The sequence below is a fragment of the Bradyrhizobium centrolobii genome, assembly GCF_001641635.1.
GTDB lineage: Bacteria > Pseudomonadota > Alphaproteobacteria > Rhizobiales > Xanthobacteraceae > Bradyrhizobium > Bradyrhizobium centrolobii.
The window spans coordinates 1-105232 of the sequence record NZ_LUUB01000079.1 but is presented as its reverse complement, the minus strand read 5'-3'; the positions used below and the strand labels follow the sequence as shown (position 1 = coordinate 105232).

Below are 105232 nucleotides of genomic sequence, written 5' to 3'. Positions count from 1 at the left end.
CTCCCTCGCGTCCAATCCTTCGAGCTTTGGCAATGAGCCGTTCGGCGGGTTCTCCGCGCAGATGGAGGGATCCGACGAAATCGGTATCTTCCCGCAGCATGGTGTCGCGCTTGCTGCGGCGATCGAGACGGGTTCCGTGCTGGCGGTGAAGGCCGAGACGGTCGAGGACAATTACGAATTCTCGGTGCAGCCGGGCATCATCGGCTGGCTGCGCGCCTGCGCCCGCCGCAACGAGATGGCCATCGAGCCCGCCGGGCAGTGGGGTGTTCGCGCCAGCGTTAAGCACACCGCGACGGAACCACGGCTCCGGCAAATAATCGTCACAATCCTCGCCAGCATGCGGGCATCTTCGAACAGGAGAACCTTATGCGGATTGTTCAAGCCGTTCTTGCCGGCGCGTTCGCCGCCGCGGCGCTGACTGCGCCGGCGCTGGCGAGGAATTCCGAGACCCAGAAGGGCGAGGACAAAGCCACCTCGTCATCCTGTAGCGCCTATCAGCAGGCGCCGGATGGATCCTGGGAGCAGCTGCCTTGCAAGGAGTCGGGCCAGCGCGAACAGGCTCAAACGCAGCACCGTACTCCGGCGCAGGGGACCGATCACGAGGAACGCTGAGCGCGCGCCCTCGTCCCGCGCATCAACTCTGGTGCGGCCCGCGCATGATCTTCATGGCATCAACGATGTGGCGCCATTCCTTGGCTTCCTCGGCCTCGCCGCGGCCCTCGCAGGCCTGCGCCTGTTCCGCTGCCTTCGCGATCGCAGCGAAGCCGTGCTGTTCGAGCATCTGCCTCGCGACGGTATGAACCTGGACCTCGGACATCATGGGCGCTCTCCCGTTTGACGAAGCTGCGGCGCATCGCTCGATTGCCCCGCGGGTTCCTCACAACGATCAAGCCCCTCGTCTCGTTCCGCCCGCGGCCGATCGCATCGGCAGATCCATGAATCTGAGCGGCTCGCTTTGCGAAATGGCCAAATTCCTTCTCGACCAGCGAAACGAGTAACGTCTTTCGAAGACAATCCAGCGTCCGAAACGAAATCGGGCGAAAGCGTGATTTCTAGCGAGGATGCACGACAAGGCAGCCCACCGTTACCGGCAGGCTGCCTGTCTTCCACCCAAGTCAGACGACCCCGGCGGGATCCCCTACCCGACCGCCGCCCGTTTGCGTTCAATGTCGTTGGGCACCTCGATATCGACCTCGAGCGTCGACACCTCGTCGCCGCGCTCGAGCCGCACGATCACCTTGGTCGGATCGAGCGTGACGTGCTTTGACACGACCGCGAGAATTTCCTCGCGCAGCACACCGAGCAGATCGGGTTGGCCGCGCAGACCGCGCTCATGCGCAAGCAGGATCTGCAACCGTTCGCGCGCTACGGGAGCAGAGGCCTTGTTGCCGCGGAGAAGCCGAAGCAGACCCATGCTCATGCCGCCCTCCGTCGTAGCAGGCGGTCCATGAAGCCTCTGCGCTCGGCGGGAACGTGCATCGCAATGCTCTCGCCGCAGAGGCGCTTGGCTGCATCGATATAGGCCCGAGCCGGTGCGCCGTCGGTGTTCGCCAGCGTCACCGGCGTGCCGACGTTGGACGCCTTCAGAACGTCCTGGCTCTCCGGGATGATGCCGAGCAGCGGCGTCGCCAGGATCTCGAGGATGTCGTCGATGCTGAGCATCTCGCCGCGCGAGGCGCGCGAGGGATCGTAGCGCGTGATCAGGATGTGCTTCACGACGCGCTCGCCCTTCTCGGCCCGCACCGTCTTCGAATCGAGCATCCCGATGATCCGGTCGGAGTCGCGCACCGAGGAAACCTCGGGATTGGTGACGATCACCGCCTCGTCGGCAAAGCGCATCGCCATGGAGGCGCCGCGCTCGATGCCGGCGGGGCTGTCGCAGATCACCCAGTCGAAGCGGCTGCGCAGGTCGGCGATGACGTTGCGCACGCCCTCCTCGTTCAGCGCGTCCTTGTCGCGGGTTTGCGAGGCCGGCAGCAGCCAGAGATTCTCCAGCCGCTTGTCGCGGATCAGCGCCTGCGGCAGTTTGGCGACGCCCTGCACCACGTTGATGAGGTCGAACACGACGCGGCGTTCGGCGCCCATCACGAGATCGAGGTTGCGCAAGCCGACGTCAAAGTCGACGACAACGACCTTGTCGCCGCGTTGCGCCAATGCAGCGCCCAGCGCGGCGGTCGTCGTGGTCTTGCCGACCCCGCCCTTGCCTGATGTCACGACCAGTACCTTACTCATCTGAAATGTCTCCTTTGCTGGTCAGTTCAGTGCTGTAATTCGCATGGTATTCCCCTGCAGCCAGGCCTGTGCCGGCTTGCCGCGCAAGGCGGCGTCGATGTCGTCCGCAGTCTGGTAAAACCCATCAATTGCAAGCAGTTCAGCCTCGATCTTCTGACAATAGATACGCGCGCTCGTGTTCCCGTTGACACCGGCCATGGCGCGGCCGCGCAGCGCGCCATAGACGTGGATCGATCCACCTGCGACCACCTCCGCGCCGGAGCCGACCGAGCCCAGGATCGTGATGTCCCCGTCGGGGAAGATCACGGTCTGGCCCGACCGGACGGGGTTCTCGAGCAGGAGCGAGGTCGGCTGCTTGGTCGTCGCCGTCTTCTTCGGCGCGCTCGGCTCGACCATGCAATGGCGCCCGCCCGAGAGCAGCGGCGGCATGGCCGGCGTCAGCCGCGCCTCCTCCACGCCCTCGATGCCGAGCACGCGGATGCTGCGGTCCTGAAGGCTTGTAAGCAGATGGCTGATGCCGGACTGGCTGAGATCGACCGAGGACAGGTCGACCACCACGGGCCGGCCGACGAAGAAGCCCGGCGAGCGCGCGATCGTGGCATCGATCTCCTGGAGCCAGTCCTGGATAGGAACCGTCGGCACGAACACGAAGGCCACGTAGGACCGGCCGCGCAGGCGCACCATCTGGCGTTGAGGTCTTGCTGCTGCCACCATGGCTGCCGACTCGTCCTTGTTATTGAATGGTTAACGATGCGGCGGATTTGGTTAACGGGCGGTTAATTATGTCGGTAAGGTTACTGGGGTTGATGCCTGGCCGGGGGCGGACGCGCTCGCCCCAATAGCGCTGTCATGCCCCTGCTTGCCGCGTTCGCTGAAGCTTCGGCGGCCGAGCGCCCTTTTGGCCCGGCGTAGCCTTGCGGAGCCGGATTTCGCCCAAGTCATCCGCGATCACCTTACGCGAGTGAGCAAAGCAGATCGCCAAGATATGGTCGAGTTGGCTACTGCAGCAGCCCTCGAAGGGTATGACTGGATCGTCGCCCGCAATGCAAAGCGAGCGTGCGCTCGGCCGCTCAATTGAGACCATCCGACCTATAACCTTGCCCCTCGCTGCGCCTAGGTGGGGCGGCGTCCCGTAGAAAGACGACGCCACTGCAAAGCGAACGGAGCGCCGGTGATGCCGGGCAACACCTGCCATATCCGGGCAGGCCGTCTTTTCAATGGTGCGCGGTGATCTTGCCGTCGTCGCGCACAATGAAACGGACGCCGACATTGTTCGCCCCTACGACGAAGATATTGAGTGGCCGCAGCTTGCCGCCGCTGCCGACGTGGCGAACCAACAGCTCTGGCGGCGCGTCCCTATGGAATGCGTCAGGCGGGCGAGGCCTTAGAAAGGCCGTACAGCGCGCCGGGAGCGCGGGGCTACAGGATGGGACAGCGCGCTCACGGCCTGCTGCAGCGTCGCTGACCGGCTGCGAGGGGCCGAGCAGGCCATGCAAGGGTTCCTTCACCTTGATCCAGGGATACATCCGAATGGGCTATAGCCGGAGAGCGCTTCGCGCTGAAGAGTGAGACCGCCGCTGCTGGGGGCCAAACGGAGATGTCCGATGGGTGTGGCAGGCTGGCGCTTTGCAAATAAGAAGAGAACTCTCCGCGTCCGAGCGGTCTTTATCAGCGTGCTGGAAGAGTTGCCTTTTATCTGCCCGGTGGCAGTCGCAATCGGCTCGCTGATCATGATCGGCATCACGCTCTGCAAGGATTGGCCGCAGTGAGCGGGAATAGGACTGCGGTTCGCGAACGCGATTGACTTGGTATCAACGCTGCGTTTCATGCGTTATCGCAACCTCGATGCGAACAGTGTCAGCATCGAATGCCTAACGGGAATTCCTCGTCATTTTTTTGAGGTCCCTATCTCCATTTGTAATCCACGTCACACCTGCAGCGAAGCTGCGGTCCGATATTGTCTCTTGAGACGTCTTGGCGTCATTCGAGGAATTTACAGATCGGGCGGCTCAGTTGTTCTTGCGTGGTTGGGCACCGAAACGGGAGGCCGGCATGCCAGCGTCATCTTCCCTTTTGCGATGGTCGACTGAGATGCTGCCGGAGCGCGCACGGCTCTCCACGTTCCGTGAGGAGTTTGCGCGGCTGAACCTCGCCTTGGACGTGATAGATCACAGCGGCGGACGCCCGCGTATCGACGTCACCTACTTGCCGCTCGGCGCGGTTGGCGTTTGTAGCATTGTCACCACGCCGGTGGAGTTTATCCGTCACAAACACCACCTCAAGGATAGCCGCGACCAATTCGGACTGAACATCATCGAGGCTCAGCCGGTCCAATTTGCAAATGCTGGCCAGGAACATGTCTATGATACCGGCTCCGCTTGTTTGGTTGACCGGGGAAGGCCGCTGCGAGTATTTGGGCCGCGCGGCGGCAGCGTCAAATTCGTGATCGTGCAGGCTGCCGCCCTTAAGTCTCTGGTTGCGCAGCCGGAAGATCTATCAGGTCGGCCGGTGCGTCCCGGACCGGCGCTTAGACTGCTCGACCGCTACCTCCGGTCGCTCGCATCCTTCAAAGAACCTCCGTCATCAAAACTGGCCTCCACCGTCGGCGTACATCTCCTCGATCTCGTGGCCGCGACGCTCGGGCCGACCGCCGAAGCTGCCAACATCGTTACGGAGCGTGGTGTGAAGGCAGCAAAGCTGCAGGCGATCCTCGCCGAGGTCGCGCGACGCTTCAGCGATCCCAATTTCGATCTGAACAATGTCGCTGGAGCGCTCGGTATGTCGCGGCGATACGTGCAAAAATTGCTCGAGGGGACCGGAAAGTCGTTCACCGAGCACCTTGCAGGGTGCCGGCTTGAGCGTGCCTTCGCGATGTTGACTGACCCGCACCATCTGCATTTGGCCATCATCGATATCGCATTTGCAGTCGGCTTTGGTGATGTTTCTCATTTCAATCGCTCGTTCCGCCGGCGCTTCGGCGAGACGCCATCAGGCGTGCGCGCCGCATCGATCCTGCGGCAGCAGAGCGTACAGGCGGCCACGCGGTGACGTTCGTCCCGCATGGGCAACGCCTGAGAAAGGGTGGAACCTGTTCCTCTTCCCATATTTTCCTATCGGCACCAAAGGAACAGTCGACACACGTGTTGTTTATCGCGGCAGGGCCTTCGGGCCTCGCGCGGTCCCGCGCTTTTCGCCCCATTGTCCACCAAGAGCGGAACCGCGCTCAGCTTGAGTGACGCAGGGGACTTGTGGCGCTGATGAACGATACCCATCAGTTGGTACTTGCGATGCTTGCTCTGGTCTGGGCTGGCATGATGCTGGTCACTGGTCAGCTTTACTGGAGTATCGTGAGGCACGAGCGCCCACAGTGACGATCTCTGGTACCGATCGGAGCGCATCAGTTTCTTCGACCGGAAGACCGGATTTCGTTAAGGCTGGCCGCGTGGGCCAGATTAGGAGAACTAAATGAAAGCAGCGCGCGTTGCCCCCGCATGCTTTGTCGAGAAGAACTTCGACCGCTGGTTATAGTGATGGCAGCCATCGTGCTTGGTGTGGTTGTGAAGGAGATAAAGCTCAGTCAACACGCCACCGTTCAGGCACCGGCAGGCATCGACTACACGGCAACGGAATAGAGGACGCCTCGCGCGCGCACGTCATGATGTCCATCGTCCGCGCACCGGGGCGACGTCGCAAGGCGTCAGGGGCGAGGCCCCGCGCGAGGGCGCGACGGGTAATGCGGTAGTGGACGGGAAAAGGCCGTCCTACTTCTTGACCTTGCTCGCGTCCATCTTGATGGCGGGGTCGAGCATCTTGGTCGTGAAGGCCGTGGTGACGTCGAACGGCTTCTCCATGCCGAGATAGGCCTGCACCAGCTCGTAGTCCTTCTTCATGCGCTCGCCGTCGATCCAGCCGAGCGACTTCGTGGTCGTAAACTCGTCCGTCATCAGATATTTGATGCGCTCCCACTGGCGCTCCTGGTTCTCCTTGTCGAGGCCGGAGACCTGGTCGAGCAATGCCTTCAGGCACGGCGTGACGTCGGCGACACAGGCTGCAAAAGCCTTCTGCGAGATGCGCACGAACTCTTCGACGAGTTTCGGATTCTTCTGGAGATAGGCGCCGTTCACGATAAGCGAATTGCCATAAGGGTTGAGCCCGATGTCCTTCCAGTTGACGTAGCCGAGGTCGCCGCCGAACTCGATCACCTTGAGATCGTGCTCGTTGTAGAAGTCGCTGATGATGTCCACGGTGTGGCTCTTCAACGCTGCGATCTTCGCGGTCGGGCCGATATTGACGAAGCTGACGGAGTCCGGCGCGATGCCTGCGGCCTTGGCGAAGGCGGGCCACATCACGCGCGAGGCATCCCCAGGCGGATTGCCGATCTTGTGGCTCGGGAAATCTTTCACGCCGTTCACGCCGTAGCTCTTCAGCCAGTAGAAGGTCTGGCCGGTGTTGGCGTAGATGCTCATCACCGCGACGTCGTCGGCACCCTTGCCCTTTGCCACCAGCATGGTGGCAAGATCGGCGATACCGAAGGGCGAGCCGCCGGAGCCGACCTTGGCGGCGGAGACGCCGGAGCCCTTGCCGGTCTCGATCGTCAAATCGATCCCGGCCTTCTCGTACCAGCCTTGCGCCTTGGCGTAATAGAACGGCGAGTGGTCGGCGGTCGGCGTCCAGTTCAGGATCAGGTTGACCGCCTCTCCCGCGCTTGCCGGCAGCGCCGGCAAGCCGAGCATCAGGGCCAAGACTAGAGCCGAGCCCGCCGCCTGCAAACGCTTCATCGCATCTCTCCTCATTTCCCGCGACCCGGCTTGTCGCTCTCCCCCCGTGAGGCTACCAATGCAACAGGCCCCTCCTCGAATTGTCAACTGTCTGGTTGGAAATGCCCTCTAAACGATCTGGCGACCCTGTGCCGCAGCGGCGCGACCCCGCCGCCACCCGCAAAAAGCTGCTCACCGCGGCGCGCCTGGAGTTCGCCCGGCACGGCTTCGCGGGCGCCCGCGTCGACGAGATCGCGGAGCGCGCCGGCGTCAACAAGCAGCTCGTCTACCACCATTTCGGCGACAAGGACGCGCTCTACCTGGCCGTGCTCGAATGGGTCTATGAGGACATCCGCGAGCAGGAACGCAGGCTCAAGCTCGAAGGCCTGCCGCCGGAAGATGCGATCCGGAAGCTGATCGAGGCTTCATTCGACCATCTGGCCGCAAACCCGGATTTCATCGTGCTCCTGAACGACGAGAACCGCGGCGGCGCGCGCCATGTCCGTGGCTCGTCTCGCCTGGAGGCGATGCATTCGCCGCTGGTCAAGAGCGTCTCCCACATCCTGAACGAAGGCGTGCGCGCGGGAACTTTCCGCAAGGGGATCGATCCGGTCCAGCTCTATATTTCGATTGCAGGCTTAAGCTATTTCTTCTTTTCCAACACTCCGACGCTGTCGGCGATCTTCGGCAAGGACTTGTCCAGCCGAGCCCAGCGGCGTGCCCGGCGCAGGCATGTCGTCGACCTCGTGCTGCAGTCGCTCCGGCCCTAATCAACCAACTGGTTGAAACTTCCGTCGGAGGGGACTAGGCTTGCCGTCGCGGCCGGGTGGCCGCACCAACGAGGAGCAGACCGTGGCAGGTGACGGCGGAGGCACCGCACGCAGCTTTGCGATCATCCTGATCGTGCATCTGGCCGTGCTCGCGCTCTGGCAGGTGCTGGTGGACGCCTTCCATGTACCGAAATTCATCCTGCCCTCCCCGCTCGCGACGGTGCAGACGCTGGGAACCGCAAGCTACGCATGGAGCGCCAACACGCTGGTGACAGCCGTCGAAATCCTCGGCGGCTTCGCGCTCGGCGCCGTCGTCGGCGTGGCGTTGGCGGTGATCTTCAGCTGGGCACCGCTGCTCAGCCTGCTCCTGCTGCCATTGTTCGTGACGCTGAATATGATCCCGAAGGTCGCGCTCGGCCCGCTCTTCATCGTCTGGTTTTCCTACGGCATCGTGCCGAACATCCTGATCGCGTTCAGCATCTGCTTCTTTCCGATCCTGCTCACCACGGCGCGGGGCCTCCGCGAGGTCGAGCCCGACCTGCTCGATCTCGTCAAATCCCTGCGCGGCTCGCGCTGGACGCTGTTCCGCAAGATCCAGCTGCCGGGATCGCTGCCTTACGTATTCTCCGGCATGAAGGTCGGCGCCATCCTGGCGGTGGCGGGCGCCATCGTCGGCGAGTTTATCGCCTCCGAGCGCGGGCTCGGCTATCTCATGATCCAGGTGCAGTCGGCGCTCGACACGCCCGCGATGGTGATGGCCGTCGTGCTGCTGACGCTGCTCGGGGTCGCCCTCTACGGCCTCGTGCTCTGCCTCGAACGCATGTTCGTGGTCGGCGGCGCGAGGCTGTGACTTAACGACAAGGAACCACCCATGCTCCTCACCCGCCAGGCGCTGCCGAAGACCATTCCAGACGTCGCCGCGCTCGACGACCTCCTGTGCCGGCCGAGCCAGGCGCTGATCGACGATCTCAAGTCCGTCGACGGCGACATCATGATCCTCGGCGTCGCCGGCAAGATGGGGCCGACGCTGGCCGGCCTCGCCAAGGCTGCCGCGCCCGATCGCCGTGTCGTCGGCGTCGCCCGGTTCAGCGACCCGAGCGTCAAGGACTGGCTGCACGCGCGCGGCGTCGAGACGATCAATTGCGACCTGATGGACGAGAACGCGATCAACGCGCTGCCGAAGGCGCCCAACATTGTCTTCATGGCCGGCCGCAAGTTCGGCGCCGAGGGCGACCTGTCCCTGACCTGGGCCATGAATGCGCATGTGCCGGCCCTGGTCGCGCAGGCCTTCCCCTCATCGCGGATCGTGGCGTTCTCGACTGGCTGCATCTACCCCTTCGTTCCGGTCGATGGCAAAGGCTCGAGCGAAGACATGGCGCCGAACCCGCCCGGCGAATACGCCCAGTCCTGCGTCGGCCGCGAGCGCATGTTCGAGTATTTTTCGCGCAAATTCGGGACTTCTGGCCGGCTGTTCCGGCTCAATTACGCGATCGACATGCGCTATGGCGTGCTGCACGACATCGCGAGCAAGGTGCTCACGGGCACGCCGATCGACGTCAGCCTCGGCCACGTCAATTTCATCTGGCAGGGCGATGCATCATCGCAGGCGCTGCGCTGCCTCGCGCACTGCACGACGCCGACGTCGCCGATCAACGTCAGCGGTCATGAAATCCTCGCGGTCCGCGATCTCGCCGCGAAGTTCGGCGCCCGCTTTGGCCGCGCGCCGGTGCTGGTCGGCAAGGAGGAGCCAACGGCATGGCTGACCGACACGTCGAAGGCAGTCGGGTTGTTCGGCCTGCCGGTCGTCGATACCGAGCAGCTGATCGCCTGGACGGCGGACTGGGTTGCGCGCGCCATGCCGAGCCTCGGCAAGCCTACCAAATACGAGGTGCGCGATGGCCGCTACTGACGGCACGTCCGTCATCCAGCTCGGGGTCGAGGACGCGGCTGCGGGCTTTCTGCTGTCGACGGAAGCGCACTGGAACCAGAACGAAGCGGACTGGCGCTTCTTCCTGCGCGAAGGTGTCGTGTTTGGCATCCGCGACCGCGGGCAACTGGTCGCAACAGCAGCGCTGCTGCCCTACTCCGGCAACAACGCCTGGATCAGCATGGTTCTGGTGACGGCAGGCCACCGCCGGCGCGGCCTTGCAACGCGTCTCGTCGATGCCTGCCTGGAAACGGCAAGGAAGCGCAGCCTGACGAGCTGGCTCGACGCAACGCCCGACGGAGCCGCCGTCTACGGGCCGCTGGGATTCACGCCGACCCTGCAATTGCGCCGGCTGAAGCTGGAAATAGCCGCGCAAGTCGCGGCGCCGCCGCCCGCATCTGCGACATTAGATGCGCTCTGCGCGCGCGACCGGCGGGCCGCAGGCTTCGATCGAACCGCCCTCCTCACCGAATTCGCGCAGCGCGCCGGCTCACGCATCGCCGCAGGCGACGGAACCATCGCGCTGATCCGGGACGGGAGAACCGCACACCATATCGGCCCGTTGTTTGCTGACAACGCGGCACCCGCCCTCGCCCTGGTCGATGCGGTCGCGCGCTCGGAAACCGGACCGCTGCTGATCGACGCCGTCGCGTCACAGAAGGAGTTTCTCGAGGGGTTGACCACCGCCGGCTGGACCATCGAGCGGCCGTTCCAGCGCATGCGGTTCGGCCCCGCCACGCGCGCAGGCGAGGAAACGCCGTTCGCCGTCGCCGGCCCCGAATTCGGATAGGACACCATGCATCACAGCCAGATCAACAGCGACGTCCGCAAGCTGATCACCGACGGCACCGTGCTGCCGGCGCATCCCCTCGCGCTCACTGCGGAGCGCCAGCTCGACAAGACGCATCAGCGCGCGCTGACGCGCTATTACATCGACGCCGGCGCCGGCGGCCTTGCCGTCGGCGTGCACACGACCCAGTTCGCGATCCGCGACGTCGGCCTCTACAGGCCGGTGCTGGAGCTCGCCGCCGAGACCGCGGCGAACTGGACCAAGCGTCCGCTGGCAATGGTCGCGGGGCTCGCCGGACCGACCCGGCAAGCGACTGCTGAGGCGCGCGCCGCGCGCGACATCGGCTATCATGCGGGTCTGCTCAGCCTTGCCGCGATGAAGAACGGGTCCGAAGACGAGATCATCGCGCATTGCACCGCGGTCGCCGCGGAAATTCCGCTGGTCGGATTCTATCTCCAGCCAGCGGTGGGCGGCGTCATCCTGTCGAGCCGGTTCTGGCAGCGCTTTGCGTCGATCGACAATGTCATCGCGATCAAGATCGCGCCGTTCAACCGCTACCGGACGCTCGACGTGCTGCGGGGCGTGGCGGCGGCGGGCGCGCTCGACCGCGTCGCGCTCTACACCGGCAATGACGATCACATCCTGCTCGACCTCACCCTGCCGTTCGACCTGCGCGAGAACGGCGTCACCACGCGAACCTATTTCAAGGGCGGGCTGCTTGGGCACTGGTCGGTCTGGACTGCAAGCGCCATCAAGCAGTTCGAGCGCTGCAAACAGGCCCGCCACAAGGACACCGTGCCGGCCGATCTGCTCGCGCTCGATGCCCGCGTCACCGACTGCAACAGCGCCTTCTTCGATGTCGCCAACAATTTCCACGGCTGCATCGCCGGCTGCCACGAGGTGCTGCGGCGTCAGGGCCTGATGCGGGGCTTGTGGTGCCTAGATCCGGACGAGGGCCTGAGCCCCGGGCAGAAGGAGGAGATCGATCGCGTCTGCCACGAGCATGCTGACCTCAGCGACGATGCGTTCGTGGCGGCCCATCTGGACAAATGGCTGGCATGACGGAAGAGCCCTTCATCAGCCTGCGCGGCGTCCGGAAAGTCTATCGCAGCGGCGGCGCCGAATTCCTGGCGGTCTCCGACGTCACGATGGACGTGCAGGAAGGTGAGCTCGTCTCGCTCGTCGGCCCGTCCGGATGCGGCAAGACCACGGTGATGAAGATCCTGGCCGGCCTGCACGGCGCGGACGGCGGCACGGTCAAGATCGGCAATGCCAAGAGCCCGTTCGATCCAACCCGTGACATCGGCATGGTGTTCCAGCAGGCGCTGCTGCTGAAATGGCGAACCATTCTGGACAACGTGCTCTTGCCGGCCGAGATCGTGGGCCTGCCGATGAAGGCTTCGCGCGAGCGGGCGCGCGATTTGCTCAACCTGGTCGGGCTTGCCGGCTACGAGGAGAAATATCCGCAGCAGCTCTCCGGCGGCATGCAGCAGCGCACCGCGATCGCGCGGGCGTTCGTCCACGATCCCAAGCTGATCCTGATGGACGAGCCGTTCGGCGCGCTGGATGCGCTGACGCGCGAGCAGATGAACCTCGAGATGCTGCGGATCTGGCGCGAGAGCGGCAAGACCATCATCTTCGTCACACATTCAATCCAGGAAGCCGTCTTCCTGTCCTCGCACTGTGCCGTGCTGACGGCGGGACCGGCGAAGATGGCCGACTATTTCGCGATCGACCTGCCCTTCCCGCGCGCGCTACCGCTCAAGACGACGGACGCCTTCGGTGCCTATGCGCGGCGCATCTATGCGAAGCTGGGCCTGGGCGCGGCCTAAAGCGCGATGAATCCTCATCGCGCTTTGGGTTGTTGTTGTCAGAGCGTGATCTTTTCCGAAGACCGCCGCACACTTTGCACCAACGCAGCCCTTCGGGTCAGGATACGCTCCAGAGACCGCGCCGCCCGTAGCCGCTAGCCGCCCTTGCGCATTTTGCTGAGCAGATAGTTGTCGTAGTAGTTCTCCGCGATCTGCGTGTAGAAGAGCAGCTCCTTCATATACGCGTCGTGGCTCTCTCTGGTCTTCTTGAACAGCTCGCTTTTCTCGGAGAGCTCGTTGAGATGATCCTGCGTGGCCTTGTAGCAGGCCTCCATCACAGGCTGCGGGAACGCCTTCAGCTCCGCGCCGTTGGCGACCAGCCGCTTCAGCGCCGCCGGATTCACGCTGTCGTATTTTTCGAGCATCCAGGCGCCCGCCGCCGAGCCGGCCTGATTGAGAATTGCCTGGTACTGCTTGGGCAACCCGTTCCACTTCTCGTCGTTGACGATCATGTGCAGCATGGCTCCGCCTTCCCACCAGCCGGGGAAGTAGTAGTATTTGGCGACCTTGTAGAAGCCGAGCTTCTCGTCGTCATAGGGACCGACGAATTCGGCGGCGTCGATCGAGCCCTTCTCGAGCGCGGCGTAGACGTCACCGCCGGCGAGCTGCTGCGGAACGATGCCGAGCCGCGCCAGCACGTGGCCGCCCATGCCGGCGATGCGGAATTTCAGGCCCTTGAGATCGTCGACGGTCTTGATCTCCTTGCGGAACCAGCCGCCCATCTGGGTGCCCGAGTTGCCGCAGAGGATCGCGTGCGTCTTGAACGGCTTCAGCGCTTCGTTGCAGAGCTCGGCGCCGCCGCCGAACGCCCACCAGGATTCCTGGTGCCGATGGTTCATGCCGAAGGGCACGCCGGTGGCATAGGCCAGCGCCGGCTCCTTGCCGATGTAGAAATAGAGCGGCGTCTGCGCCATCTCGACCGAGGCAACGCTGACGGCATCGAGCGCCTGCAGGCCGGGCACGAGCTCGCCGGCCGCAAACGTCTGGATCTGAAACTTGTTGTCGGTGGCTTCCGCGACGTATTTCGCAAAGGTCTGCGCCGTGCCGTAGATGGTGTCGAGCGACTTCGGAAAGCTCGACGTCAGGCGCCACTTGAGCTCAGGCATGCTCTGCGCGATCGCAGGTGCCGCAACCAGCGTCGTGGCGCCGGCTACCGCACCGCCCTTGAGGAAACAGCGTCTAGTGCTTGGATTCATTGGGCCTGCTCAGTCATGCGTTGATGATTTGGGCATCTAGGGAAATAATCGGAGGACTGTCAAATGCCTGCAATTGCGATGAAGAAAGAGGTCCAGATCGAGGCCAAGGTGCTCAAGGTGCACTGCAAGGTCAGCGATATGTTTACGGCCTCGCTGGTCGATCAGAACGGGGATGAGATCTTCGACCAGGAAGACGGCTACGTGCCCGGCTTCATGCCCGGCGACCACTATGGCGATTACGTCATCCTGGATATCGACTTGGACACCGGAAAGATCCTGAATTGGAAGCCGCCGACCGCCAAGGCGATCGAGGAATGGATCAACCGCGACTAGCCCGAATCACTAACCGGAGATGCGAGAAAATGATGAGCCCTTTGGGATTCGCCCTGGTCAACTTCATCCGGGCTGAAATCGATAGCCGAGACATGAAGACGTTAGAGGAGCGGGCCGCGCTGGTTGAGCAGGGGTTCCGCGACCTGATCAAGAAGGAACTGGTCATCCTCAATGTTGTCAAAGAGCGCAACGCGGTGGACTGACGCTGTTGGAATGTGAACGACAAAAGGGAATTGAAATGGACGCGCAGGAATATAAGCCGATGACGACCCACGAACTGATCCGCCACCTTCAGCGGTATCAGGGCGACAAGAGCCATTCGAGCAGTGTCGATGAGCGTTGGCTGGCAACGGCGATCCAATCGGCTCTCGATATGGCATGCGAGGTCTGCAACTCCAAACTCTGTCCTGAGAGCCGCAAGGCGGTGAACGAGTTCAGGGCCGCCGAGATCGAGAAGGAACTGGACCGCAAGCGGCGCGATATCGACGCCCTGGAACGTGACCTCAAGAAGGTCCGCGCGGCCTGACGAACATATAGGAGGATGAAATGGCTGGTAGCTTCAAACACTGCCTGACAGATGAAGGTAATTATCACGGCCTCGGCCTTCTGGAAAATATGAAGGACATGGCGGAAGCCGTCGAGCAGATGGCATTCATGCTACTTCAATTGAAACAGCGCTGGGGCGGCGAAATGATCGTTCAGGGCTTGGAGGATAACTATTACGAGTGCCTTCGTGGCGAGCGTCCATGGCCGGACTTTATGAAGCCCGGCATTGAAGACTAGCCACCCGCATCTTGGAAGGGAGCATGCGCCCATGGCCTGGAATGATGATAGCTGGCGAGATAGCTACGACGACTGGAAGCTGGCATCCCCGGATTACGAGGACGAAGAGCCTTGTGACCACGAAGACCATGAGACCGACATTCTCGACGGTCGCTGCCGGTGCTATCGCTGCGGGCACTCTTGGTACGCCACGGCCACCGATATTGACCGCGAGCTTCGCTTCCAATCCGAGTTTGCTGAGGCAATGGAGCGCGAGGAACGCCGGCAGTGGTGGAGCGACCTCTACTACAAGATGACGCCGTTCCTCCGGCCGTGGCGGCGCTGGCGAGCGCGCAACCAGTATGATGATGAAATACCGTTCTGACCCTCGCACCTGAAAGATGAGAGATCGCCCATGGACCTGAACTATGTTCTGCCCTGTGACGTCAAGCTGGAGCCGGCGACAACGATCAAGAAGGGCTGCACGCTAAGCACCCTTTTAGCGGCTCTCAAGGTCCGGGAGAGCCCCGACTGGGAGAGGTTCGCGGGCGATGAAGGGGAATGGGCCTATCGTTACCGGAAGGCTATCCACGACCTAAACAACATGACCGACAAGGGCGAGATCAGGCCCTCGGTCCCGAATGGGGAGCGAACCGATGTTTGAGCTCGAAACGATCATGAAGACCTATGCCGACGCGGATGGCGACTTCGAGATACCGTTCACCGCCGCCGAAGCGCGCGAGGTCATCAAGGAGTTCTCGAATCTGAAAACGGCGCTGCGCCGAATCAGATCACTGGACGATAAAAACCTAGCGAAGTACGCCAAGGAGATCGCATCGCAGGCTCTCCATATGCCACCGCCGCGATCATGAGCAGGAAGAGCACGCCCGATGACACTTGACGAAGCGAAGGCCGAAGGACAGCGCTGGCTGGACTATCTGGACCGACAGAAGGAAAAGTCTATCGCCATTCAACAACTGGCGGCTGATCGCCGTCAGGGCAAATGCGACGCCGACGAAGGCCGCAGGCGGCTCAGCGCGATCGACGACAGATGCAGCGTTACCGTCTATGATGGCGCTAGGCTGGCCGAAGCGGTCGCGCTACTCATTCGGTCATAATAGGACGTGTCATGCCGAAGGAGAAAGAGCCGAAGGTCGGCGAATTTTGGTGGGCCTATCCTCCAGACGGAGGCGATGCAGAGCCCGTCGAGATTATTCAGACGTACCCCACGGGCAACCACGCCATGCTGGTATTAGGCCGCTCTGAGCACGCCTATTCTCGGCAATGGTCGCTGGTCCGGCCGATCTCAGGTAGACCATCCTAAATAGGAATCGAAGATGAGCACAGCACTCTTTGCCGGATCTCCCCTTGGCTATCAGGATACGATCGCTCGGATTGCCGAGATTGACGATATGTTCGAGAATGCCAAGGCTTGGGGTTCTTGGATGGTCTCGGCTGCCAACGAGCGCGAAGCCCTAGTCAACTCTCTGAAATCCCGTTGGGGCGAAGAGATTCAGCACAAGTGGCTGGCCCGCACTGCGGGCGGCGGCCGGACAGACTGACGCAGCTAAGCCAGGAGACTCGATATGTCAGATCCGGAGGTTGATGGCCTTAGAGCAGAGATAGATCGCCTGCGCCAAGAAAATGACGCTCAACGGCGCAGGATACAAGAACTGGAAGACCTTCTTGCCGCGTTCGGTAGATGGATCGCCGAGCGACCAGACTTGGCCCCTCGTACTCCTGAGGGGTGCGCCCGCCTATCAGCCGAACTTGAGGAGGTCTTCGCGGGTCGGCTCTGGAATCGGCCCGCCGAGCTCGTGAGCAGCTTCTATCCAAGAGGCGATTGCATCCTGGGCGTTCGCCAGAGCTTCCTGAGGCGTCTCCCCATCAGACATGCATCCCGGAAGGTCCGGAACCAGGGCGACAAAACCGCCCCCATCGGCGGCCGAAAGCGGTCGGATCGTTACAGCGTAATCAGTCGAGATGCTCACTTGATCCTCCTGACCACTTCGAGAAACCTCACTAACCTGCGAATATATACAGGTTTTATGGGCCTTTTAAAGGGAATGGTTTGAATGTGATCAATGCGCGGGTGGAACACCTTGTAGTGGCTCCCGCCTCCTGTGGGCGGCTTGCAGGACACGCCATGCTGGGCGCAAACGGTTTCCACATCCTTAATGGTCCAGTCCCCCTGGGGGTTCCGTTTCATCTGTTCCAGGAGGTCGGCGGCAGCAGCAATTCAACGACCATTTGATTTCCCGAGGATGTGGTGAACCGCATCGGCCGCCAAACATTGGTCTGTATGGCCGCTATCGTGCTCTTCGCAGTTGTCTGGAGCTTCTTCCGCTAGTCGATCTCGAGCACGATCAGCTCTGACCGCCGCAGCTCCGCGACCTCCCTCGCCTTCTCGCGCTGGAGATCGCGCGCGGCAACGCGAAGCCTGCCAAGCTCTATGTCCCGCCGGAGATCGACGTCCGCGATATTCGCAAGAAGCTGAGCCTTTCGCAGGACGATTTTGCGGCCGAGTTCGGCTTCACCATCAACCAGATCAGGGATTGGGAGCAAGGACGCACGCGTCCCCTAGGAGGGCTTCGGGCCTACTTGATGCTCATCAAGACAGACCCGAAGACCGTGCTCGAGATCCTTCGGGCCAGCGCGAAGAAGCGCAAGGCCGCCTGATCTTCTCCTCACAATGGATCGCGTCACCTCTGGCGCGATCCCGTGAGCCCTAGGCATGGCAGAAGGCGATCCCGTACGCATCATCAAGCATGAAGCCGTCCCGGACTGCGGGAGCTTCGAGGTCAGGTTTGCGGACGGAAGAGAATCTCGGTTTTTCTATTGGGACGACATCGCCGGCCGCCGGCTCAGGCCCGAGCAGGGTGACCAGGAGACGGCCAAGGAGCAGGCGCAGGAGTTTGCGCGGTCAAAGCTTGATGATCTTCAGTCCTAGATACCGGGCGAGCAGATATTCTATGCGAGCGCCCCCACTGCGCCACCAGCCAGGCAACAAGGCTATGGCTTCGGCCTCTAGGCAGAGATACGGCAGCAGATAGGCCATGATCTTGTTGAGCGGCGCTCCTTCGAGGTTCGCGGCTGCGGGGTTGAAGACCTCGAAGCCTTGCTTACGGAGATCGTCAGCCGCAGCAGCGAAAACCTCGAAGTAGTTCGCTCTGCCCCTTATGCGGCCTGCCAGGTACACCTTCATTCAGGCCTCACCCTGGGCTTGCCACGTCTTATAGCGCGGAACTGAAGTTTTCCGTCTTCCACGCGATAATCAACGTCATGCTCTAAGCCGCATCCGCAGCACATTTCGCGCTGCTTCCTCCATGAGATCGTTACCCATTCCCCGTCGTCGACATGGACAACTTTGCGGGTCATTCAGTCACCACCAATGAGCCATTCGGGCAGTTCGTAATCAAAGACGCATTCGGCATCGTCTGCGAGGTGATAGTGCCGCGACTTTTTCAGTTTGCGCCTCTGTTTCATACCTTCATCCCCGTGAACCAAGACCCGCAGTCGCGGCACTGGAAGCGGTAATATTTATAGGCCTGCTTCACAGCGATTCCGCGACGCTGCGTGTTTGTGCTCTCGCAGGTTGGACAGCCAACCCGGTCCCGATATTCCTTGTAGAGGTTCAGGTTCGGATGGTTCGGAGCCCACGACTTGAGGCGATGATACACGCGCTCGAGCAAAGCCGTATCCTGCTTGCCGTAGCGGCGCATGGTTTCCCACGACTTCAGGTCTCCCTCAACGCAGCCACGCCAGAGATCCGCGCCGGTGTTGGGGATCTTGCGACCCTCAGAGAGATACCGCCCGATGTTGTCCAGCTTGGCGCTATCGAACTTGAATGCGCTTCGGGCAATCTTCAGGGTGTCGATCGTCTTGAACGGGCTTGGCTTACCGAACCCGTTGACGATGAGCCGGCTGTTGACCTTCTTAATGTCGAAGGCGTCGCCGTTGTGGGCGCAGATAATGTCCGCCTCATCCATGAGATGATGAAGCACACCGCACAAATCCTTATCGTCAAATTTGCTGCGCTTGTAACGAGGGAAGTCAGGAAGGCAGACCGTCCTGACTTGCTTCTCATGTGCCCATTTGTAGGAGAACATGAGAATGAATGTGTCTCGTTCGACCCACACCGCTGAGGCTTCTGGGCTCCTCATTGACCACGAGGTCATGAGAATTGGCGCTGTCTCGATGTCTAGGAATAGGAGTTTTACCCCCATTCAGATCATCGACCCCGGCAGGAAGCAGCGCACAGCGGGCTTGCCGTCCTGATACCAAGACCAGACGCGCGCCCCGCCTACTCGGTTTGGCCCTTCCACAACCGCATCATCCGGAACGTCGATCCATTGACCGTCAATGCGGACTCGGTATCGACCGCCCATCGTGTCCCACTCCGCCATGTCAGCGTCGTCGCCATTGCAGCACCAGGCGTCGCCCTTGCTGTGCAGAGACCGGAACCAATCGCTGAGTTCTGGATGGTTGTGGTCGTGGGCTACGGCTTCTCCCGCCGCCAGAGCCACCATTCCCAGGCCCAGGAGACAAGCGCGAGAACGGCGGCCACCACGAGAAAAGACGCCACCCAGTAGAGAAACCAGAGTGGCGGCATTCATACAGCCTTCCCCTTGATGCGGCTGTAGATCCACCAGAACATCTGGATCAGGAGCCAAAGAACGCCGAGGATGGGGAGTACGAGCGCCGCCCCATCTGAAACCTTGTGGAGCACCGGGAGCCACCACGGGCTAGAGATTGCGGCTACCGTGGCGGATTTGTTCACTGCGTCACCTGTGGTCATCGGAACAATTTCCGATGCATCTTGAACCTATCGAACCAGCGCTGCTTGAATGTCGCTGGTTTGCCGGGCTCAGGAGCTTTGTTGGTTACAGATGGGGGCTTGTCGAGCGAAGCCGGTCGAGCCTTCGGGCGCCTCCAATGGCACCCAGCAACGCCGGCTTCTGTCGTTTCATCTGCCCAGCGCTGATCGTAAGATGTCCTGCCCTTCACCTGATATTCAGGGCGCGGAAAGGCAGAGCATGCGCCGTTAGACAGCGTTGCGAATTGCCGGTCAGTCGCACAACCCGCTAGTGACGTCCCAGCTACGACCAGCAGCGTAGCACTCATCAACCATTTTCTTGGCATTGTTGACCTCATCAAGCGCGCTCTTGTCCTTCGCCGCTATTGCGGAAATAGCCTTGGCGTAGCCGACGTTTTCATAGTGAACCTTGAGATACAAAAAACCGCCCCCGAGGGCGGCTGCGACTGATCCATAGATGATGATCTGAAACAGATATGGCTTCGCTAGATCGAGAAGCCACCTCAGGATGATGTTCATGAAACCGCCTTCACCTGCTCATGCTTCCAGATTGTGTAAGCAGTGATACCGAGTCCGATGAGGGCCGCAGCAAACAGGACATATTTGATTGCGCTCAGCGTGTCGCTATAGGGCGCTAGCGTGTCTTGGATTTGTTGGACGATGCTGGCCAGGACCGTCGTGATAGTTGTGCCACCAGCCGCCGTTCCAGTTCCTACAGGCGCTCCTTTGATATCCTTTGGAGGGGCCTTTGCCCCGGTATCGGGTGGCCTGTCGTTCGGGTTTTCACTCATCGCTGTCGCGGCCTTCTCGACCTCATTAACGCGACGCATCCAGCCGCGACCGAACGTCTTGAAGGTGCGAAGCGACTGGAGGAATCGCCGACGCTGAGCGCAGATGTCCTTGATCAGGTTGTCAGGATCGACATGGGATGCGGCGAGAAGCGTCTGATCCCCGATATAACCGTCAACCGTCACGCCAAGGGCGCGCTGGAGCCACTTGGTGGACTGAGCCACTCCAGAATTGACTGAGCCGTCAAAGACGCAGTAATCGACGCCTGAGGGAAGTTCGTCACACCTGGAACCGATCCAGTATTTGCGATGATAGATCTCATCGCGTTCTGTGACCGTCATGCGGCGCACGTCCTGGGGTGGCTGCCCCTTCCGGCGACGATAGGCGTCATAGTCGATGTGGGTAATGCCCCACATCGTGGCGCCACCGGGGTCGTCGGCGTCGTTTGAGTACCCACCCTCGTGGATAAGCACCCTCCGGAGGCAATCTGAGAAGTTTTCAGCGGTCATTTCAGGGGGTCCGGGCCGTGATCGCTGCGGCAATGACGGCAGCACTGCCGCCAGCCACCTTGTGACTGGTTTTCATCTTTGGGTTGACACTTCTTGAGGTTGAGGGGATAGAATCCCGGCCTTGGAAGGCTCTGGAATGCGCACTGCCGTCGAATTCGATCAGTTCTATGCCAAGCCCGACCCGTGGAAACTCTCGCACGCGAGTTTCAGGGATCGAGTGTTTAGGCGCCTGCTACGCGAGACGGTTCGCGGGCGATACATTCTGGAACTAGGATGTGGCGAAGGCCATTTGACCGCCGCCGTCTTTGGCGACGCAAAGAGCGTTACCGCAGTCGATATCAGCAGCGTGGCCATTGACCGCGCCAAAGCACGCGGCCTGCCAAATGCAACGTTCAAGATCTCAGATTTCCTAGAGACCTCGTTCAAGGGCTTTGATGTGATCGCAGCCCTCGAATGCATCTACTACCTGTCGCCCGAAGAACAGGACGCATTCTTCGCGAAGATCGCACGCGAGCACGCTGGCAAAGTGTTCGTTATGTCCGCCCCGATCATTGGGGAAAACAAGTTCCGCAGGTACTTTACTCACAGCGAGCTGATGGCGGTGTTCTCGCGTCATGGCATGACCGTCGAACGCTTCCACAACCTCAACGTCAGTCGTACAGGATTTCCAACGACGGCAGCGACAGCGGCGGCAAGGATCGCGCCGATTGTCCTAGACTGGTTGCCTGAAGCGACCATCTATCAACGCCTGTACAAGGTTTTGACTAGATAATCCGGATCAGCTTCAGGGCGAGGATGGTGGGCTGCAGGATCGCATGAGCGCCGCCACCGCCCGCATTGGCGTTATTGATGGTGATGCCAGTCGTAGCAGAGTTTGTACTCGGCGTCGTGGAGGGCAAAAATTGGGCGGTCGCGCTCGATCCGGCCGAGCCGGCATAAGCGCTACCACCGCCTGGATATGGAATATTTTCAACGTGAGTGTGGCCCGGATCACTCAGGCTGTTCGCGTGACTATGCGCCGGCATTTCTGTGCCCGTAAGAACGTGGGTTGCAGACCCGCCGGCTGATCCGAGCGATGTTCCCACGATCGTGCCGCTGTCAGTTACAACAGTACCAATGCGCCCTGCTGCAACGCCTCCCATGTTATCCATGCCGGCAATTACTCGTCCGCGAATATCTGGAATATTGAAGGTCGTCGTACCATCTCCGGTGCCGTACGTCGTACCAACCAGCGAGAACAGGGTACTATAAGTGGTGCGCGAAATCGCTTGACCATAGGAAAGCACGAAAGAACTATTCGGAGCAGTCGTGCCCCAATAGTCAATGCTCGCGCCGATCATGATATTATAGGGATTTCCGTAAAAGCCCTGAAGATAGAATGCGCCATCTGTGTTATTATAGGTCGCAATATACGGGGTGCCCTGCACGATCACGCCCGCCGGGAGCTCGACGGTCGGAGCCGACCGAAGCGGCTTAGCTCCAAGACCGTCCACATTGAGCGTGACGGTTGCTCCGTTCGTCGTATGCGGCGTGAATGCGATGGCTTTCGCGTTCAGATGCGCCAGCGTATCAAACACCTGGTAGCTTGAGACGGTGTAGGCGGTCGAAGTCCCGGCCGTCACAATCGCGCCCGCAATGTCGTCTCGGAAAGCGGCGGTGGAACTCATCATAGCGCGGGCGGAATCATTGACGCTGGACGGTGATTGGCCCTCCGCCCAATTTACGTTGCTATCCGCCGTTGCATTGTCGCCAGCGTTACGCGACCAGTTATAGAATTGGAGAGACATTCAGATCAGCCTTTCGAGAAGAACGGTGTTCGCGCTTGCAAGGCATTTCGCAGCGCGGCAAGGTTGACGGGACGCCTTTGGGCGAAGTGGATCGGGGATGCCTGCATGGCGGTCTCGGGGGACTGGATGAGCGGCCCCATGTCGGCCGGGGCTGCCTGCTGGGGGGCCTGTGCCTGAGCCATCTGCGGGAAGATCGGCGCGGGAGCCGAGGGCAGCGTTAAAGGGGCGCCAGGCGCGCTTGCGGGACTCGCCTGTGCGGGTTGGGGTTGGGAGGGACTTTGGCCCATCTTCCGCGCTGCCCACGCCTGCAAGTCCCCTGCGGTCATCTTGGCCAGGAACGGATTGGCCTTGACTGCCGCATCCCCGAGGATCGAGCCAACTGGCGCGTTTGGATCGGCCTGGAGAACCTTGACTGCGCCTTGAGGGCCGGCAAAGTGGGCCAAATAGGTATTTCCTGACGTGACCGGCAGGCCGTTTTTCTGTAGGATGGCTTGGTTGTCAGCGGCGTAGGCGTCAACCATCTCTTTCGAGAGGTTCGGATCACCCCGCATCGCGAGGATTTCTTGATCGCTTTTCCCATCAGCCAAATCCGGCCGATGCTGCCGGATCATGGACAGCCAAGTCGAATTGATGAACTGGCCGGCGCCTGTCGCGGACGAATTCGGATTTGTGGCGTTGGCGTCGCCGCCGCTCTCAGCCCCAACGATCAGATCAGATAGCGCCATGGACGTTGATCTAGAGCCTCAGAATTGGAGTTCGGATCGAGAAAAGCCGAAAGAGCCAATCTTCGGCCCCGGTCTGCCCGGCGCCTTGGCTTGGCTCATCAGTTTTGCGATTACGGTTTCGATTACGTATTACTTCCGCCACTAACGGCGGNCGGCTGCCCGTCGCGGACGGAGCAACAGCAAGACCAGCGCTACCACCACGGCCGATCTGCTGCGCGACTTGGCGGATGGTATCAATACGCCGCGTGGCCTCATCAACCATCCGCTGAAGGGCCGCGGGACTCATGTTGGCACCACGCTGCAAGAGCACGTCGGCCACGGCCTGCCGAACCTGAGCCGTATTGCCGCTCAGGGCGTTCTGGCCGGCAGCCAAAGCGGAGCGGAGCGCGCCACCCCAGTTGCCCGTTAGCACTTGCCCGACCAATGTGGGATTGACGCCAAGAGCCTCGGAGTCAGCCAAATTATCTGCGGTCTTTGAACCGCCAAGAGCCGCATTCCGCGTCTCAAACATGGTCTGTTCGCGCGCAAGACGGCGGTTCATCGGGTCAAGCCTGCGGGGGAGATTTGGCCCTTGATGAAGGGACAATTCCTCAAGTTCTTGCTGGGCCTTATCGGAAGTCAGTGGACGCGCCTTGTTGACGCCCATCGCTCCCTTTTCGGCGCGGGCTGCCAGCGTGTCTGCATATCCGATGCGATATCCCTGCTTGGAGGGATCAGCGAGAGCTTGAAAGCGAGCTATATTGTCTGCTGCACGTCCTCGATTTGCAGCATCCGCGCCGGCTTGAACGGCATCACGAACTTGCGCGGGACCAGCAAACTCGCGGCGAGCGGCGCCGTAGGCCGGATTGACGGAATCGACCTCGCGCAGGAACGAGCGCCGGACATTATCAAGTGCACGTCCGTATTCGTCGAGGTTCAAGCGGCCCGTAGTGCCATCTCGATATCCCTCAAGGATGTTATCCCAACCCTTTTTCAGGAGGTTAATCGTCCGCATGTTCGGGACGCCAGACAAGATCGGGTCGCCAGCCTCGTTAAAGCCAGTGATGGCATAATCCAGCGGATCGAAGCGGCGCCCTTCCGCCAAGGCTTCGAGGCGCTGAACCGCCACGCCTTCACGCAACCCACGCTGTGCAACTGGATCATCAAAGAACTGCTGAAGTCGTTCATTCCAGACTGGGCGCTGACTAAGAGCCTCCTGATAAAGAGGAGCGCTATTTTGCCGAGCTTGTTGCGTCAACTCGTCAACGGTCTGTCGGGCCGTATTACCAGCCCCAAGGGCTTCGTCCACGATATCCGTAACGCGCTGTCCCTGCCCCGCCTGCCGGCCTTCCAGAGCATTGACAACTGCCGTTCTGCCTTCTCCGGGCGATCGGGCCACAGCCGAAAGCATCCGTTGCCCAGAGTTGCCGAGCGCGTCGGCTAAGGTATAGGGCTGTCCTGCCGCGTTTGCATCGATCACGTCTTGGGCGATCTCTGAGGCTGATTTTCCGCTCTCATTGACCGCTCGAGCAACCTGACTCTGCGAAAATCCTTCCGGATTGATGCGAGCGCGGATGTTGCTGATGATTGGCGAAGCAGCCTGTCCGACAAGGGAAACAAGGCCCGGTGCGACCGCTCCCACACCACCACCAACAACACCACCCAACAGAGCGTTATTGAAGCGCTCGCCGACTGAATTGCCCTCGCCGGCACCAGCCAGAGCGCCGAAAGCAGCGCTATCGCCAGCGGACGCCAGCGAACGCCGAACGAGCCCCGCGCCCTGCGGCAGAGCATTGGCGAACGACAAACCGGCCCGAGCCGCACCCAAGCCGGTTCCGACGCCGCCGGCAATCTCTGCGGCCGTGCCCAGCGCACCTGTGTTCTTGCGCGCATCGTCGAGGATCAGATCCTCGCGGGCTTTGGCGTAGTTGTAGGCTTCCTTGGGATTGAGAGTTCCGCGCTTGACCATCTCAAACGGGGTGGACAACCCGGCGAGAATTTCATCGGCAGTGTTGAATGTAAGGCCCTGCATGTAACGCCGAGCTACACCCGCGTTAGTGTCAACACCCTTCGCCTGTAGCGCGTCGCGCTCGTCAACTGCTGCCTGCTGATACTTGTCCAGCGTCGGAGCAGCCGGCTTCTTCAGATCATCAAGCGTCACGCCCTCGCTGCTGACATACGCATCAATGTCGCTCTCGGGAGCATTTTGAGCAATCATCTTGGCGATGTTGCCCTTGATCCGCGCGATATCTGCCATCAGTCGAGACCATACTTTTGCTTGAGGCTAGTTGAGGCGGATGCGGGAGGGGTGGCCTGCGCGCCGCCACCAGCCCTGGCCTTCAGCTTGGACACGCCAGCGTCGATCGCGTCGCGGAAGTCCTTAAGGGCCGTCCTGAAGTCGGCCTCGCTCTGCGCGCGGTCGAGGCGGGCCATAGCGTCCTCCGCCTTCTTGCCTTCAACCTCAGTGATCGCGCCGCCGCCACGAAGCAGCCCGTATGCCTGAAGGAAGGCCGAACCCTTGAGCTGATTGTAGCGGGCCAAGGCATCGCGGCCCTTCTCACCTAAAGTCCACGAGGGGCGGAATTGATCGAGAGGTCCGACGATGGAATCCAAACCTTCATTGTTAAGAAGCTGGTCGATCTTTGTTTTGGTCTGCTCTGCGTCGGCAACCGCACCTGGTAGCGCCACGGATGCCTCGCCTTGAGCCTTACCCTTGACCTCAGCCGCTTCTTTACCAGCGATGTCCTTCGGCTGCGTTCCGACCAGATTGCCGGTCCGCTTGTCGATAATGCCCCACTGCGTGCCGAGATCGACTTTATCGACGCCGCTCGAAACCTTGACGCCATCCGGAAGCTTAGTCTGGATCGCCTCGCCGCTCTTGCCCGTCTGCAACAGGACAGTGTTGCCCTGCGCGTCAGTGCCATAGACCGGGTTAAGCGAATACTCACCAGAGACCGCCTTCTTGCGGTTCATGAAGTCCCTAAATGAAAGGCTCGGCTCTTGGCGTTTGGCGTACTCGTATTCCTTGATGTCATCAGTTTGTCCGCTGATGCCCAGCATCTGGGGGAGAACGGCACGCAAAAGCGCGGGGTCTGAAACAACGCTCTGAGCCAGCGCGGGATCAAAGCCCTTGGTGACAAGGTATTTCGCCGTTTGGTTAGCGCGCTGCGTTGCAGGGTCTTGAAGCCCAGCCGCACTTCCAATGCCGCCGATTATCGCTCCCAACGGACCAGTATGGAGATTACCTAAGAATCCCCTTAAGCCAGCCCCGAAACCGCCAGCTGCCTGCTCCGGCTGCATCTGTGGCATCTGCCCTTGCGTTGGCTGAGCGTTCTGAGGAATTGCGGCTTCCTGGGGTTGATACAGATCAGCATTTCCCATTCGCGGCATTTGATAGCCGCCGATCTGAAGAGGCGATGCTTGCGCCGGTTGGTCTTGCTGTTGGAAGCCAGCAGATTGCGGAATGGCGCTCAGGCTCGGCGCCAACCGGCTCAGCAGGCCGCCGTTGCCGCCAGAAGGGTCGTAGAGATAGTCGAGAAGTCCGGCCATTTACGAACCGCCTCCAAACGAAATCGGCCCTTTGGGGATCAGCGATCCGATACCGCCCATGATCGTCGCGAACTGCTGCGCGCCCGACATCTGATTGGTCGTGTTGCTAGTCCCGCTCGATGTGCCACCAAGACCAGCGATCGGAATGCCGATATTGGCGAGAAGACCCAAGTTCTGAAGCGGGGTGCCGAGCCGCTGGGCTTCGGCTGCAAGCGTGTTGTTGGCACCAGAATTGAGCGCGTCCTGTCCCGCACTGATGGCGCCTACCCCCGCACCCTGGTTCGCAAGCTTCTGCTGTTGGAGCGCCGATAGAATGCCGCCCGTGGTGTTGCCGGCGCTGTAAAGATTGCCGGCCGCGCCCTGCTGGTTCTGGACGTTCTGATTGTACTGAGCCACGATCGTCGGAGCGAGCCCCTGAGTGAGGCCACGGCCAAGTGCCTGGCTGTTAGATCCGCTGAAATCACGTCCGGCCGCCGCGAACGAGCCGTTCACCTGATTGGTGATGTCGCTCGTCAGCGTATTGAGCGCATCCTTGAAGCCCGGCGTATCATACGGATTATAGTTCGTGTTCGATGCGAGCGGATTGGTCTGGCTGACATACTGCTGATAGGCGCTGTTGATGTTGCCGGCCTGATCGGTCGCACCGCCCCCGTTCAGAAGGTTGGTGGTGTATGCATTGACTGCGGGCGCGTACTGACCAACATTCGCGCCGTTCTGATCAATCGTGTTGATCGCGTTCGTCTGCGCACCATTGAGGCCCGTCTGCGGCAGATAGTTGTTGAGCTGCCCCAGGATGCCCGTAAGGGCGCCCTGCGCCGGCTGCCAAGGAGCAGTCGTGGACTGCTGCGTAGTCTCGCTCTTAGACGTTCCGCCCAATGGACTTCTCCAAGATGACGTACTCTCGGCGATAGCCTTCAAGTACCCGCTCCCAACCTGCGCGCCCTATGATGCGCGTAGAGGAGCAGCCTTCGTTGCTTGCGTACTTTTCAATTTGCTCGATCAGCGGTAGCCACCTGTCGCGATCTTCGCCACCACACGCCACGATCTCGCAAACCTTGCGCTTTCCATCGTCCGCCAGGCGCGTGGTCGCGGCGGCAAGGATTTTCCCACTCCAAGCAATCCAAAGGAGCTGATCGCCAGAGAGAACATCATACTCAGCGTCTTCAAACGCACTTAGGCCAGTTCGGTCTATCGCCGACCTGATGTACTGCTTTGCGTGCGGCCAAATCTCGTGGACGCGTTTCGGATCGACACAGATCAGTTCAGCCGAGGATGGCATAAAGAAACGTCCTGCCCGTCGTCGCGCTATTCGCGTGGGTGATCGTGAACGACTTGTTCGCGACCGCACTCAGGTACATCGTTCCGTTGCCAACCTCAGTTGCGGCATTCGCCGTTGTCGGCGTGAACAGCACCGTAGATCCAGCCGCGCAATTGTTGTCCGAAACCGTCGTGGTTGCCGCACTCACCGCCAGCGTAATCGTCCCAACCGCGTTCGAGCGTCCCGCTCCGAGTTGCTGAACCGCCAGAATGATCTTTTTCAGATCGGTCTCTGTAATGCCAGGAAGATAGACCGTCACTGCGAGCCCGCGCCCTTAACATCAGGCTCAACACCCACGCAGTAGCTCCAATTCGTCCCGGCGGGAATGCGTACCTTGAGCCGGGAATAGCGGGTCTCGCGGCGCATATCGCAGCGCCCCGTACGCAAGTTCATCAGCACCTCTGCACCGGCCGTCGCGGTCGCATTCGACGTGTCGCGATAGGAGGCTGACCCATACACTGTCGCCGCATCAGTCACGGGCCGGAAACCGTTGATATAGATCTTGTTGCCGTCCGTACCCTGCTCGCCGCTCTCCAGCGTCGCCTCAAGATTCGGGCCGCGATAAAACCCAAGCTTGTGCACGGAACTGAGCTGAGCGATTTCCGGCTGAACAGCTGTTGCATAGGCGTCGAGGCTCAGCGTCATCGCATCAAGTGATCCCCCGATGGTTCCACCTGACACATAGGCATTGGTAAAGGTCGAGCCCTGTAGATCGATATGCGTTGCATCAATGACGGTTATCTTCCAGTTCTCGCCATTGGCTTCCGTCGTACCAACAACCCCATTGATGGAGATAATCTGATTTGTCGTAAGCGTTGCAGTCGAAGCTACCGCGAGCCGGATCAAGCCAACCCCATTGTTTGCCGCTCCGGTGATGGCAATCGTGCCAGGCGCAATATTGTCGAGCGCCTCGAGCGTCAAACCGGTCTGCGAAATCCCTAGCAGGTACTCGCCATTGTCATTCACCTGGAACCACTGATCGAGAACATAGTCGTAGCCAATGATAGTGTCGTAGAGACCGACCTGACCACTAACCGATTTGTACGCCCAATAAACCCGTGACGTTCTCGGATCGGATGCTCCCAAGCAAAGCTGCAAGTTTCCCTTGTCGAGATTAGCGCCGAAAGTGCGGTCAACCTTTTCACGGCCGATCGGCTCCGGATATCCGCCTGGCGCGATCTTCGCAAAGCCCTGCGTGCCGTAGTAGAAGATCTGTTCGCCCGCCCGCACCAGCGAGTAAGGCGCATAGATACCTTTGTCCTGTGCGATGCGATCGATCTGGAAGATGATCGGCGAGCCCGGCACATACGACATGCGCCGGATGGCCTGATCTTGGAAGATGATGCCATACTCACCACCCGCCACGCCACGCACAATGCCGCCATCAGGGAAGTCCTGAAAGTCCGACGAGTTGACGCCACTGGTCCAAGTCGTCGTTGCGTTCAGGCCGGACCACTGAATGCGGTAGGGCTGCGACAGAAGGCCCGAAAGAACCAGAAACCGCCCGACAACCGAGATATAGGCAGCCTGCGGAGGCGTTCCGGCACAGTCTGCGAACGCAGAGGAGGACGAAAGGTCGTATACCTGCAAAGGCGCGTTCGCTTGTGTCGCAAACACGAGGTTTCCGAACTGAGCGAACTGCCATTGCGCAGTACCGGTTAGCGTCGAGTACGTTGCGCCTCCCTTGGAGACATCGACCCAGCTAAAGTCCGTATTGTTGAGCCGGTAGAGCTTTCCTGCCGTGGCGGCGAAGGTGATAACCGTGCCGTCCGACTTGAGCGCGTAGAACCCACCCCGGCAGGTTGCCGGAAGCGCCTGCGTGTACGCCGAAACGCTCGGGAACGGCCCATAGCCATCGGCGCGCGGCACCACGTTCAGGATCGTCTTCGGGGTCTGCGCCTCAAAATCTACGGTGTCAGGGGTCCAAGAACCCCATTTGAGAAGAGGCATCAGTGCGAGACCGGCTTACCTATGAATTGAGTTGGATCGTTGGTCCAAGTCGAGCTCGGACCAGTCTTCGGAGTCCAGCTCGAGGACGGCACGCTCGATGCAGCCCAACCAGGGTTCGGGGCTGCCTTGGGTATCCATGCTGAAGAAGGCGCGCCTTCTCCCATCCATGCCGTCGTCGTATTCCCGTGCTGCACCCAGTTGATGAAATCCCGCGTGAGCGTCGCAGCAAAGCCGGTGACGACATACGAGCCGGCAGCCGCGTTGAGAAACGTCGGGAACGAAGCCGGATTGCCCGTAATCGAATACGAGGTCACCGCAGCGCTAAAAACCAAACTGACCGTCGCCGGATTCACGCTGACCGCATACGAGGCCGTTACCGCCGGAAGACGCACAGCGAAGATAACGGGGTTTCCGGTCTCCGCGAACGTGCCGAGTGAACCGAGGAGATTGGTACTGAACAGAGCCGCGTTTCCCGTCACCGTATAGGTGGCGGCAGCGGTCGATTCTTTGACCAGAAAGAGAACCGCTTGCGCAGATACTACAAATGGCCCCGTGAGAGCGGGCAGCGTAATGTACTTGCTGGTAGGGATCTGACCGAGCGCCAGCCTGCCAACAGCGTCAAAGCCTAGCAGCGACACATCAACTCCCGGCCCATTTCGCTTCGAACCAGGTTCGGAACGGCGCGCTTCCGCCCAGTATCGTCAGCGTGCCCGTTCCCGTGAGCTGGGTGAAAATCTCCACGAAATCGGTCGATCCGTTGAGCGATACGAGCTTGGAGACGTTGGACGATCCAGCAGGACCGGTTACGAGAGTGATCGTGCGTGAATCCGCCACAGAGTTCTTGCGAATATCGAGATCGATTTCGCTCAAACTGGTTCCTGCGCTTCCTTGGACTGAGGCAGTAATGCGATACTTGCCGGCGACAGTCGGTTGGAAGCGGAAATTGGTCGTGTTGTCGTACCAGCTCGACGGGTCGGCAAGCTCGCTATCGAAATTGACCTTTGTAAAGCCGCTGGTGAACGATTGGTTCGCCGACAGGCTAGCCGAGAAGTACCAATTGGCAATGCCGACGTTGGCGAGAGCCTGTAACTTCTGCGCGTTTGTAAAGCTGTTGGCTTCCTCGATCGAAAGCATGTCCTCTTTGAGCGCAACAACTGCGACCTGAGGCGCTGCGGAGAAGCTGATCTTCGCCGTGGTGCCTAGCGAATTGAATAGAACCGTCGTCCGGGCAAGTACGCCGGTGCTGGTGTTATAAGCACCCTCACCAACCTCCCATTGGGTCAGATCGGAACTTTCAGCGCGATACTTGTACAGCCGCCCATTGACCACGCCGGCCACAGCGGGGCTCTGATAGCCCGTCACGGCACTCGAATAAGTCCAATCCGTCGTTCCGCCAGCGGTCGGAGTAAATCGGCAGACGTCGAGAAACGCTGCCATCAGGTGATCGTCAAGATCGGGCTGGGAAGCTGGACGGTGAACGTGTTGCCGTTGGTCAGCGTGAGAGCCGTGCCGTAGTCCCACCAGCCGATTTTTCGGGTCTGGGTCGAATTGTACAGGATCGCGTATTGAAACGGCCCAATAGAACCGCCCGAGGCCGTCCATGACGGATTCGTGCCGCCGGAAAATGAGAACGTACCGGATGTCTGTGAGCCGGTTATGGTGCCGATTGTCGTCCCGCCAGCCGTGTAGCCATTGGCTGTAGCGAGATCGCCGGTCGTGCTGTTCGTCGCATCTCCTGCGGTCGGCAGCGTGTTCGTAAGATAGACCTTGTAAACCTGCGCCGTGCCAGTTTGCATCTGATGCAGCGCGCTGGAAACATCCAGCACAAAGCCGTTGTATTTGTTGAAATTTGCCATTACGGCGTCACCCCGCTAACGCGCATGGTCGCCGGACCAGCGTTGAAGGTCGATGTCAGGCCAAGATTTGAAAGGCCGTCGAGCGCGGTCTTGAAGCCAAGCGCCCACGTCTGAATGCGGCCGTCCTCTTTCATATACGGAGCCGACTCGAGCAATGCGCCATATAGGTAGAGGTCTGGAGCCAGCGTCAGGAGCCAGTTTGTCGAATTCGTCGCGAGAGGCGGGATGTTGGTCCGATAGACCATCTCAACCGTGTAGGCAGCGTTCGGCGTCGGCGCCAACTCGATCTCGTTCGCGAAGATGGTGAAAAACAGAGGACGCCCCGGCGTATTCGCGTTGCCATACCGGAATTCGTCCATCTGCGTTCCGCTCATGAACTCAAGGCATGGCTTGCCCTGGACGCTAGAAAGCCTCATGCGTCGCATGGATTGGAAATCGCTTGGGAGCGCAATGAACTCCGGCTCAGAGGCGTTAGGATCTGTTAGGGCCGTCGCCCTTGCCTCCATCTGCCGAATATAGAGTTCACGGTTGAACTTCGCCTCGGCAAGCTGAATGAACGTAGGGATACGCGCGATCAGTGTCGTATCCTGATCGCGAGCAAGCCATTCAGTGACCGCCGTCTGGAGATCTGTATAATTGCTAATCGTAGCCATTAGCTACCGAACCCAAGCCAGCCAGCCACCATTGGGCTATCCACGCGCAGGAATTTCCAATCAGGATCTTGAATTTTGCGCTCAACAAGAGCGTCAAACTCGGGCGTGAACGGCCTAAGTTCGGTGTTCCCGGCATTCCATTCCTCACGAAGCCACTGCTCGTAGAAGATGTTCGGGATATGCGCGACATGGCGCCCCCAGTCGCTCTTTTGACGGAGCGTCTGGAGGTACTTGTTGAAATCAAGATGCGGCTCGACATCCTGCTCACGATAGATCGTGAACGTATTTTCGCTCTGATCGACGTGAAGCTCAGTTTTGAGAAAATCGCTTTCGTTGCCGACCAGAACCGACATCAGCTCATCTCAGTGACGCTAAGATTTCCGGTGCCGGCATCGTTTCCGATAACGGCGATCTTCTGGCCTGGCGTGACCGTGAAATACTCGCCTAGAGTCCCACTTGGAACGAACGTATCAGTTACCGTGGCGGTCGGGGTGCCATCTCCGATGCGGATACGCACGCCACCCGTCCCGGCAACGAAGCCTGTGCCAGATACTGAAACGCGGATCTGATAAGTTTGCGGGCCGAAAGCAGCCGAAGCGGCCGAGGCACCACCAGACGCGGCAAACGCCACATTCTGCGACGCACCTTGCCGCGAAGATGATGCTTTTGGAAAGAATGCCATCTGTAAACCTCAAGAAAAACGCGCACCTTTCGATGCGCGCTTGGGTTAGGTCATCGAGCGAATAACGAGTGCGAATGCGCCGGGGATGGACGCGCCAGTGCCGCCCGAAGCGGTAAAGGTGATGCAGTCACCCTCATTGACGAAGACACCGGAACTTGCGCCGACGCCGGCAAACTCAACTACAGAGCCAGCACGAGCGCCCGTACCGGCCGCGATCGTCAACGCACCGCCGGCAATGTCAGATCCGCCATTGATGGTCACGGTGACAGTGGTCGTGCCAGTGGTGGTGCCACCAGCGGCGGCCATAACACGCTGAGCCCAGCCGCTTTCGGTCGCGATTGCGGTTGCAGCCACCGGAGTGGTCGCAATCGACGTAGTATTGCTCGCAAATATCCCTTCATTGAGCGGGCGCGGTTTGATGAGTGGCATTTAAGCCTCCAAGAAAAAGGGCCGCCCAAAGGACGGCCCAAAGGTTGACGATGAAGGCTCGCTTAGGCCGAGGTGCAGTCGAACACGCCGCCGGAGGCCGCCTCGTTGCGAGCCTCCAGAGCGTACTCCGACACCATGAAGCCCTGATCGGTATCAGAGACCTTCGCAAGCGGTTCGGAGACCATCGCCGAACCAGGCAGATGACCGACCGCCCACTTGGCTGTTTCCAGCACCAGAACATCACGAGCACGGATGTTGCGCGACGGGACAACCTTCAGCTTACCGAAGTCGGAATCGTAGGCATCAACTGCAGCCACGATCCGACGCGAGGTCGCCTGCTCCATCGGAGTCGATCGGCCCGTGAAGGTCGAGAAGGCTTGCTTGTTGAAGCCACCAGCCATCACAAGGTTCGGTTTGCCGCCCGCCGTCCAGATCTTCTGGAGGACGTTCTTCAGACGAACTTCAGTGAAGGCGATCTGGGTACCGTCCGTGCGGGTACCGGTGCCATCAGCCGCCGCCGGATCAACGCCGGAAGCACCCTTGTCAGTGTTGGTCTTAATCCAGGAAAGGATCGAGGCCGTCTTGCGGGCGGTCGTGGTATTGCCGGCGTTGGTGGCCTGGTTGGTGCCGCTCAGAATCGAGTCGATATCGATCTTGAGCGCCTGACCCTTCAGCAACTTCTGGAAGTCGAACTCGTTACCACGGCCGGCGGGATTGACGGCCTGCTGAGTGCGCGACACACCATAGGCCTTGCGGCTGATCTGGTGGTTGTTGCCGAGACGGGTGGTCAGGGTCGCGTTGTCGAGCGCGACAGTATCGCCTTCGAGCTGTGCGTTACCGGTGTTGACCGCATCAAGGGCAACGGTCTGCCATTCATGCTTGACCGCTTTCGTGCCGATCTTCTCGACGGCCGAGAAAAACGGAGTTTCGGTCGGGGAGATCTTCCAGATTTCGTCCGAGAGGTCTTCCCGGTTGCCGATCGTCGGATAGGTGGTCTGTGCGCCAGTGGGGATAGTCATCGTTTAGTCCTTTAAGATGCGCTGCGGCGGCGTTTCGCCTGGTAGAGCGCGAATGCGTCCTCTACTGAGCCGGAGCCGTTGAGTTTGGTGCGAAGTGCTTGGACGGATTCGGCGGCTTGCGCTCCCTTCGGAGCCGAGACGCCGGGCTTTTGAACCGCTGGAACAGGTTTGGTGAGGGCTTTCGCGGGAGCTGCCTTCACTTCCTTTTGCTTCATGAATTCGTAGATCATCTTCTGAATGCCGGCGTTGGACAGGATCTCGTGTCCAATATCGTCCTGCAGCCATCGGGTGAGCTGATCCATGGATAGCTCGAGGTCGTTCGTCAGTGTGGCAACGGCCCTTTCGCGGATTTCGACGGACTTCTTGACATCCGCCATATCTGGTACGAGCTCGATCAGCCGCTTGTTCTGCTCGGTCTCGTAAACCGTTCGCTTTGATTGACGCTCCTGCAAAGTACGCTGCTCGTTTGCCCGCTCCTCGGCTTTCGCGTGACCAAGCTCCATCTGACGAAGCTGCCACTGCTGGAACCGGAAGGGGTCCTCAGCCTGCAACTTCCGCACATCGTTCATGGTCTGGATGTCTCCAAACTCATTCTGAAGTGCAGTCTCAAGGGCTTGGGTATAAGCAGACTGCTTTGAAACGTACTGCTCTCGCTCCTGTTTCCACTTCGCCTGGTCGGCCTCAGCGGCCTTCCGGGCGTCAGCGGCTTCGTTCTGAGCGCGTCGAAGATTCGAGTCTCGTTCCAGTTCGCGCGCAACGATCTTCTGTTGCAAGGCGCGTGGCGTGGCCTTCCACTCGGCATCTTCTGCCTCAGTCCAAGACTTTGGGCGCTCGATGGGCGGCTCTGCGGCCGGGTCGGCTCCTTCGTCTTCGCCGTGAACCTCTTCAGGAGGGGCGGCGTCTTCAGCTTTCGCTTCTGATTCCGTCTCGGCGGTCGCGGGTTCCGCGCTCTCTGCCGGTGCGTTCTTCTTCTTCTGAAAATCTGCTACAGCCTGTTCAACCGAATACTCGGTATCGAGGTCGAGGGTCGGGGCGCCAATGACCGGCGCAGGCTCAAGCTCGCCGCCAGCGGCAGCGTTTTCAGTGCTCATACAGTGTCCTTTAGATGATACCGAAGCGCTTCTTGCGCTCGGCTTCCTGGGCCAGCTTTGCCAAGTCGCTCTTGGCAACCGCCCCATTGTTCACGACCGTCACGAGATGATCCTGCACGACGTCCACGACCCGAGCCGCCATCCAGCATTTGTCACGGAAGGCGGTTTGCGTTACGTCCGTATTGAGCAGTTGGTCGAGATAGGTCTGCTTCAGCTTCGCAAAGCACTCCTTGAGCAATTTGCTTTCGAGGAGAGCCCTAGCCTCGTCGCCGGCTTTGATGTCCTGATGTAGCTTGAACTCAGGTTGCATCTACTTCCTCACGGAAATCGCCGCACCAGTCGTTTTCGTCAACGATAGGGAAGACCGCTCCCTTCCCGCTGTTGACCAGGACGGGCGCCCGGCGCCGGCAGTAGAACTGCGTGTCGTTAGACTCGTGCATCTCTCCGAACTCGCATGTCCCGCACGCGGCGCGGTCGCGGAGGGGAGCTAAACGAGGCTGTTTCATGCTTCAGCGCGCCCCATCTTTACGCGGATGCGGATGTTTTTCCGCCAGCCGTTGATTTCATCCCATTCCATGCCGTTGTCGAACCTTACAGAATGGATGAGCCACGCATACCAATTTCCGCCCTCTTTGTAGGTGAATTCAATTGGCTTCATGCATCCGCCTTCGGCTTATTCTTCGCCTGTTCGCGCATCACTTCCATTTTGGTATCATGCGCATGAGCAGTCGCGGCCATGTCCAACACCCGGCCGGCCATATCCATGTGATGCTCTTGCTGCTTGTGCGCGTGATCCTGTGCAGCCATCGTCATTTTCAGCCGCGCATCAAGCGCAGCCAGCATAGTATCAACCTGCGCCTTGAACCGCGCGACCTCGATATCAGCCTGAGCCTGGATCTGCTCGTGAACAGCATCGAGTTGAGCCTTTTGCTGGTCGAGCTGCGCTTTCTGCGCTGTCTCTGCCTGCTTGCCGGCCTGCTTCATCTGCTCGATCTGCACTTTGGGATCGGGCTGAGGTTGCGGCGCCGGATATTTCAGCGAGCCGTCCGGATTCTTGGTGCTCGGGTCATTGAAGAACTTGTCCGCGCTCTTATGGCCAGAAATGCGCGTCAGCTCGGCTGCGGTATTGTAGATCTTCTCATCGTCGACGATGTTGGTCTTGCCGCCGAGCAGCAATTCTTTCTGGAAGTTGGCGATGCCCATCGTCTGAGCGTACTGCTGAGCCTTACCGCCGTCACCCAGCCCCACCGAAACGGTCAGATCGTTGCGCGCCTTCCAATTCCTCGGATCGACTGAGACCCACTGATTGCGTAACCGGACAGTTTCAGCTTTCTGCCCATGCTGGCGAATGGTGCCATGCAAGAGCCAAAACAGATCGCGGATGCCGGTCTCGGCAAAGATCCGCGCGATCAGCTTCATCTTGGCCTGCGCCATCGTGAAGACCTGATTGACGGCCGTTGCGGACTGGTTCTGTAGCGCGTTCGCGTCTACTCCCTGGCCCGTCCGGGTCACACCAGAGCGCATTTCCCGGATCTGATCCATATAGGTCATGACCGGGAGCAATTCGCCGACGATAGACTGCGTTGCGAGCGGCGTCACAGTGCCGGATGTCTTGACGCGAACGATACCATTGCGGCGAACCGTCAGCAGGTCGTCCAGCGTGTTGACGTTAGCGCCCCCCTCAGCGACTTCATGGCGAGGATTTGCCACCAAATATGAGTTATCAAGGACACCACGCAACAGCGCCGTATTGATGCGCTGAATGTCCATTACCAAGTCGGCAACCGACCGGCCGCAGAGCCGGTGAGGCTGGAGGATCGGCGTCAAGACGGCGAAGGGGATAACGTCCACCTCCTCAACGTCCGACTTCCCGTCCTTCTTGAGAACCTGGTTCTTCTCGCCAGCCGTCGTGACCTTGTACAGACACGGTTTCCCGTTCTGCTCGTAGTCCATCCGAATGTAGTGTTCGGTGGTCTTGATCGGACGGGCAGAACGATTGGCCGTCTCAGTGGCGAAATTCTCTTCCCCAACCGTGTCCCGCGCCAACTCCTCCGAGTTGGAGGCAAAGTTGAAGGTCGGCAGTTCCTTTACCTGATCCTCGTCGTAACCTTGCGCGATAAGATCGGCCTCGGTCAGGTTCGGCGGCGAATGAAAGAAATAGTTGCAATCGCGCATCGTGCGCGTATTGCGCCCCCAGCCAACCTCCTCCGGAGCGCAAGCCAGAACTCGAGCCTGCGCAAAATTCGAGGTACGCAGGAGCTTGACGTTATGGACAGGCGCCGGCTGCCCGGTCATCGGGTCGGGCGGGCCCTGCTCGACATCATGCTCAATGATCTCAAGCGTGCCGTTTGATTGTAGTACATCGAACGCGACCTGAGCGAACTGGTCTTCGCTCAGCCCGAGATAGGTTTCCTTCTCTTCCTTCTCGTGTTCGTCCCACCAGACCTTGACCGCGCCAAGCTTCTGCAACAGAGCATCGAACACGAATTCGTACAGGACCACGAAGCCGGGGTTCTGGTTCATGAAGACGTGGTTGACGTAATCTGATTCCTGTAAGGCCCCCTGCTCGTCGTCAGGACCGGCGGGGTTGAACTTGACCACATCCTCAGATGAACAGAAAATGTCCATCATGAACGGCATCATGCCGAGCACGGTATCCGCAACGTCCGTAGAGACCGCCTTGGACTGCCCGTCGAGCGCCGGCATGTCCTTGGTCATGTCGCCAAGGTAATAGTCCATAGCGTCTTCGCGCTGCGACGAGATTTCCGACGCTTCCATGGTGGCAACGGCTTCTGCCCGCTCCATGGTAAGCATAGCCATCAGCGCATCGTCGGAAAGCTTAGGCAACGCCGGATTTCCCGTAGGACAGATTGCGCGTGAAACCCTCAACCACTTCGCCTGAAAGCTCCCGCCTGATCGATCGCGTCAGATTGCCGGCAATCGCCTTGGGATCGGCGCCATCGTGCAGGCGCACGCGATACAGCGGGTTTTCGAGATGTCGGCCATCCCGGAAGGTCATTTGCAAATAGCCGTCCTCAAGCTTGTAGAAGCCCTCTGTGACCTGTCCCGCATCGCCATCGCTGGGCGCTCTGAGTTGAATGGTGACGCTATGAACGGTCAACGCGCCAACTCCATCAGCAGATACGCCACGATCCCTATCGGGACGAGGGCCGCACTGTAAATGATCGCCAAGTCCTTAATCATGCGTAACCTTGGGTGGGGTAGACGAGCTGGCGATTGAAGTTCGCAGAACGTCCCGGCTCCTCGTAACAAACCGCCATCATGCCCAGCGAATCCGCAGCATGCGACGACCAATCATGATCAGGACCGAGACCAACATTCCGCGCTTCGTCTTTCTTCTCGTGATAGAAGCCCAGCGCATCGCGGCCAGCTTCCGTTGTATCCGCATTGAACCAAAGCTTGGGGCCAAGCCTGCGAAGAGACTCAATCCGCATCATTGCAGCGCCAGGACCTTGGTTCGGAACTGGCGGCTCGCACTTGAAGCCGGCCTCCTCCCAATGGTCTACGTAGCGCTTGCCTGTGAACACCTTGTCAGCATTCACGCCGTCATGCGGTAGGTAGTTGATGGCGCTTTCATAGCCATTCTCGCGCATCCAGTTCACATGGAAGGCGAGGACCTGGCCCACAGACTCGTAGTAGTTCAGTACCTTGATCTGATCGCCCACCCACTGGACAATCCAGATCGTGTATGCGTCGGCCTTGGCACCAGAGCCGCCAATGTCATGGAATGCCCGGATCGGCAGTAGCGGATCGGCCGAGACGTTGCCAATCCTGCCATCTGCCTTGGCCTTGGCGAGCAGCGACGCGAAGTACGCGCCCTCAAAAGCGGTCGCGTAGCCGCCCTCCCAGATGTGATCGTACCGCTCCGGGTAAAGCTCGAGATCAAGCTTGCGCTCGGCTTCGAGCTCGTCCGTCCAGAACGGATTGTCCCGCCAATTGGCCTGGACGACGATCGCATTCTCGGGCTTCTTCGAGCGCAAGAACTCGTCAACCGCGTCAACCTTGCGCCGTGGATTCCAGCGAAACCAGATCTGGCTTCCCGGCGCTCGGATCGTGGGGCGCAGCAGCGTCAGGCTTCGAGCGCTGAGCGTCTGCGCCTCTTCCACATCCGCAATGCGGAAGCCCTCGAGCGACTTGATGGACTCGGCAGTGTGATCCTGCATGCCCTGGAAGATGATAATTCCATCTCCCGGCGTCTCGATCTTGTCGTTAAAGACCTGAAACTCGCGCCCAACACCCATCGACTGGATCTTGCTTTCGATCAGTCGCTTGGACGATTGCGCCAAGGTCTTCTGCACCTCGCGGATACAGACCGCTAACGTGCCTTTCTCGGCTAAGCACTCCTCAACGAGCATTTCCGCGAAGAAATGCGACTTGCCGGAGCCTCGGCCGCCATATACGCCCTTGTAGCGGGACGGCTGGAGGAGCGGCTGATATACCCTAGGTGTTTTGATTTGAAGGGTCGACAATCACGCGCTCGATCTTGTGGATGAGCTTGATGGCGTCGCCGTCCTCATCACCAGAGATGGGCTGCGTCGGCTTACCCCACCCTCGATCAAGCAATGCTACCGACGCAGCGACGCGCGCAGATTCAGACGTCCCGTTCTGGGCGATGCCGGCGAGTGTAGATAGGGCCGTTTCGGTATGCGAACGCGCCAAAGATCGGATATCGCTAGGAGTTTTAGCCATTTAACGAATGGGGCTACTTGCCCTTCTTGCCGCCGTGATAGTTCGGGCCGCCCGGAGCCGCGCCCTTGCGACGGGCGATAGCCCCAATAACCGCTCCCGGCACGTGCTGCGCCTTGAGCTGTGCCGCGCGCCCACCATGGCCGAGCTTGTTGCTCTTGCCGTGGAATGAGCCGGTTTTCTTGGTGTTAGCCATCGTCGTTCTCCACGAGTTTCCATTTGTGAAGTGTGTTCGGCGCAAAGACATCGCGCTGAACATGGGCGTCAGCATCGAACCAAACGACAGCCACCAAACTATCGGCGCGCACGTCTTCAACGGTCATAAGAGGACCGCCAGCCTTGCGGCTGACGACATCGCCCTCGCGGAACGTCACGCCGGCCCTCCGTTCGAGTTGAGGCCAAGTGCCGCCTTCAGATCGGCAGTTTCGTCCTTGACCGCCTTCACCTGGTTCTTGGCCTCGACCACGGTGTCTTGAAGTTCAGTCATAGCAGCGGCCATATCAGTACCAGCTGTTGCTAACTCTGCCTTCGCCGCCGCTAACTGCGTGCGGATCTGCTCAGCAAGGAACTTAGCGCCCGTGACGCTCACCTTCGTGTTCTCCGTCCGGATGAATGGATTTTGCAGCGCGAGGCGGATTTCATCATTCGAGGCCATCGGCCCCACCTCTACGCTCTTGTCCCCGATTTGGATAATCTGGTTGCCGTTATCGGCATAGCTGACAATTAGATTTTCCGATCCAGGCAGATCCTTGAAGGCCTGGCGCAGTTCGCTAACCGACATTCCGCCAAGTCTCCGAGTATCCTCTACCGCGATCGAGAGCCGCGCTGCATACCAGCGCAGATCATGTTCGCTAAGACCACGCTCAGGAGCCATGCCACAACGCCGACATAGACCTTAACCGCGATATCAGCCCACTCGACTGCGACGGGGATGCCGACAAAGAGCGGGATCAAATGCGGCTCACTGGCACGATCTTGCCGCCGCGCTTCACGAGCTCGGCTTGGCCGTTGACGATCATCTTCGCGAGAAACTGAAGCTGTTCTTTGCTCATGTGCTTTTCCTGCTTTTCGAGATTCCTGCGGACCTTGGCGAAGAACGAGAGGGGGAGCATCTAACCTAGCGCCCGCTGGATGCTGACGACATAACCCTCGATCGCCGAGAGCTTCGCGTGAGCTTCATCGGCTGAATCATTGAGCCGGTGGATGGCGCCACCCGGCACTGCCTTCGCTTCGTTCGGATTGCCGCCGATTTGATTCAGCGCCGACATCGCGCCAATCTGCGAACAAATCATCGAAAGCGCATCAATGGACTTGGCAAGACGCTCATTTAGCGTTTCGATGCGCGAAGCCGCGCTGGCGAGCGTCCGGGGAGCTTCCACCTTATTTGCCTGGCCAATAGCGCCCAATACAGCACCCTGGTAGGCATTCGCAGCATTATTCATCGCCTGATATTCCATGCTCATGCTGGGTCCTGTTCTGGCGCTGTATATTCAGCTGGCGCCGTGTCTCGGTGGTAGTGGTTCACATCAACCGGGAAGGCCTCAACGAATACCGCATTCGCCAAAACAACCAGGTCGTCTAGTCCCCCGCCCTTCGTATAGTGGCGCGATTTGGTCTTGAAGTCGGCGTAGATCAATTCGCCCATGTTGCCACCCTTAGAATTTCTGCGGCTCGCGGGTCGTCATTGCACATCCTTGGGAGGCTGGGCCCCAACCGCACTACGTGGCGCCTACGCAGCTACACCGGGAGCGCAGCCCTCATGGCTGGTGGTGGAGAGGTGGCCATTGGCAATATTGCCCCCGGAGTTCTTGTCCATGCTGAGAAACACTTCACGCATCGTCGCGAGAGCCTTCCGCATCAGACGAGATGCTTGATGGTAGGAGACGCCCAGCTCGCGAGCGGCATCAGCCATGTTCTTGCGCGGATTGTCCAAATACACCCAACGAACTAGCTTTCGCTGTGCGCCGGTCAACGAGATGAACGCAGCAGAAAACCTATCCTGACGATACTGAATATCTTCGTACATGCAGGTCAGCTCTTCGGGCGACGCGTCCAGCTTTGACCACATTTCACAAATCGCTGCAGCGTTGCCGAACTCGCCCCAAGAATCCCAGTCAAACACGCGCTCGATGCTGTCGCTAACTCGCTGGGGCGAGATGCCCAAGCCTTCCTTCGGGAACCATTGGGACTGAGACCTAGTGGCCTCTACTGCATCCATGATCGCCGATCGAATCTTGGTCGTAGCCCATGTTGAGAACTTTGCCTTGTCGGCGTCGAAAGACCTCGCCGCCTTGATCAAGCCCACCCGGCCGACTGCCAGAAGATCCTCAAACTCTAACTCGCCACCACGAAACTCTGCCGCAATTGCGGGAACAAGATCATCCATGTGCTCAATGACGAGCTGGTTCTGTTCGGCTTCGGTCAAGGTCCACCCATTCTTTGCCTCTCCTACTAATTATCGGAACCAAAATGAAATTTAGCGCGAGGGTTTCGCCTCTCGCACTGAGCCGTCTGAGGGATCGCGGATCATTGCATCGTCCTCAATTTCGTCATGCTTGCTTGCTGGTCGACGGCGAGCGGGGTGTATCCGGGCGGCCATTGCGCCGTATGCTGCCATCCGCCCTTGCTATCTCGCGGGTATGGCTTCCCCTCGCGGGCCTTCCGATAGGAATCCCAAGCGTCCTGCTCTTCGCTACCAAACTTGGCGTAGAAACCGCCGGAAGACTGCGCAATTTCCGCTATTGGCCGCCCAGCAGGCTTGACCTTGCTGGATCTGATCCACTTGCGCCATGTTGCCGGCCAATCGAGCTTGACCCCACCGCTCCCAGGCTTCGCGATCCAGTAATCCCGGAAGTTCGCGGCCTCGGCGTCGATTTGAGTTTCCGACCAGCCAAGCTTGCGAGCGAAGTTACGTTCGACTTCGGCAGGCGTCCAGTCCGGTGGAAGCCGCTCCCCTCTCTTTCTATTAAGATTAGAAGAAGAGAGAGGCAAAATAGGACATTCCGCGGAGTCCGGTGGAATTCCACCGGAATTCCGGTGGACACGCTTCCTTTCTCGATCATAGGCGCGACGTTTTTCAGCCGTTTTGTCCACCGGAATGTCCACCGGAATTCCGCGGACAGTTGCCGCCTCAATGCCGGCCTGAAAGGCTCTCGCGACCATCTGAGCAGCCAGCGCGGGCGGCGTTCCTGCCGCTACTAGCGCTTCAACAATGTCACCGATATCGCTCAAGCAGCCTCCGTGCCGATCGGGGCCTCATAACCCCATGCGTCCCAACCTGGACGCGCAGCACGCGCATTCAACTCAATCTTGGGAAGGCTCGGAAAGTATCGCTCAATGAGCTGATAGAACTTCTCCGGCTTCTCGGAGTGGCGCCCAACGGGGGCATCCACTAAGCTCTCAACTTGGGTGCCCATTGCGGGCGCCGGCACGTTGCCTCTAGTACCAACAAGCAGGATCTCGTGCTGATTCCTGAACCAATAGCCCGTACCAATCCTGTCCTTAGCCCAGATGCAGTGCGATTTATACCGGAAGTCCCAAGCATCCATTACACGCAAAGCATCTGGCAGCATTGGCACGGTCGCCCAGAGAAAGAGCACACAATCATCGGCGGCGATGTCAGCGACGGGACGATTGCAAATGTCCTCCGTCGAGCTGGTCGGATAGTGATTGTCTGCCGCGCGATCCATGCCGGTGTCTCGGCTATAGACCTCGAAACGCCACTCAGGATCGGCATAGATCACGCCGTAGCGCTTATCCGGGAGTGCAGTCTGTCTGGCCGCGAGCTCGCGTTCGCGCTCTGCACGGCGCTCCTTTTTGTCCGTGGCAGCTATGTCAAGCGGAACGCGATCGCCTTTTGCTATCCGATCCCGGACACTCTCGACCATCGCCTCAAAGGCCTGTTCTCCGACGCCGCCAATGCGCTGCGCACGAGAGGACAGCTTCTTGTCGATGCCAACGTCGGCCAACGTCAAAACCGGTTCCTCAGAAGAACCGGTTTTCGAGGGTCTCCCGCCCCTATGCAATTCCTGCTGCGAAAGCATGATGCCTAGGCGCCGCTCAGCGCGAAGGCGCAATTCAGTAGCGTCGATTTCAAGCTGAGTATCCTTAGCCATGCGAGCATATGCGCGCATGGCTTCGGATTTGTCGCGGATGTCCTTCACCTCATCAACGCTGCGAGCCTCCGCAAGAGCGGCCCGCGCGGTTTCATATCGAACTAGTTGCGTCATCCCCCGTCCTTTGAGCTAGCTTCCCAGTTGTTGATTTCTTCTAGAGTCTGGTCGATCAGGTCGCGGAGTGCCGCGAGAGTTTCTTTTGCTCTGATCGCCGCACGACCGGAGACGAAGTAGGGCCCCGGAGGTGGCAGCTCAGATGAAGACGCCGCTGCGATGGTGGAGGCCCGGCGACCCAGCGCCGAATTTCCAGTATTGATCTCAGATACGCGGCCACCATTCGAACCGCCGAAATATGCGGCTATGTCCGACTGCCGATCACCACGAGCCAGCATGCCCTTAATGATCGCGATCTCTCCATCACTTAACGCCATGTCTCTCTCCTGCCATTCTGGATTTACGAAGTGCAAAATGCGCTCCGTCAGCCACGATATTAGCGAGGTGCGACTCGGACAGTTCGATCGTCATCGGACTTATCCACCCTTCTGGCTGGATATTGAGCATGTACACGTTTGGTTCTGGCGAGGTGAGCCAGGCGAGTTGCGCTTTCATGCAGCCCTCGTTTCGCGCTTGAGCTGCTTCAGCACGCATTCAGCCAATAAGCCCTCAAGTTCGTTACGGCGGCCGCTGCGGGGCTTCTCAGCAGCAGCCAGGGCTTTGAGGTGGGCAATCCGATGATGCAACGGAATGCGCTCGAGGCGCCGTGCAATGACATGGATCGGAGTCATCGGAATTGAGCCTCCAATTTCCGAACGGTCGCAGCAAATGACCGATCGGACTCAATCATGCGCGCGATCTTCTGCGCGGCATGCACCGCCGTCGAATGATCTCGGCCGCCAAATCGCTTTGCGATCTCGGGGAACGTCCGCGGAGTGAGCGTCCGGGCGAGGTACATCGCAACCTGCCTCGGCAACGCCAAGTTCATTGCGCGGCGCGGCGAATCCATATCGATCGGCGAAATCTTGAAGTGCCTGCAAACGCAGAGCTTGATTTCCTTGATCGTCGGCGCGCGCGGCCCATCGTCAATGGACATAATCCATTCGTCTTGAATAGGCGGCGGGGGTTCCGGCTCCGGGAGAGGAGCTTCGACAATGATGACCGGCTCCGATTTGAAATCGCCGCCGTGGTATTCAACCAAGCGAGACAAAAGCCCATTGCTCGCATTGATGTTGCGCACGCGTAGCTGCTCCTGATGGAGCGCGAACTGCCTACTCTCGTCCATCGTTTCCCCCCTTGATCTCAGGTGCGATCCAGACCGCGAATGACGCGAGCCGCGTCGAGAAGCGCAGCAACATCCGCGCTATAGATATCCTGATGTTTTGCATTCAACTTCCCAGCCAAGTTCTCGAACTGTTTAGCCAGTTCCGCCGCCTCTCGTTTGGCTTTAGCTATTGCCGCCTCACGCTTTACTGCCTTCGCTGCCCAGTGGTCTGGGTCGTCGATTTCTCCGAGCCAAAGCGAGCGCGCCGTTCGATAGGAAGTGCCGATCTGCTTGGCGACGGCAGTCAGCCATCGCGGCTGCTCGCCGTATCCTGGCGGTGAACCCGCCACATCGATCATTGCCTGACGCACACACATTTTGGACAACTTCTCCAACATTTGGATTTTATCCCTGCCATGGTTGGTTCATGGCGAAGGAAGCACTTATTCAAGATAACGACGTTTGGTCCCCGATCGGCCTGGCCGCCGCACGGGTCCTAGAAGCTTGCGAAGAACAGAAGAAAGACAGCGAGCGGGACACTTCCCGCCAGCGCACAGAGAAAGAGAAGACCGAAGACGAGCGCCGCTATATCGATCAGCGCTTGCGCGACATCGAGCGCTTTGAGCAGCTCTATCGCACGGCGATAAAAGGGTCTCGACGATGAGACCAAGTTGGCCGACCCAGGGAGGAGAACGGCCGGCGAAGAAGAGGTTTCGGCGCGGGAATTGTATTTCGTGAACGCGCTGCGAGCGCCGGCAGGAGGACGAATGCCCCCCGTCTCCTGCCGGCGCGTCATTTCGAAATGGCTACTCATTGCCGCACCCCGTATTTTCCCGGAGAAACGAGATGGACGTGATCGATCCGCATAACGCCCAGGAAATTTTTTTCGACGGCATTCACGAAGTGAAGATTGTCGCGGGTATCGTTCGAATCGTTCTTTTCAGCCGACAAAACGACGTGGGAACGGTAGTCGCACGATTGGCGCTCCCACTCTCCGAATTGCCAGACGCGATTCAGGAGTTGGTGATAGCGCTCACAAACGCTGCGAAAAGCGCGGGCCCATAAACGAGTTGAAGTTCCGAAACTTGGAACAGCAGAGATTGAATCAACTGGTGGGAAACTTTTGTAGCAATTGCGCGCTGACGTTTTTAGCTTGCTGCAATTTCCCAACGGCGCATAGGATGATCCCCTCACCAAGGGCTGGGGACATTTCCTATGGACGACCGAGAACTGCTTTTCCAAGCGGCCGGAATGCAAACGGTTTACGTCGACGGTTTTGGGGCTTTTCGGAAAATAAATGGAGTACTCCGCTGCGTCGGCTTCACCATCGACAGTGGCGCACAGATCAACTTGATTGTTTCTCTCGTTGGCGCCGAAGCTGCAAACGTCGAAGCGCGCCGCGTGCTCGACGAGAAGGTCAGCAACACCCTCATTCCGGAGCGGCTTCGGCTTGCTCATTAAGCCGCTCCGAACATTTTAGCGAGATCGGGCCGCAATTCCCTGGCCGGAATGCCCGTGATCGCCGCGACTGCCGGAACGTCTTGAGGTGGGACTTTCTGGTCCCGTTCGATGCGCGAAAGCTTGGCAATAGATGGCCGCGGGAAACCATGCAGCGGGAAGAGATTGCAGATCTCTTCCAAGCTGCGCGTACCGCGCCATCGGCGTAGAGGATTGGTTTCAGCATCTTCACTCATGCTCCGCTCACTTACACCAGATGCAAATGACGCGCAAGCGGTTTTTCATCTGGTGCTAGGGTAATCAGTTTGCATGTTGTGTAAGATGTTGCAATGTCGAAAAGAATTGGCTTCCGCCCCAAGGTGCAACGGCGCCGCACATTCTTCCGCCAATGGCGGGAGTTCCGCGGGCTCACCCAGGAACAACTGGCAGAGAGGTTGGAAACGTCCGTTGCCAGCATCTCGCGCATCGAGAGCGGGACCCAGCCCTATACCCAAGACACCCTTGAAGCTCTTGCTGATGCCCTCAGCACCGATCCTGCGAGCCTCCTGATGCGCGACCCTAGTAACCCCGAAGCGATTTGGTCGATCTGGGACCAGGCGAAGCAGGGCGAGCGCCAACTTATCGAGGAATTGGCCCGCTCCGTCGTTAAAACGGGCACTAAAGGATAACACCCTCTCCCGAATCGATCTGATGCAGCCCGGCCGTCGCGCCGGGCTTTTTGCTGCACTGCATCAACGAAAGTTTACGCCAGATGCAAAATATGTATTGCGGTTATTTTCATCTGGTGTAAGATCGAACCATCAGAACGGGGGTTCGACATGATTATCGAGACCAGCGCTAACCAGCTCTACTTCGTCACCGACTACGACGACCCGAACCTTTCCCATGTCTGGCGCGGCCTGCGCGTCAAGCGTTCCAAGACCATCGACGGCTACACTGTCATCGGCAAGCGCGAGGAAATGGTTCGCAAGGCCGGCTCCCGCGCGGTGGAGGCCTGAGCCATGGCAACCTTCACCTACGAATTCGAAGAACTCCCGCTGGTGATCGCCAACGGCATCCCGGCTGGCCAAATCAACGGCTGCGCCGAACTCACTTTCGACCGCAACGGCAACTGGCAAGTCCAGTCCGTCTGTGTCGAGGGCTATCAGACCCTTACTCAGGCAGAACGCTCCGCTGGCAAGAAGCCATGGATCTACGTCGCGGCTCCCACTGAGATCGCAGGGATCGTCGAGGAGCGGCTTTCCAACGAGTGGAATTTCCGCGTTCAGGACGCCATCCGCGAAGCCATCGAGGCCGAGCGCGAGGCTGCTGCTGAATATCGCGCTGACATGCGCCGCGAAGACCGTATGGGGGCGTTCTGATGACCCGCATGGAGACCCTCGAAAACACCCTCGTGTTGATCGGCTTCGCGCTCTGCTTCTTCGGCGCGGCGGCTTGGGCGCTCTGACATGAGGGACACCAAAGCCATCATCCAAGCGATCCAAGAGAACTTCCACCAGATCATGACTGCTGATCCGCAGGAAAAGCAGTGTCTGATTGATGAAATCTTCGATTTCGAGCAGATCCAGCAAAGCGTGGCCGAAGCGATGGCCGAACCGGAGTTCGTTTGATGACCGCAGCCCTTCCCATCGAGAACGTCCGCCAGATTGAAGGCCCTACGTCCCGCCTGCCTGTGCAGTCGGAGAACGCCGCCGTTCTCGGCATGATCGAGCGCGTCGCCCGCGATACGTCGGTTGATATGTCCAAAATGGTCACGCTGATGCAGTGGCACAAGGACACTATCGCCGATCAGAAGCGCGCGGCATTTGACGAAGCCATGGCCGGCGCCAAGGCCGAGATCCCCGTCATCAGCAAGAACCGTGAGGTCGATTTCACGTCCTCCAAGGGGCGCACCCACTACAAATATGAGGATTTGGCCGAGATCGCCCGCGTCGTCTCGCCGATCCTGGCTCGGCACGGCCTGTCCTATCGATATCGTGTTGCCTCCAACGTCAACGAGCCGGTCACTGTCACGTGCATTGTGTCGCATCGCGGCGGCCATTTCGAAGAGGTGACGCTACTCGGCGGCCGGGACGAGAGCGGCAACAAGAACAGCATTCAGGCCGTCGCGTCTACCCTCACCTATTTGCAGAGAATGACCTTGAAGGCCGCACTTGGTCTCGCGGCTTCCGACGATGACGACGGTAAGGAGGCTGAGAGCACTGGAACGATCAGCCTTGAGCAGGTCGAGCAGTTGCTCGCGCTCGCCGATGAGGTCGAGGCCGACAAGGAAGCCTTCTGCCGTTATTTCAAGGTGGACGGTATCGCCCAGCTCAAGGCCAAGGACTTTGACCGCGCCATTGCGGCCCTCAACAAGAGGCGGAGCGCGAAATGACGGAGATCCTTCAGGGCTCGGCCGAGTGGAAGGCATTGCGTTGCGGCAAGGTCACAGCCTCCCGCGTTGCCGACATCGTTGCTCGCACTAAGACCGGCCCGGCCGCATCGCGCGCCAATTACCTCGCCCAGCTCATCGCTGAGCGCCTGACCGGCACGCCGGCAGAGACCTACACGAACGCCGCCATGCAACACGGCGTCGATACCGAGCCGGAGGCCCGCGCCGCTTATGAGTTCTATCAGGGCGCCACGGTCGAGCAGGTTGCGTTCGTACCTCATCCGAAGATTGACCAGGCTGGTGCCAGCCCCGATGGCCTGGTCGCGGGTGACGGCTTGGTCGAGATCAAGTGTCCCAACACAGCGACACACTTGGAGACGCTTCTCGGCCAAGCCGTCCCCGCCAAATACGTCGATCAGATGCAATTCCAGATGGCCTGCACGGGCCGGAAGTGGTGCGACTTCGTTTCCTACGATCCGCGCATGCCGGAATATATGCGGCTGTTCGTCAAGCGTGTCCCGCGCGACGACAAGCGGATCGACTTCCTGGAGACCGAAATCGCCAGCTTCCTGCTCGAGATGGCCGTGAAGCTCTCCGAGCTCAACAGTCTCTATGGCGAGAAGGAAGCTGCCTGATGGCCCGCGCCATTGTCCAGATCAAGGGAAGGGCCGATCGCAATCTCATCGCGACTTGGGCCAATAACGTCCCAGAGGGGACAACGGTCGAGTTTCGCGCCCCTCGCCGGACCATCGATCAGAATGCGCTCATGTGGTCCCTCCTCGGCCAGATCAGCAAGCAGGTTGAATGGTACGGCCAGAAGCTGAGCAGCGAGGATTGGAAAGACGTGCTCACCGCGTCGCTTCGCCGAACTCGCGTCGTTCCTGGCATCGACGCCGGAACGTTCGTGCCTCTCGGCATGCGGACATCGCAAATGACCAAGGAAGAGATCAGCGACCTTTTGGAGCTGATCTATGCATTCGGCGCCGAGCGCGGCGTGAAGTTTCGCGAGTTGGAGTTGGCCTCGTGAGCAGGTCCGTCGATGAATGGATTGGAAAAACAGATGATGATGCGATCCCTGCGCGCGTTCGCCTTAGGGTTTTCGCTCGGCATGGCGGGATTTGCCACCTATCTGGTCGGCGCATCAAGGCTGGTGACGTCTGGGATCTGGACCATGTTGTGGCTCTTACTAATGGCGGCGAGCATCGCGAGTCCAATCTTGCTCCTGCGCTACGAAGCAAACATCGGGAAAAGACGGCGCGAGACGTAGCTGAGAAAGCAAAGAACGATCGAGTCCGCAAGCGCCACCTCGGCATCAAGAAGCCGCGCACCATTCGCGCCTGGCGCCGCTTCGATGGCTCGCCGGTTTACGCCGGCCGCGATCGATAACAGGTCGAAGCATCTCGTGAGGAGGGCGAAAGCCCGATTAGATTTCAAATGCAGGGGCAATACATGGCCAAGGCCAAAGAGAAGACGAAAGAAGTTGTGACCTCGTACAAGGGATTTACTCACGACTGGAAATGTCGCGGATTTCAGTTCGAGGTTGGCAAGACGTACACCATAGAGGGCAAGATCAAGGCTTGCGAAAACGGCTTCCACGCCTGCGAAACCCCGTTCGATGTCTGGTCTTATTATCCTGTCGTTGATGATGAGGGGCGGCCCTCCAGGTTCGCGGAAGTCGAGCAAAGCGGCGACCTTTCCCGCCACGACGAGGATAGCAAGATCGCATCGGCTGAGATCACGATCAAGGCTGAACTATCTCTGCCCGAATTCATTCGCCGCGCCGTGGATGCCGTTATCGGCCTGACCAAGGGTAAGGGAGACGATCCCTCGGGCCCCTACGCGCAGATCGGCTCCTCGGGCCCCTACGCGCAGATCGGCTCCTCGGGCCCCTACGCGCAGATCGGCTCCTCGGGCGACTCCGCGAAGATCGGCTCCTCGGGCCCCTACGCGCAGATCGGCTCCTCGGGCGACTCCGCGAAGATCGGCTCCTCGGGCNNCTACGCGCAGATCGGCTCCTCGGGCGACTCCGCGAAGATCGGCTCCTCGGGCTACTACGCGCAGATCGGCTCCTCGGGCTACTACGCGCAGATCGGCTCCTCGGGCAACTCCGCGAAGATCGGCTCCTCGGGCCCCTACGCGCAGATCGGCTCCTCGGGCTACTACGCGCAGATCGGCTCCTCGGGCCCCTACGCGCAGATCGGCTCCTCGGGCCCCTACGCGCAGATCGGCTCCTCGGGCGACTCCGCGAAGATCGGCTCCTCGGGCCCCTACGCGCAGATCGGCTCCTCGGGCGACTCCGCGAAGATCGGCTCCTCGGGCGACTCCGCGAAGATCAAAGCTGAAGGTAGGAACGCCGTGATCGCTGCGGCCGGTCCAGGCACAATCGCAAGTGGCATTGATGGCACTTGGATTTCGCTGGCTGAGTTCAACGACAAAGGCGAATGCGTTGGCTTTGCCACGGGCTGCATCGGCAAGGATGGGCTCAGGGAAAACACACCGTACCGAGCTTCGGGCGGCAAGCTCGTTGAAGCTTAGCCGCTAGCATCCAGCAAATGAAAGAACAGCCATGACCGACTTACTGAAGAAGCGACTTGAGCAGATTGAGAGGGCGGCCGAGCGCGTCAAATACCACGCGACCGAGAGGATGTCTTTCGAGCATTGCGCCAGCGAAGCCGACTTCATTCAGCGCCTGGTCAAAGATCTTCGCAACAGCTTGTCGGTTATGGACGCAACGGCATTCATTTTCTCGTCTCAGGAATCTCTCCTCAGGAGCCTGATAGGCTGGCTCGAAACGCAAGATCCGCAAACCAAGTACAATTGGTCGAATTGCAGCGGCGGCTGCCTGATCGGGCTGTGGGGAGCCTCTGTCGGCCTCTCTTGGGACGCGCTCAACCGCAATGGAAATGACGGCCAGAATATCTACACCCGCATGATCTGGGGCAATGCCTTGGCTGCGAAGCTCCCTCACACGTTCGGCGCCGCACTCGAACGCGCCCGCGCGGCTCTCGCTCGCGATTAGCCGCTCGGACCTGGACGCAATCCGCATATCTGACGGAGGGGAATGATGGACGCGAATTTGAAGGCGAGGTGGGTCAAGGCGCTGCGGAGCAAGCGGTATCGTCAAGCGAGTGGAAACTTGCGCGAAAAACAGAGCAATAAGCGGTACAGCTATTGCTGCCTCGGCGTGCTGTGCCACACGATGGGAGTCAAGTGGAAAACAGGCGTTCCAGTGCTCAACGATACGATCATGGAAGCCCAGGGCGAGGCTTATCTGAGCTATGACGCCTTGAAAATGGTCGGCCTGGATGACGACACGCAGAGGCAACTCGCGACCATGAATGACGAAGGGTACACCTTCCGCGACATCGCAGATCACATCGAAAATACTATCCGCGCTGATCAGCCCCTCGCTCCGGGAGAAGGTTGAGATGCCTGAGCTCGCATCAAACTGGCTCGGCCTTATCGGCCTGGTGATCGGGATGACGGTTGGGATCTGCATTTTCGCGAGGAATCTCTGATGAGTGATATCGAACCACATGCCCAACAACCGACATTGCAGCAAATCGACGCCGCCTGCCGGATGATGGTGGGAGCCGATTGGGACGGCCTGGATGATCGCGAGAAGTTATTCGCGCGAAAGCAGGCGAGCCGTTGGTTCGATGCGCTGCAAATTGCATGTCGCACACCGGCAGAATGCGTGACGGCGCTAGAGATAGCACAAACCATGTTTGAGCAAACCCACGAAGAGCCGTGGGAACAAGGCATGACGGATACGCAGGCAATCTACCTCGAAGAGTCCGAAGCGCTCCTCCAGAAATTCGACGTGAGGCCGAAATGAGCGAGCTTGTTAAGAGCCTCCGGGCGCGTGGCACGATGGCGCGGAAAGAACACACCGGAACAGCCGACGCTGATGCTTGGCACTTCGATAAAGCGGCCGACGAAATAGAACGGCTGCTCAGTCTGGTCGAGAAGCTGACAGCCCCAACGGATGAAATGATCGATGCCTTCTTCAAATCGCAGAAGGCATACGCAGAGCCCTATCCAGCGGAATTCGAGTCCGGCGTTGAGATGGACAGCGGCCTCGATCAGGAGACCGCTGATCTGATCAATGAGGACATGCGCGCCACCTTCCGTGAAGGTTGGAAGGCCGCCCTGTCGAACCCATCGACAATGCTTCAATCCGGAAATTCCAAATGAAACGCGAAGAACTTCTCAACATGTTCGCACGCGCAGCCGGTTGCTGGAAATGGGCACCCAATGACTTCTGGAAGTACACGGACGAAGACGGCCCCGGCGTGCCTGACATGGCGCAGATGGTCGAAGCGCTTTGCGTGCTACCAGCCCCACGTACTCCGGCAACAGCAGGGCCTGCTAAGGATTGAACATGAACATCATGACGCATTTTGGTAATCCGTGCATTCATTGCGACATCGCTCACGATGAGGTCGAACCGGGACCGTGTAAGGGGGACAGCGAGAAAGCTATCGTACTCGCATACTGCGTTTGGCGGCAGGCTTGGCAAAACCCCGGCAGCGGCTGCGATACTGTTCGCTGCAAGATGTCGGATGGATCAATCCGGGATGACGCTAGACATCCTGCCGAGCATTGGGCCTGTGGCGATTGGTTCAAAAACGCGGAAGTCCTAGCGCCGCACGAATTTAAAGCCAGATTTTTGACAGGTGTGGCCGAGCAGTCAGGCGCTGGTGCACCAGAGACCTCCGTGCGATGCGGAGCGCCTGTCTCCCCGACCATCCGCTCCCCCGCTCCCGCGACAGCCGCTCGTTCTGCCAAAGACGGCGACACGCAGACTTCGGCGATCGAAGACGCAATCAAGCACCTGCAAGCAGGTATCGACGAACTTAAAAACCGAGATGGAGAGGCACCCCTCTCACTCCACCGCGCCATGCACGCGCTGAGGTATACGCTGAGGTATGCGCGGCAGATGAACTTATGACTATTTTCAGCGTGAGGATGAAATGACCTGCTTCGCATACGCAATGATCGCCGTAGCCATCGCCTTCAGTCTCCGCTGGCTGGTCGGGTGGCTGACTTACGTCAACAACAGGGATTGAAAATGAGCTGGCTAGGGCCCGGGCCTGATTTTTGGACATCGAGACCTATATCAATGCACATCATCTCCGATGCCTCGTTGAAACGGCCCGGTTGGGTCTATCGTCGCGCCCAAAGCGGTAGCTTTGTCGGCTCGTATGTGTTTGTGGAGCCAAGGGTGAATTGGAAGCATGTTGACGGGCCGCTGCTCTATGTCAGCGACGGCAGTCTGCACTGGCTGACCTATTGGGAACGCATCCAGCTTTTCTTCGGCTGGACAGACGTCCATGAAATCGACTTCAAGTGCCGGAGGTAATCATGCTGTTCTGGTTTTTGTTTTGGGAAGCCGTTGTCGAAGACACCTTCAACTCGATTTGCGATGGGTACTGGCAAGCCGAGTACAATCGTGCGGTTGCTTATGTGGATCACGATCTACGTAGAGCGCGCGCTCTACGTAGATCGTGGCAAAAACGTCATTGTCTGCGACCGCGACATTGTTGGGCGTGAAGGCGGCACGCTAATTTTGAAACTGAAAGGAACTGAGATGAGCATTGACTTAGCAACGCTGGATTCGATGCGTCAGGCAAAACTCAATGAACTCAGTACTGTCTTCGAGATGGTCAAGAACAACGAAACGAGTCGTGAGAGCGGCGTCCTGTCGCTGCGTGCTGAACGTCTCTTAGTAGAAGAGGTTGAGCTTCTGCGCAATCAGGTTGCCCTTTTAGAAGCATCTCTAGATCAGGCAATAAAGGTTCCCGCGTGATGCCGGCATCTGAAACCTCGAAAAAATTAAAAACACTCGCCGCAGTCGCGCGGGACAACGCCTCTTGTTCAGGGGAGGCTGACGAGCAACGCGCTTGGAACGCTCACGCCATTGAACTTGAGGCTATCGCTAATCGGGCCTGTGACTTTCAATCACTACTGGAGATTAGGGACTTCCTGCAAGATATCGTCGGCGGTGCAGAGATTACCGAACGCTCGCGAGACACCGCGAGGGGCTTTGTTTATGTCATGGATGCCGAATACGGCACAGCGTGGCGGGATGGCGCATCGGTCATACCGACAGTCAACAGTGAGAACGGCCGATGAATAAGCTTCCTCCAGATGCCCAGGAGCGCATCTTTTGCGCGGCCCTGCAAGGCATCTGCGCTAATCAATATTTCTTCAGCTCGTCCATGCAGGCGTCTCCGGCTGCGGCTGTCGAGTTTGCGCAAAGCGTCGTCGCTAGATTTCAGGAATCGGGCGCTAGCTTCTCGCCTCCTCCGCATGTGAGACAGCCCGACCAAGTTTAACCACCGCCAGCAAAGGAGATATGCATGGCACACGTGTACGAGGGCCAACCCGATGGCCGACAAGCCGACACTGCGATTCCGGTCAGCCGATTTCGGCCGAAATATCGTGCCCTTTCCGACGACGAGAAAGCGCTGCACGACGAGATCAAGAACAAGGCCGCCGAACTGGAGGAAGTATTTGGCCGGGTCAAGGCCGGGCGCTATGCCTCGCTGGCGATGACCTCGCTCGAACAGTCGGTCATGTGGATCGTCAAGGAATTGACGTCATGACCGAACGCCTTGGCGACGCTCTCCCATCCAGGCAAAGTACCGCGAGCAGATGAACGCTCTGGCCGGCGTCTTGGATGAAATCCTCAATGGAGACGCCAAGGGCGCAGCGCGGGAGACGGGCTTCGTCCTGCTCGTCTTCCCGTTCGGCGACGCCGAAGGCAATCGCTGCAACTTCATTTCGAACGGCGCCGACCGCAGAGACGTTGTTACGTTGATGCGCGAGATGATCGCTCGGTTCGAAGGGCAACCAGAGATGCAGGGGCGAGCATGAACACCTGGTCGATCATTTCCGAAGTACGAGGGACTAACGAACAATGACGATGCCGGCCGCCGAGACCCTAGAGCGCGAGCAGCATAAGCTGTATCTCACGGATGCAGAGTTGATCCGTCGCCTCGGCGTGCCCGAGAAGACGTTGCGCCCTCTCCTGCCCGCGCTCGAAAGCAAGCACGCTTTCCCGAAGAAGTCTGCTTTCTTCGGGGATAGGCGCTACTGGCCAGCAGTGAAAGCTTGGCTCGACAGACACGAAGGGCTTATGCTCCCCGACGCCGTATCCAAGGGGAGAACGAGGTAAATGGAAAAACCGAAAATCGAAGGCGCTCCCGGCCTTGTGTGGCGCCCGCGGAAGAACGCATGGGTTGCCACCTGGCAGGCGCGATCGGATCTGATCAAGCTCGGCTTCATGCCGCAGACGGTGCAACTGATGTCCTGCACCGAGCAGCCGACCGAGAAAGAGGCGAAGCATATCAAGGCGCAGTGTGAGCGGCTTCAGTCTGAGATGCTGATATTCTCACGGGCCGGCGAGTTTGTGGTGCCGGATGGAGTCCGCACCGTGCGCGAGCTGATTAGCAAGTACCAGACGGACACTGCGTCGCGCCACGTCAAGAAGCGCTACTGGACCCGTCGCAACCACGAAAGCGTCCTGAAAAAGATCGTCACCACGCACGGCGACGAACAGATTGCAGACATCAGGTTCAAAACGCTCGTTAATTGGCATGACGAATGGAGCGAGCAAGGCCAGAAGCTGACGACCGGCCATAGCTGCATGTCGCTACTTCGCAGTTCCTTCGCTTTCGGGATGAGCATCCTGGAGGACCGGGAATGCGAGCGCGTCCTTCCCCTCTTCCGTGAGTTGCGGCTGGAGACCGGCGGCGAGGCGCGCGAGGAAGCTATTACGGCCGAGCAGGTGACTGCGCACCGCGCCAAGTGCCGGGAGATTGGATACTTCTCCATGGCCCTCGCGCAAGCCTTCCAGTTTGACTGCATGTTCCGTCAGAAGGACGTACTCGGCGAATGGATTCCGCTGGAGGAACGCGAGGTCTCGGACGTGATCCATCGCCGCCGCAAGCTGAAGTGGGTACGCGGACTGCGCTGGGAGATGATCAGCGACGACTTCATTCTGACCAAGGTCACTAGCAAGAAGGGCAAGAAGATCACCATCGATCTGAAGCTTTGTCCGATGGTGATGGAGGACATGCAGATCTTGATCGACTTCCTGGGCGGCAAGCCGGCCAAGGGGCCTGTGGTCGTTCTGGAAAGCTCAGCTCAGCCGTGGTCGTCGGAGTTCTTCCGGCAGACGTGGCGCAAGGTGGCCCGCATCTGCAAGATCCCCGACAACGTCCAAAATCGGGATAGCCGGGCTGGCGCGATTAGTGAGGCCACCGAGGCCGGCGCCGAGCTCGAGCACGTCAAACATGCTGCGACGCACAGCAACATCAACATGACCGAGCGCTACTCTCGGCTCAAGGACAAGAAGATCCGGAACGTGCAGCTCATTCGGCTGGAAAAGCGGAACGGAACGAAAACGGAATAGTGATGACTGACGTTCTGACTGTCGTTCTTTTTGACTATCCTTAAGTATCTGAAATTACACGTAGTTTAAAAAACGCCAGTCATGAGGAACGTACGGCGTTTCATGATGGGGGCTCTCCCTCAAAGTAAGTTTGAAATGGACAGGCTTGGGACTACGACCTTCGCGGACCGCTTGCTCTTCCTATAGCGGCGTTCAAGCTGTGACCGGAAGGCCGGTACGGCGGCCGCTTTAGAGCAGCTTCGCGCTGACGAACAGCGCGCGCACGGCATTGGTCGCCTGCACCGCGAGCATCGCGTTGTCGGCGGCGCCTTCCAGGGCCGCGATGGCGTCCTCATGCAGCGTGCGGAATTCCATCCATTCGACGGAATTGTAATTGGTGAGGAATTGATAGGCCTGGCCGACGCTCGCAATCGCCAAGGTATTGCCGTTCAGTCGGATCTTGAACGTCGTGCGCAGCGGGGTGTCGGAGCTTGATGGATCAGTCATGGGCTGCTTCTGGACGACAACGGCTTAAAGAAGGGGAAACGGACAGCCCCGCCGTCCCGGCAAATATCAGGAGTCGGTGGTCGCGCGCTGCGAGGCGGTCGCCGACCCCTTCAGGCTCGGCACGACAATCAGGCGGTTGAACTCGCCATTGTCGTAGGCCTTCAGGAAGCGATCATAGTCCTTGATCGAGACGCAGCCGTTGGAGTCGCCGCGCGGACCGAGCATGTAGCTGTGGGTGAGAAGACCGACGCGACCGAGCGCGCTGGTGCCTTCGGCCGGAGTCAGGCGCAGCGCCCGCACGCCGTGGAACAGTTTTTCGCGCGGCTTTAAATCGTAGGTCGCCGGCGGGGTTGCACCGACCATGCGCTGGTCGACATGGTCGGGGTCGTCCATCAACGCGCCCATGCCCGAATGAGCTTCCAGCGCGACGCCGCTCGGCAGGTAAACCACCTTGGCCGCGATGTCATAGACCGCCGTCCGCGAATCGTAGCCAAGGGAGGCGAGATCCGGGCCCTTACGGAACAGGCCGCTGTCGGGCGTCAGCGAGGCCAGCTTGATCTTGTCGGTGAACTTCTCGAAGAAGCTTCGGTTGTCGGCCTTGGGCGTCGTCTCGGCATAGGCCTGGCTGGAGGCGACCTGGGCGGCGAAGTCCGCCTGGACCGGCCGCGACCGCGGCACCGGGACGGCGTCGGCCCGTTGCACCGGCCTCTGCTCGTCGGCGATCGCTTTGTCGTCGGCGATGGCTTTGTCGTCATCGGTCAGGGTCGAGCGCCAGTCGCTGCCCTGGAGCTGCTGAGCCAGTAGCGCCCGGGCGTCACGCAGCTTGAGCTGGACCGCGTTCAGCGCGGAACGCTCGAGCGGGCGCAGGCCAGCGTCGCGGGCGGGCTCGTCGCCGGAAAGCGAAGTGAAGCGCTCGTTGAATGACGGACCATTGGCGAATGACGTACTAGTAGCTGGCGGCAGCGCCGCCGAGGCCAGCGGGGTCGAATCGCCCATGTCCGCAATCCAGGCGGCCGCGCCCAGCGAAAGCGCGATCGCAGCGAGAGACAGCATGATTGCCTCGGGCCGCCCAATACGGCGGCGCGACAACAGCCTCTCGGCTTGTGCGGCGTCGGAAACCATCAGATCCCCAAATCGACCCCCGGGGGTACCCACCCCCACCCGGAGACTCTATACCAGCTACCACATTGGGAGCCAAAAGTTAGGCATAATCGCGGCCGACGAGGTACCCCATGACCGATCCTTTTGATCTACACCGATTTATCCGGGCCCAGGATCCGGTCTATGGTGACGTCCTGGGGGAGCTGTCCCGGGGCCGCAAGCAGAGCCACTGGATGTGGTTCGTCTTCCCGCAAGTGGCAGGCCTCGGCTTCAGCGCCATGTCGCAGCGCTACGCCATCGCCTCCCGCGAGGAGGCCGAGGCTTACCTCGCCCACCCCGTCCTCGGCGCGCGTCTGACCGAATGCACCGGGCTCGTGCTCGCCGTCCGGGGGCGGACCATCAACGCGATCCTCGGCGCGCCGGACGATGCAAAATTCCGCTCGTCGATGACGCTGTTCGGCGCGGTGTCGGACTCGCCGATCTTCGGTCAGGCAATCGCCAAATATTTCGATGGCGAGCGCGACGGCGCGACGCTGGAGATCCTGGCGAAGCTCGCACCGGCGTCGCGCTAGCGGTCAACGGCCCTGGAAGACGGCCGCACGGCGCTCGATGAAAGACTGAATGCCCTCCTTCGCATCGGCGCTGCCAAGCACGCGATCGCGGATTTTCGGAACGTAGGCGATCGCCGCCGCCTCGCCGCCTTCGACATACTTCGCAGCGGCCTCTTTGGTGACCTGGATCCCCAAGGGCGCGTTCTGCGCGATGATGGCGGCGAGCGCCATCGCGCGGTCGATCTGCTCTCCCGGCGGCACGACCTCCTGCACCAAGCCGATGGCGTGGGCGCGCTGCGCCGAGAACTCGTCGCACAGGAACAGGTGGTACATCGCATCGCCCCAGCCGGCCCGCGACAGATAGCGGAAATGCGCCCCGCCGAGCGGCGCGATGCCGCGCTTGGCTTCCATCTGGCAGAAGCGCGCATCGTCGGCCGCCACGACGATATCGCCGGCGAGCATCAGCTCGATGCCGACGGTGAACACGATGCCCTGCACGGCGCTGACGATCGGCTTGCGGCACCGCTTGCCGAGCCCGAAGGGATCGACGTTGCCGTCCTTGATGTTGCGCTTTTCCGCCGTCGGGCCGAAGAATTTGGGCATGTCGAGCCCGGCGGTGAAGTCCTTCCCCTCGGCGCAGATCACGCCGACGCGGTAGCTCTCGTTGTCGTGCAGCTCGGTGAGTGCATCCGACAATTGCTCCATCATTGCCGGCGTGAACGCGTTCTTCTTCGCCGCATTGTCGATGATGATTTTGAAGACCTGACCATGCACCTTGCTGCGAATCCGTCCTTCGGTCATGTGTTGCTCTTCCTGATCAGTGGTTTGATGTTGGTGCCGGCTCAGACCGGCGGCTGGATCGCCGCGACCTGCGCGGGCGCAGACACGCCGCTCTCCAGAAGCTGGAGGATCGAAAAGACGCCGCGCGGCCGGCGCTGCTGGCCGACTTCGGGCACCGGCACGGCGTCGGTCAGGCTTTCCGCAAGCCGGCGCCGTTGCGACTGGCTGAGCCGGCCCGCCACACGGTCACGGTGATGATGGTCACGCGGCGTCTCCTCGCATCGATATGACATATGTCATACTCAAGCGACGCGCTGGTTATGTCAGATGTCATAGTCTAGATTGCCGACGAATCCGCAAGGGGCCTCTCCGAATGATCGCCACCACACGCGACAAGATGATTGCCGGCGCCGCCGACCTGATGAGCCGGCGCGGCGTCAACGCGACCAGCATGCGCGACGTCGTCCGTCACACGGCGACCCCGCGCGGCTCGATCAGCCACCACTTCCCCGACGGCAAACGGCAACTGATCGCCGAGGCCGTGGTGTTCGCCGGCAGACAGGTGTCCGGTCCGCTAGAGAAAGCCATGAACGAACGCGGTGCCATCGCCGGCCTGAAGGCCTTCATCACGTCGTGGCGCCGGCACCTGGAAGCGACCGGCTTCGAGGCCGGATGCCCGGTGCTCGCCGTCGCCGTCGACCGCTACGTCGGCGAAGTCTCCGACAAGGGCGATGCGCGCGACGAGGCGGCGCAGCAGCATCTGCTCGACCTCGCCAATGGCGTGTTCGCGGATTGGCAGCAGATCATGCGCGCGGCACTGCTGCGCGAGGGGCTGACTCCGGCACGGGCGCAACGCCTTGCAACCCTCGTCGTCGCCTCGATCGAGGGCACCATCGCGATGTGCCGCGCGGCGCGCAAGGCCCACCCGCTTGATCAGGTTCAAGAGGAGCTCGAGACGATCCTGTTCGAGGCTCTCGGCCGCACAACCCCATAGATTGGATACGAACCGATGGATGTGACTCGCCAGCGCGAACTCGCGCGCCATCTCGCCTCCTTGCGCCGCGAACGCCGGCAACAGAGCGGCCTTGCGGAGCCGCTCGTTCCTCCCGACGCCGACACGGCGTATCGCATCGCGCGCATGGTTGAAGAGGAACTGGGCTGGGACGTCATCGGGTGGAAGATCGCCGGCATGAAAGCCGGGCTCCAGCGCCAGCTTCGCACGAACGCGCCGATCTACGGGCGGGTGTTCGCGCCCTTGATCAAGGCCTCGCCCGCAAGCGTCGAGCATGCAAACCAATGCAGTCCGATTCCGGAGGTCGAGTACCAGGCGCGCCTCGGTACCGACCTGCCGCCCCGCACCAAGCCCTACACGATCGAGGAGGTCGGCGATGCCGTCGCCTCGCTGCATCCGGGCATCGAGCTCGCCGAATGTCGCTTCATTCACGACGCGGCCTTTCCGCCGATGCCTGCGATTCTGGCCGATGGAGCCGGATCGGGCTCGATCGTGCTCGGCGATGCCATCGCCGACTGGCGCGACCGCGACATCGCCAATCAAGACGTGCTCCTGAATTGCAACTGTACCATGCGGCGACGCGGCACCGCCGCCGCGGCAATCGATCATCCGATCGTGCCGCTCACCTGGCTCGCCAACGAGCTGTCGCGGACCGGCATCGGCCTCAAGGCGGGCCAGACCATCAGCACGGGCACGCTCACGGGCATGTTGCGGCCGAAGGCAGGCGAAACCACGTCGCTGATTTCGGCCCGTTCGGAACCGTGAGCGCGACCTACACCTAGGACTAATGGACGCACCGCCAGGCGCGCGACGGCGGGGAGCGTAAACCCGAGATTAACAAGGGCAACCTATCGTTCGCGGAAAATAATTCTTCCAAGGATCGATTGCCGGGCTGCCCATGAAAATCGGTACTCTTCTGACCACCGCCATCGTCTCACTCTCGACCGTTGGTGGCGGCCTCGCCGTCTACGTCGCCGTGACGAAATACCAGACCATGGACAGAATCAGCGAGGCGCAGGGTCGGCTCGCGATCGTCCGCGCCGTCAGCGACATCCCGCGCTATCTCAATCCCGAGCGCGGCTTTGCCACCAACATCCTCTATGGACCCGCGACCGTCGACCCGGCGCAGCTTTCCGACCACGACAAGCTCCGCAAGCAGACCGACGGCGCACGCGACAGGATAAACGCGCTGCGCAAGGAGCTGCCCGGCTCCTTCGATGACGGCAACACGATCGGCGGCAACATCGACGCCATCAATTCGAGATTCGCCGCGCTGCGCGAGGCCATCGACAAGGCCATCGCGGGACCTGCGGAGGCGCGCAAGGACGCCGCCAAGAAGATCGTCGCCGACAATACCGTGCTGAACAGCGGCGTCACCGCTCTCCTCAACGAGCAGGTCCGCCGCATGGCGATCCTGAACGGCGACGCTTACCGCCAGGCCAACAACGCCAACATCGCCATGACGCTGCGCGACATCGGTGGCCTTAACGCCAGCGTGCACAAGAATCTCGTCGGCGGGAAAAAGGTCGCGACCGACGCCGAGAAGGCCGAGGTCAGCCGCTCGCAGGGCCGCAACGACCAGATTGTCATGTCGCTGATGGAATTGCGCGGCAATCCGGCAACGCCGGCGAATGTCGCCGCCGCGCTGGAGAAGATGAATTCGGTTTATGTCGAGGAGTTCGGCCGGGAGCTCAAGCTCGCCAAGGACGGTGCCGTCAGCGGCAAGTACGAGCACGACGTCGAAACCTATTACGCAGCCTCGCAGCGCGGCCTCGGTACGATCATCGATGTCCGCGACGCGTTCTATGACAATGCCGAGCAGATCCTCGCAGGCGCGTCCTCCGCCGCGCGCACAAGCTTCAGCATCGCGCTGGCGGGCCTTGCCGCCGTGCTGATCGCGAGCATCGGGCTCGTCGTCACGGTGCGTCGCCGGGTCTGTGCGCCCATCGTCAGCCTCACGATGCGGATGTCGCGGCTTGCCGAGGGCGACGTCAGTGAAGCGATCCCCGGCGCGGAACGCTCCGACGAGATCGGGGCGATGGCCGCCGCCGTGCAGGTCTTCAAGGACAACATGATCAGGGCCGACCGGCTCGCGGCCGAGAAGCAGGCCGAGAACGACGGCAAGATGCGCCGCGCCCAGATGCTCGACGAGCTGACGCGCGCGTTCGAGGCCAAGGTCACCGAACTCGTCGGCGGCCTGTCGAAGGCCTCCACCACCATGGAGACCACCGCACAGTCGATGACCTCGACGGCGGCTCAAACCAACAGCCAGGCGGCGGTGGTGGCGGCAGCGTCGGAGCAGACATCGACCAACGTGCAGACCGTTGCCAGCGCCACTGAGGAACTGAGCTCCTCGATCTCCGAGATCGGCCGCCAGGTCGCCCAGTCCACGGAGATCGCGGCCCGCGCCGTCGACAATGCCCGCCGTACCGGCGACACCGCGCGCGCTCTCGCCGAGGGCGCGCAGAAGATCGGCGATGTCGTCACGCTGATCCAGAGCATCGCCGAGCAGACCAACCTTCTGGCGCTGAACGCGACCATCGAGGCCGCTCGCGCCGGCGATGCCGGCCGCGGCTTCGCCGTGGTCGCTTCCGAAGTGAAGTCGCTGGCCGGCCAGACCGCCAAGGCCACGACCGAGATCTCCGAGCAGATTTCGGCGATCCAGGCCGCGAGCGACGAGACTGTCAACGCGATCCGCAACGTCGCCGACGTCATCGCCGAGATCGATCACATCGGCACTGCGATTGCGGCCGCGATCGAGGAACAGGGCTCCGCGACCAAGGAGATCGCCCGCAGCGTCCAGGAAGCCGCCCGCGGCACCCAGGAGGTCAACACCAACATCGCCGGCGTGCAGCGCGCCGCCGACGATACGGGTGCGGCCGCCAAGGAGGTGCTGGGCGCGGCCGAACAGCTCTCGACGCAGTCGCGCGACCTCGCCGGCCAGTTCGACCGCTTCCTGAGCGAGGTCAGGGCAGCTTAGTTAGGGGCGTGTACTCATAAACAGTCGATGTCTGTTTTATGGGGTAAAACGGAAATGCGCTCACGGCACAGGGATGTCGCCTTTTGGACCCATTGCTGAGGTCGCGACGTCCGCATTCGGGAGCACGTCTTGGAAGATGTCATCCTTACAACGAAGATGCCCCGGCTTCTGCGATAGAATGTCATCCGGCGCTGCGGGCCCACGCGCACATTCAGCCCCCCGGCTGGCGACGCCGCTCCTGTATGAGGTCGATGAAGGCGCGTAGGCCTGCCGGGACATGGCGGCGGCCAGGATAATAGAGGCAAACGCCTGGAAATGGCGGGGTCCAATCCGCGAGCAGCTGAACTAGGCGCCCTTCGTGCAGGTCGTCCGCGACGTCCCACTCGGACATATACGCAACCCCGTACCCTGCCAAGGCCGCCTCGCGGATCAGGCCGGCGTCGTCGAGCGTGAGCCGGCCGGACACGTCCACCAGCTGCTCGCCTTCTTTCTCGAATTCCCATCGGTAGACAGCGCCGGCAGGCAGGCGCATGCGGATGCAATCGTGCCTGGCCAGATCGGCCGGCTGGGTCGGCAGCGCCCGCCCCGCCAAGTACGCAGGAGAGCCCACGACGACAAGGCGCTCGTCCCGTCCGAGCGGAATGGAGATCATGTCGGCGGGCACCTGCTCGGCGAGGCGGAAGCCGGCGTCGAATCCCTCCCGGACGATGTCGATCAGCTTCCCTTCGGTGACGATGTCGACCGACATCTCGGGATAGCGCTTGAGGTACTCGAAGACGATTGGCCGCAGGATCCGCCGCGCCGCCCCCGCTGACGTATTCAGCCGCAGCACGCCGGTTGGGGTGGAACGGTGCTGGTTGACGGCGTCAGCGGCGTCCCTGATTGCGGTCAGCGCCGGCGCGACCTGGGCCACGAACTGCTCACCCGCCGGCGTCGGCGAGACGCTGCGCGTTGTCCGGTTGAACAGGCGCACGCCCAAGCGCGCCTCAAGTTCGGCGATGGCCTGACTCAAGGCCGTGCTTGAGAGACCGAGTTCGGCGGCTGCCGCGCGGAAGCTCCGGCGTCGCGCAACCGCCACCGTCGCCTCCAGCTCAATTAATCGTCCTCGGCTCATTATCCCGATTTCCTGATCAATTCATCCGGATCAATGCCACTAATCCGGGCCAATCGCCAGAGCTATCTCCCCGGCACCAAAAGGCGGAGACATCAATGCGCACCATCGAGCACATCTACATCGACGGCCGCTTCGTCGTGCCCCACGGCCGCGAGCTGTTTGACCTGCACAATCCTGCGACTGGCGAGGTAATCGGCCGGGTGCGGCTGGGCGACGGCGACGACGCGCGCGCGGCGATCGCAGCAGCGAAGCGCGCCCTGCCGCAAATGACGCGGACCACCAAGGCCGAACGGCTCCAGATGCTTGAGGCGCTGCACGCTGCCATGCGCAAGCGCGTCGAAGAGCTGCGCGAGGCCGTTCTGGAGGAATACGGCGCCCCCATCTCCCGGTCGGTCTGGATGGCGGACTACGCCGCCGTCTCTTTCATGACGGCCGCGCGCGTGCTCGCCGACTATCCCCTGGAGCGCGAGATCGGCTCGGCCCGGGTGGTGATGGAGCCGGTCGGGGTCGCGGGGCTGATCACGCCCTGGAACTCCAACGCCGGCTTCATCTGCAACAAGCTCGCCTACGCGATAGCGGCGGGCTGTACCGCGGTGGTCAAGCCCAGCGAGATGAGCGCTACCCAGACTGAGGTGGTGCTGCGCGCCCTGCACGAGGCCGGACTGCCCGCCGGCGTCTACAACGTGATCAACGGGCACGGTGCCGACGTCGGCGCCGCGATCGCCGCCCACCCGGACGTCGCCAAGATCTCCTTCACCGGCTCGACGGCCGTCGGCAAGGCGATCGTGCAGGCGAGCGCGGACAGCCTGAAGCGGGTGACGCTCGAACTTGGCGGCAAATCGCCGACCATCATCCTTGATGACGCCGACCTGGACGCCGTGATCCCGGGAGTCATCGAGGCAGGCTTGCTGAACTCGGGCCAGGCCTGCATCGCCGGGACGCGCCTGCTCGTGTCTGAGACGCTCCGCCCAGAGTTCGAGGTGCGCCTGGAGGCGGCGATCGAGACGCGGGTGAAGGTGGGCGACCCACGCGATCCCTCGACCACCGTCGGGCCCATGGTGAGCCAGCTCCAATGGGAACGAGTCCAGCGTTACATCCGCCTGGGCCTCGAAGAAGGCGCGCGCCTGCTGACGGGCGGCGAAGGCCGGCCCGAGCGTCTTGGCGGCTATTTCGTGCGCCCGACGGTCTTCACGAACGTCAGGAACGACATGCGGATCGCGCGCGAGGAGATCTTCGGGCCGGTGCTTTCGATCCTCAGCTATCGGGACGAGGACGACGCCGTAGCCATCGCCAACGACACCACCTATGGCCTCTCGGCCTATGTCTTCGGCGATCAGGCGCGAGCGGAGCGGATCGCCGCCCGTCTCGAAAGCGGCCGGGTCGTGATCAACGGCGCCGCCCACGAACCGCTGGCGCCATTCGGCGGGATGAAACAGTCTGGCCTGGGCCGCGAGAACGGCCCCTTCGGGCTGGAAGCCTACTTGGAGCCGAAGACATTGCTGGGTGTGAGCCCCGCCTGACGAGACACGAGCGTCGGTTGGGCACCTAGCTCGCGTCCGCTGATGGGCCCATCAGCGAAGTGGCCGCGCGCCTCGTCGAGGTCCGGACACGGGGGTATAGCGGGCTGCTCACATTGAGTTCTTCGCATTTTGACCCACAGCAGTCATTCTGGCCCAGCCTCGTAAAGTTGCTAGTCGGTCTCAGAGGAACACTTTCGTAGCACCCATCCCGTGATGTGCCGAGAGCGGTCGCGAATGTCATTCAATCGAAATGATCGCCCTCTCAAGTAGACGCGGCGAGCGGCTGCAGCCGCGTGGACCGCCGTTTTGCCTCGCGCTCGGGATTCACGAGCGCCATCGCGATGGCGCCGCCCACCAGCATGATGACCCCGCACATGAAGAAGCCGGTGTTGAACCCGTCGAGCGGTGTCGTGGCGCTCTCGATAACACTGCCCATGATATAGGGTGCGAGCAGGCCACCCGAGCTCGCGACTGCGGTGCCGATCGCGAGCAGCGCGCCGCGTTGCACCGCCGGGGCGATTTCACCGACGACCGCATTGCTGATGACGTAGATCGCCGAAGGCAGCGCCAACCCAAGCGTCGTCAGGGCAATCTTGACGGGGACCCCCGGAACGTACGGCAGCATCGCCAGCGCAGCGCCACCAAGGGCGACGCTCGACCCGCCGAGGATGCCGCGCGCCACTCTGCTCGATACGCCGCGCGACAGCAGGCGTTGCGAATACCAGCCGGTCGCAAGCATCGCGACCGCGCTGCCGCCGGCCGCCAGCGCTCCCAGGAACCCGATCGAGCTTTGCGCAAGGCCAAGACCCTTGATCAGGTAAGCGCCCTGCCACGAGAGCGCCAGCGACAGGGCCCAGTTGGCCCCGAACGACGCTGCCCAGCACGCCAAGATCGTGGGGCTCAGCAGCAAATGAGCATAGCCGACCCGCAGGCATGATTGCGCCGCATCCTTTGCCTTTGCGCCCCCGTCGTCCAACGACCCTTCGCGGCCGAAGACGAGCCACAATGCGCACCAAACGATGCCGGCTAGGCCGAGCGAGCCGAAGGCCCAATGCCAAGTCCAACGCATAATGATCCAATTGAGCAGCGGCAGCGCCACCATGACGCCGATCGCCCCGCCTTGCACAATGATGGCGGTCGGAAGGGTACGCAGTTCGTTGGGGAACCACTTGTAGGCCGAGTGCAGCGCCACCGGTGTCGTGGGGCCTTCGCCGGCGCCGAGTGCGATACGACAGGCCACCAGGGTTTCGAGCCCGACCGAGCCGATCATCGGAAACTGGGTCAGCGCCCAGATGAAGCCCATCGCCGGCAGCACCCAGCGCGTCTGCACCCGGTTGACAAGAAAGCCGGTCGCGACCGACGAGACCGCGAATAGCAAGAAGAAACTGGAACCGACGAGCCCGAACTGGCGCGGGCCGATTTCCAGCTCTTGCATGATCGGGACAGCGGCGATCCCGATCACCGCCTTGTCGGCGAAATTGATCACCATGAATATGAAGAGCAGCGCCACCACGATCCAAGCGCGGTTGCGGTCATCAGCGCGCATAGCACCAGCCCTCCATCCTGTCAGGTCTTCGTGGTTGTGGCCTCGAACACCGCAGTGAGAATACCAAGCCGGTCTTCCACGAGATTACGGCCCAGGTTGGCGGATAGCTGCGCGAAGTCGGGCCCCATCACCACGCCGAGATTCGGCGAGGGGGGCGGTCCCGATGCCCGCAGCTGGGCGAACCAGGTCTTGCCAGCCTCAGAGTCGTCTTGCCATGCGAGCGTGTGGAAGCCGGCCGATTCAATCGTCTCGCGCGTCGCATCGGCTGTTAGGAGAAAGCTCGTGGCCGGCGTTCGTGCCCAGGGGACGGGGTAATGCGGCGCACCGCTGCTCAACACGACGTCGAACGTCGCAAACCGTCCGCCTGACTTCAGCACGCGGCGGATCTCGCGATAGAGCCGCGTCCGGTCCGCGATGTTCATCGCTACATGCTGCAGCAACACGACGTTGAAATGGCCGTCGTCGAACGGAAGTTCCAGCGCGCTGGCGGTCTCAAACGACACCCGCTCGCTCTGTCCTGTCCGCTCCGTCAGATAGCGCGCGGCATGGACGAATGGCTCGCTGAGGTCGACGCCCGTAACCTGGCAGCCATATGCCGCAGCTAGAAAGCGCGCCGGCCCGCCGCCCGATCCGACATCCAGAACCGACATGTCGGCGGTAATCCCAGCCAACTTGGCAAGCTCAACGGTCGCTGCGAGCCCTCGGGTGTGAAACTGGTCGAGGGTGGCCAGTTGCTGGGGCGTGAGTTGCTGATCTTCCGGTCCAAGGGCAGCTAGCGCCGTCTTCAGCCGCTCGGTCAGGCCGGTCGCGCGATAGTGGTCGCGCACGCCAGCAAGAACATCGCTCATTGCAGCTTTCCTCCAAGGCTTCAGATCCTCGCCGCAGACATACGAGCGCTTCCTGTGAGCTACTATCCGCGATAATGTTGACAGGGTATGAAGCAGAACTTCACAGTCAGGCAGGGAGCGCTCGACGGCGTGGAGGCATTCCTGAGCGTTGCTGAGCACCGCAGTTTTCGCAAAGCGGCTGCGGAACTCGGGGTGACTCCTTCGGCAATCAGCCAGGCGGTGCGCGCACTCGAAGCGCGCCTCGGCGCCGCGCTCTTCATCCGCACAACGCGCAGCGTAGGCCTGACCGAAGCTGGCGAACGATTTCTTTCGCGCGCAAAGCCCGCTTTCGAGGAGCTCGTCGCCGCAAGCGAAGCCGCGCGTGACCTGGGGCTCCGTCCCGCTGGGCTCTTGCGCCTCGCCGTTCCCCGAGCGGTTGTCCCGCTGATTCTCGAGCGGGTGATGGTGTCTTTCCACCAGGCCTATCCTGAGATCGAGGTGGAGATCGCCGCGAGCGCGGAGCTGGTCGACGTCGCGGCCGAAGGTTTCGACGCCGGCATTCGTCTTGGCCAGTTCATCTCGCCCGATATGGTGGCGGTGCGGCTTACGCCGCCGTTCTCATTCGTGGTGGTCGGCAGCCCTGATTATCTGCGCGGTCGAAAGCGGCCGAAGCGCATCGACGATTTGCGTGATCACGCCTGCCTGCGCATGCGCCGCTCGAACGGGTCGATCGCGCCCTGGCCCTTTATCGACGGCAACAAAGCTATCGAGGCAATTGTGTCGGGACCGCTAATTGCGCACGATTACCCCACACTGCTCGGAGCGGCGATCCAAGGTCTAGGACTTGCCCAGCTGCCCGGTCCGCTCGCCAAAGCGCCGATCGCTGACGGCCGGTTGGAGGCGCTGCTTGCGCCCTTCGCCGTCACAACACCGGGGGTTTTTCTGTACTATCCTGACAGACGCCACGTCTCGCCGAAGCTGCGCGCTTTCATTGAGCACGCCAAATACCGGAGCGCCAAGGCGCCGTACGACGCAACGACCGCGCGGAAATCGCGCAAGCTCAACCGAGCAAATAGCTCTTGATCTCGAAGCAGCGAGGTCGGGGTCATCCAAGTCGATAAGCAATTATCGGCTACGGCGAACGCCACACCTGAACGTCAGAAATTGGGCCCGTAGCCGACATGACCAAGCGCGCCTCCCATGTCGGCTTCCGAGGGTGATGCCGCCATCGTTGACGGGCGGATTTATGGGCACCTAGGCCACAGCCTTCTCAATAAGGCGGCGCCTTTCTTGCGCGCTGCGCCTTGGCGGCTTCGATCCACCACAACAAATCGTCGGCAAAGCGCGGGAACGACCGTTCCAGCGTCTTGCCGCCCTCGCCGATCGGCTCGCCATCGGCCGACAGCGTCTGCGCGATCGGGCCGACGCCGATGGTGCTCGACACCACCACCATGCCCATCTCGGACAGCGTGCCGTGCCAGGCCGTTGAAGCGCGAGCACCGGACAGGCGGCCGGCGGAATAGCTCACAATCGCAGCCGGACGCCAGAACCACTCTTCCAGGAAATGGTCGGTGAGGTTCTTGAGGCCTGGCTGGATGCCCCAATTGTACTCGCCGGTGACGAAGACAAAGCCGTCAGCGCCGCGGATCTGCCCGGCCAGCTTCTCGAGCGCTTCGGGCGCCGAACCCTTGGGATATTCCTTGTACATCCGATCGAGCATCGGCAGGCCGATCGTCTTCGCGTCGATGAACTCGACATTCTCGCCGCGGCCACGCAGGCGATCGATGACGAAATTCGCAAGGCGGACGCCCATGCGGTCGGAACGGTAGGAACCGTAGAGGACAAGGATGCGGTTGCTCATGCACGGCAGGCTAGCACGAAACCAAAGCCCCGGCCGCATCCGTTTGTCAGGGATGCGTCATGCCCTGCGGCCGCGCTCCAGCGTCTCCGATGGCGTCTCGCCGAACTGGTCGCGATAGCTTCGGGAGAAATCGCTCAAGTGCCAGAAGCCGAACGCCAGCGCCACGGCCTTCACGCTCCCGGCGCCCGCCAGTAGCCGTTTGCGTACCAGCCACAGCCGGCGCAGGCGCAGATAGCGGTGCAGGCTCATGCCGCGATAGCGCCGGACGATGTCGTGCATGGTGCGAACGGAAATGCCGAGCTTGCGCGCAAGCTCCTCGCTGTAGATGGGTTGGGCAAGATCGTCCGAGAGCAAGGCACGAATTTCCTGGAATATCCTGAAGTGCCGCTCATCATTCGGCCGCAGCGTCCATCGCGCGGGAACCACGTTTTCAAACGCCTCATCGACCGCGCCCAGCAGGGTCTCCTTCATGGCCGACGCCTTCAGCGGAATTTCGGCGGGATCGATCCGCTCGGACGCGGCAGCCACGACCTCCGTGACCACCCGCCGCAGCCGATCCAAGGCCGGAATGCTCGTCTCGAATATCTTGAAGCTCGTCCTCGTTTCCGGCCAGCCGCGATCGGTTACCTCCGGCCTGAAGATGATTGAGGCAATCAGTCGCTGCACCTCCTCGATGGTGGTGTAGGCCGCCCCGCTGCTGCCGATGACCACGACCGCGCGGTCCCGCTGCGCACCATTGAAGCGAATGGGCACTTCGAGATCGTCCATCGTGAAGCCGACCGCCGTGCAGTTCGCAACGAGCTGCGCGTCCACCACGCGGGGAAACGCCCGCGTCACGTTCACATCGCAGCCGGGCAATTGCAGAATGATCTGCTCGGTCGCGATCTTTCGCGCCAACGGCGTGAACTCGATGCTCAAGCCGCGAATTGAACTGCGAAACTCGTCGACGTCTGAAAAGCGAAATATCTTTGGCGCCAGTCCGGGCGCTTCAGGAATGCTGCTCATGGCAATGAAAAGCGCGTCAGGAAACGACGCGCGTCCGGCGGCGAAACCGGTGTGATTTCCCCCTTTCGGTTGTCCCGCGAGACCGAAAGAATCATCCTCAATTCCGTCGATCAGTTGGCGGGGGCCCAATTCAAAGGACAAGCCCCGGTTCAAGTCCTGCCAAATTTCGATAGCGTTTCCAGTGAAGTGGACGGTGCGATGATACCCGAACAACTCAAATCCAAAATGCAAAATTAACAACTCTGAGCTGCAATGGACCCCGTTCAATAGTCGAATTTTTTTCATTCAGGCTGTGCCATGATGGCAAATTCGCCTGCTGATATTCTTGTGGAATTGGAAGAGGCGGTCGCAGCCTGTCCGCCGGAGCGCTGCGCTCGCATCCTCTCCGCCATTGTGCACCTGCTCGTCGCTGGCCGCGAGCGGCCTCAAGAACTGCTCGTCAACGTGGTCGACGGTGTCCTGCTACGCCTGACGGCCCGGGTCGCCGCCAGCGCCCTGGTCCAACTCAGCACCGCGTTGGCCGAACTCGATGTGGCCCCGCAAGCGACCTTGCGGCATCTGGCTTCGCACGACGATGCGGACGTGGCCCGCCCGATCCTGCTCAAATCGCAGGCGCTGTCCGCGACCGATCTCGAGGCGGTCGCGACATCGTGCGGCGAACAGCATCGACTGGCGATCTCGGCCCGCGACAGGATCGAAGCGGGCGTCACCGAGGCGCTTCTCAGGTGCGGCGACAGCGCGGTCTGGTTTGCGCTGATCAGAAACCCGGGAACCAGGTTCTCCGATGCGGCCTATGCTGCGCTGGTTGAGAAGGCCGAGCAGGATGGCGAGATCACGAAGGCACTGGCGCTCAGGCCAGGCACACCCGACACGGTCGTGCGCAGGCTCCTCTCCGCTTCGCCTGGCCAGAAAGCAACGACGCCTGCGGCACATGACGTTGCATCGAACCCGCCCGCTCCGACGGCGCCTAAACGGCCTTGCCCGGCCGACTACGCCGCCGCAAGACCGGAGATCGTGGCGCTCAGTCGTGTCGGCAAGCTCAACGACTCGACGGTGAACCGCTTCGCGATCCGCGGTGAGACCGCCAACCTTTTCACTGCGCTTTCGGTGCTCTCGGGAGCCCCGATCGAGATCGTCGAGCATGTCATGACCGATGACGACTGCGAGGGCCTGGTCATGGCCTGCCGGGCCTCGCGACTGAACTGGCAGACGACGCTCGCGATCTTGAGCAACCGAAGCAGCCTGCGGCTCTCCTTCGCAGAGCGCGAACGGGCGCAGAAGATCTTCGAAACTCTTCTTCTGTCGACCAGCCAATGGACGGTTCGCTGGGGAGAAATCGCCGCGAACGCCAGCACAGGCGTTCCCGGTCATCGCGGCGCAACGATGGGGGTTAACCGATGAGATTCGACAGTCGCAAGGCGCTTCGTGTGCGGATGGATCATAAGCAGCCGGTCAACCTGATGGGCTCCGACGGTACCTGGCGACGCAGTTGCGTCCTGCTCGACGTGTCGCAAACCGGCGCCAAGATCGAGGTCGAGGGAACGCTCGACGTCCTGCAAGCCAAGGAGTTCTTCATGCTGTTGTCGTCGACCGGCCTGGCCTATCGGCGCTGCGAACTGGTCTGGATCGACGGAACCATGGCCGGCGTTCATTTCATCAACGCGGACAGCAAGAAGAAGGCGGCGAAGCCTGCTCAAGCCAAGTAGGGCCCCAACAACTCCAGAGCATCACCGCACCCTTGAAATCCGCTGTGCAGAACGCGCGAACCATATCCAGCCTCGTCAAAGGCGACGGAAGCGCCCGAGAAGCCCAGGCGGCTCCGATGTACGTGCATGTGCTGGCCGATTCCTCCGAAAGGCTCGCTGGCGTTTGCTCGATCCTCGAAAGACGGTTCACTGTCGCGGGCGAACGGCTCGACGCCGAATCCAAGCTTTCGCAGGCGCCTTTCGCCGTGGTCATTCGCGCCGATCTGCGTGCGCTCGAGAACATTGCGGCAATCAAGAAGCGCTCAGCCAACCTGGCAAAAGCCAGGAAGCGCATCTTCGTGATCGACCATACGTCCCACCTCTGCATCTCACAGGCCTACGCGCTCGGGGCGACGCTCGTCCTGCCCGGAACGATCAACAAGATAAACCTGCTGGCGGCACTTGCCGATCCCGCCGAGTCGAGGGCGACTGCGCAAGGCGAGTTGCCTCAGCCGGACAATGCCGTCGAGACGGCGGCGACCGCCATCGCATCGATGTTCACCGCCGTGACGCTTGGCGAGCCGATCGATGTCGACGGCACGAAGGAGGCAGGCCGCAGGATCGCCAGTCGCATCGCTGAACACGGCCTCTCCGAATGGCTCACGACGGTGCGGCGCCATCATGAGGGAACCTATCAGCACTGCCTGCTCGTGACCGGCGTGGCGGTCGATTTTGGACTGAGTCTCGGCGTCGGCAGGACCGACCTCGAGCGGCTCCATTCAGCCGCCATGTTCCATGACATCGGCAAGGCGCAGGTCCCGCTCACAATCCTGGACAAGCCCGGCCGCCTGGATGCCGAGGAAAGGGCAATGATCGAGACGCATCCGGCCGCCGGCTTTGATTTTCTGAAGGACAATAAGGACATCTCCCCCGAGATCCTCGATGCCGTCCGGCATCATCACGAATATCTCGACGGCAGCGGCTATCCCGACGCGCTCTGCGGCGAGAGCATCAGCGACGTCGTTCGCATTCTCACGATTTCCGACATCTTCGCAGCCCTGATCGAACATCGACACTACAAGCCGTCGATGCCGCGCGCCGATGCCTACAACATTCTGTGCGGGATGACCGGAAAACTGGAAAAGGCGCTCGTCTCTTCGTTCAAGAACGTCGCGCTCACGAGGTGAGCACGCGCGCCAAAGCCGCTACCGGCGCGTTCGTTGCGAAGTGGCCTAGTGCGTGGCCCGGTATCTGGCACGGCGCGGAATGGACCGGCACGCCAGCCCATCCGCGAGCAGCTTCATGTCCTCGCGCTTGCTGCTGCGTATCAGCCGACCAAACTCTTCGGGTGTGAAAGGAAGACTTGGATCATCATCAACGGGGTACCGCATCCGCGGACCGAACAACCGTCGAACCAGGCTAGCCAGCCGCCGCATGTCAATTCCCTCGCGCCAGCAACAAACCTTTCACTTTCGATATTGTTCCTCCCGCATCATCGAGATTGCAAGAGGCCGCAAGGAGTCCGCACCAAAAATTTCTGCGGGAGAATAATCTCCTCCGCGACCGGCGACGCGCTGTCTCAGTCAGCAAAGCCGACGAACCGCACGAAATCGCCATTGTCCTCCCGATCGGAGCGAACGGTATTCGCAGCAAACGTCTCGTCAGGATATCCCATTGCGACACAGGTCATGATGACTTCATCATCCGGAATCCTGGCGACCTCGCGCACGATGTCAGAGCGCATGATGCCCTGTCCATTGATCACGGAGCCGATGCCGCGATCCCAGGCCGCGAGCACGATGCCGTAGCAGAGCGCGCCGAGATCGAAATGGCAGACCGCACCGGGATCGAGCACGCGGTCATAGGTCAGCACCAGCGAGACCGGCGCATCGAACTGGCGGAAGCCGCGCAACACCCAGTCCTGCCGCATCGGCTTATCGTCGCGCGCGATGCCCATCGCGCCGAACAACTTCTTGGCGATGTCGACCTGCCGCGTGCGATGAATGCCCTGATACTCGCCATGGCTGACGATGTCGCGTTTGACCTTGGCGCCGGCTGCCATCTCCTCCATGTTACGACGGCGCACCTCCTCCAGCGGCGCGCCGGTGAGAACGTGGACATGCCAGGGCTGGGTGTTCATCGAGGATGGCGCGCGCTTGGCTGTTTCGATGATCGCCTCGATCACCGTGCGCGGCACCGACTCGTTCCTGAAGCCGCGCACGCTGCGGCGCGAATGGACCAGCGTTTCAAATTCCACGTGACGGACCTCCCCTGCCCACTCATCCGTCGATGCGACGGACCAACGGTTGCCGATGCGGCGCGCAAAATCTATGCTGACCGACAAGCAAGACCAAGAACCCCTGAGGACCCGCCATGGCAGCACCGCTCGATCCCGTCATCGCCCAGATCATTCCGATGCTGCCGTTGCGCGATCCCACAGTCATGACGCCAGAGAGCGCTCGCGATTCCTTGCGTGCATTGGCTGCCGCGCGCGCCGCGGTGCCGCCGCCGCCCGTCGATGCCGTCGAGAATATCAAGGTGAAAGGCGGCTCAGCGCCGCTCGATGCGCGCGTCTACCGCATCGGCACGGGTCCCGCGCCGACCGTGGTGTTCTTCCACGGCGGTGGCTGGGTTGCGGGCGATCTGGAAACCCACGACCGGCAGGCGCGATGGCTTGCAATCGAGACCGGCGCGGTCGTCGTGTCCGTCGACTATCGGCGGCCGCCGGAGACGCGCTTTCCCGGCCCGTTCGAAGATGCCTTTGCCGCGGTGCGTGACGTCTTCAACCGCGCCGCGGAATTTGGCGGCGATGCGAAGCGACTCGGCGTTGCCGGCGACAGCGCCGGCGGCAATCTCGCGGCGACCACCGCGATCGCCTGCCGCGATGCCGGCATCAAGCTCGCTGCACAATTATTGGTCTATCCCGTCACTGACGTGGTCGGCGGCTACGCCGATGCGCGCGAGAACGCACCCTTTCCGTCACGCACAGAGAACGCTGAGGGCTACTTCCTGTCGCGCGCCGTGATGGAGTGGTTTTGCGGCCATTATCTCGCCGATCCCGGCCACGCCGCCGACTGGCGCGTCTCGCCGCTGCGCGCCGCCTCCCTTGCCGGCGTGGCGCCAGCGATCGTGACAACTGCCTGGTTCGATCCGCTGCGCGATGAAGGCGCTGCCTATGCACGGGCGCTGGAGGCGGCCGGCGTGCGCGTGAAGCATCATGAGGGCGCCGGCCTGATCCACGGCTATTTCGGCCTCGTCGACGCCTCCGACGTCGCCCGTGCCGAAGCACAGCGTGCGCGCGCCGACTTCAAGGCACTGCTCGCCCGCGGCGTTTGACGCGGCTAAGCGCGACGCGCCCGCTGTGCAGCCGTATGGCCCCAGGCCTCGTCCCAATCCTGGCCGGAGGCATCGACCACCCGGCCATCGGCCTCGAAGAACTTGTTGGGCACCTGAAAGATCGCAAGGATCAGTGCGCCCTCGGGGCACCAGGCGGCGTGACGGCTGCCCGCCTCGCGCCAGATGAACTCGCCGGCCTTGCAGGCGATGCCCTTGGCGGGCCCCTCCTTGTCGACGAGCCCGCCTTCGATCACATAGCTCTGCTCGATGCCGACATGCTCATGATCAGGCAGCACCGCCCCCGGCGCAAAGCGCATCAGGGCCGTCATCAAACCTGTGCTGCGATCGAACAGCAGCGTCTTGGCCTCGCAGCCCGGAAAGCGTGTCCTCTGCCAGTCCATGGTTTGGGGCTGAACGAGATGGGAATGCTGGTCGGCGGTTTGCGAGCCTGTCACGGCGTCCATCGCAATGCTCCGTTCCTGCTGGAATGGGCAGAGGCTAGCAGGCTTTTGGTGGCCGGTCAGCGCGCAGTGCAGCAAGCGGCGTTGAACGCTCGGTGCCAGCCATGCGCTCGCCAATGCGATCGCAACGTCGCGCGCTGGAAAAATTGAGACGGATACCGGATGCGAGCGCTGATCCTGCTTGATTGCGCCATGATTCCGAGTTCCAATTCGGGAAGGCCATTTTGGTCTAGGGAGACACCCAATGAAGCGAATTTTTCTGGCTGCCATCCTCGTCGCCTTCGCGGCCGGCTCGGCCCTCGCGGAAGACACCTGCGAGAGCAAGGCCGTCGGCAAGGACGGCAAGCCGCTCGCCGGCGCAGCCAAGACGTCGTTCCTGAAGAAGTGCAAGCAGGAGGCCTGCGCGCCCAAGGCCGTTGGCTCCGACGGCAAGCCGCTCGCCGGCGCGGCCAAGAGCAGCTTCATGAAGAAGTGCGAGGTCAGCGCGTAACGCGCTATCCTCTCTTCCTGAGCCTCTGACAACAATACGCCTGCCCATCGCAGGCGTATCGTTGCATGTGCGCCCTACTCGCGCTTGAAGCGGTAGTCGAAGGCATTTCCAAGCGGCTTGATCCATCCGACCGTCGGTGTCGGAAAATGGATCGGCAGGATCAGCGTATCGGTGTCGGCGACGGAGGCGAAGAATTTGCGCCGTGATACCGCGGACTGCTTGGGATCCCAATCCGGCTTCGCCGACCAGTCCGGCTCGCGGCACTGGATCTGGTGATGCATGAGGTCGCCGGCAATCACCGCGCGCTGGCCTTTCGAGAAAATGTTCACGCAGCAATGACAGGGCGAATGCCCCGGCGTCGGCGTGAGCGTGAGGGTGTCGTCGAGCGCGTAATCGTCATCGACGAGCAGCGCCTGCCCGGCCTCGACGATCGGCAGGCAGTTGTCGCGGAAGACGGTGCCGGGCGGATTGTTGCCCTTGGCATGCTCGGTTTCCCAGGCGGTGTACTCGCCTTTGTGAAAGACATAGTTCGCGTTGGGAAACGTCGGCACCCAGCGGCCATCGCGAAGCGTCGTGTTCCAGCCGGTGTGGTCGATATGGAGATGGGTGCAGAAGACGTAATCGATCTGCTCGAAGCTGATGCCAAGCGCGAACAGCTCGCTGCGCCACCGCTCCTTGCCGGGAAAATCAAACGGCGGCGGATGGCCCTTGTCCTCGCCCGTGCAGGTATCGACCAGGATGGTGTAGCGCGGCGTGCGCACGACAAAAGTCTGGTAGGTGATGACCATCATGCCGCGCGCGGCGTCGAACACCTCCGGCTCCATCGTCGGAAGATGGCGCTTGAACACGGCCTCGTCATAGGCCGGGAAGAAATCCTGCGGCCGCCGCCACGGCCCTTCCCGCTCGATCACCGCATCGATGGTGATATCGCCGATCCTGAGCTGCTTCATTGTCGTTTCGCTCCCGTTTCACGCGGTGCCAGTTTCAAGGCACCCTTGCATTATTCTGTCGATCTCCTCGCGCGAGAGGACGCCGATCTCTGCGACGAAGACGATCCGCGTCCGCGGCATCCCCTCGACCCTCCTCCCGCCCGCGGCCAGCGTCGCCCGGCCGCCGGCGAGTTGAAACACCATCAACCGCCCGGGCTGCTCGACAGTCTCGAACAGCCCCTTCGCCCGCGCGAGTTTTGGCGCGAGCCGACCGATCGCCTGCTGCAACCGCGGCAGCGACACCGGCTTGTCCGACGTCCNCCAGCTCATGGTCTCGAACCGCTCGACGGCCGGCCGTCGCGGCCCCGGCTCGCGCGGCGCCGGTACGCGATCGACGTCAGGCGGAAAAAGTACCATCGCTGGCACTTCGCCATGGCGCGCCTCGACCAGAACGGCCGCCGGCCGCATGGCGCGGACCGCATCGCGCATTTGCGCGCAGCTCGCCGCGTCGGCCAGGTCCACCTTGCTCAGCGCGACCACGTCGGCCGCCCGCACCTGCGATCGCAGCAATGCGTCGTCCAGCATCGTCACCGGCATCGTCGCGTCCACCACGCACAGCACGGTTTCCAGCGGCGCCTCCCGAAAAATCACGGGATCCATCAGGTTGCGAACGACGTCGGCCGGATCGGCGACGCCGCTGGTTTCGATCACGATGACGTCCGGTTGCGGATCACGCCGAAGCAGCACGGCCAGCGTGCGTAGGAGATCGCCTTCCAGCGTACAGCAGATGCAGCCATTGCTCAGGCTTACCACGCCGTCAGCGGCGCCCACTATCAGCTCGGCGTCGATGTTGATCGCGCCGAAATCATTGACGACGGCGGCGATCCGCCGTCCTTCGGCGTTCGCCAGGAGGTGGTTCACGACCGTGGTCTTGCCCGCCCCGAGAAAGCCGGCCACAAGCAGAACCGGGACGGACACAGTTCAGTCCTCGGCGGCTGGCCGGCGCACGGGCCGGCCGGGCCTTGCCGCCACATCCAGCACACCGTCGGCTATCAGTGGATAACCGCTCACGATGAGATGGCGTACGCCCTCTGACGGCCGGTTCATCGCCGAGAACTCCGCCCGGTCGGTCAGCGTGTTGTAGTCGAACACCACGATATCGGCATCGGCGCCCGGCGCGAGCCTGCCCTTGGCGCGCATCGCGGGCGTGCTGCGCTCGAGGATCTCCGCCGGGATCAGCGAGCATTTGCGGATGCCTTCCAGCAACGACACCGTCCGCCGCTCCCGCACCCATTCGCGGATGAAGCGCGTGAAGCAGCCGGCCGAGCGCGGATGGGAGGTGGCATCCTTGGGCAGCGGCCAGGCATCGCCGGTGTAGACGCTGCCATCGGAGAGCGTCCAGGGCATCGCGTCGGACGCGATCGCGCCGCCGGGATACAGCACCGACATGTCCAGGAGATCGCGATGGTGTGCGTTGTTCTCGAGATCCAGGATGTGCCAGAGCACCAGCGTCGAGGGCTCGGCGGCCTGCGCCGCAAGCAGCTCCTCGCGGTCGCGGAAGCGCCGGCCGTCGGCGACGCGCTGCACCGAGTCGTAGCCGGTGCCATTGCGTGCTTCGAATTCGGGGTCGCTGAAGAAAGCCGCCGCGAGCACCGTCGAACCGGTGCCGTAAGGATAGGCTTCGACGGTGATCGGAAGCGTTTGCGCCTGCGCCTTGGCCACCAGCTTTGCACACCGCTCGATATCGGTCTTGCTGGAGGAGTTGAAGTGGCAGATGTGCATGTGCGCGCCGGTGGCGCCTGCATAGCCGATCAGGCGGATATAGGCCTCGGCCGCGCTTTCCGGATCGATGCGGGACATGAAGGCGACGTGGGTGAAGGTCGGCACGTCATACGTGGCCGCCAGCTGGCAGACCGCGGTGAGCTCCTGCACGCCGGCGCCCGGTGCATAGGCGTTGAGAATGCCGATGCCGATGCCGCCCTCCTTGAGCCCGCTCGCGATGCGATCGAGGATGCCGGCCACCTCCGTGTCACTTGCCACGTTGTCGATCCAGCGGCGATCGCGCATGGCAGCACCGAACGCTTCCAGCGAGCTCTCCGAATTGGAGCCCGTCATCGCGCCGATCCGCGCAAAAGCCCAGTTGACGGCAGCGCCGTAGTTGAGCACACGCCCCGTCGCCGCCTGCTTGCCATACCAGGCGGCGACCGGCAGGACTCCGGCCTCGAGGTCGAGCGTCGTTGTCACGCCGTCGAACGCCTGCATGCGATCGGCGGGGATCGACTGACCATGCGCATGCAGGTCGATGAAGCCGGGAGCCACGACCAGCCCGGTCGCATCGATCGTCCGCTCGCCGCCGCCAAGCCCGGTGCCGACCGCCGCGATCCGGCCGTCCATCACCGCCACGTCGCCGATGGCATCCATCCCGCTGGCCGGATCGACCACCCGGCCACCCGTGATCACCAATCCGCCCATCTAGCTACTCCCGCATTCCAAAAGCCAGTCCCTCGAAGCCGGCAATCAGCTCGGAGGGCGCGGAGAGCGTAGCGAGCGGTCCGCGAGCGTTCAAGACGCCAACAGCATGGCAGCTCGAACGTCTGCGCGTTGTGATGGTTCGGGCTACGATTTTCTGCGTTCATCTCCCGTAGCCCGGATGGAGCGAAGCGAAATCCGGGTTAGACTATCCGCATGGTCCGGTATCGACGCAATCTCTTGCCCGGCGGCACATTCTTCTTCACGGTCGCCGTGGAGAACCGACAATCATCCGTACTCACCGATCATATTGGGGCGCTTCGCGCTGCATTTCGCGCCGTGCGGGAGAAGAAGTCATTCGTCGTCGATGCCATCGTGATCCTTCCCGATCACCTGCACGTCATCATGACGCTACCAATCGACGACTGCGATTTTCCCGACCGCTGGCGACAGATCAAGAGCCAGTTTACCCGAAGCGTTGCCATCGCCGGAGGACCGATTTCCCGCAATCATCGCGGCGAGTATGCCCTGTGGCAAAGGCGTTATTGGGAGCACACCATTCGCGACGAGAATGACTTCGAGCGTTGCGCCAACTATATTCACTTCAATCCGGTCAAGCATGGCCACGTCTCTTCACCATCGGACTGGCCGTACTCGTCACTTCATCGCTACGTCCGCGCCGGCCTGTTGCCTACTGATTGGGGAGGAGCCGGCGAAATCGACGGAAATTTCGGCGAACGCGCAGATTGATCCCGGATTACGCTACGCTTCATCCGGCCTACGGATTCCGACAGTTCGTTCCTTGTAGCCCGGATGGAGCGAAGCGAGATCCGAGGACAGCCTCTCATATCGTCCAGTTGGATGCGTGGAACGAAACCCGGATTTCGCTACGCTCCATCCGGGCTACGCATTCCCTGTTACGACCGCAATCCCGGCGCCTCCTGGCCGGTGCGGGCGACGTATTCGGTGTAGCCGCCGCCATATTGGTGGATGCCTTCGGGCGTCAGCTCGAGCACGCGGTTCGAAAGGGTCGCCAGGAAGTGGCGGTCATGCGAGACGAACAGCATGGTGCCCTCGAAATCCGACAGCGCCGTGATCAGCATCTCCTTGGTGGCGAGGTCGAGATGGTTGGTCGGCTCGTCCAGCACCAGAAAGTTCGGCGGATCGAACAGCATCTTTGCCATCACCAGCCGCGCCTTCTCGCCGCCCGAGAGCACGCGGCAGCGCTTCTCGACGTCGTCGCCGGAGAAGCCGAAGCAGCCGGCGAGCGCGCGCAAGGATCCCTGCCCCGCGGTCGGGAATGCGTCCTCCAGCGACTGGAATACGGTGCGCTCGCCGTCGAGCAGATCCATCGCATGCTGGGCGAAATACCCCATCTTGACGCTGCCGCCCAATGCCACCGAGCCCTGATCGGGCTCGCTCGCGCCGGCGACGAGCTTGAGCAGCGTCGACTTGCCGGCGCCGTTGACGCCCATCACACACCACCGTTCGCGGCGGCGGATCATGAAATCGAGGCCGTCATAGATGCGCTTGCTGCCGTAGCCCTTGTGGACGTTCTTCAGCGCCACGACGTCCTCACCGGAGCGCGGTGCCGGAGGGAAGTCGAACGCCACGGTCTGGCGACGGCGCGGCGGCTCGACGCGCTCGATCTTGTCGAGCTTCTTCACCCGGCTCTGAACCTGCGCGGCGTGGGATGCGCGGGCCTTGAAGCGCTCGATGAACTTGATCTCCTTGGCGAGCATCGCCTGCTGGCGCTCGAACTGTGCCTGCTGCTGCTTCTCATTCAGCGCACGCTGCTGCTCGTAGAACTCGTAATCGCCGGTGTAAGTGGTGAGCGAGCCGGAATCGATCTCGACCACCTTGGAGATGACGCGGTTGATGAACTCGCGGTCGTGCGAGGTCATCAGCAGCGTGCCTTCGTAGTCGTGCAAAAACTTCTCCAGCCAGATCAGGCTTTCGAGATCGAGATGGTTGCTCGGCTCGTCGAGCAGCATGACGTCGGGGCGCATCAGCAGGATGCGCGCGAGCGCCACTCGCATCTTCCAGCCGCCGGAGAGTGCGCCGACGTCGCCGTCCATCATCTCCTGGCTGAAGCCGAGGCCGGAGAGCGCCTCGCGCGCACGGCCGTCGAGCGCGTAGCCGTCGAGCTCCTCGAAACGATGCTGCACCTCGCCATAGCGCGCGATGATCTCGTCCATCTGATCGGCCTTATCAGGATCGGCCATCGCCGCCTCGAGCTCGCGCAACTTGGCCGCGACCTCGCTGACGGGACCTGCGCCGTTCATCACTTCAGCCACGGCACTGCGGCCGGACATCTCGCCGACGTCCTGGCTGAAATAGCCGATGGTGATGCCACGATCGATCGAGACCTGGCCCTCGTCGGGCAGCTCCTGCCCGGCGATCATCCGGAACAGCGTGGACTTGCCGGCGCCGTTCGGGCCGACGAGCCCGATCTTCTCGCCTTTGTTAAGGGCGGCTGAGGCTTCGATGAACAGGATCTGGTGGCCGGCTTGCTTGCTGACGTTGTCGAGGCGGATCATGGGGTCTTTTGGGGGAATTTTGCGTTGCAGCGTAAATAGGCCATGCCGGCCGCCAGGGGAAGCCCCGGCCGTACCCGGATTCCTCCGCCAAACGCGAATTTCCTGCAATCCGCTCCGAGGCTTACGGCTTATAGACCTCGACGGTCTGCATCATGCCCATCTCCTCATGGTTCATCATATGGCAGTGGAGCATGAAGACGCCGGTGAAATCGAGGAAGCGGGAGCGGAACACGACCTCCCCGCCCTTGCGCTCGACGATCACGGAGTCCCGCCACTCCGGCGTCGCCAGCGCCTTGCCATTGACCGAGACCACCTGGAACGGATTGGTGTGGATGTGGAAGACGTGGTCGTCATGCTCATGCGTGTTGACGATGGTCCACTCCTCGACCGCGCCCAGCTTGACGCGGTGATCGATACGCGCGGGATCGAACTTCTTGCCGTCGATGAAGAAGCCGAACTCCTGCCAATGCCCGGCGGCATCCGCCTCCGGTGCGGTCGCCGAAAGGACCACCTTGCGGCGGTTGGTGATCTCGGTGTCCTTGATGGTCGCGAGGGGCGCCGGCGGCAGAGCGCGCGGCAGCTTCATCTCCATCGGCACGCCTGACACCACGACCCGCGCCAGCGGACCGACCGGTGACGGATGGCCCTGATCAAAGGGCGCCGCGTTGAAGGCATAAGTGCCGGGGCCGCCGGCCTTCACCAGGATATCGGCGCGCTGGCCCGGCGCGATCAGGAGCTGCTTGAGCGGCTGCACGGCGCCGAGCTGGATGCCGTCATAGGCAATCGCGTGCAGATCGTGCTTTTCCAAATCGAGCAGCATGTCGTCCTGATATGCGGCGTTGAGGATGCGCCAGCGCTGCACCTCGCCGGGGCGCATCTCGATCACCGGCCTCCGTTGCCCGTTGATGGCAAGGAACCGCGTCGCCGTCTCCGGAAACAGCGTCTCGAAATTCTCGACCATTCCGTTGGCATCAAAGACCACCTGGGTCAGCACCAGGAGGCGCTCGCGCGCAGCAGTGATCTCCGGAACGTCGGCGAAATCGCCCTCGATGATGACGGCGCCCACCATGCCGCTGGACATCTGGATATCGGCGCTGCCGTGGTGGTGGGGGTGATACCAGTACGTGCCCCGGGTGTGGTCGGCCGGCAGCGTGATCTCGATGTTGTAGCTATGGCCGGGAGCCATCGAACGCATGACGTTGTCGGCGATGCCGCTCGGGCTGACATGCGCGCCGTGGAAATGGAAATTGGTGTTGTTGAACTGATGCGGGTGGCTGATGTCGGCGGGGAGCCCGTCGCGGTTTGGCGGCAGATCGTTGATCATCTTGATCCGCAACGTCTCGCCCGGCTTCATGCGCAGGGTCGGGCCGGGGCTGGTGCCCTCATAGGACCTCACATAGAGCCTGACGCCGCCAATCTGGCGATAGGCGTAGCTGCAGCGCAAGGTTGTGCTGAGCACGCCATTGACGGACCGCCGCACCTCGGGCTCGACCAGCGGCTGGTCCATGGCCGGCACCGGCGTTTCCGGCACCATACCCATGGTCGACGACATGTCCGCGATGTGAGCGGCGCCAGCATGGTTGTGCACGGCGTGCTGGGCGTTCGCGGCGCCTGCGATCAGCGACAGCGTGCCGGCCGCGCCGAGGAACTGGCGTCGCGACAGTCCTGTCGTGCTGGTCACGAAGCTGACCGAAGAGCCATCGTTCGGATCGTGCTGCATTTTGAGTTTCCCGCCCCCGTTGATGCGATCCGTTCTTTCAATTTGATTCGACTGCAAGGCAAGCGGAAATGGAATTCTCAATCCGCGCACGTACGACACGCAGCGTCTTCATCCGATGTAAACGCCCTGGCGTTTCTATGCGTGCATGACGAATCATGACAGCTTCAGGCCAGCGTTGGCGCGTACCCTGCGGGCACCGATGCCGTCAGCATCATGAGTCCTCGAAACCTCGTACAAGGATCAGAACATGCGGCCTTCGCGACGCGAGTTCGTGAAGTGGTTCTCGGCAGGCGGTATCTCGGTCAGCCTGTCGCATCTCGGTCTGGCGAAGGAGGCTCGCTTCGCGTCGCACGAGACGCTTCCCGGACGCGGCAATTTCAACCCTGCGGCGAAAGGCACCGGCCGCGTCGACGGCGTCGCCAAGGTCACCGGCGCAAAGCTCTACGCCTCCGATTTCCGCGCCAATGATCTTCCCGGCTGGCCGCAGGCCACCTCGCACGCGATCCTGGTCCGCGCCAACGACGCCACGCATGTCTATACCGGCGTGGATCTCGCCCGCCTGTCGGGCGCGCTGAAGCCGTCTGTCGTCGTCACCGCCGCCGATCTCGAGCGCATCGGCACACAGGTGCCCCATTTCTACGCCGGCGACCTGTTCTGTCCGCTCGGCAAGACGCCGCTCTATCTCGGACAACCGGTCGCGCTGCTGATCTTCGAAAGGTTCGATGTCTTCGACCAGGCGCGGCTGGTGCTGCGCGACGGCACCTTCGTCAAATTCGGCGAGGAAACCGGGCCGGTGATCGCGCCCGATTACGGCTCCTACCGCTTCACGCGCGTCGCCGGTGCGCTGCCTGAGAAGCCGGACATCTATTCGCCGATCCTGGCCGGCTGGGTTTCGCCCAAGAAGGTGCAGAACGCGGCGCTGCCGGTGTGGTCGCCGCTCGCCAAGGAAATGCCGGCCGACTACACCAAGGCGGCCAAGCATGGCGAGCAGATCCGCGCCGAGCTTGCGGCGGAGGATGCTTCGCTCCTGGTGCTCGACCGCGAGTTCGAGACGCAATCGGTCGACCCGATGTTCCTCGAGCCCGAATGCGGGCTTGCCTGGTACAACGGCAAAGGCGGCAATCTCGAGCTCGTGCTCGGCGTGCAGTCGCCCTATGAGGCGGCCGAGTCGATCGCGCACCTGCTCGCAAAGGCCCGCGCGCCATACAAGCCCGCGCACATCAATGCGCAGTTCGCCCATGTCGGCGGCGGCTTCGGCGGCCGCGATCACACGCCGTTCATTCTCTATGTCGCGCTCGCGGCGATCTGCTTTCCCGGCAAGCCGGTGCGGCTGGCGCATGACCGCTACCAGCAATTCCAGGGCGGCATCAAACGCCACCCGATCAAGATGCGCTCGCGCATTGGCATCGATCGCTCAACCGGCAAGATCAAGGCCTTCGCCGCCGATCACGTGCTCGACGGCGGCGGGCTCGTCAACTTCTCCGCCAATGTCGCAGTCGTCGCCGCCACCGGCGCGATCGGCATCTACGACATCCCCAAGGTCGACGTCACCACGGTCGCGATGCATTCGCGCGGCGTGACCGCCGGCTCGATGCGCGGTTACGGCACGCTGCAGACCATGACGGCGCTCGAAGTGCTGATCGACGAGGCGGCGGGCGAGCTCAAGCTCGATCCGATCGAATTCCGCCGGCGCAATGCCCTGAAGCAGAATGGCCGGACCATGACCGGCAACCCCTACATCGTCTCGGTGCGTACGCCGGAAATCCTCGACAAGCTGGAAAAGCATCCGATCTGGCAACAGCGCGCGCAATTCAAGCAGGCATCGTCGGACCGGCTGGTCGGCACCGGAGTTGCCTGCGTGACCAAGGACTATGGCTCCGGCGCGGATTGCTCACTCGGCCGTGTCGAGCTCGGCGCCGACGGCAAGATTGCGATCTTCTGCGATCACGTCGAGATGGGTAACGGCATCGGCACGGCGCTCGCAAACCGCGTCGCCGGCCATCTCGGTACCATTGCCGACGAGGTCTCGGTCGCCCGCGTCGACAGCTACGACGTGCTCGGCCTCGTCACCTCGGGTGATCCCTACACCATGGATCAGAAGACCCAGGATGCAGCTTCGAGGAATCCGCGCTGGGTGCCGTCAATCAGCTCGGCGACATCAGCCTCGATCGGAGCCCATGTCGGCACGCATTCCTCCGCGGAGGCCGCCCGCGTCATCTTCCGCTTCGGCCTGTGGCCCGCAGCGTTGGAGCTGTGGCGCATCCCGAAGACCGATCCGCGCGCACGGCAATGGCCAACCGCCCGCTGGGAGAACGGCCAGCTCATGATGAACGGTCTCGAACCGCTCGCGCTGCCGGCGCTCGCGGCGACCGCCCACGCCCGCGGCTTCGTCACCGGCGCGGTCGCACACAGCTTTTCGCGCTGGGCCTGGTCGCGCGCACGCTTTCCCCTGTTCGGCGAGCAATGGCGCGCCGAGATCGACGCCCTCGCGATCCGCAGGGGCAACGGCAAGTTCGAACGGATCAACCGCTCAAGCGTCAAGTTTCCGCCGACCGACAACAACCGCATCGGCACCGCCTACACCTCGATGTGCGGTACGGTCGTCCGCGTCGAGATCGAACGCGCCACCGGCGCGCTTCGCATCGCCAAGGCCTATAGCGTGTTCGAATGCGGCACCGCGCTGGTGCCCGAGGTCGTGATGGGCCAGTCCCATGGCGGCTTCGCCATGGGCGTTGGCTATGCGCTGCTCGAAACCCTGCCGCCGTTCGAAGGCGGCCCCGGCAACGGCGAATGGAATCTCGGACGTTATCTGATCGCGCGCGGTTCGGACCTTCCCTTGCGCGATCTCGAGATCGAGATGCTGAAGCCGCTGACGCCGGACGAGGAGCCGAAGGGCATGGCCGAGGTCGTCATGATCCCGATCGTGCCGGCGCTGATCAACGCCATCCATGACGCCACCGGCCACCGCTTCCGCGCGCTGCCCGTGACCGCAAGCCTTTTGAAGGGAGTGCTCGCGTGACGACCCTCAGCCTCACCATCAACGGTCAGAAGCACGGTCCGATGGACGTCCGCGACGATCTCTCGATGAATGATTTCCTGCGCGAGATCCTGGGCATGACCGGGACCAAGTTCGGCTGCGGCGCCGCGCAATGCCTGAGCTGCGCCATCATCGTCGACGAGCCCGACGGCACCAGCTACACCAGCCCGACCTGCATTGCTCCCGCCGTGAACTTCGACGGCAAGTCGATCCGCACCGTCGAGGGACACGCCAAGGACGGCCAGCTCTCGGCTTTGCAAAAGGCCTTCATCGACCACTTCGCCTTCCAGTGCGGCTACTGCACCGCCGGCTTCCTCAACGAGGGCCAGGTGCTGCTCGAGCGCCTGGCGCGCGCGCCGGTGCCGCGCGAGGCGCTGGAGCAGACCATCGCGGACGCGCTCGACGGTCATCTCTGCCGCTGCACCGGCTACATCAAGTACCACGAGGCGGTCCGAGACGTGATCCTGGCCGATTCAAAACGCTACCTCATGGCCACCAAGTGAGCACGCGAAGGACACGCGCCATGATCTCCGACGCGCGCTTCAAGACGATTGCCGTGATCGCGGCGCTCGCCAGCAGCCTCTGCGCGGGCTATGCGGCCTCGGAAACGACGAGCCATGCGCTGGCCTCGCCCGAGAGCTTTGCTGACATCACTGACACCGAGAAGCGCTCGGCCGCGATCTTCACCGAGCTCGGCAAGGTGCTGACGCACCCGCGCTGCACCAACTGCCATCCGGCCGGCGACAGCCCCCGGCAAGGCGACAATCCCCGCCTCCACCAGCCGCCGGTCACGCGCGGTGCCGACGGCCATGGCCTGGAGTCGATGCGCTGCCACACCTGCCACCAGAAGGCCAATTTCGAGCCCGGCCGCGTGCCCGGCCATCCCGAATGGCATCTTGCTCCACGCGAAATGGCTTGGGAGGGCAAGACGATCGGCGAGATCTGCGAGCAGATCAGAGATCCCGCGCGCAATGGCGGGCGCAAGGTCGAAGAGCTGATCGATCACATCGGCAAGGACACCCTGGTCGGCTGGGCCTGGAAGCCCGGCTTCGGCCGCTCGCCCGTACCCGGCACGCAGGCGCAGGCCGGCGCGCTGGTCGAAGCCTGGGTGAAGACCGGGGCCGCGTGCCCTGCGCCGTGACGAGGCGCCAGGGCGAGCACTCATAAACGTCGGCTTCCGAGGGTAAAGCGGAAGTCTCTCCGCCTGGTCGTCATCGACGGCTTATGACCCCTAAAGAGACCTTCAGCGGGCACTACGATCAAATCGTGGCATAGATACTGACATGCGACAGATCTTGGCCGAGATGCGGTAATTCGCAGACGCACGGGGGCCCTCTATCGCGCAGCCAATGAGCATTGACGCCAAGCCGCGCGCGGGATTATTTGATTGCCCTGTTCGCTCCTCCTCGGTGGACTGCAGAGAGCATATGGAGCTACTCACCACCGACGTCATGCGACCTGTCTTTTCGGCGCGCACCGAGTCCTGTGCAAGGCTCGGCTGTCATGGAAGGACATCCGATGACCGCGATCTCGCTCAAGACTTTGACAGGTGAGACCACCGAGGCTTCGGCCGCGAGAATCGAGGCATTGCGCTCTACGCTGCACGGAGGCCTCGCACTGCCCGGCGATCACGGATACGACGAAGCGAGAACGATCTGGAATGCGATGGTCGACCGCAGGCCAAGCCTCGTCATACGGGCGGCGGACGCAAGCGACGTCTCGCAATCGGTCAATTTGGCACGCGAGCACGGCGCCGTGCTGTCGGTCCGCGGAGGCGGCCACCAGATTGCCGGATATGCCGTCAATGACGGTGGGATCCTTCTCGATCTGTCGCAAATGCGCTCGGTCCAGGTTGATCCGGCGGCTCGATGCGCGCAAGTCGGGCCCGGCGCCACACTGGGTGACTTCGACAGGTGCGCCCAGTCATTTGGCCTGGCGACGCCCACGGGCATCAATTCGACGACGGGCATTGCCGGACTGACGTTAGGGGGCGGGTTCGGCTGGATCACGCGAAAATTTGGCATGACGATCGATAATTTGCTGTCCGCCGAGGTGGTGACAGCGGACGGACAAGCGCGTCGTGTCAGCGCTACCGAAACCCCCGACCTGTTTTGGGCCATTCGGGGCGGTGGCGGGAATTTTGGCGTCGTAACCTCATTCGAGTTCCAGCTACATCCGGTCGGGCCCGACGTCTTGTGCGGATTGATTGTCCATCCGCTCGACGCAGCCCCGCAACTCCTGAGGCAATATGACAAGATTGCCAATACGGCGGCAGACGAGCTCACGGTATGGGCTGTCCTGCGGCGGGCGCCACCTCTCCCGTTCATTCCGGTCGAATGGCACGGCAAGGAAGTCTTAGCGTTCGCCGCCTGCTATTGCGGCGACGTGAAGGACGGAGAAACGGCCCTCGCCGAGGTCCGTGGTCTGGGCCAAACAGTCGCCGAAGCGGTCGGCACGCAGCCTTTCGCTCACTGGCAAACCACTTTCGATCCGCTGCTCACGCCGGGGGCACGCAATTACTGGAAGAGCCATGATTTCATGGATCTGTCCGATGCCATGGTCGAAGCACTAATGGCCGGCGTTCGCAAATTGCCGAGCCCGGAATGCGAGGTCTTCATTGGGCATCTCGGCGGCGCGATGGCGAAGGTATCGGCCGAGGCGACGGCCTATCCGCAGCGCCAGTCTCACTTCGTGATGAATGTGCACACCCGCTGGCGCGAGCAGGCCGACGATGCAGCCTGCATCGCTTGGGCGCGTCAGCTGTTCGATGCGACCGCTCCCTATGCCGCGGGCAGTGTCTACGTCAACTTCATACCGGACGACGAGGTCGGTCGCGTCAGCGCGGCTTACGGCCCCAACATGCAGCGATTGGCGCAGATAAAGCACCGCTACGACCCAACGAACCTGTTCCGGATGAACCACAACATCGCGCCGGCCTCTTCAGCATCGGCCGCGGCTTAATGAAAGCAGGGTGACCATCGCAGCGAGAGCGAGGCAGCAATCGAAGCAGCGAGCGGGCTCATGAGCGAGGACATCAATACGTGGCTGCGTGCTCTTGGCCTCGGGCAATATTGTGATGTCTTCGCCGCCGGTGATGTCGATCTGAGGGCACTCCCGCATCTTACTGAGACGGATCTTCGCGAACTGGGGGTGTCGCTCGGACACCGCAAGATCATCCTGGCGGCAATTGCCGACTCCTTCGGGGGTGCGCTGTCGGCACCAGGCACCAATCATCTCCATGCGAACGAGAAGCCGCTGGCGCGCGCTCCCCCGGAGCGACCGCCGGAGCGACGCCTGCTGAGCGTCCTGTTCTGCGACCTGGTTGGTTCCACGGAGCTGTCTCGGCGGCTCGATCCCGAGGATCTGCGCGAGGTGCTTCGCAGCTATCAGGATCGGGTCGCCGGCGCGGTCACCCGTTATGGTGGCTACGTCGCCAAATTCATCGGCGACGGCGTCATGGCGTATTTCGGATGGCCATGCGCCTACGAGGATCACGCCGAACGCGCGGTCCGAGCCGGGTTCGAGGCCCTGGGCGCCGTGCAACTGCTGAAGCCCAACGATATGGAGCTCCAGGCCCGGGTCGGCGTAGCCACGGGGCTCGTCGTTGTCGGGGACCTCGTTGGAGGCTCGGTCCGCGAGGAAGGTGCGGTGGCGGGTGAGACGCCCAATCTCGCAGCCAGGCTCCAGGCGAGCGCGCGGCCGAGTCAACTCGTCATAGCGGAGGCGACCAGGCGACTGATCGGCGACGCCTTCGTCGTCGAGGACCTCGGTGAGAAGCCTCTTAAGGGGTTCGGGACAGGCACCCGCGTGCATCTAGTCAAGTCCGAGCGAGAGGTCGAAAGCCGATTCCATGCGGCGCACGCCGGAGAGCTGTCGCCATTCGTAGGTCGCGTGCACGAGGTCGCGCTGCTCGTTGAGAGGTGGGAGCTTGCGCGCGCAGGAGAGGGACAGGCAATCCTGCTCTCGGGGGATGCCGGCATCGGCAAATCCCGGTTGGTACAGGCCTTTACAGAAAAGCTGGGCGCGACGCCGCATGTCGTCCTGCGGTTTCAATGCTCGCCCTATCATACCCACAGTACCCTGTTTCCGATTGTTCAGAATCTCGGCCGCGCCGCCGACTTTCGGCCGGGCGATAGCAACCAGCAACGGCTCGACAAGCTCGAGCATATGCTCGCCGACGTGGGCGCGGACATTCGGACGGTGGCTCCTGTTTATGCAGAGCTTCTGTCCCTCGATTGCCACGATCGGTACGGCAAGATCGACCTGACGCCACAGCAAAGGAAAAGCCTCACACTGCAGACGCTGGTCGACCGGTTCCTGCAGCGAGCCGCGCGCTCTCCTGCGCTGATTATTGTCGAGGACGCTCACTGGATCGATCCCACTACGACCGAGCTGCTCGATGCGCTGATGGCAACAATCAACCGAGCACCGATCATGTTGCTCGTGACACACCGGCCGAGCTGGACTTCTGAATGGCCCGGCCTTTACGACCATGTGCTGCAGCTTTCCCTCGGGCCGCTGGCAAAGCCTCAGATCGCCGACATGGTGCGGCACATTGCCGGCGCCACTGCCAGCGCGCGCATGATCGATGAGATCGTCGGCCGGACCGATGGCATCCCCCTGTTTATCGAGGAGCTGGCCCGCTCTCTGGTCGAGCGCGAGGCCGGCGCGGGCGAATTTGAGGTGGGGCTTCCGGCGACGCTGCAGGGCTCCTTGATGGCACGTCTCGATCGCTGCCAGCAGACCGCGAAAGAAACCGCCCAAATCGCCTCTGTCATCGGCCGCGAGTTCAGCCGAGACCTGCTTGCTCGTGTGTGCGATTTTCCGGTCGCCGATCTCGATGCGGCCGTCGCCGAGCTGATGGCGGCGCATCTGGTTCTGAGAGGGGGTCCTTCCGAGGATGCCTTGGCGTTCAGGCACGCCCTCATTCAGGACACGGCATACCAGTCCCTGCTGACGAGCAGAAGACAGCGGTATCATGCGGCAATTGCCCGCGCCCTTGCCGAGTACCGCCGTGAGACAGCGGACACCCAGCCGGAGCTGGTTGCGCGGCACTTTTCCGAGGCCGGACTACCACAGTTGGCCCTGCCGTTCTGGCGGCGTGCCGGCGAGCGCGCGCTGGCGCGCTCGGCGAACTACGAGGCCATCGATCATTACGGGAAGGCCCTGGTTATCGCCGAGAGACTGCCCGATTCGGAAGGGCGCGAGGACGCCGTGCTCGAGACAAGAATTGCATTGGGTCGGGCGCAGTCGGCGGCCGGCCATCTGCGACAGGCTTCCGCCACATTCGAGCGCGCCGCCGACGAGGCACGAGCCCGTGGAAACAGCGATGCACTCGCCAACTGCGCCATCGGATTTGGACACGCCCGGTTCTACTATCACGACTCTCTTGAACCTTCCATCGCGCTGCTGCTCGAAGCTTTACCGGCGATCGAAGGAGGAGACAGCCGGCAGCGCTGCCAGATATTGAGTGCGCTCGGTCGAGCGTTCTTGATGAAGGGTGATTTCGAGCGTGCTGACGTCTTCAATTCCGAGGCCATCGAAATGGCGCGCCGCCTCGAGGACGACCGCTCTCTCTGTGAAGTTCTGTTTACTCCATTTCTGGTGCCGGCCGCACTCTCGGGGACACAATCTGCGGACCTGCGCAACCGCCTCAGCGAGGCGCTCGCCATTGCCGATCGGCTGAATGACGCCGACCTCCGCACCCGAATCCTTTCTGTGCACATCTATTATTCGGCCGAATTTGGCGACTACCAGGGGATGATCGCGGCTTTGGAGCAGTTTCAGTCATCAATTGAAGGCCGTCAGATGCTGCACCAGGAATGGGTTGCGCAGCTCGGACGAGCCATGCAGGCTCTTTTGTTCGGCGACTTTGCGGCCGCCGAAAAGCTCGTTGAGAACGCCTATGCGATGGGCCGCAGGACGCATGGGGAGAGTGTCGAAGGCGTCTACGGCATGCAGATGTTCACGATCCGCCGTGAGCAGGGACGCCTGGCGGAGATCGCCCCTGTCATCAAACAATTGATCAATAGCGAACCAGAAGACAATACCTGGAAGCCCGGATTCGCGCTCGTCGCGACGGAGCTGGGCTTCAAGCCGCAGGCACAAAAGATGCTGGACGAGTTGCGGCAGACCGATTTCGCCTTCCCAATGGACGCGAAGCGGAGCACGACGCTTTCCTATCTTGCTGATGTCTGCACGGCGCTCGAGGACGAGCGCTGCGCGCGTGCCTTGTACGATCTGCTCGAGCCCTACCGCCGCATGACCGTCACGGCCGGTATCGTGACCGTCTGCTACGGATCGGCAGGCCGCTTCCTCGGAGCCCTCGCCGACGTGCTCGGCGATTGGGATCGTTCCGAAGAGCACTTCGAGGAGGCGCTACGGATAGACCGGCACATGCATGCATGGCCTTGGCTGGCGCACGCGCAGCACCGATACGCCCGCATGCTGCGCCGCCGCGGCCGCCATGGCGATATCACACATGCCGATGCGCTGTTGAACGAATCTCTGGCGACGGCAAGTCGCCTGAACATGACCGCTCTGCTTACGAGGCTCCGCGGTCAACTGCACTGACGTGCCACGTCGTACACGGGAGAGGGCCATGCCGCGTTTCATTATCGAGCGAAACTTCGCAGACAAACTGGAGTTCACGAAGGAAGGAGTCGATAGAGTCGACCTCATCAACGATGAAGAAGGAGTGAAGTGGATCTTCTCCTTTCTCAGTGCCGACAAGCGCAAAACCTACTGTCTTTATGAGGCCGAAAACGCCGACGCCATTCGCAATGCGGCGAGGCGCGCCAATATTCCGGCCGACGTGATCATCGAGGTGGACCAGATAACGCCTGCGATGTTTGCGTGAGAGGTCTCATGGCGCCAGGTCGCCTTTGCAGCTTCCGGAGAAACCGATCCCGACTTCACAGCCGCCGAAGACGGGGTTTTCGTCCTTCGCCGGCGTATGTTCCTGGTTGAGCATCTCGCCCTTCCAGCAGCCGTCCGCCGAGGAGTAGGACCCGAGATAGTAGAAGAACGCATCCCCGCCGAGAATGCGGCCATCCATCAGCAGCATGACGCCGGAGAGCCCAGCATCGACGCCGTCGAGCGCGTGCAGATGGATCGCATAGAGTCCGTTCACGATGCCGCCCGGACCGATCGTACCGCGCGGCGGCAGCGCCTCATCGTCGAGCGGCGCGAGGTTTGCCCAGAACACGCCCTCGGGCATCGGATCCGCCTTGCCCTCGAACAGGATCGTCGATCCCTCCGTCCTGCCCCGCACCTTGATCGCAGCAACGTCGGCACCCATCAGCGGCCTGAACTGGGGATCGTCATTGTGACGCTCGGTGATGACCTCGGCTTCGATCACGCCGTCCCTGACCTCGTAGGTACCGAGATGCGCGAAGGCGGAATTGCCCCCTAGCAGCTTGCCATTGTGCATGCACATGATGCTGCGGCCGAAGGCGCCGTTGATGCCGTATTCAACCTCGTAGAGTCCGTCCAGCAATGAAATGAACCCGCAAAAATGCAATATCGAATCGGCGGCTACCTAGCATTGCCGGCGCGGCGTGACCATCGCGCTTTTCCGCGTAGGGACCGTTGGCGGGATCTTCTGCTGCTATGATGGCATCGTGCCGGTGTTTTGCCCGACGCGTCAATCGATTTCGCTAAATCCGCACGCGACCATTCCGGCCCTCCCGGCTACTTTGCATGGGGTTGTTTTCGATATTTTTTTGCCCGGCCCGGGACGGCATTGATCACGCGCTAGTGCCGCTTGAAATACTGTACCACGTGTTCGTGCTTCTCGGCCGCCCTGCGAATTAAGTAAGGCCGGTCAGGATCCGAAAACCGCGAGACCCGCCGAGGCGACCTGCGCGTCTTGGATTGATTGCATGCCCGATACGCCGATCGCACCGATCACCCTCCCGCCGCGCACGATCGGAAGGCCACCTTCCAGAGGCATCAGGTTGGTCATGCCCAGAAGCCGCAAATGAAGGCCACCGTCGGCAAGCGCAGATTCGAACGACCTCGTCGAGCGCCTGAAATCGACCGCTGTCTTCGCCTTTTGCTGAGCGACAAGCACGCTGCCATGCTGCGCCTGATCGAGACGGTATAACAGAACGAGGTGGCCGCCGCTGTCGGTGATGGCGATCACCATCGGCCATCCATGACGTTGCGCCTCGGCGCGCGCCGCGCCGGCGACAAGCGCTGCCTCGTCGAGCGTTATAGGGTCGCCATAGAGGGGCGTCAGGGCCGCGAGAGGTGCTTTTGCTGTCGAGTGGTCAATTTCCGTCATGGATGGCTCCAGGTCGCTGAGAGCTCATCAACAACATATCGCGCATCTGCTGATAATATCTGATATTGAGGATACATTATCTCACTTTCCGAGAGAATAACCCTGACCTCGCTTGCGGACTACAAGACGTTTCTGGCTATTGTTGATGAGGGCAGCCTGACGTCGGCAGGAGCGCGTCTTGGTAGATCGCTTCAGGCCGTGAGCCGTTCGCTGGCGAGGCTCGAGCAGGATCTCGGCTTGGAGCTTGTGTCGCGGACGACGCGGCGACTGCATCCCACGCCAGCAGGGCTTGATTTTGCGGACCGCATCCGCCTCGCACTTACGACCATCGACGCCGCACGTGAAGATCTGCTTGCCAGCGACCGGCGTCTCGCCGGCACCATCCGCATCGGCACATCGAGCTTGTTCGGCCCTGAATATGTGACCCCTGCGCTGAGTGATTTCCTGACACGAAATCCGGAAGTCGACGTCGAACTTGTCTTGTCTGACGAGCATGTCGACCTCGTCGCTGAGAAGCTGGATTTCGCCGTTCGCATTGGCAACCTGCCCGACTCAAGCTTGCGGGTTCGCCGCCTCGGCGGATTGAATTGGGCAATCTTCGCTTCACCGGCCTACCTCGCCGCGTACGGGCGTCCCGAGCATCCGAGAGAGCTATCCGATCATGCGTGCGTGTTGCGCGCCAGCGATGACGACAGATGGGTGTTTGACGACAACAGGCGGCGCATTGAGGTGCATGGCCGCTTTCGGTCGGAGAATGCCGCTGTGCGCAATGCGGCCGTTGCATCAGGCCTTGGCATCGGACTCGCACCGCTTTGGCAGGTGCGCAGGCTCATCGAGCAGGGGACTGTCGAGCAAATCCTTGTTGGCCACGAGCCGCCGCCCATTCCACTCCAGATCGTTTGGGTCGGGCGGCGCGCCAGCGCCTTGCCGCGGCGCGTCCGCGCCGCGATGGAATTCCTCGTGGCACGGCTTTCCGCCCTGCGTATATAAGTTGCAGCTGACAAAGAGCAATCCGAGCGGTTCATCAAGGCCGCTCGGGAGCCTGATGTGTGTGAAAGCGACGAAAAATTCGAAGAGGCCTTCAAGGCAATCGCAACTAAGAAGACTTGAACTTAAGTCCCCAGCGAATTTTATGGCTCTTGTCCGTTATCTTTTCGGCTAGCCGCTCCATAAATGCATGCACCTTTACAAGAGCCCGAAGGGCTTGGTGCTCATCATAGTCCTTTCGCGCATGCATTACCTGGTTGCGGTATTCATCCTTGAAGGCATTCAGATCTGACAGTGCGCCACTATAGAATGATAGTGCATTGTCCTTTGCCGCACCGGCCGCCGCCTTCAATCCAATCTTGGTGGCTTCTTTATTCAACTCACCAATGATCTCTTGCCACATGCCCCACTCGATAGGCTTGTTCTTTGGCAACTTAATTTGACGCTCTCTTGCGAGAGCGCGCAATCCGTGCTCGGCCGCACGCATAATGTGAAAAATACAAGCGGTGTTATGTCCTAGTGCGTAGCAATCGGTAGCAACTAGAGCTTCTGATTGCGCCGCCGGGAACGCCTTCCCAATCGGATTCCATTGCTTGTAGAATTTCATTAGTACTTCGAGCTTGCTTTGCGGATAGTGATAGAAATGGCTTCGGGCTAGATCGTGCTTTAGCGCATCCCTGAGAACCTTGATTTCGTTCTTGTAGTCTGTCTCGGTGATGGGAAATCGGAGCGCCATCTCAAAATGATCTAGCCGGTGCTTAGTGGTCTCCAGATCAAATTGCTTGGCGATCTTGGCCACCGCCGCAATGATCTCTTTCCCGTTGTCGATGTTGATCTGAGACAGATAATGGGATTTCCCACCTCCCAAAGTGGCTAGGTCGAGGAGTCCAGTTTGTCGCCCCGGAGGAAGTGGCGGTAGTTCCGCGTGCGTGACGCTGCCCTTTTCGTAGAAGTCGAGCATCCAAAGCGCATGCATCAGATCGACCAAATGAAAATTGATCATCAGTTCCTAGAGGCTCCATTGCCTGTCGGGCGCGAATCGTCCCCGGCGCTACTCATGGTAGCACCTTGGGTACGGCAAGTTGGAATTCAGGCCCGCCGCATCAGCTTCAATGAAGCTGCCAGCCGCAGGCTGCGCTTGCCTGCGAGCGCGATGCCTTCGAGCTCACCGCTGTCCGCCGTGCAGCTTCCGGAGAAGCCGATCCCGACCTCGCAGCCGCCGAACACGGGATTTTCGCCCTTCGCCGGCGTGTGCTCCTGGTTGAGCATCTCGCCCTTCCAGCGGCCGTCCGCCGAGGAGTAGGACCCGAGATAGTAGAAGAACGCATCGCCACCGAGGATGCGGCCGTCCATCAGCAGCATCACGCCGGAGAGCCCGGCATCGACGCCATCGAGCGCTTTCAGATGGATCGCATAAAGCCCGTTTGCGATGGCGCCCGGACCGACCGTGCCGCGCGGCGGCAGCGCCTCATCGTCGAGCGGCGCAAGGTTTGCCCAGAACACGCCCTCGGGCATCGGATCCGCCTTGCCCTCGAACAGGATCGTCGATCCCTCCGTCCTGCCCCGCACCTTGATCGCAGCAACGTCGGCACCCATCAGCGGCCTGAACTGGGGATCGTCATTGTGACGCTCGGTGATGACCTCGGCTTCGATCACGCCGTCCCTGACCTCGTAGGTACCGAGATGCGCGAAGGCGGAATTGCCCCCTAGCAGCTTGCCATTGTGCATGCACATGATGCTGCGGCCGAAGGCGCCGTTGATGCCGTATTCAACCTCGTAGAGTCCGTCCAGCAATGAAATGAACCCGCAAAAATGCAATACAATATCGAATCGGCGGCTACCTAGCATTGCCGGCGCGCCGTGACCATCGCGCTTTTCCGCGCAGGGACCGTTGGCGGGGCCTTCGGCTTGCGATGATGCCATCGTGCCGGTGTTTTGCCCGACGCGTCAATCGATTTCGCTAAATCCGCACGCGACCATTCCGACCCTCCCGGCTACTTTGCATGGGGTTGTTTTCGAGTTTTTTATTGCCCGGTCCCGGACGGCATTGATCACGCCTTAGTGACGCTTGAAATACTGCACCTCGCGCTCGTGCTTTTCAGCCGCCGCGCGGCTCTTGAACGTTCCGAGGTTGCGGCGCTTGCCGGTCTTGGGATTCACCTTGCGTGAATAGAGGCGATATTCGCCGGATGCCAATTTGCGGATCATGGTTGCGCCTCCTCTCGGGCTTTTGGTTGCAACCCTCTCCGCGCAAGATCGGTTCCGTCACGGCCTGGGCTTCGGCGCGAACTCCTGATTGCCGAACAGCCCTTGATCGGTCGGAACCTTCATCACGACAAAGCTGCGGTTCATCGATCGGTGACAGGCGTTGCAGCCCTCGGTCAGTTCGCCCAGCGCGTTCGCCAACTTCCGGCCATCCTTTGCCGCGATCGCAGCGGACGCCGATTGCAGCGGCGCCTCGAGCGTTGTGACATTGCTGACGGGAATGCCGGAATAGAGCAAGGCAGCCTCGACCAGGCTCGCCTTGAGCTGGCCCAGTTCATAGGCTGCGAGATCCCAGTTCTGTGCCTTGCCGGCAAGCCAGAGCTTGTGGTGGCGCCTCTGCGCGGCGCTCATGATGTCGCCGAGCCGAGGCACATACTGGTCGACGGAAGGCGATTTGACATCCTGCGCCGCCGCCGTCGCGCTCGCGGCCCCCAAGCCGGCCAGCGCCAGCATCCAACCCCGCAGCTTCATCAGCAGTCTCCATTTTTCCTATGAAGACCCAATCTAGGATGTGACATCGACACCCGCGTTGCGCTCGATCAAGGCCGGCTTCGAACCCGCCCGCGCAAGCAGGCGACGATCCCGATTTTCTCGAGACCACCTATCGCGACGCCCGCAACAATCTCGACTGAAGTAAGCTAGAAGCAGAGTGTGGTCACGAGATTGCCGCGCTTGTCCTTGATCGCGTAGGGACAGCGCAAGCGTTCCAAAGCCTTCTTGGCATCCTCGTCGCCGAGCGCGGCGGCGCGTTCGTAGTAGGCTTTTGCAGCGTCCTTGTCTTTCGGGCCGCCGCGGCCTTCCTGGGCGAAGGCCCCCATCCGCTCCAGCGCGCCGGGGTGGTTTTGCGCGGCTGCCTTCTCGAACAGCGCCCGCGCTGCAGCGTCGTCCTTCTCGCCGCCGGTGCCGTTGGAGAGCATCAGGCCGAGCTGGTACTGCGCCTCGGCGTTGGTCTCGGCGGCCTTGCCGAGCAGCTCACGCGACCGCGCGGGATCGGCGGGCGCGACACCGCCCGCGCCGCCAAGGGCCGCGAGGTTGCTGACGCCGCGGGGATTGCCGGCCTGCGCGGCCTTCTCGAACAGCTTTCGCGCCTGCGCCTCGTCCTTCGCGACGCCTGAGCCCGTGGCATGGAGCACGCCGAGCTCGACCATCGCCGCGCTCGAGCCCTTGTCCGCCGCCTTGCGCCAGGCCGCCATCGCGTCCGTCGTCTGCCGGTTGGCCGCATAGGCACGTCCGAGTTCGAACATCGCGCGCCGCGACGACGATGCGGCCTGCTTGCAGAATTTGATGGCGGTGGCGATGTCGGCGGCGGCCACTTCCGTCACGCCCTTCACGTCGGCCGGCTTGTCGGGATCGCTGGGATCGGCTGCGAGCCGATCGCACAGAACGAGATCGGCCGATTGCGCATGTACCGACAAGGGCACTGCGAGCGTGAAGAGGATGGCACACAGAGAGGTCCGCATGCCCGCCACGTTGCGTCCGCGTCCCGGCGAATTCAAGGCTCGAGCCCCGACTGCCGCAGGACGGGCGCGACCTCGGGCGAGGACAGATAGCGCAGCAGGCGATCGGCGGCTGCGGCATGTTTCGCGTTCGCCATGCGCCCGGCGGAGAACAGCGCCGGCGTTTGCAGGTTATGCGGGATCGGCCCCACCACCTCGATGCCGTCGACCTGCTTCAGTTCGCTGATCTGCTGCACGGCAAGATCGGCCTCGCCGCTGACGAGCCGCTCCGCCGTAAAGCCCTGCGGCACGATAATGGCGTTGGCATTGATCTCGGCTGCAATCCCCATTCGCTCGATCAGCTCGGCAAAGTAGATTCCGCTTGCGCCCAGCCGTGAATAGGCGACGGAGCGCGCGGCGAGCAGCGAACGGCGCAGCGCGCCTTCGGTGGCGATGTCGGGATGCGCGTGCCCTGCCCTGACGGCAATGCCAACATAGGAGCGCGCCAGGTCAACCGCGCTCTCCGCGGCCACGCGGCCCTCACCGATCACCTCGTCGAGTCCCTCGCGCGTAAGGATCACGAGATCGGCGGTCTCGCCGTCGCGCAGCCGCTTGAGCAGCGCCTGGGTCGGCGCGAAATCGGCATCGATAAGAACCCCTGTTGTGGCCTCGAAGGCAGACGACAGGCTGCGCATCGCGCCCATCAAACCGAGCGTCGAGAGCATGCGGACGGCATTTTCCATGTGTGATCCCGGGATAATGATCAGGCGCGGTGCATCAGCTTGAGCGCGGCGGTCAGGCGCAGGCTGCGCTTGCCGGCAAACGCAGTTGCCTCCAGCACCGCCTCCTCCCCGTCATAGGTGCCGGAGAAGCCGATGCCGACCTCATGGCCGCCGAAGATCCGGTTGTCGTCCTTGGCCGGCGTATGCTCCTGGTTCAGGATCTGGCCTTTCCAGCGGCCGTTCGCCGCCGTGTAGCTGCCGACGTAATAGAACGATGCGTCACCGCCGAGGATGCGGCCCTGGTTGAGCAGCATCACGCCGGTGAGACCGCCATCGACACCGTCCAGCATGCGCAGATGAACCGAATAGAGCCCGTCGACGATGCAGCCGTCACCGACGCCGCCGGCGATCGGCACGTCATCCTCCGTGATCGGCGTCATCACCGATTGGAAGGGCACGCCTGGCAGCTCCTTCAACTCTCCCTTGAAGCGGTAGAGATTCCCGTCCGGCCAACCCTTCGCCAGCAAGGTCGCATCATCGGTGCCGGCCATCGCGCGATAGCTCGGATCGGGGTTGTGGCGGACTGTCTTGATCACGACGTCGACGCCGTCGCCGGTCTTCTCATAGGTGCCGATATGGGCGAAGGCCGAATTGCCGCCCAGCATCTTGCCGTTGCCGGCATGCATCACGCTCCGGCCGACCGCTTCGCCGAGCTGAAACCGCACCTTGTAAAATCCTTCAAACACCAGCCGTGTCCCCGGCCCTGCGCGCATCCCGAGGCAGTCTATCCCGCTTTCGCCGGTGATGGACAGATTTCGCGCCGGCATGGCCGGCAGCCCCCGGGACGGCCGTCATTAAAATGCAAAAATCCGCCGGAGCCTTTTGGCTCCGGCGGATTGAAAGCCAACCCGGGCCAGCCCCCCCAGCCCGGGCCGGGAGGAACTTAGGCGGCCGCCTTCTTGTCGGTCGGCACGGACGAGATCGTCTTCAGGATCTGCGAAGCGATCTGGTATGGGTCGCCCTGCGAGTTCGGACGGCGGTCTTCCAGATAGCCCTTGTAGCCGTTGTTGACGAAGGAGTGCGGAACGCGGATCGAGGCACCGCGGTCGGCCACGCCATAGCTGAACTTGTTCCAGGGCGCGGTCTCGTGCTTGCCGGTCAGACGCTTGTCGTTGTCCGGGCCGTAGACGGCGATGTGGTCCATCAGGTTCTTCTCGAAGGCCGCCATCAGCGCCTCGAAGTACTCCTTGCCGCCGACTTCGCGCATGTAGGCGGTCGAGAAGTTGGCGTGCATGCCGGAGCCGTTCCAGTCGGTGTCGCCGAGCGGCTTGCAGTGGAATTCGATGTCGATGCCGTACTTCTCGGTGAGGCGCAGCATCAGGTAGCGGGCCATCCACATCTGGTCGGCAGCGGTCTTGGAGCCCTTGCCGAAGATCTGGAATTCCCACTGGCCCTTCGCGACTTCCGCGTTGATGCCTTCATGGTTGATGCCGGCCGCGAGGCAGAGGTCGAGATGCTCTTCGACGATCTTGCGGGCGACGTCGCCGACGTTCGAGTAGCCGACGCCGGTGTAGTACGGGCCCTGCGGCGCCGGATAGCCGGCGGTCGGGAAGCCGAGCGGACGGCCGTCCTTGTAGAAGAAGTACTCCTGCTCGAAGCCGAACCAGGCGCCGGCGTCATCGAGGATGGTGGCGCGCTTGTTCGACGGATGCGGGGTCTTGCCATCGGGCATCATGACTTCGCACATCACCAGCACGCCGTTGGTGCGGGCGCCGTCCGGGAAGACCGCGACCGGCTTCAGCACGCAATCCGAGCTGTGGCCTTCGGCCTGCTGCGTGGAGGAGCCATCGAAGCCCCAGAGCGGAAGCTGCTCGAGCGTCGGGAACGACGCGAATTCCTTGATCTGAGTCTTGCCGCGCAAATTCGGAGTCGGCGTATATCCGTCGAGCCAGATGTACTCGAGC

General features: G+C 61.5%; 137 protein-coding genes and 2 pseudogenes. 62 read left to right on the top strand and 77 right to left on the bottom strand.

Annotation, left to right across the window (positions count from 1 at the left end):
* Positions 1-61 precede the first annotated feature (61 nt).
* Positions 62-418 (top strand): hypothetical protein, encoded by a 357-nt coding sequence (locus AYJ54_RS26810; RefSeq protein WP_063703634.1) that lies wholly within the window; start codon positions 62-64, stop codon positions 416-418.
* Entirely contained in the window at positions 367-612 is a 246-nt protein-coding gene (locus tag AYJ54_RS52780) for a hypothetical protein (protein ID WP_082905867.1), read from the top strand. The genes AYJ54_RS26810 and AYJ54_RS52780 overlap by 52 nt, the downstream gene beginning before the upstream one ends.
* Before the next feature lie 22 nt (positions 613-634).
* Here AYJ54_RS52780 and AYJ54_RS26805 read toward each other — a convergent pair whose 3' ends face one another.
* The 5 genes from AYJ54_RS26805 to AYJ54_RS53525 all read right to left on the bottom strand — a co-directional run bounded on the left by AYJ54_RS26805 (position 635) and on the right by AYJ54_RS53525 (position 3569).
* Positions 635-820 carry a hypothetical protein gene (locus tag AYJ54_RS26805; protein WP_027572193.1) on the bottom strand — a complete coding sequence of 62 codons (186 nt, stop codon included), beginning with the start codon at positions 818-820 and terminating at the stop codon, positions 635-637.
* Between the two features lie 318 nt (positions 821-1138).
* Positions 1139-1420: a cell division topological specificity factor MinE gene (gene minE / locus AYJ54_RS26795; protein WP_063703631.1), complete on the bottom strand. Its 282-nt coding sequence runs from the start codon at positions 1418-1420 to the stop codon at positions 1139-1141.
* The gene (gene minD / locus AYJ54_RS26790; RefSeq protein ID WP_063703629.1) at positions 1417-2232 is read right to left on the bottom strand and encodes a septum site-determining protein MinD; all 816 of its coding nucleotides are present in this window, start codon (positions 2230-2232) and stop codon (positions 1417-1419) included. Before minD ends, minE begins: the two co-directional genes overlap by 4 nt.
* Positions 2233-2253: 21 nt before the next feature.
* Positions 2254-2946, bottom strand: a complete 693-nt coding sequence (gene minC, locus AYJ54_RS26785) for a septum site-determining protein MinC (protein WP_063703627.1) — start codon at positions 2944-2946, stop codon at positions 2254-2256.
* 500 nt (positions 2947-3446) lie between these two features.
* Positions 3447-3569, bottom strand: coding sequence for a hypothetical protein (locus tag AYJ54_RS53525; protein ID WP_283808706.1), 123 nt, complete (start codon positions 3567-3569; stop codon positions 3447-3449).
* 267 nt (positions 3570-3836) lie between these two features.
* Here AYJ54_RS53525 and AYJ54_RS51415 point away from each other — a divergent pair, with 267 nt between their 5' ends.
* Together AYJ54_RS51415 and AYJ54_RS26780 are read left to right on the top strand one after the other, a co-directional pair.
* A complete protein-coding gene (locus AYJ54_RS51415) occupies positions 3837-4001 on the top strand; it encodes a hypothetical protein (RefSeq protein WP_201724258.1) in 165 nt (54 codons plus the stop codon).
* 283 nt (positions 4002-4284) lie between these two features.
* Positions 4285-5280 (top strand): helix-turn-helix transcriptional regulator, encoded by a 996-nt coding sequence (locus AYJ54_RS26780; protein ID WP_082905866.1) that lies wholly within the window; start codon positions 4285-4287, stop codon positions 5278-5280.
* Between the two features lie 713 nt (positions 5281-5993).
* Here the strand turns inward: AYJ54_RS26780 and AYJ54_RS26775 are convergent.
* Positions 5994-7010 (bottom strand): ABC transporter substrate-binding protein, encoded by a 1017-nt coding sequence (locus AYJ54_RS26775; RefSeq protein ID WP_063703623.1) that lies wholly within the window; start codon positions 7008-7010, stop codon positions 5994-5996.
* A gap of 101 nt (positions 7011-7111) precedes the next feature.
* On the opposite strand from AYJ54_RS26775, the gene AYJ54_RS26770 reads away from it, so the two are divergent.
* The 6 genes from AYJ54_RS26770 to AYJ54_RS26745 all read left to right on the top strand — a co-directional run bounded on the left by AYJ54_RS26770 (position 7112) and on the right by AYJ54_RS26745 (position 12308).
* Positions 7112-7759 carry a TetR/AcrR family transcriptional regulator gene (locus tag AYJ54_RS26770; RefSeq protein WP_063703621.1) on the top strand — a complete coding sequence of 216 codons (648 nt, stop codon included), beginning with the start codon at positions 7112-7114 and terminating at the stop codon, positions 7757-7759.
* 82 nt (positions 7760-7841) lie between these two features.
* Positions 7842-8609 (top strand): ABC transporter permease, encoded by a 768-nt coding sequence (locus AYJ54_RS26765; RefSeq protein ID WP_063704244.1) that lies wholly within the window; start codon positions 7842-7844, stop codon positions 8607-8609.
* Between the two features lie 21 nt (positions 8610-8630).
* The gene (locus AYJ54_RS26760) at positions 8631-9668 is read left to right on the top strand and encodes an NAD-dependent epimerase/dehydratase family protein (protein WP_063703619.1); all 1038 of its coding nucleotides are present in this window, start codon (positions 8631-8633) and stop codon (positions 9666-9668) included.
* Positions 9655-10476 carry a GNAT family N-acetyltransferase gene (locus tag AYJ54_RS26755; RefSeq protein WP_063703617.1) on the top strand — a complete coding sequence of 274 codons (822 nt, stop codon included), beginning with the start codon at positions 9655-9657 and terminating at the stop codon, positions 10474-10476. The genes AYJ54_RS26760 and AYJ54_RS26755 overlap by 14 nt, the downstream gene beginning before the upstream one ends.
* Positions 10477-10482: 6 nt before the next feature.
* The gene (locus tag AYJ54_RS26750; protein ID WP_063703616.1) at positions 10483-11538 is read left to right on the top strand and encodes a dihydrodipicolinate synthase family protein; all 1056 of its coding nucleotides are present in this window, start codon (positions 10483-10485) and stop codon (positions 11536-11538) included.
* A complete protein-coding gene (locus AYJ54_RS26745; protein WP_063703614.1) occupies positions 11526-12308 on the top strand; it encodes an ABC transporter ATP-binding protein in 783 nt (260 codons plus the stop codon). The genes AYJ54_RS26750 and AYJ54_RS26745 overlap by 13 nt, the downstream gene beginning before the upstream one ends.
* 134 nt (positions 12309-12442) lie before the next feature.
* Here the strand turns inward: AYJ54_RS26745 and AYJ54_RS26740 are convergent, their stop codons facing one another.
* Positions 12443-13543, bottom strand: a complete 1101-nt coding sequence (locus tag AYJ54_RS26740; RefSeq protein ID WP_063703612.1) for a TRAP transporter substrate-binding protein — start codon at positions 13541-13543, stop codon at positions 12443-12445.
* A gap of 63 nt (positions 13544-13606) precedes the next feature.
* Here AYJ54_RS26740 and AYJ54_RS26735 point away from each other — a divergent pair, with 63 nt between their 5' ends.
* The 9 genes from AYJ54_RS26735 (at position 13607) to AYJ54_RS26705 (ending at position 16200) form a co-directional block, all read left to right on the top strand.
* Complete coding sequence (locus tag AYJ54_RS26735; protein WP_201724257.1) at positions 13607-13876, top strand: hypothetical protein; 270 nt, start codon at positions 13607-13609, stop codon at positions 13874-13876.
* 29 nt (positions 13877-13905) lie between these two features.
* Positions 13906-14079 carry a hypothetical protein gene (locus AYJ54_RS50845; protein ID WP_161491910.1) on the top strand — a complete coding sequence of 58 codons (174 nt, stop codon included), beginning with the start codon at positions 13906-13908 and terminating at the stop codon, positions 14077-14079.
* 35 nt (positions 14080-14114) lie between these two features.
* Positions 14115-14402, top strand: a complete 288-nt coding sequence (locus AYJ54_RS26730; protein ID WP_063703608.1) for a hypothetical protein — start codon at positions 14115-14117, stop codon at positions 14400-14402.
* Between the two features lie 20 nt (positions 14403-14422).
* Positions 14423-14659 carry a hypothetical protein gene (locus tag AYJ54_RS49775; protein ID WP_136623953.1) on the top strand — a complete coding sequence of 79 codons (237 nt, stop codon included), beginning with the start codon at positions 14423-14425 and terminating at the stop codon, positions 14657-14659.
* A 31-nt stretch (positions 14660-14690) separates the two neighbouring features.
* Complete coding sequence (locus AYJ54_RS26725) at positions 14691-15023, top strand: hypothetical protein (RefSeq protein ID WP_063703606.1); 333 nt, start codon at positions 14691-14693, stop codon at positions 15021-15023.
* Positions 15024-15053: 30 nt separating this feature from the next.
* The gene (locus AYJ54_RS26720) at positions 15054-15302 is read left to right on the top strand and encodes a hypothetical protein (protein ID WP_063703604.1); all 249 of its coding nucleotides are present in this window, start codon (positions 15054-15056) and stop codon (positions 15300-15302) included.
* Complete coding sequence (locus tag AYJ54_RS26715) at positions 15295-15510, top strand: hypothetical protein (protein WP_063703602.1); 216 nt, start codon at positions 15295-15297, stop codon at positions 15508-15510. The genes AYJ54_RS26720 and AYJ54_RS26715 overlap by 8 nt, the downstream gene beginning before the upstream one ends.
* Positions 15511-15528: 18 nt before the next feature.
* Complete coding sequence (locus AYJ54_RS26710) at positions 15529-15756, top strand: hypothetical protein (protein WP_063703600.1); 228 nt, start codon at positions 15529-15531, stop codon at positions 15754-15756.
* Positions 15757-15975: 219 nt separating this feature from the next.
* Positions 15976-16200 (top strand): hypothetical protein, encoded by a 225-nt coding sequence (locus tag AYJ54_RS26705; protein WP_063703598.1) that lies wholly within the window; start codon positions 15976-15978, stop codon positions 16198-16200.
* A 198-nt stretch (positions 16201-16398) separates the two neighbouring features.
* On the opposite strand, the gene AYJ54_RS26700 is transcribed toward AYJ54_RS26705, so the two are convergent.
* Together AYJ54_RS26700 and AYJ54_RS52775 are read right to left on the bottom strand one after the other, a co-directional pair.
* Complete coding sequence (locus AYJ54_RS26700) at positions 16399-16629, bottom strand: type II toxin-antitoxin system HicB family antitoxin (RefSeq protein WP_063703597.1); 231 nt, start codon at positions 16627-16629, stop codon at positions 16399-16401.
* A 355-nt stretch (positions 16630-16984) separates the two neighbouring features.
* Complete coding sequence (locus tag AYJ54_RS52775) at positions 16985-17203, bottom strand: hypothetical protein (protein WP_063703593.1); 219 nt, start codon at positions 17201-17203, stop codon at positions 16985-16987.
* Here AYJ54_RS52775 and AYJ54_RS47835 point away from each other — a divergent pair.
* Together AYJ54_RS47835 and AYJ54_RS26685 are read left to right on the top strand one after the other, a co-directional pair.
* Positions 17105-17317 carry a helix-turn-helix domain-containing protein gene (locus AYJ54_RS47835; protein ID WP_347337237.1) on the top strand — a complete coding sequence of 71 codons (213 nt, stop codon included), beginning with the start codon at positions 17105-17107 and terminating at the stop codon, positions 17315-17317. The genes AYJ54_RS52775 and AYJ54_RS47835 overlap by 99 nt on opposite strands.
* Before the next feature lie 55 nt (positions 17318-17372).
* On the top strand, positions 17373-17588 hold the full coding sequence (locus tag AYJ54_RS26685) for a hypothetical protein (protein WP_063703592.1): 216 nt from the start codon (positions 17373-17375) through the stop codon (positions 17586-17588).
* Here the strand turns inward: AYJ54_RS26685 and AYJ54_RS26680 are convergent.
* The 5 genes from AYJ54_RS26680 to AYJ54_RS26655 all read right to left on the bottom strand — a co-directional run bounded on the left by AYJ54_RS26680 (position 17562) and on the right by AYJ54_RS26655 (position 20752).
* Entirely contained in the window at positions 17562-17843 is a 282-nt protein-coding gene (locus AYJ54_RS26680) for a DUF4406 domain-containing protein (RefSeq protein ID WP_063703590.1), read from the bottom strand. The two genes, AYJ54_RS26685 and AYJ54_RS26680, sit on opposite strands and share 27 nt — an antisense overlap.
* A gap of 277 nt (positions 17844-18120) precedes the next feature.
* Complete coding sequence (locus AYJ54_RS26675) at positions 18121-18747, bottom strand: ribonuclease H-like domain-containing protein (protein ID WP_161491909.1); 627 nt, start codon at positions 18745-18747, stop codon at positions 18121-18123.
* A 117-nt stretch (positions 18748-18864) separates the two neighbouring features.
* A complete protein-coding gene (locus AYJ54_RS26670) occupies positions 18865-19254 on the bottom strand; it encodes a hypothetical protein (protein ID WP_245329135.1) in 390 nt (129 codons plus the stop codon).
* Between the two features lie 452 nt (positions 19255-19706).
* Complete coding sequence (locus AYJ54_RS26660) at positions 19707-19973, bottom strand: hypothetical protein (protein ID WP_063703582.1); 267 nt, start codon at positions 19971-19973, stop codon at positions 19707-19709.
* A complete protein-coding gene (locus AYJ54_RS26655; RefSeq protein ID WP_063703580.1) occupies positions 19970-20752 on the bottom strand; it encodes a glycoside hydrolase family 108 protein in 783 nt (260 codons plus the stop codon). The genes AYJ54_RS26660 and AYJ54_RS26655 overlap by 4 nt, the downstream gene beginning before the upstream one ends.
* A 136-nt stretch (positions 20753-20888) precedes the next feature.
* On the opposite strand from AYJ54_RS26655, the gene AYJ54_RS26650 reads away from it, so the two are divergent.
* Entirely contained in the window at positions 20889-21524 is a 636-nt protein-coding gene (locus AYJ54_RS26650; protein ID WP_063703578.1) for a class I SAM-dependent DNA methyltransferase, read from the top strand.
* Here the strand turns inward: AYJ54_RS26650 and AYJ54_RS26645 are convergent.
* The 34 genes from AYJ54_RS26645 to AYJ54_RS26480 all read right to left on the bottom strand — a co-directional run bounded on the left by AYJ54_RS26645 (position 21517) and on the right by AYJ54_RS26480 (position 46268).
* On the bottom strand, positions 21517-22539 hold the full coding sequence (locus AYJ54_RS26645; RefSeq protein WP_063703577.1) for a tail fiber protein: 1023 nt from the start codon (positions 22537-22539) through the stop codon (positions 21517-21519). The genes AYJ54_RS26650 and AYJ54_RS26645 overlap by 8 nt on opposite strands.
* Before the next feature lie 5 nt (positions 22540-22544).
* Positions 22545-23264 (bottom strand): lysozyme family protein, encoded by a 720-nt coding sequence (locus tag AYJ54_RS26640; RefSeq protein ID WP_063703576.1) that lies wholly within the window; start codon positions 23262-23264, stop codon positions 22545-22547.
* A 2235-nt stretch (positions 23265-25499) separates the two neighbouring features.
* A complete protein-coding gene (locus AYJ54_RS26630) occupies positions 25500-26792 on the bottom strand; it encodes a hypothetical protein (RefSeq protein ID WP_063703573.1) in 1293 nt (430 codons plus the stop codon).
* Positions 26793-27668: a hypothetical protein gene (locus tag AYJ54_RS26625; protein ID WP_063703571.1), complete on the bottom strand. Its 876-nt coding sequence runs from the start codon at positions 27666-27668 to the stop codon at positions 26793-26795.
* Positions 27652-28071, bottom strand: coding sequence for a hypothetical protein (locus tag AYJ54_RS26620; protein WP_063703569.1), 420 nt, complete (start codon positions 28069-28071; stop codon positions 27652-27654). The genes AYJ54_RS26625 and AYJ54_RS26620 overlap by 17 nt, the downstream gene beginning before the upstream one ends.
* Complete coding sequence (locus tag AYJ54_RS26615; protein ID WP_063703567.1) at positions 28055-28369, bottom strand: hypothetical protein; 315 nt, start codon at positions 28367-28369, stop codon at positions 28055-28057. Before AYJ54_RS26615 ends, AYJ54_RS26620 begins: the two co-directional genes overlap by 17 nt.
* Entirely contained in the window at positions 28366-30060 is a 1695-nt protein-coding gene (locus AYJ54_RS26610) for a hypothetical protein (protein WP_063703565.1), read from the bottom strand. The genes AYJ54_RS26615 and AYJ54_RS26610 overlap by 4 nt, the downstream gene beginning before the upstream one ends.
* A complete protein-coding gene (locus AYJ54_RS49770; protein ID WP_136623952.1) occupies positions 30060-30698 on the bottom strand; it encodes a hypothetical protein in 639 nt (212 codons plus the stop codon). The genes AYJ54_RS26610 and AYJ54_RS49770 overlap by 1 nt, the downstream gene beginning before the upstream one ends.
* 1 nt (position 30699) lies before the next feature.
* A complete protein-coding gene (locus AYJ54_RS26600; RefSeq protein WP_063703562.1) occupies positions 30700-31497 on the bottom strand; it encodes a hypothetical protein in 798 nt (265 codons plus the stop codon).
* Entirely contained in the window at positions 31497-31916 is a 420-nt protein-coding gene (locus AYJ54_RS26595; protein ID WP_063703560.1) for a hypothetical protein, read from the bottom strand. Before AYJ54_RS26595 ends, AYJ54_RS26600 begins: the two co-directional genes overlap by 1 nt.
* The gene (locus tag AYJ54_RS26590; RefSeq protein WP_063703559.1) at positions 31916-32569 is read right to left on the bottom strand and encodes a phage adaptor protein; all 654 of its coding nucleotides are present in this window, start codon (positions 32567-32569) and stop codon (positions 31916-31918) included. The genes AYJ54_RS26595 and AYJ54_RS26590 overlap by 1 nt, the downstream gene beginning before the upstream one ends.
* The gene (locus AYJ54_RS26585; protein ID WP_063703558.1) at positions 32569-32922 is read right to left on the bottom strand and encodes a hypothetical protein; all 354 of its coding nucleotides are present in this window, start codon (positions 32920-32922) and stop codon (positions 32569-32571) included. Before AYJ54_RS26585 ends, AYJ54_RS26590 begins: the two co-directional genes overlap by 1 nt.
* Entirely contained in the window at positions 32922-33251 is a 330-nt protein-coding gene (locus AYJ54_RS47830; protein ID WP_082905864.1) for a hypothetical protein, read from the bottom strand. Before AYJ54_RS47830 ends, AYJ54_RS26585 begins: the two co-directional genes overlap by 1 nt.
* Positions 33252-33296: 45 nt before the next feature.
* A complete protein-coding gene (locus AYJ54_RS26580; protein ID WP_136623951.1) occupies positions 33297-33680 on the bottom strand; it encodes a hypothetical protein in 384 nt (127 codons plus the stop codon).
* A 62-nt stretch (positions 33681-33742) separates the two neighbouring features.
* Positions 33743-34699: a DUF5309 domain-containing protein gene (locus AYJ54_RS26575; RefSeq protein WP_063703556.1), complete on the bottom strand. Its 957-nt coding sequence runs from the start codon at positions 34697-34699 to the stop codon at positions 33743-33745.
* An 11-nt stretch (positions 34700-34710) separates the two neighbouring features.
* Positions 34711-35790, bottom strand: a complete 1080-nt coding sequence (locus AYJ54_RS26570; RefSeq protein WP_063703554.1) for a prolipoprotein diacylglyceryl transferase — start codon at positions 35788-35790, stop codon at positions 34711-34713.
* Between the two features lie 10 nt (positions 35791-35800).
* Positions 35801-36100 (bottom strand): hypothetical protein, encoded by a 300-nt coding sequence (locus tag AYJ54_RS26565; protein ID WP_063703552.1) that lies wholly within the window; start codon positions 36098-36100, stop codon positions 35801-35803.
* 192 nt (positions 36101-36292) lie between these two features.
* Positions 36293-36448, bottom strand: coding sequence for a hypothetical protein (locus tag AYJ54_RS50840; RefSeq protein WP_161491908.1), 156 nt, complete (start codon positions 36446-36448; stop codon positions 36293-36295).
* The gene (locus AYJ54_RS26555) at positions 36445-38637 is read right to left on the bottom strand and encodes a portal protein (RefSeq protein ID WP_245329134.1); all 2193 of its coding nucleotides are present in this window, start codon (positions 38635-38637) and stop codon (positions 36445-36447) included. Before AYJ54_RS26555 ends, AYJ54_RS50840 begins: the two co-directional genes overlap by 4 nt.
* On the bottom strand, positions 38630-38911 hold the full coding sequence (locus AYJ54_RS26550; protein WP_063703548.1) for a hypothetical protein: 282 nt from the start codon (positions 38909-38911) through the stop codon (positions 38630-38632). The genes AYJ54_RS26555 and AYJ54_RS26550 overlap by 8 nt, the downstream gene beginning before the upstream one ends.
* A 79-nt stretch (positions 38912-38990) precedes the next feature.
* Positions 38991-40280: a PBSX family phage terminase large subunit gene (locus tag AYJ54_RS26545; protein ID WP_063703546.1), complete on the bottom strand. Its 1290-nt coding sequence runs from the start codon at positions 40278-40280 to the stop codon at positions 38991-38993.
* Positions 40281-40513: 233 nt separating this feature from the next.
* On the bottom strand, positions 40514-40693 hold the full coding sequence (locus AYJ54_RS26535) for a hypothetical protein (protein WP_063703543.1): 180 nt from the start codon (positions 40691-40693) through the stop codon (positions 40514-40516).
* Positions 40686-40871: a YodC family protein gene (locus tag AYJ54_RS26530; RefSeq protein ID WP_063703542.1), complete on the bottom strand. Its 186-nt coding sequence runs from the start codon at positions 40869-40871 to the stop codon at positions 40686-40688. The genes AYJ54_RS26535 and AYJ54_RS26530 overlap by 8 nt, the downstream gene beginning before the upstream one ends.
* Positions 40868-41278, bottom strand: coding sequence for a hypothetical protein (locus tag AYJ54_RS26525; RefSeq protein ID WP_063703541.1), 411 nt, complete (start codon positions 41276-41278; stop codon positions 40868-40870). Before AYJ54_RS26525 ends, AYJ54_RS26530 begins: the two co-directional genes overlap by 4 nt.
* A 331-nt stretch (positions 41279-41609) precedes the next feature.
* Positions 41610-41960, bottom strand: a complete 351-nt coding sequence (locus AYJ54_RS26520; protein WP_136623950.1) for a hypothetical protein — start codon at positions 41958-41960, stop codon at positions 41610-41612.
* Positions 41957-42142 (bottom strand): hypothetical protein, encoded by a 186-nt coding sequence (locus tag AYJ54_RS26515; protein ID WP_063703535.1) that lies wholly within the window; start codon positions 42140-42142, stop codon positions 41957-41959. The genes AYJ54_RS26520 and AYJ54_RS26515 overlap by 4 nt, the downstream gene beginning before the upstream one ends.
* Positions 42143-42226: 84 nt before the next feature.
* Positions 42227-42922 (bottom strand): sigma-70 family RNA polymerase sigma factor, encoded by a 696-nt coding sequence (locus AYJ54_RS26510; protein ID WP_063703531.1) that lies wholly within the window; start codon positions 42920-42922, stop codon positions 42227-42229.
* A 101-nt stretch (positions 42923-43023) separates the two neighbouring features.
* On the bottom strand, positions 43024-43728 hold the full coding sequence (locus AYJ54_RS26505) for a hypothetical protein (protein ID WP_063703530.1): 705 nt from the start codon (positions 43726-43728) through the stop codon (positions 43024-43026).
* On the bottom strand, positions 43725-44726 hold the full coding sequence (locus AYJ54_RS26500; protein ID WP_063703528.1) for an MT-A70 family methyltransferase: 1002 nt from the start codon (positions 44724-44726) through the stop codon (positions 43725-43727). Before AYJ54_RS26500 ends, AYJ54_RS26505 begins: the two co-directional genes overlap by 4 nt.
* Complete coding sequence (locus AYJ54_RS26495) at positions 44723-45043, bottom strand: hypothetical protein (protein WP_063703527.1); 321 nt, start codon at positions 45041-45043, stop codon at positions 44723-44725. Before AYJ54_RS26495 ends, AYJ54_RS26500 begins: the two co-directional genes overlap by 4 nt.
* Positions 45030-45221, bottom strand: a complete 192-nt coding sequence (locus tag AYJ54_RS49765; protein WP_136623949.1) for a hypothetical protein — start codon at positions 45219-45221, stop codon at positions 45030-45032. Before AYJ54_RS49765 ends, AYJ54_RS26495 begins: the two co-directional genes overlap by 14 nt.
* Positions 45218-45397 (bottom strand): hypothetical protein, encoded by a 180-nt coding sequence (locus tag AYJ54_RS26490; protein ID WP_063703525.1) that lies wholly within the window; start codon positions 45395-45397, stop codon positions 45218-45220. Before AYJ54_RS26490 ends, AYJ54_RS49765 begins: the two co-directional genes overlap by 4 nt.
* Complete coding sequence (locus AYJ54_RS26485; protein ID WP_161491907.1) at positions 45394-45846, bottom strand: helix-turn-helix domain-containing protein; 453 nt, start codon at positions 45844-45846, stop codon at positions 45394-45396. The genes AYJ54_RS26490 and AYJ54_RS26485 overlap by 4 nt, the downstream gene beginning before the upstream one ends.
* A 62-nt stretch (positions 45847-45908) precedes the next feature.
* Positions 45909-46268 carry a hypothetical protein gene (locus AYJ54_RS26480; RefSeq protein ID WP_063703522.1) on the bottom strand — a complete coding sequence of 120 codons (360 nt, stop codon included), beginning with the start codon at positions 46266-46268 and terminating at the stop codon, positions 45909-45911.
* A gap of 29 nt (positions 46269-46297) precedes the next feature.
* On the opposite strand from AYJ54_RS26480, the gene AYJ54_RS26475 reads away from it, so the two are divergent.
* Entirely contained in the window at positions 46298-46534 is a 237-nt protein-coding gene (locus AYJ54_RS26475; RefSeq protein ID WP_063703520.1) for a hypothetical protein, read from the top strand.
* A gap of 146 nt (positions 46535-46680) precedes the next feature.
* Here AYJ54_RS26475 and AYJ54_RS49760 read toward each other — a convergent pair whose 3' ends face one another.
* Positions 46681-47328 carry a hypothetical protein gene (locus AYJ54_RS49760; protein WP_136623948.1) on the bottom strand — a complete coding sequence of 216 codons (648 nt, stop codon included), beginning with the start codon at positions 47326-47328 and terminating at the stop codon, positions 46681-46683.
* The gene (locus AYJ54_RS49755; protein ID WP_136623947.1) at positions 47328-47564 is read right to left on the bottom strand and encodes a hypothetical protein; all 237 of its coding nucleotides are present in this window, start codon (positions 47562-47564) and stop codon (positions 47328-47330) included. The genes AYJ54_RS49760 and AYJ54_RS49755 overlap by 1 nt, the downstream gene beginning before the upstream one ends.
* Before the next feature lie 93 nt (positions 47565-47657).
* On the opposite strand from AYJ54_RS49755, the gene AYJ54_RS26460 reads away from it, so the two are divergent.
* The 20 genes and pseudogenes from AYJ54_RS26460 to AYJ54_RS26365 all read left to right on the top strand — a co-directional run bounded on the left by AYJ54_RS26460 (position 47658) and on the right by AYJ54_RS26365 (position 58121).
* On the top strand, positions 47658-47996 hold the full coding sequence (locus tag AYJ54_RS26460; protein WP_063703514.1) for a helix-turn-helix domain-containing protein: 339 nt from the start codon (positions 47658-47660) through the stop codon (positions 47994-47996).
* A 150-nt stretch (positions 47997-48146) separates the two neighbouring features.
* A complete protein-coding gene (locus AYJ54_RS26455) occupies positions 48147-48326 on the top strand; it encodes a hypothetical protein (protein WP_063703512.1) in 180 nt (59 codons plus the stop codon).
* A 3-nt stretch (positions 48327-48329) separates the two neighbouring features.
* A complete protein-coding gene (locus AYJ54_RS26450; protein WP_063703510.1) occupies positions 48330-48689 on the top strand; it encodes a hypothetical protein in 360 nt (119 codons plus the stop codon).
* A gap of 87 nt (positions 48690-48776) precedes the next feature.
* Positions 48777-48938, top strand: coding sequence for a hypothetical protein (locus AYJ54_RS50835; RefSeq protein WP_161491906.1), 162 nt, complete (start codon positions 48777-48779; stop codon positions 48936-48938).
* A complete protein-coding gene (locus AYJ54_RS26445) occupies positions 48938-49702 on the top strand; it encodes an ERF family protein (RefSeq protein ID WP_082905863.1) in 765 nt (254 codons plus the stop codon). Before AYJ54_RS50835 ends, AYJ54_RS26445 begins: the two co-directional genes overlap by 1 nt.
* Positions 49699-50334 (top strand): lambda exonuclease family protein, encoded by a 636-nt coding sequence (locus AYJ54_RS26440; RefSeq protein ID WP_063703508.1) that lies wholly within the window; start codon positions 49699-49701, stop codon positions 50332-50334. The genes AYJ54_RS26445 and AYJ54_RS26440 overlap by 4 nt, the downstream gene beginning before the upstream one ends.
* On the top strand, positions 50334-50726 hold the full coding sequence (locus tag AYJ54_RS26435; protein ID WP_063703507.1) for a recombination protein NinB: 393 nt from the start codon (positions 50334-50336) through the stop codon (positions 50724-50726). The genes AYJ54_RS26440 and AYJ54_RS26435 overlap by 1 nt, the downstream gene beginning before the upstream one ends.
* Positions 50723-51085 (top strand): HNH endonuclease, encoded by a 363-nt coding sequence (locus tag AYJ54_RS26430; RefSeq protein ID WP_245329133.1) that lies wholly within the window; start codon positions 50723-50725, stop codon positions 51083-51085. The genes AYJ54_RS26435 and AYJ54_RS26430 overlap by 4 nt, the downstream gene beginning before the upstream one ends.
* A gap of 48 nt (positions 51086-51133) precedes the next feature.
* Positions 51134-51694 (top strand): annotated as a pseudogene (locus tag AYJ54_RS54095) (DUF7666 domain-containing protein); the annotation flags it as partial.
* A gap of 571 nt (positions 51695-52265) precedes the next feature.
* Positions 52266-52718: a hypothetical protein gene (locus AYJ54_RS26420; RefSeq protein WP_063703502.1), complete on the top strand. Its 453-nt coding sequence runs from the start codon at positions 52266-52268 to the stop codon at positions 52716-52718.
* 45 nt (positions 52719-52763) lie between these two features.
* Positions 52764-53126: a hypothetical protein gene (locus AYJ54_RS26415; RefSeq protein ID WP_136623946.1), complete on the top strand. Its 363-nt coding sequence runs from the start codon at positions 52764-52766 to the stop codon at positions 53124-53126.
* A 90-nt stretch (positions 53127-53216) separates the two neighbouring features.
* A complete protein-coding gene (locus tag AYJ54_RS26410) occupies positions 53217-53537 on the top strand; it encodes a hypothetical protein (RefSeq protein WP_063703499.1) in 321 nt (106 codons plus the stop codon).
* On the top strand, positions 53534-53896 hold the full coding sequence (locus tag AYJ54_RS26405; RefSeq protein ID WP_136623945.1) for a hypothetical protein: 363 nt from the start codon (positions 53534-53536) through the stop codon (positions 53894-53896). Before AYJ54_RS26410 ends, AYJ54_RS26405 begins: the two co-directional genes overlap by 4 nt.
* Positions 53893-54081: a hypothetical protein gene (locus tag AYJ54_RS49750; RefSeq protein ID WP_136623944.1), complete on the top strand. Its 189-nt coding sequence runs from the start codon at positions 53893-53895 to the stop codon at positions 54079-54081. The genes AYJ54_RS26405 and AYJ54_RS49750 overlap by 4 nt, the downstream gene beginning before the upstream one ends.
* A gap of 743 nt (positions 54082-54824) precedes the next feature.
* Complete coding sequence (locus AYJ54_RS26395) at positions 54825-55064, top strand: hypothetical protein (protein WP_063703494.1); 240 nt, start codon at positions 54825-54827, stop codon at positions 55062-55064.
* Between the two features lie 63 nt (positions 55065-55127).
* Positions 55128-55511 carry a hypothetical protein gene (locus AYJ54_RS26390; protein ID WP_063703492.1) on the top strand — a complete coding sequence of 128 codons (384 nt, stop codon included), beginning with the start codon at positions 55128-55130 and terminating at the stop codon, positions 55509-55511.
* A complete protein-coding gene (locus tag AYJ54_RS26385) occupies positions 55511-55837 on the top strand; it encodes a hypothetical protein (RefSeq protein ID WP_063703490.1) in 327 nt (108 codons plus the stop codon). The genes AYJ54_RS26390 and AYJ54_RS26385 overlap by 1 nt, the downstream gene beginning before the upstream one ends.
* A gap of 227 nt (positions 55838-56064) precedes the next feature.
* Positions 56065-56310 carry an Acb2/Tad1 domain-containing protein gene (locus AYJ54_RS26380; protein ID WP_063703488.1) on the top strand — a complete coding sequence of 82 codons (246 nt, stop codon included), beginning with the start codon at positions 56065-56067 and terminating at the stop codon, positions 56308-56310.
* 49 nt (positions 56311-56359) lie between these two features.
* Positions 56360-56581: a hypothetical protein gene (locus AYJ54_RS26375; protein WP_245329132.1), complete on the top strand. Its 222-nt coding sequence runs from the start codon at positions 56360-56362 to the stop codon at positions 56579-56581.
* A gap of 409 nt (positions 56582-56990) precedes the next feature.
* Entirely contained in the window at positions 56991-58121 is a 1131-nt protein-coding gene (locus AYJ54_RS26365) for a tyrosine-type recombinase/integrase (RefSeq protein WP_161491905.1), read from the top strand.
* A 228-nt stretch (positions 58122-58349) separates the two neighbouring features.
* Here AYJ54_RS26365 and AYJ54_RS26360 read toward each other — a convergent pair whose 3' ends face one another.
* Both AYJ54_RS26360 and AYJ54_RS26355 read right to left on the bottom strand, forming a co-directional pair.
* Positions 58350-58607 (bottom strand): hypothetical protein, encoded by a 258-nt coding sequence (locus AYJ54_RS26360; RefSeq protein WP_063703482.1) that lies wholly within the window; start codon positions 58605-58607, stop codon positions 58350-58352.
* Positions 58608-58673: 66 nt separating this feature from the next.
* The gene (locus tag AYJ54_RS26355) at positions 58674-59660 is read right to left on the bottom strand and encodes a DUF2778 domain-containing protein (RefSeq protein WP_063704236.1); all 987 of its coding nucleotides are present in this window, start codon (positions 59658-59660) and stop codon (positions 58674-58676) included.
* 179 nt (positions 59661-59839) lie between these two features.
* On the opposite strand from AYJ54_RS26355, the gene AYJ54_RS26350 reads away from it, so the two are divergent.
* Complete coding sequence (locus tag AYJ54_RS26350; RefSeq protein ID WP_063703480.1) at positions 59840-60280, top strand: DUF1810 domain-containing protein; 441 nt, start codon at positions 59840-59842, stop codon at positions 60278-60280.
* 3 nt (positions 60281-60283) lie between these two features.
* Here AYJ54_RS26350 and AYJ54_RS26345 read toward each other — a convergent pair whose 3' ends face one another.
* On the bottom strand, positions 60284-61060 hold the full coding sequence (locus AYJ54_RS26345) for a crotonase/enoyl-CoA hydratase family protein (RefSeq protein WP_063703478.1): 777 nt from the start codon (positions 61058-61060) through the stop codon (positions 60284-60286).
* A 41-nt stretch (positions 61061-61101) separates the two neighbouring features.
* Positions 61102-61332, bottom strand: a complete 231-nt coding sequence (locus AYJ54_RS51410) for a hypothetical protein (RefSeq protein ID WP_063703476.1) — start codon at positions 61330-61332, stop codon at positions 61102-61104.
* Positions 61333-61436: 104 nt separating this feature from the next.
* Between AYJ54_RS51410 and AYJ54_RS26335 the strand changes: the two genes are divergently transcribed.
* The 3 genes from AYJ54_RS26335 to AYJ54_RS26325 all read left to right on the top strand — a co-directional run bounded on the left by AYJ54_RS26335 (position 61437) and on the right by AYJ54_RS26325 (position 65031).
* Positions 61437-62033 (top strand): TetR/AcrR family transcriptional regulator, encoded by a 597-nt coding sequence (locus AYJ54_RS26335; RefSeq protein WP_245329131.1) that lies wholly within the window; start codon positions 61437-61439, stop codon positions 62031-62033.
* Positions 62034-62048: 15 nt separating this feature from the next.
* Positions 62049-62816, top strand: a complete 768-nt coding sequence (locus tag AYJ54_RS26330) for a 2-keto-4-pentenoate hydratase (protein ID WP_245329130.1) — start codon at positions 62049-62051, stop codon at positions 62814-62816.
* A 133-nt stretch (positions 62817-62949) separates the two neighbouring features.
* Positions 62950-65031, top strand: a complete 2082-nt coding sequence (locus AYJ54_RS26325; RefSeq protein ID WP_063703472.1) for a methyl-accepting chemotaxis protein — start codon at positions 62950-62952, stop codon at positions 65029-65031.
* Between the two features lie 211 nt (positions 65032-65242).
* Here AYJ54_RS26325 and AYJ54_RS26320 read toward each other — a convergent pair whose 3' ends face one another.
* Positions 65243-66145, bottom strand: a complete 903-nt coding sequence (locus AYJ54_RS26320; protein WP_063703470.1) for a LysR family transcriptional regulator — start codon at positions 66143-66145, stop codon at positions 65243-65245.
* Between the two features lie 95 nt (positions 66146-66240).
* Here AYJ54_RS26320 and AYJ54_RS26315 point away from each other — a divergent pair, with 95 nt between their 5' ends.
* Positions 66241-67665 (top strand): aldehyde dehydrogenase family protein, encoded by a 1425-nt coding sequence (locus tag AYJ54_RS26315; RefSeq protein ID WP_063703469.1) that lies wholly within the window; start codon positions 66241-66243, stop codon positions 67663-67665.
* A 262-nt stretch (positions 67666-67927) separates the two neighbouring features.
* Here the strand turns inward: AYJ54_RS26315 and AYJ54_RS26310 are convergent, their stop codons facing one another.
* Together AYJ54_RS26310 and AYJ54_RS26305 are read right to left on the bottom strand one after the other, a co-directional pair.
* Positions 67928-69211, bottom strand: coding sequence for an MFS transporter (locus AYJ54_RS26310; RefSeq protein WP_063703467.1), 1284 nt, complete (start codon positions 69209-69211; stop codon positions 67928-67930).
* A 20-nt stretch (positions 69212-69231) separates the two neighbouring features.
* A complete protein-coding gene (locus AYJ54_RS26305) occupies positions 69232-70059 on the bottom strand; it encodes a class I SAM-dependent methyltransferase (RefSeq protein WP_063703465.1) in 828 nt (275 codons plus the stop codon).
* Positions 70060-70146: 87 nt separating this feature from the next.
* Between AYJ54_RS26305 and AYJ54_RS26300 the strand changes: the two genes are divergently transcribed.
* Positions 70147-71121 carry a LysR family transcriptional regulator gene (locus AYJ54_RS26300; protein WP_063703463.1) on the top strand — a complete coding sequence of 325 codons (975 nt, stop codon included), beginning with the start codon at positions 70147-70149 and terminating at the stop codon, positions 71119-71121.
* 187 nt (positions 71122-71308) lie between these two features.
* On the opposite strand, the gene AYJ54_RS26295 is transcribed toward AYJ54_RS26300, so the two are convergent.
* Both AYJ54_RS26295 and AYJ54_RS26290 read right to left on the bottom strand, forming a co-directional pair.
* Complete coding sequence (locus AYJ54_RS26295) at positions 71309-71899, bottom strand: NADPH-dependent FMN reductase (RefSeq protein ID WP_063703461.1); 591 nt, start codon at positions 71897-71899, stop codon at positions 71309-71311.
* A gap of 57 nt (positions 71900-71956) precedes the next feature.
* Positions 71957-72904 (bottom strand): AraC family transcriptional regulator, encoded by a 948-nt coding sequence (locus AYJ54_RS26290; RefSeq protein WP_063704234.1) that lies wholly within the window; start codon positions 72902-72904, stop codon positions 71957-71959.
* 297 nt (positions 72905-73201) lie between these two features.
* Here AYJ54_RS26290 and AYJ54_RS26285 point away from each other — a divergent pair, with 297 nt between their 5' ends.
* Genes AYJ54_RS26285 through AYJ54_RS26275 form a run of 3 tightly spaced genes read left to right on the top strand, consistent with a single transcriptional unit; the run spans position 73202 to position 75776 of the window.
* The gene (locus AYJ54_RS26285; protein ID WP_063703459.1) at positions 73202-74305 is read left to right on the top strand and encodes a DUF2336 domain-containing protein; all 1104 of its coding nucleotides are present in this window, start codon (positions 73202-73204) and stop codon (positions 74303-74305) included.
* Complete coding sequence (locus AYJ54_RS26280) at positions 74302-74610, top strand: PilZ domain-containing protein (protein ID WP_063703457.1); 309 nt, start codon at positions 74302-74304, stop codon at positions 74608-74610. Before AYJ54_RS26285 ends, AYJ54_RS26280 begins: the two co-directional genes overlap by 4 nt.
* A gap of 44 nt (positions 74611-74654) precedes the next feature.
* On the top strand, positions 74655-75776 hold the full coding sequence (locus tag AYJ54_RS26275) for an HD-GYP domain-containing protein (protein WP_063703455.1): 1122 nt from the start codon (positions 74655-74657) through the stop codon (positions 75774-75776).
* Between the two features lie 392 nt (positions 75777-76168).
* Here the strand turns inward: AYJ54_RS26275 and AYJ54_RS26270 are convergent, their stop codons facing one another.
* On the bottom strand, positions 76169-76846 hold the full coding sequence (locus tag AYJ54_RS26270) for a nitroreductase (RefSeq protein ID WP_063703453.1): 678 nt from the start codon (positions 76844-76846) through the stop codon (positions 76169-76171).
* 116 nt (positions 76847-76962) lie between these two features.
* On the opposite strand from AYJ54_RS26270, the gene AYJ54_RS26265 reads away from it, so the two are divergent.
* Positions 76963-77925 (top strand): alpha/beta hydrolase, encoded by a 963-nt coding sequence (locus AYJ54_RS26265; protein WP_063703452.1) that lies wholly within the window; start codon positions 76963-76965, stop codon positions 77923-77925.
* Positions 77926-77930: 5 nt separating this feature from the next.
* Here the strand turns inward: AYJ54_RS26265 and AYJ54_RS26260 are convergent, their stop codons facing one another.
* The gene (locus tag AYJ54_RS26260; RefSeq protein ID WP_063703450.1) at positions 77931-78389 is read right to left on the bottom strand and encodes a cupin domain-containing protein; all 459 of its coding nucleotides are present in this window, start codon (positions 78387-78389) and stop codon (positions 77931-77933) included.
* Between the two features lie 241 nt (positions 78390-78630).
* On the opposite strand from AYJ54_RS26260, the gene AYJ54_RS26255 reads away from it, so the two are divergent.
* A complete protein-coding gene (locus AYJ54_RS26255; RefSeq protein ID WP_063703448.1) occupies positions 78631-78876 on the top strand; it encodes a hypothetical protein in 246 nt (81 codons plus the stop codon).
* 74 nt (positions 78877-78950) lie between these two features.
* Here the strand turns inward: AYJ54_RS26255 and AYJ54_RS26250 are convergent, their stop codons facing one another.
* The 4 genes and pseudogenes from AYJ54_RS26250 to AYJ54_RS26240 form a co-directional block, all read right to left on the bottom strand.
* The gene (locus AYJ54_RS26250; RefSeq protein ID WP_063703446.1) at positions 78951-79826 is read right to left on the bottom strand and encodes an MBL fold metallo-hydrolase; all 876 of its coding nucleotides are present in this window, start codon (positions 79824-79826) and stop codon (positions 78951-78953) included.
* A gap of 18 nt (positions 79827-79844) precedes the next feature.
* Positions 79845-80125 (bottom strand): annotated as a pseudogene (locus AYJ54_RS52770) (CobW C-terminal domain-containing protein); the annotation flags it as partial.
* Between the two features lies 1 nt (position 80126).
* The coding region (locus AYJ54_RS26245) for a CobW family GTP-binding protein (RefSeq protein WP_245329129.1) at positions 80127-80783 on the bottom strand (657 nt) is incomplete at its 3' end.
* Positions 80784-80786: 3 nt separating this feature from the next.
* The gene (locus AYJ54_RS26240) at positions 80787-82277 is read right to left on the bottom strand and encodes an amidohydrolase family protein (protein WP_063703442.1); all 1491 of its coding nucleotides are present in this window, start codon (positions 82275-82277) and stop codon (positions 80787-80789) included.
* 213 nt (positions 82278-82490) lie between these two features.
* Here AYJ54_RS26240 and AYJ54_RS26235 point away from each other — a divergent pair, with 213 nt between their 5' ends.
* Positions 82491-83024 (top strand): REP-associated tyrosine transposase, encoded by a 534-nt coding sequence (locus AYJ54_RS26235; RefSeq protein ID WP_063703440.1) that lies wholly within the window; start codon positions 82491-82493, stop codon positions 83022-83024.
* Positions 83025-83191: 167 nt separating this feature from the next.
* On the opposite strand, the gene AYJ54_RS26230 is transcribed toward AYJ54_RS26235, so the two are convergent.
* Both AYJ54_RS26230 and AYJ54_RS26225 read right to left on the bottom strand, forming a co-directional pair.
* Positions 83192-84814, bottom strand: coding sequence for an ABC-F family ATP-binding cassette domain-containing protein (locus AYJ54_RS26230; RefSeq protein WP_063703438.1), 1623 nt, complete (start codon positions 84812-84814; stop codon positions 83192-83194).
* 121 nt (positions 84815-84935) lie between these two features.
* Entirely contained in the window at positions 84936-86534 is a 1599-nt protein-coding gene (locus AYJ54_RS26225; protein WP_063703436.1) for a multicopper oxidase family protein, read from the bottom strand.
* A 247-nt stretch (positions 86535-86781) separates the two neighbouring features.
* Between AYJ54_RS26225 and AYJ54_RS26220 the strand changes: the two genes are divergently transcribed.
* The 6 genes from AYJ54_RS26220 to AYJ54_RS26195 all read left to right on the top strand — a co-directional run bounded on the left by AYJ54_RS26220 (position 86782) and on the right by AYJ54_RS26195 (position 96430).
* Positions 86782-89553: a xanthine dehydrogenase family protein molybdopterin-binding subunit gene (locus AYJ54_RS26220; RefSeq protein ID WP_063703434.1), complete on the top strand. Its 2772-nt coding sequence runs from the start codon at positions 86782-86784 to the stop codon at positions 89551-89553.
* Positions 89550-90074, top strand: coding sequence for a (2Fe-2S)-binding protein (locus AYJ54_RS26215; RefSeq protein WP_063703432.1), 525 nt, complete (start codon positions 89550-89552; stop codon positions 90072-90074). The genes AYJ54_RS26220 and AYJ54_RS26215 overlap by 4 nt, the downstream gene beginning before the upstream one ends.
* Positions 90075-90094: 20 nt before the next feature.
* Positions 90095-90712, top strand: coding sequence for a hypothetical protein (locus tag AYJ54_RS26210; protein WP_063703430.1), 618 nt, complete (start codon positions 90095-90097; stop codon positions 90710-90712).
* 377 nt (positions 90713-91089) lie between these two features.
* Positions 91090-92532, top strand: a complete 1443-nt coding sequence (locus AYJ54_RS26205) for an FAD-binding oxidoreductase (RefSeq protein WP_063704232.1) — start codon at positions 91090-91092, stop codon at positions 92530-92532.
* A gap of 60 nt (positions 92533-92592) precedes the next feature.
* Positions 92593-96144 (top strand): ATP-binding protein, encoded by a 3552-nt coding sequence (locus tag AYJ54_RS26200; RefSeq protein WP_063703428.1) that lies wholly within the window; start codon positions 92593-92595, stop codon positions 96142-96144.
* A gap of 28 nt (positions 96145-96172) precedes the next feature.
* Positions 96173-96430 carry a DUF4242 domain-containing protein gene (locus AYJ54_RS26195; protein WP_063703426.1) on the top strand — a complete coding sequence of 86 codons (258 nt, stop codon included), beginning with the start codon at positions 96173-96175 and terminating at the stop codon, positions 96428-96430.
* 6 nt (positions 96431-96436) lie between these two features.
* Here the strand turns inward: AYJ54_RS26195 and AYJ54_RS26190 are convergent, their stop codons facing one another.
* Positions 96437-97069 carry a GrlR family regulatory protein gene (locus tag AYJ54_RS26190; protein WP_245329128.1) on the bottom strand — a complete coding sequence of 211 codons (633 nt, stop codon included), beginning with the start codon at positions 97067-97069 and terminating at the stop codon, positions 96437-96439.
* A gap of 327 nt (positions 97070-97396) precedes the next feature.
* Positions 97397-97858, bottom strand: a complete 462-nt coding sequence (locus AYJ54_RS26185) for a GlcG/HbpS family heme-binding protein (protein WP_063703425.1) — start codon at positions 97856-97858, stop codon at positions 97397-97399.
* A 75-nt stretch (positions 97859-97933) separates the two neighbouring features.
* Here AYJ54_RS26185 and AYJ54_RS26180 point away from each other — a divergent pair, with 75 nt between their 5' ends.
* Positions 97934-98848 carry a LysR family transcriptional regulator gene (locus tag AYJ54_RS26180; RefSeq protein ID WP_347337236.1) on the top strand — a complete coding sequence of 305 codons (915 nt, stop codon included), beginning with the start codon at positions 97934-97936 and terminating at the stop codon, positions 98846-98848.
* 106 nt (positions 98849-98954) lie between these two features.
* Here the strand turns inward: AYJ54_RS26180 and AYJ54_RS26175 are convergent, their stop codons facing one another.
* From AYJ54_RS26175 to AYJ54_RS26145, 8 genes are all read right to left on the bottom strand, one after another.
* The gene (locus AYJ54_RS26175; protein WP_063703422.1) at positions 98955-99848 is read right to left on the bottom strand and encodes a hypothetical protein; all 894 of its coding nucleotides are present in this window, start codon (positions 99846-99848) and stop codon (positions 98955-98957) included.
* A gap of 86 nt (positions 99849-99934) precedes the next feature.
* A complete protein-coding gene (locus AYJ54_RS26170; RefSeq protein WP_063703420.1) occupies positions 99935-100639 on the bottom strand; it encodes a GrlR family regulatory protein in 705 nt (234 codons plus the stop codon).
* A gap of 264 nt (positions 100640-100903) precedes the next feature.
* On the bottom strand, positions 100904-101053 hold the full coding sequence (locus AYJ54_RS49740; RefSeq protein ID WP_007609497.1) for a hypothetical protein: 150 nt from the start codon (positions 101051-101053) through the stop codon (positions 100904-100906).
* Positions 101054-101110: 57 nt separating this feature from the next.
* Positions 101111-101581 carry a hypothetical protein gene (locus AYJ54_RS26165; RefSeq protein ID WP_063703418.1) on the bottom strand — a complete coding sequence of 157 codons (471 nt, stop codon included), beginning with the start codon at positions 101579-101581 and terminating at the stop codon, positions 101111-101113.
* A 167-nt stretch (positions 101582-101748) separates the two neighbouring features.
* Positions 101749-102570 (bottom strand): tetratricopeptide repeat protein, encoded by an 822-nt coding sequence (locus AYJ54_RS26160; protein ID WP_063703417.1) that lies wholly within the window; start codon positions 102568-102570, stop codon positions 101749-101751.
* A gap of 32 nt (positions 102571-102602) precedes the next feature.
* A complete protein-coding gene (locus AYJ54_RS26155) occupies positions 102603-103289 on the bottom strand; it encodes a substrate-binding domain-containing protein (protein ID WP_063703414.1) in 687 nt (228 codons plus the stop codon).
* Between the two features lie 20 nt (positions 103290-103309).
* Complete coding sequence (locus AYJ54_RS26150) at positions 103310-104014, bottom strand: GrlR family regulatory protein (RefSeq protein ID WP_063704230.1); 705 nt, start codon at positions 104012-104014, stop codon at positions 103310-103312.
* A gap of 197 nt (positions 104015-104211) precedes the next feature.
* Positions 104212-105232 (bottom strand): glutamine synthetase beta-grasp domain-containing protein (locus AYJ54_RS26145; protein WP_063703412.1); only part of this gene is annotated, 1021 nt, incomplete at its 5' end.

Coding starts and splice junctions, on each gene's coding strand:
- AYJ54_RS26240 (WP_063703442.1), bottom strand. CDS start 82,277: ATGGGCGGATTGGTGATCACGGGTGGCCGGGTGGTCGATCCGGCCAGC.
- AYJ54_RS26335 (WP_245329131.1), top strand. CDS start 61,437: ATGATTGCCGGCGCCGCCGACCTGATGAGCCGGCGCGGCGTCAACGCG.
- AYJ54_RS26330 (WP_245329130.1), top strand. CDS start 62,049: ATGGATGTGACTCGCCAGCGCGAACTCGCGCGCCATCTCGCCTCCTTG.
- AYJ54_RS26405 (WP_136623945.1), top strand. CDS start 53,534: ATGAGCGAGCTTGTTAAGAGCCTCCGGGCGCGTGGCACGATGGCGCGG.
- AYJ54_RS49755 (WP_136623947.1), bottom strand. CDS start 47,564: ATGAGTGAAGATGCTGAAACCAATCCTCTACGCCGATGGCGCGGTACG.
- AYJ54_RS26645 (WP_063703577.1), bottom strand. CDS start 22,539: ATGTCTCTCCAATTCTATAACTGGTCGCGTAACGCTGGCGACAATGCA.
- AYJ54_RS26750 (WP_063703616.1), top strand. CDS start 10,483: ATGCATCACAGCCAGATCAACAGCGACGTCCGCAAGCTGATCACCGAC.
- AYJ54_RS26745 (WP_063703614.1), top strand. CDS start 11,526: ATGGCTGGCATGACGGAAGAGCCCTTCATCAGCCTGCGCGGCGTCCGG.
- AYJ54_RS49775 (WP_136623953.1), top strand. CDS start 14,423: ATGGCTGGTAGCTTCAAACACTGCCTGACAGATGAAGGTAATTATCAC.
- AYJ54_RS26395 (WP_063703494.1), top strand. CDS start 54,825: ATGCACATCATCTCCGATGCCTCGTTGAAACGGCCCGGTTGGGTCTAT.
- AYJ54_RS26285 (WP_063703459.1), top strand. CDS start 73,202: ATGATGGCAAATTCGCCTGCTGATATTCTTGTGGAATTGGAAGAGGCG.
- AYJ54_RS26590 (WP_063703559.1), bottom strand. CDS start 32,569: ATGGCTACGATTAGCAATTATACAGATCTCCAGACGGCGGTCACTGAA.
- AYJ54_RS26585 (WP_063703558.1), bottom strand. CDS start 32,922: ATGTCGGTTCTGGTCGGCAACGAAAGCGATTTTCTCAAAACTGAGCTT.
- AYJ54_RS26685 (WP_063703592.1), top strand. CDS start 17,373: ATGGCAGAAGGCGATCCCGTACGCATCATCAAGCATGAAGCCGTCCCG.
- AYJ54_RS26775 (WP_063703623.1), bottom strand. CDS start 7,010: ATGAAGCGTTTGCAGGCGGCGGGCTCGGCTCTAGTCTTGGCCCTGATG.
- AYJ54_RS26760 (WP_063703619.1), top strand. CDS start 8,631: ATGCTCCTCACCCGCCAGGCGCTGCCGAAGACCATTCCAGACGTCGCC.
- AYJ54_RS26165 (WP_063703418.1), bottom strand. CDS start 101,581: ATGAAGCTGCGGGGTTGGATGCTGGCGCTGGCCGGCTTGGGGGCCGCG.
- AYJ54_RS26755 (WP_063703617.1), top strand. CDS start 9,655: ATGGCCGCTACTGACGGCACGTCCGTCATCCAGCTCGGGGTCGAGGAC.
- AYJ54_RS26200 (WP_063703428.1), top strand. CDS start 92,593: ATGAGCGAGGACATCAATACGTGGCTGCGTGCTCTTGGCCTCGGGCAA.
- AYJ54_RS26495 (WP_063703527.1), bottom strand. CDS start 45,043: ATGGCGTTAAGTGATGGAGAGATCGCGATCATTAAGGGCATGCTGGCT.
- AYJ54_RS51415 (WP_201724258.1), top strand. CDS start 3,837: ATGGGTGTGGCAGGCTGGCGCTTTGCAAATAAGAAGAGAACTCTCCGC.
- AYJ54_RS50845 (WP_161491910.1), top strand. CDS start 13,906: ATGATGAGCCCTTTGGGATTCGCCCTGGTCAACTTCATCCGGGCTGAA.
- minC (WP_063703627.1), bottom strand. CDS start 2,946: ATGGTGGCAGCAGCAAGACCTCAACGCCAGATGGTGCGCCTGCGCGGC.
- AYJ54_RS26280 (WP_063703457.1), top strand. CDS start 74,302: ATGAGATTCGACAGTCGCAAGGCGCTTCGTGTGCGGATGGATCATAAG.
- AYJ54_RS26390 (WP_063703492.1), top strand. CDS start 55,128: ATGGGTACTGGCAAGCCGAGTACAATCGTGCGGTTGCTTATGTGGATC.
- AYJ54_RS26720 (WP_063703604.1), top strand. CDS start 15,054: ATGGACCTGAACTATGTTCTGCCCTGTGACGTCAAGCTGGAGCCGGCG.
- AYJ54_RS26230 (WP_063703438.1), bottom strand. CDS start 84,814: ATGATCCGCCTCGACAACGTCAGCAAGCAAGCCGGCCACCAGATCCTG.
- AYJ54_RS26630 (WP_063703573.1), bottom strand. CDS start 26,792: ATGGCCGGACTTCTCGACTATCTCTACGACCCTTCTGGCGGCAACGGC.
- AYJ54_RS26480 (WP_063703522.1), bottom strand. CDS start 46,268: ATGTTGGAGAAGTTGTCCAAAATGTGTGTGCGTCAGGCAATGATCGAT.
- AYJ54_RS26410 (WP_063703499.1), top strand. CDS start 53,217: ATGAGTGATATCGAACCACATGCCCAACAACCGACATTGCAGCAAATC.
- AYJ54_RS26460 (WP_063703514.1), top strand. CDS start 47,658: ATGTCGAAAAGAATTGGCTTCCGCCCCAAGGTGCAACGGCGCCGCACA.
- AYJ54_RS26715 (WP_063703602.1), top strand. CDS start 15,295: ATGTTTGAGCTCGAAACGATCATGAAGACCTATGCCGACGCGGATGGC.
- AYJ54_RS26740 (WP_063703612.1), bottom strand. CDS start 13,543: ATGAATCCAAGCACTAGACGCTGTTTCCTCAAGGGCGGTGCGGTAGCC.
- AYJ54_RS26220 (WP_063703434.1), top strand. CDS start 86,782: ATGCGGCCTTCGCGACGCGAGTTCGTGAAGTGGTTCTCGGCAGGCGGT.
- AYJ54_RS26225 (WP_063703436.1), bottom strand. CDS start 86,534: ATGCAGCACGATCCGAACGATGGCTCTTCGGTCAGCTTCGTGACCAGC.
- AYJ54_RS26355 (WP_063704236.1), bottom strand. CDS start 59,660: ATGCTGTCTCTCGCTGCGATCGCGCTTTCGCTGGGCGCGGCCGCCTGG.
- AYJ54_RS26455 (WP_063703512.1), top strand. CDS start 48,147: ATGATTATCGAGACCAGCGCTAACCAGCTCTACTTCGTCACCGACTAC.
- AYJ54_RS26380 (WP_063703488.1), top strand. CDS start 56,065: ATGGCACACGTGTACGAGGGCCAACCCGATGGCCGACAAGCCGACACT.
- AYJ54_RS49740 (WP_007609497.1), bottom strand. CDS start 101,053: ATGATCCGCAAATTGGCATCCGGCGAATATCGCCTCTATTCACGCAAG.
- AYJ54_RS26500 (WP_063703528.1), bottom strand. CDS start 44,726: ATGACGCAACTAGTTCGATATGAAACCGCGCGGGCCGCTCTTGCGGAG.
- AYJ54_RS26160 (WP_063703417.1), bottom strand. CDS start 102,570: ATGCGGACCTCTCTGTGTGCCATCCTCTTCACGCTCGCAGTGCCCTTG.
- AYJ54_RS50840 (WP_161491908.1), bottom strand. CDS start 36,448: ATGAAGCCAATTGAATTCACCTACAAAGAGGGCGGAAATTGGTATGCG.
- AYJ54_RS26205 (WP_063704232.1), top strand. CDS start 91,090: ATGACCGCGATCTCGCTCAAGACTTTGACAGGTGAGACCACCGAGGCT.
- AYJ54_RS26350 (WP_063703480.1), top strand. CDS start 59,840: ATGACCGATCCTTTTGATCTACACCGATTTATCCGGGCCCAGGATCCG.
- minD (WP_063703629.1), bottom strand. CDS start 2,232: ATGAGTAAGGTACTGGTCGTGACATCAGGCAAGGGCGGGGTCGGCAAG.
- AYJ54_RS26725 (WP_063703606.1), top strand. CDS start 14,691: ATGGCCTGGAATGATGATAGCTGGCGAGATAGCTACGACGACTGGAAG.
- AYJ54_RS26600 (WP_063703562.1), bottom strand. CDS start 31,497: ATGGCAGCGTTTCTCGACGTCTGCCGATTTACTCCGACCGCTGGCGGA.
- AYJ54_RS26320 (WP_063703470.1), bottom strand. CDS start 66,145: ATGAGCCGAGGACGATTAATTGAGCTGGAGGCGACGGTGGCGGTTGCG.
- AYJ54_RS26435 (WP_063703507.1), top strand. CDS start 50,334: ATGGCCCGCGCCATTGTCCAGATCAAGGGAAGGGCCGATCGCAATCTC.
- AYJ54_RS26445 (WP_082905863.1), top strand. CDS start 48,938: ATGACCGCAGCCCTTCCCATCGAGAACGTCCGCCAGATTGAAGGCCCT.
- AYJ54_RS26195 (WP_063703426.1), top strand. CDS start 96,173: ATGCCGCGTTTCATTATCGAGCGAAACTTCGCAGACAAACTGGAGTTC.
- AYJ54_RS26295 (WP_063703461.1), bottom strand. CDS start 71,899: ATGAGCAACCGCATCCTTGTCCTCTACGGTTCCTACCGTTCCGACCGC.
- AYJ54_RS26415 (WP_136623946.1), top strand. CDS start 52,764: ATGGACGCGAATTTGAAGGCGAGGTGGGTCAAGGCGCTGCGGAGCAAG.
- AYJ54_RS26655 (WP_063703580.1), bottom strand. CDS start 20,752: ATGACCGCTGAAAACTTCTCAGATTGCCTCCGGAGGGTGCTTATCCAC.
- AYJ54_RS26155 (WP_063703414.1), bottom strand. CDS start 103,289: ATGGAAAATGCCGTCCGCATGCTCTCGACGCTCGGTTTGATGGGCGCG.
- AYJ54_RS26705 (WP_063703598.1), top strand. CDS start 15,976: ATGAGCACAGCACTCTTTGCCGGATCTCCCCTTGGCTATCAGGATACG.
- AYJ54_RS26565 (WP_063703552.1), bottom strand. CDS start 36,100: ATGCAACCTGAGTTCAAGCTACATCAGGACATCAAAGCCGGCGACGAG.
- AYJ54_RS49760 (WP_136623948.1), bottom strand. CDS start 47,328: ATGAGCAAGCCGAAGCCGCTCCGGAATGAGGGTGTTGCTGACCTTCTC.
- AYJ54_RS26515 (WP_063703535.1), bottom strand. CDS start 42,142: ATGGGCGAATTGATCTACGCCGACTTCAAGACCAAATCGCGCCACTAT.
- AYJ54_RS26450 (WP_063703510.1), top strand. CDS start 48,330: ATGGCAACCTTCACCTACGAATTCGAAGAACTCCCGCTGGTGATCGCC.
- AYJ54_RS26660 (WP_063703582.1), bottom strand. CDS start 19,973: ATGAACATCATCCTGAGGTGGCTTCTCGATCTAGCGAAGCCATATCTG.
- AYJ54_RS26475 (WP_063703520.1), top strand. CDS start 46,298: ATGGCGAAGGAAGCACTTATTCAAGATAACGACGTTTGGTCCCCGATC.
- AYJ54_RS26290 (WP_063704234.1), bottom strand. CDS start 72,904: ATGAGCAGCATTCCTGAAGCGCCCGGACTGGCGCCAAAGATATTTCGC.
- AYJ54_RS26175 (WP_063703422.1), bottom strand. CDS start 99,848: ATGATCAATTTTCATTTGGTCGATCTGATGCATGCGCTTTGGATGCTC.
- AYJ54_RS26580 (WP_136623951.1), bottom strand. CDS start 33,680: ATGCCACTCATCAAACCGCGCCCGCTCAATGAAGGGATATTTGCGAGC.
- AYJ54_RS26680 (WP_063703590.1), bottom strand. CDS start 17,843: ATGAAGGTGTACCTGGCAGGCCGCATAAGGGGCAGAGCGAACTACTTC.
- AYJ54_RS26735 (WP_201724257.1), top strand. CDS start 13,607: ATGCCTGCAATTGCGATGAAGAAAGAGGTCCAGATCGAGGCCAAGGTG.
- AYJ54_RS26210 (WP_063703430.1), top strand. CDS start 90,095: ATGATCTCCGACGCGCGCTTCAAGACGATTGCCGTGATCGCGGCGCTC.
- AYJ54_RS26185 (WP_063703425.1), bottom strand. CDS start 97,858: ATGACGGAAATTGACCACTCGACAGCAAAAGCACCTCTCGCGGCCCTG.
- AYJ54_RS26670 (WP_245329135.1), bottom strand. CDS start 19,254: ATGAATGCCGCCACTCTGGTTTCTCTACTGGGTGGCGTCTTTTCTCGT.
- AYJ54_RS26595 (WP_063703560.1), bottom strand. CDS start 31,916: ATGGCAAATTTCAACAAATACAACGGCTTTGTGCTGGATGTTTCCAGC.
- AYJ54_RS26235 (WP_063703440.1), top strand. CDS start 82,491: ATGGTCCGGTATCGACGCAATCTCTTGCCCGGCGGCACATTCTTCTTC.
- AYJ54_RS26570 (WP_063703554.1), bottom strand. CDS start 35,790: ATGAGCACTGAAAACGCTGCCGCTGGCGGCGAGCTTGAGCCTGCGCCG.
- AYJ54_RS26345 (WP_063703478.1), bottom strand. CDS start 61,060: ATGACCGAAGGACGGATTCGCAGCAAGGTGCATGGTCAGGTCTTCAAA.
- AYJ54_RS26710 (WP_063703600.1), top strand. CDS start 15,529: ATGACACTTGACGAAGCGAAGGCCGAAGGACAGCGCTGGCTGGACTAT.
- AYJ54_RS26260 (WP_063703450.1), bottom strand. CDS start 78,389: ATGGACGCCGTGACAGGCTCGCAAACCGCCGACCAGCATTCCCATCTC.
- AYJ54_RS26535 (WP_063703543.1), bottom strand. CDS start 40,693: ATGGCTAACACCAAGAAAACCGGCTCATTCCACGGCAAGAGCAACAAG.
- AYJ54_RS26490 (WP_063703525.1), bottom strand. CDS start 45,397: ATGACTCCGATCCATGTCATTGCACGGCGCCTCGAGCGCATTCCGTTG.
- AYJ54_RS52780 (WP_082905867.1), top strand. CDS start 367: ATGCGGATTGTTCAAGCCGTTCTTGCCGGCGCGTTCGCCGCCGCGGCG.
- AYJ54_RS26770 (WP_063703621.1), top strand. CDS start 7,112: ATGCCCTCTAAACGATCTGGCGACCCTGTGCCGCAGCGGCGCGACCCC.
- AYJ54_RS26325 (WP_063703472.1), top strand. CDS start 62,950: ATGAAAATCGGTACTCTTCTGACCACCGCCATCGTCTCACTCTCGACC.
- AYJ54_RS47830 (WP_082905864.1), bottom strand. CDS start 33,251: ATGGCATTCTTTCCAAAAGCATCATCTTCGCGGCAAGGTGCGTCGCAG.
- AYJ54_RS26265 (WP_063703452.1), top strand. CDS start 76,963: ATGGCAGCACCGCTCGATCCCGTCATCGCCCAGATCATTCCGATGCTG.
- AYJ54_RS26620 (WP_063703569.1), bottom strand. CDS start 28,071: ATGCCATCCTCGGCTGAACTGATCTGTGTCGATCCGAAACGCGTCCAC.
- AYJ54_RS26525 (WP_063703541.1), bottom strand. CDS start 41,278: ATGTCGGTTAGCGAACTGCGCCAGGCCTTCAAGGATCTGCCTGGATCG.
- AYJ54_RS26610 (WP_063703565.1), bottom strand. CDS start 30,060: ATGCCTCTTCTCAAATGGGGTTCTTGGACCCCTGACACCGTAGATTTT.
- AYJ54_RS26440 (WP_063703508.1), top strand. CDS start 49,699: ATGACGGAGATCCTTCAGGGCTCGGCCGAGTGGAAGGCATTGCGTTGC.
- AYJ54_RS49750 (WP_136623944.1), top strand. CDS start 53,893: ATGAAACGCGAAGAACTTCTCAACATGTTCGCACGCGCAGCCGGTTGC.
- minE (WP_063703631.1), bottom strand. CDS start 1,420: ATGAGCATGGGTCTGCTTCGGCTTCTCCGCGGCAACAAGGCCTCTGCT.
- AYJ54_RS26805 (WP_027572193.1), bottom strand. CDS start 820: ATGATGTCCGAGGTCCAGGTTCATACCGTCGCGAGGCAGATGCTCGAA.
- AYJ54_RS26250 (WP_063703446.1), bottom strand. CDS start 79,826: ATGAAGCAGCTCAGGATCGGCGATATCACCATCGATGCGGTGATCGAG.
- AYJ54_RS26305 (WP_063703465.1), bottom strand. CDS start 70,059: ATGAGCGATGTTCTTGCTGGCGTGCGCGACCACTATCGCGCGACCGGC.
- AYJ54_RS26675 (WP_161491909.1), bottom strand. CDS start 18,747: ATGTTCTCCTACAAATGGGCACATGAGAAGCAAGTCAGGACGGTCTGC.
- AYJ54_RS26810 (WP_063703634.1), top strand. CDS start 62: ATGGAGGGATCCGACGAAATCGGTATCTTCCCGCAGCATGGTGTCGCG.
- AYJ54_RS26300 (WP_063703463.1), top strand. CDS start 70,147: ATGAAGCAGAACTTCACAGTCAGGCAGGGAGCGCTCGACGGCGTGGAG.
- AYJ54_RS26385 (WP_063703490.1), top strand. CDS start 55,511: ATGCCGGCATCTGAAACCTCGAAAAAATTAAAAACACTCGCCGCAGTC.
- AYJ54_RS26310 (WP_063703467.1), bottom strand. CDS start 69,211: ATGCGCGCTGATGACCGCAACCGCGCTTGGATCGTGGTGGCGCTGCTC.
- AYJ54_RS26780 (WP_082905866.1), top strand. CDS start 4,285: ATGCCAGCGTCATCTTCCCTTTTGCGATGGTCGACTGAGATGCTGCCG.
- AYJ54_RS26650 (WP_063703578.1), top strand. CDS start 20,889: ATGCGCACTGCCGTCGAATTCGATCAGTTCTATGCCAAGCCCGACCCG.
- AYJ54_RS51410 (WP_063703476.1), bottom strand. CDS start 61,332: ATGTCATATCGATGCGAGGAGACGCCGCGTGACCATCATCACCGTGAC.
- AYJ54_RS49765 (WP_136623949.1), bottom strand. CDS start 45,221: ATGAAAGCGCAACTCGCCTGGCTCACCTCGCCAGAACCAAACGTGTAC.
- AYJ54_RS26315 (WP_063703469.1), top strand. CDS start 66,241: ATGCGCACCATCGAGCACATCTACATCGACGGCCGCTTCGTCGTGCCC.
- AYJ54_RS26575 (WP_063703556.1), bottom strand. CDS start 34,699: ATGACTATCCCCACTGGCGCACAGACCACCTATCCGACGATCGGCAAC.
- AYJ54_RS26520 (WP_136623950.1), bottom strand. CDS start 41,960: ATGAGCATGGAATATCAGGCGATGAATAATGCTGCGAATGCCTACCAG.
- AYJ54_RS26375 (WP_245329132.1), top strand. CDS start 56,360: ATGAACGCTCTGGCCGGCGTCTTGGATGAAATCCTCAATGGAGACGCC.
- AYJ54_RS26640 (WP_063703576.1), bottom strand. CDS start 23,264: ATGGCGCTATCTGATCTGATCGTTGGGGCTGAGAGCGGCGGCGACGCC.
- AYJ54_RS26730 (WP_063703608.1), top strand. CDS start 14,115: ATGGACGCGCAGGAATATAAGCCGATGACGACCCACGAACTGATCCGC.
- AYJ54_RS26255 (WP_063703448.1), top strand. CDS start 78,631: ATGAAGCGAATTTTTCTGGCTGCCATCCTCGTCGCCTTCGCGGCCGGC.
- AYJ54_RS50835 (WP_161491906.1), top strand. CDS start 48,777: ATGAGGGACACCAAAGCCATCATCCAAGCGATCCAAGAGAACTTCCAC.
- AYJ54_RS26360 (WP_063703482.1), bottom strand. CDS start 58,607: ATGACTGATCCATCAAGCTCCGACACCCCGCTGCGCACGACGTTCAAG.
- AYJ54_RS26420 (WP_063703502.1), top strand. CDS start 52,266: ATGACCGACTTACTGAAGAAGCGACTTGAGCAGATTGAGAGGGCGGCC.
- AYJ54_RS26365 (WP_161491905.1), top strand. CDS start 56,991: ATGCCGCAGACGGTGCAACTGATGTCCTGCACCGAGCAGCCGACCGAG.